Raw genomic sequence first — 115,343 nt, 5'->3', positions numbered from 1 at the left:
TTCATGACTATCGCTTCTGCCGCTGCCATGCGCACGCGTGAACCGCTGCCGCTGACCGCCGTGACCATTGATGACCGGTTCTGGACGCCGCGCCGTGAGCTGATCCGCACTCGTACGCTGCGGCAGCAAGAAGGCCAGATGCGCCGGCCCGGTCAGCAGTTCGACGCGCTGACCCTGACGTGGCGGCCGGGGGACCCGCACGAGCCGCACATCTTCTGGGAGAGCGACGTCGCCAAGTGGATCGAGGCCGCGAGCCACTGCCTGGCCACCACCGATGACCCCGAGCTGGACCAGGCCGTCGACGAGGCGATCGAGCTGCTGGCCGGTGCGCAGCAGGACGACGGCTACCTCAACGTGTACTTCACCGTCGTCAAGCCGGGACAGCGCTTCACCGACCTGCGCGACGCCCACGAGCTCTACTGCGCCGGCCATCTCATCGAAGCCGGCGTCGCCCACTTCGAGGCGACCGGCAAGACCCGGCTGCTCGACATCGTGCGGCGCTACGCCGACCTGATCGACACCGTCTTCAGCCCCGACGGCCCCTGCGCCGGAGGCTATGACGGGCACCAGGAGATCGAGCTCGCGCTGGTCAAGCTCTACCGCGTCACCGGCGAGCGCCGCTACCTCGGCCTCAGCCGGCGGCTCATCGAGTGGCGCGGACAGCAGCCCTACTACTTCGAGCTGGAGCTGCAGCGCCGCGGCACCCCGGGCTACTTCGGCACCACGCTGCCCCGGCGACCCGAGCAGACGCGGCGGTTCGGCGAGTACAACCAGAGCCACCAGCCCGTGGCCGACCAAGCCGAGGTCGTCGGCCACTCGGTCCGCGCCATGTACATGTACAGCGCGATGACCGACCTGGCCGATGAGTACGGCGACGACCGGCTGCTCCAAGCCGTGCGGCGACTGTGGACCAACCTCACCACCAAGAAGCTGTACATCACCGGCGGAATGGGCTCCGACCCCAGCATCGAGGGCTTCGGACCCGCCTACGACCTGCCCGACGCCCACGGCTACGCCGAAACCTGCGCCTCCATCGGTCTCGTCCAATGGGCGCAGCGGATGAGCAACCTCACCGGCCACGGCCACTACATCGACACTCTCGAACGCGCCCTGTACAACGGCGTCCTCAGCGGCGCCTCCGCCGACGGCACCCGCTACTTCTACGGCAACCCCCTCGCGAGCGGCGGCACCGTCGCCCGGCAGGAATGGTTCGACTGCGCCTGCTGCCCGCCCAACCTCGCCCGGCTGATCAGCGAGCTCGGCCGCTACGTCTACGCCCAGGGACCCAACGAAGCCGTCGTCAACCTGTACGTGGCCGGCACCGGACGCTTCACCCTCTCCGGAGGTGAGGTCACCCTCCGCCAGGACACCAGCTATCCCCGAGACGGCCGCCTCACCGTCACTGTCGCCCCTGCCGACGACGAAGCCGAGTTCACCCTGGCCATCCGCATCCCCGGCTGGAGCCGGCAACCCGCCGTCTCCGTCAACGGCGAACCCGTTCACCAGCCCATCCTGCGCGACGGCTACCTCACCCTGTCCCGCCGCTGGCGGGCCGGCGACCTGGTCGAGATCGACCTCGGCATGGAAGTCCGCCGGACCTGGGCACACCCCGCCGTCGCCTCCGCCGCCGGTAAGGTCGCCCTCGAGCGCGGGCCGGTCGTGTTCTGCCTGGAGGGCGTCGACCACGACCACGCCGTCCACACCCTCGCCCTCGCCCGCGACGTCCCCATCCGCGCAGTCCCCGACGAGCGGACCGGCGTGGTCACCCTGCACGCCGACGCCACCGCCGACGCCACCGCCGGCGACCAGCTGTACGGCAGCCACTCGCCCGGCCAACGGAGCGCCGCACTGACCGCGGTGCCCTACTTCTCCTGGGCCAACCGCGGCCTCTCCGACATGACCGTCTGGATCCGGGACGGCGGCGGACCCAGCGCGGCGCCCGCACAGACCGCGCCGAAGCCGGGAGAAAACCACTCCGTATGAACAGAGGTGACGATCTACGATAGGGCCGCGTGAGTGGAAGATTGCGCCAGGTCGCGGCCGACAACGAGCGGATCGTTGCCGAAGGCTCGTACTCGGCCGCCGACGGCACGGCCGTGGATGTGGGTGCCGTGCTGCGGGCCGCGGTTGCCGCAACCGTGAGTCACCCGCCGGACGGCCCCCTGGATCGGCCGGTGGCCGGTGCGTACCGGACGGTCTTCGAGGTCACCGGCGAGAGCAGCCTGCAGGCGGCGCGGCGGCTGCACCGGGAGGGGGCGGCCGGGATCGCCGTGCTGAACTTCGCCTCCGCGCGCAACCCAGGAGGTGGCTACCTCGGCGGCGCGAAGGCCCAGGAGGAGGACCTGTGCCGCCACGCCCTGCTCTACCCGTGCCTTCTCCAGGCGCCCGATTACTACGCCGCGCACCGGGCCTCGCCCGATCTTCTCTACAGCCACCGCGTCATCTGGTCGCCCGGCGTGCCGGTGCACCGTGACGAGGGCGGCCGGCTGCTGGCCGAGCCATTCCTGGTCTCGTTCCTCACCTCACCGGCGCCCAACGCCGGCCAGGTGCTGCGCCGCGACCCGGGTGCGGGTGAGCGGATCCGGCAGGCGCTCCACGAGCGGGCGGGGCGCGTCCTGGCCGTGGCGGCGCATCATGGCGCCCGCGCGCTGGTGCTCGGGGCGTGGGGCTGCGGTGTGTTCCGCAACGATCCACGCGAGGTCGCCGGGGCCTTCCACGCCCACCTGACCGGGGGCGGCGCCTTCGCGGCGGTGTTCGAGCGGGTGGTGTTCGCCGTATGGGACCGGATGCCGGACTCGGCGAACCGCGCCGCGTTCGCCGAGCGGTTCCCGACCTCGCGAACCTGAAGGTGCCGGCTCGGGCGCGGTTGCCCGAGCCGGGCCTCACGGCTCGTTCACGATCAGCGCGGCTATTTCACGATCAGCAGGTGTTCGCCGCGAGGGACGAGTTCGCCAATCACCGGGAATCCGGGGATCTCGCCCGCGACGAGCAGGCCTCCCGAGGTCTGCGCGTCGGCGAGGAGCAGCAGCTCGTCCTCCGGCAGGCCGCCGAAGTCGCCATGGGGGGAGACCCAGTCGAGGTTCCTCCGGGATCCGCCACTGACGTAACCGTCGCGGATGGCCTCGCGGGCTCCGTCCAGGTAGGGGACGGCGGCGCTGTGGACGACCGCGGTCACGCCGCTCGCCCTGGCCAGCTTGTAGAGGTGGCCGAGCAGGCCGAAACCTGTGACGTCCGTGGCGCACTGGATCCCGGCGGCCAGCGCGAGCCGGGAGGCGTCACGGTTGAGGGTCGTCATCGTGGCGACCGCCTCGGGGAAGACCTCCCCGGTCGCCTTGTGCCGCGTGTTGAGCACCCCGAGGCCGAGGGGCTTGGTCAGGGTGAGGGGGAGCCCGGGCTCGCCCGCGTCCACGCGCAGCAGCCGGCCGGGGTCGGCCAGGCCCGTGACGGCCAGCCCGTACTTGGGGTGGGGGTCGTCGATGCTGTGGCCCCCCGCGAGATGGCACCCCGCCGCCTGCGCCATCGCGGACCCGCCGCGCAGCACCTCGCGGGCGAGCTCCAGGGGGAGGACGCCGCGGGGCCAGCCGAGGAGGTTCAGGGCTATGACGGGCTCGCCGCCGACGGCGTAGACGTCGGAGAGCGCGTTCGTGGCCGCGATCCTTCCGAAGTCGTACGGATCGTCCACGACAGGGGTGAAGAAGTCCGTCGTCGCGACGATGGCCCGGCCTTCGCCGTCCATCTGGAGCACCGCGGCGTCGTCCCCCTGGTCGATCCCCAGGAGTATCCGGCCCGCCGTCGCTGACGAGACCGGGGCGAGCCCGGCGACCAGGTCCTCTAACTCGCCGGGAGGGATCTTGCAGCTGCAGCCGCCCCCGGTGCCGTATTGCGTGAGCCTGATGGCGTTCATACGGTCTATGATCCACCTTCGATCGGCGGTCGGGCTGCACGCCGGAAGCGGTCGGCCGGCTACTCGGTGTCGTCCCAACGGTGGGCGTTGTCGTCATTGAGCGTGCCCGGAGGATCCGGTATGACGCAGAACGGCAGGCCTGCCGGGTCCTGCATGACCCACCAACGATCGTGCACGAATTGCACGCGTTTCGCGCCCAGTCTCTCCAACCGGGCGACCTCCGCCTCCACGTCGTCGGTGTGGATGTCGAGGTGCACCCGGCTCGGCCCCTCCTCGAGCCGCTGGACCAGCAGCCCGAACTCGCCGCTGCCCAGGTCGGCGCCGTGGTATTCGGGAAAGGGGGCGAACTGTGTCAGCGTCTGACCGGTCGCGGCCTGCCAGAATCCGACCTCCTTGGCATGGTCGGCCTCATTGACGTCGATCACGATCTTGCAGAGCCTGCTGTAGTGCGGCACTCGGGTCCTCTCTCATGGGGGCACATGATCTGTTGCGGTGCGCTACCGCCTGATCAGGTTGCCGGGGTGATGTTGAAATTGTCGCGGAAGACGTTGCCGGGGTCGTAGCGGCGTTTGAGCACGCGCAGCCGCCGCAGGGTCTCACCCGGGTAGGCGTCGTGGAGGCGCTCTGGCCGCAAGTCGGTCTCGAAGTTGATGTAGATCCCGGAGAAGTGCGGCCGCAGCTCATCCCAGAGGCGGTCGAGCCGGGCGCGGCTGGAGCCGAAGGCCACCAGCTGGAAGTTCGCCGACCGTCCCGCGTACGCGGTCGCGTCCGGGGGGACGTCGGAGGCCGCCCCACCCACCGCGCGGATCTGGAAGAAGTAAAGCTCACCGCTGCCGATCAGACGGGCGGCGGCGTCCGCCAGCTCGGGCGTGAGGTGGTCGGCAAGGGCGGAGCGGGTCACCGGCTCGCCCTGGCCGGCGTGCGTGCCGGGCGGCACGCTCATGATCGCCGCGTACGGCAGGATCTGGATGCTGTAGTCGAGCAGCGGGGCCACGGCGGCGATGGGCTGGAGCCGGCTGATCACCGTCTCGGCGTCGTCCGCGTCCACCACGGTCATGAGCTGGGCGATCACCGGCTCGCCAGGGCGGGGCCGGCCGACGATGAGCGAGCCCGTGACGTCCCGGGGCGCGGCCTCGATGGCGGCGCCCCAGCTCTGCAGGAACCCCGCCGTGTCGGAGGCGTCCATCGCGAACTGCGCGAAGCCGACGTCTCCGACCTCGTCCACCTCGAACTCGAAGGCGGTGACGACGCCGAAGTTCGCTCCCGCCCCGCGCACGCCCCAGAACAGCTCGGGGTGCTCGGTGTCGTCGGCCCTGACCATGGTGCCGTCGGCCAGCACCATCTCCACGGCACGCAGGTGGTCGAGCGTGAGGCCGTGCTCGCGTACCAGCCAGCCGATGCCGCCGGCGGTGGTGAGCCCGCCGACGCCGACGCCGCCGTAGTCGCCCGAGCTGAGCGCCCACCCGTACGGGGCCAGCGCCGCTGCCACGTCGCTCCAGCGGGCGCCGGGGCCGACGCGGACGCGGCGGGTCCGCTCGTCGAGGATCTCGATGGCGTTGAGGCGGGAGACGTCGATGACGATGCCGCCGTGGTTGGTGGAGCGGCCGCTGATGCCGTGCCCGCCGCTGCGGACGGCCAGCTTCACCGGTTGGGTGCGGGCGAAGGCCAGCGCGTCGGCGATCTCGCCCGGTGTGCCCGGCCGCAGGACCAGGCCGGGAGATCCGCCCCGCAGGTAGGTCGAGCGTACGCGGGCGTACGCGGCGTCACCGGGCTCGACCCGCGCCAGGTGCGCGGGGACGGCGTCGTAGTCGATGTCCCGATGACGCAGCCGGCGAACGCGCAGGCTGGGGATGGTGGCCTCGGCCAGGCCGCGTACGGCGCGGTCGGCGGCAACCGCCTCCCTCACCGCGGGCGCGGTCTGCTCGGCGAAACGGCGCAGCTCGTCGACGCCCGCGCCGGCGAGCAGGAACGTGCTGATGCCGTGCTCGATGGCCAGGGCCGCCAGTTCGCCGGCCCCAGGCCGCCCGGAGACCGGGATGACGGCCAGCCGGCGGATCTCCCGAGGGTCCCGTCCCGCGCGCACCGCCGCCTCGTCGATGGTCTTCTGCCGGACGGGCAGCTCCGCCAGGTCGCCGAGAACGCTCAGCCAGCCGTCGGCCTGGGCGCCGGCCAGCTCCAGTAGCTCCGGCTGCGTGCCGCCGAGCCACACCGGAACGGTGTGGGCAGGCGCCGGCCCCCGCTCGGCGCCGTCGAGGCGGTAGTGCTCGCCTTCCAGGCGCAAAGGCGCCTGCTCATCGATCGCCCAGATGCCGCGCACGACCTCGAGCGCCTCGTCCAGCGCGGCGGCGGCCTGCGCGGGAGACAGCCCCACGGAGCCCGCCGCCTGATGCGCCCGGCTCGACGCGGCCAGCGCCAGGCCGAGCCGGCCGGAGGCCAGCAGGTCCAGGCTGGCGGCCGAGCGGCCCAGCACCGCGGGGTGCCACGCTCCGGCGTCGAGCACGCCGGTGATGCCGATCGTGCGGGTGCGGGCCGCGACCCAGCTCATCAGCGTCCACACATCGAGCACGGCATCGTCGTGGTCGTCGTCATCCGGGCCGCCGACGGCGACCAGGTCGAGGCCGAGCTCCTCGCTCAGCGTGGCGTGGGCGACGGCCTCCTGCGGCGAGGAGGCGTCGATCAAGGCGCCGAACCGCAGCGGCTGGCCGTAGTCCACGTCAGACCCCTGCCTTCGCCTGGCGGGCGGCGGCCACCAGCTCGCGGGTGGCCGGCGCGACCTGCCGGCCGAAGATCTCCAGGGTCGCCGGGTCGTCACCCATGATGATGTAGCCAGAGAAGCCGTACTGCCGGGTCAGCGCGGCGAGTTGCTCGGCCCACTGCTCGGGCGAGCCCGACAGCAGCCGGTCGCTGGGCGGGCCGAACTTCCCGCCGATGTTGAGCAGCCGGCGGATGGCGGAGGGATCGCGGCCGGCCTCGACGGCGGCCGCGTCGATGGTCGCGTTAGCCTCGGCGAGCTGGTCCAGGCTCTGGACGTACGGCAACGACGGCATCCAGCCGTCGGCCTTGCGGCCGATCAGCCGCAACATCCGGGGCTTGTAGGCGCCCAGCCAGATCCCGATGTCGTGCGCCGGGGCGGGGCCGCGCTTGGCGCCCTCGACCTGGTAATACGTGCCGTCCACGCGCAGACGGGTCTTGTTGTCCACGTCCCAGACGCCGCGGATGATGTCGATGGCCTCATCGAGCGCGTCCACGGCCTGCCCAGGGCTCAGCCGGCGGCCGCCCATGGCCTCGATGGCGTCCCAGAACCCCCCGGCGCCCAGCCCGAGCTCGAAGCGGCCGCCACTGAGCAGGTCCAGGCTCGCCGCCGCGCGGGCGAGCACGGCGGGTGGCCGCAGCGGAAGGTTGATCACATTGCCCGTGACGCGGATCCGCTCCGTGCGGGCCGCGACGTAGCTCAGCAGCGTCCAGGTGTCCAAGAAGCCCGGCTGGTAGGGGTGGTCCTGGAAGGTGGCCAGGTCCAGTCCCGCCTCCTCAGAGGCCTGCGCCAGGTCCAGCACCTGCTCAGGAGCGGTGTTGGCAGGGGTGATGAACGACCCGAACAGCAGGTCGTGGCCGTAGTCAGCCATGAGTTCCCCGTTCATCGATCTGTTACAGATGTGTGGCTGCACAAACTGTATGTAGAGAATATGTGTTGCCAAACCACAGATCTGTCTCGGCTATTCCAGGCCCTGGCAACGCGACCGCGGCCTCCGGCGCAGAAGCGCCTGAGGCCGCGATGAAGCCATGCTGCTACGCGCCGGGGGTGGCGGAACCGGTGCCGAGCACCTCTTCGACCACTACACAGGGATCGGTGTCCGCCTCGATGTCACGCACGCCGCAGGCCGCCCGCCGCAGCAGCTTGCGGAACACCTCACGCTCGTCGGCGTCCAGCACCTCGAGAACGCGGTCTTCGACCGCCCGCACCCGCTGCTCGAGATCGCGCAGCGTGGCGGCCCCCTTGTCGGTGGCGACGATCTTGCGCTGCCGCCGGTCGGCCGGGTTGAGCCGGCGCTCCACCAGGCCCGCCTCGACCAGGTCGTCGATGAGGTAGGTCAGCACGGTCCTGTCGATGCCCAGATGCGCCGCCAGCGCCAGCTGACTGGGCTGATCACCGTGGACCACGGTGGACAGCGTCTGATAGCCACGCGGCCCGTGCGGCAGGTCACCCAGCACCGACTCCAGCGAGCCGTGGAGCGCCCGCAACAGCACTCCAAGGGACCAGCCGAAATCTCCCTCGGCGTGCTCGGCCGCCGGTGAGGACGTCCCTTTGGTGCTCATGAATTCGACTATACGGCCGGCGTGCTGCCGCGCTGCCCTGCAGGAGGTGCAGGCCCGACCTGGCCCGCTTGGCGGCGAGCCAGGCAGATCCGGACGTCAGCTCTGGCAGTGGATCGGATAGGCGGCCTCCATCAACGGCTTGTTGTGGTTCAGCACCTCAAACCGGACGACGCCGTCGGTCTTCGGGTTCCGGTGCCAGTGGAAGGCCTGCGCCTGCAGGAACCCGCCACTTCCGATCTTGCGCGTGAAGGTGTCCTGCGGCTTGCCGTCGACGACCCACCGGTAGGAGATCTCCGTTCCCGGGGCGGCGAGGAGCGTGGCGTGGGCGGTCGGGTAGGGCGCCTCGGCGCAGTCGCCGTAGTAGGCCATCGGGGTGAAGCTGGCGAACCGTACCGTGCCGGGCTCGGGAGTCTGCGTCCAGCACGTGCGGCGGTAGGGGGCTTCCTTGGCCGCCTTGTTCTGGTTGAGCAGCTCGATGCGGATGGTGCCGCTCTTGGTCTGCTTCGTCCAGTCGTACCAGAAGTCGCCGATCGACTGGGGCCGCCCGGCATGGAGCTTCTCGGTTCTGGTCTCGCCGGGCTTGCCGTCGACCACGACACGGTAGCTGATCTCGGTGTCCCGGTCGGACACGACCCTCGCGCTGGTGGTGAGCGCGTAGTAGGAGGTGCAGTCACCCTGGTAGAGGGGGGTCAGCACGTTGTGTATGACCACCTTGGCGGTGTCGGGCTCCTTGCACGTGACGGTGAACTGCCGCTCGGCGGGCTCGCCGCCCTCGCCCAAGAGGGCCGCGCTGTGGCGGCCACCGACGCTGATCTGCCAGATGGCGGAGGTGTACTGGGACCGGGGCTGGTCGCTGGCCGGGAAGTCCACGGTGTGCTCCCGCCACTTCACGCCGTCCATCAGCCACCAGTAGGTGACTTTCTGCGCCGCTCCAGCCGGGAGGTTGACGGTGCCCGTGATCTCGTAGTTGATGGGCTCCGCGCAGCTTCCCTCGTAGTCCCCGGGCCAGAAGGTGAGGATCTGCGCCGTCGGCTTCTGACCGGGCTGGCCTGTGGGCGTCGAGGTCGGCGTGCCGGTGGCGGTGGCGGTGGGGGTGCCGGTGGGCGTGGGAGTGCCGGTCGGAGTGCCGGTGGGGGTGGGAGTGCCGGTCGGGGTGCCGGTCGGGGTGGGAGTGCCGGTGGGAGTCGGGGTCGGACCGGGCTTGCAGGTCACGTGGTACGCCGCCCGCCCGGAGTCGTGGCCGCCGGGGTTGAGGATGTGGATGGCCTTCCAGCCGCTCATGGTGTTCCCCACGCTGAGCGGCAGGGTGACCTGGCGCAGGTGCGGGCCGCCGGCGGCGAAGTAGAGCGACGCCGGCCGTCCCTCGCCGGTGGCGCTGTCGATCCACTGGTAGTCGACCTTGGCCGGGGTCCGCGACACCTGGATGGTGGCGGTGAACGTCACCGTCGTCGGGCAGGCGCCGTTGTGGGTCGCCGGGCGGACGTCGACGTCGGCGGCGGACTCCAACGGCTTGCCCGGGTTTGCGGGCAGCGGGTGGGAGGAGTCCCACACCGTGGCGGGTCCCTCACAGGCGATGCTGAACCGGGCCTTGCTCGACAATCCCCGCTTACCGACGATCTCCACCGCCTGCCACCCGGACGTCGTGCGGTCGAACGTCTGCCGATCGCGTACCACGACCTTGCGTGCGCCGTTGACGCGGAAGCTCTTGATCGCGCCCTTGCTGCCGTCACCGCGCACCCACCGGTAGCGCACGGTGCCCTTGCCCTTGGCCGCCACCACGGCGGAGAAGCCGACCGTGGTGGGGCACCCGCCGGAACGATGGGCGGGGCTTGCCTTGACCTGCGCCACCGCCGTCTTGATCGCCGGCGCGGCGAGCGCGGGAGGAGCGGCCAGCAGGCCGCTGAGCACCGCAGCGCCCAGCAGCAACGCTGTCCTCTTCATGGGGGTCCTCTTCTCTGCTCTGGAAAGCCACATGATCGCGAGCAGACCTTGGAAGCCACTGCAATCCCACTGGTAACAGTTGACAGAGCATTGACAATCTTGTTGGGCGCCATGACACTCTGCGAAACGCGTCAGAAATGTGGGTGTACGTCGGCACGGCATGTTAGCGCGAACATTGATCTTCGTTCTGACAACGGAGGATCGGCATGATCACAGGGTTACGTGCGCACCTCATGAGCCTGTCGCGGGCGGTCGCGGCAACCGTGCTGCTCGCCGGTGCCGTCGTCGTCCATGCCGGGTCACCGGCACACGCGGCTCCGGTGACCATCACCAACGGCACCCAGTTCCGTGACACCAGCGGGAATGTGCTGCACGCCCATGGCGGCGGCGTGCTGAAGTCAGGCGACTACTACTACTGGTTCGGCGAGCACCGCCATGCCGACAACACCTTCCGCGCGGTCTCGGTCTACCGGTCCACGGACCTGCTGAACTGGGAGTTCCGCAACAACGTCCTCACCCAGTCGTCACACGCCGAGCTCAACGTCGCCAACATCGAACGACCGAAGGTCATCTACAACAGCTCCACCGGCAGATTCGTCATGTGGATGCACAAGGAGAACGGATCCAATTACAGCGAGGCGCGCGCCGCCGTCGCCTCCTCCGCGACCGTGGACGGCGCCTACACCTACCACGGCAGCTTCCGCCCGCTGGGGCAGCACATGTCGCGGGACATCACGCTCTACAACGACAACGGCACGGCCTACATGATCTCGGCGGCGGATGAGAACTACGACCTGCACATCTACCGGCTCACGCCGGACTACCTGAACGTCAGCTCGCTCGTGGGCAACTTCTGGAACGACGCCCACCGTGAGGCGCCCGCCCTGTTCAAAAGGGGCAACGTCTATTTCCTGCTGACCTCGGGAGCGACGGGCTGGAACCCGAACCAGGCGCGCTACGCCACCGCGTCGAGCATCTCCGGCCCATGGACCGGGTGGACCAACGTCGGCGACGGTACGACGTTCAGCTCCCAACCGGCGTATGTGCTGCCGATCCAGGGCTCGTCGACCACTGGTTACCTGTACATGGGGGACCGCTGGGCCGGCGCCTGGGGCGGACCGGTCAACGATTCCCAGTACGTCTGGTTACCGATCACGTTCCCGTCCGCCACCAGCATGAGCCTCACCTGGTACCCGCAGATCACCATCGACACCGCCACCGGCGTCATCACCGGCAGCGGCTCCACGCCCTCCTACCGGATCACCGCCCGGCACAGCGGCAAGGTGATGGACGTCGTCAGCGCCTCGACGGCGAACAACGCCGAGGTGAAGCAGTATCCGTGGAACGGCGGCGGCAACCAGAAGTGGCAGTTCCAGGACGTCGGCGGTGGCTATCACCGGCTGGTGAGCCAGAACAGCGGTAAGTGCCTGGACGTGGCCGGCGGCTCCACGGCGGATGGGGCGAACGTCATCCAGTACACCTGCGGCGGCGGTACCAACCAGCAGTGGCAGTGGGTAGCCACGGGCAGCTTCTTCCAGCTCAGGGCCCGCCACAGCGGCAAGTGCCTGGACGTGGCCAACGCCTCCACGGCCGACGGTGCGGACATCCAGCAGTGGGCTTGCGGCAGCGGCACCCACCAGCAGTGGTCCCGTACGCAGTCCTGACAACGCACTCCTCTTGACGCAACCGTTCGGTTGCCATAATGTGGCAACCGAACGGTTGCTACTTGTTAGAGGTTGTCCATGGGTTTCCCTGATCGCATCGAGCGGACCGTAGAGCTCGCTCACCCGCCGGACAAGGTGTGGGCGGCGCTCACCACGGCCGAAGGGCTGGGCGCCTGGTTCGGCAACGAGGCGACGATCGACCTGCGCCCGGGCGGGGCGGCCCAGATGAGGTGGTCCGACGGGTCCGCGGTCGACATGCGCGTGGAACGGGTGGAGGAGCCGACGGTGTTCGGGTTCACCTGGCAGATCCACGAGCTGCCCGACGATGATCCGCGCCGCACCTATGTCGAGTTCACGCTCGAACCGGCCGGTGCGGGCACCCGGTTGCGGGTGGTCGAGACCGGTTTCGCCCAGCTGCCGGAGGATGTCTACCGCGAGGCGTACGACGGCCACGTCCAGGGGTGGGCGCGCGAGCTCGGCGAACTGGCCGGCCACCTCGATGCCGGCTGATAGCGAGGCGATCGCCGAGCAGGTCTTCATAGCACTGGCCGACCCGAGCCGGCGGGCCATCCTGGCCGCGCTGGCCGCAGAGGGGCCGGCCACGGCCACCGACCTGGCGGGCCGGCTGCCGATCACGCGGCAGGCGATCGCCAAGCATCTGGCGCTGCTGGCCGAGGCCGGCCTGGTGACGGCAGAGCCGGGGGAGCGGCGCCGGGTGCGCTACCGGCTGCGTTCCGCGCCGATGCGGGTGGCGCAGCAGTTCCTGGCCGCGCTGGCCCGCGACTGGGACAGCCCGCTCGGGGCATTGAAGGACCACCTTGACCGAGACGCGCGCAAAGACGCCACAATTCCGCGCGGCGAAGACCGAGACGGCACGGCTGACCAAGGAAGGTGAACATCATGAAGACACCACCGATCGTCACACCGCGAGAGTGGGACGCAGCGCGCGAGCAGCTGCTCGTCAAGGAGAAGGAGCTGACCCACGCCCGGGACGCGCTGGCCGCGGAGCGCCGGCGGATGCCGTGGATGGCGGTGGAGAAGGACTACGCGTTCGACGGACCCAAGGGCAGGGCGAGCCTGCTGGACCTCTTCGAGGGCCGCCGTCAGCTGATCGTCTACCGGGCCTTCTTCGATCCCGGCGTGGAGGGCTGGCCCGACCACGCGTGCGTCGGCTGCTCCATGGTGGCCGATCATGTCGGCCACCTCGCCCATCTGAACGCCCGCGACACCACCCTCGCCTTCGTCTCACGCGCGCCCCAGCCGGACATCGAGCGGGTGAAGGCGCGGATGGGCTGGACGATGCCCTGGTACACGCTGACCGACGAGTTCGACGCCGACTTCGGCGTGGACCAATGGCACGGCACGAACGCGTTCATCCGCGACGGCGACAGGGTGTTCCGCACCTACTTCATCAACAACCGCGGCGACGAGGCGCTGGGGAGCACCTGGAGCTACCTCGACATGACCGCGCTCGGACGGCAGGAGGAGTGGGAGGACTCGCCCGAAGGCTATCCCCAGACCCCGCCGTACGAGTGGTGGAACTGGCACGACGCGTACGGCGCCGCCGAGCCGGCGCAGGGGTAGCCGGCGCCCGGCGGGCCCTTCCTCTGCAGGGCCGCTCAGCGGACCCTTCCTCTGCACGGCCGCTCGGAGTATGAACGAATCATCACCCGCCCGAGCAGGTCGCCCCGGAGGTGACGGCAGATGCGCCGTCGGAGCTTGATCCTGTCCGCCATGGCGTTATCGGCCGTGCTGCTCACCTCCACCGCCGCGGACGCGGCGCCCGGTGGGCACGTACGGGACGACCAGCCGTTACCCGGCTACACGATCGACAACCCGCCCCTGGAGCCCATGATCGTGGGCGGACGGCCGAGCCGGGTCCTGCAGGGGGTGCACGGGCATGCGGCCTTCGACATCGAGGTGCCGCCACGGTGGAACGGCGCTCTGCTGATGTGGGCCCACGGGTTCCGTGGCGACACCCGGGTGCTCACCGTGGATCCGCCCGGCTACGGGTTGCGGCGGCGCCTGCTGGACCAGGGCTATGCGTGGGCCGCGTCCTCCTACTACGCCAACGACTATGACGTGCGGGCCGGCGTGCTGAGCACCCGCGACCTTGCCGATCACTTCGGGCGCGTGGTGGGCAAGCCGCGGCGGACGTTCCTGGCCGGGGTGTCCATGGGCGGTCATGTCACGGTCCGCTCACTCGAGCAGTATCCGGGCTACTACGACGCGGCCCTGCCGATGTGCGGGGTGCTCGGCGACCACGAACTGTTCGACTTCTTCCTCGACTACCACCTCGTCGCGCAGGATCTGGCGGACGTGCCCGCTTACCCGTTCCCCGCTGACTACGCCACCTCCGCCGTGCCGAAGATCCAGGAACGGCTGGGGCTGGCCGGCTCGGGTCCGGTGAACGAGCTCGGCGAGCAGTTCCGCGCCATCGTCGTCAACCTCGGCGGCGGCGAGCGTCCCGGGGCGCATGCCGCCTTCGCGTACTGGAAGGACTTCCTGTTCGGGCTCGCGGGACCGGCGGGGGAAGGCACGCTGGCACAGGAGCCGGGCAGGGTGGCAACGAACCTCGACACCAGCTACCGGCCGGACGCGCCGGTGAACGTCGACGCGAGCGTGCAGCGGGTGCCTCCCGAGGATCCGGTGGCGCGCAGGACACACCGGTTGACCGCCGTGCCCGCCGTCTCCGGCAGGATCGACGTGCCCGTGCTCTCGCTGCACAACCTGGGTGACAACTTCGTGCCGTTCTCCATGGAGCAGCACTACCGGGCCGACGTGTCCCGTCACGGGCGCGACGGATTGCTGGTGCAGCGGGCGATCCGGGCGGTGGGGCACTGCGAGTTCAGCGACGCCGAGGTCGGGGCCGCCTGGGACGACCTGGTCCGATGGGAACGCGGCAGCCCGCGACCCGCCGGGGACGACGTGACCGACGCGGCCACCGTGTCGAACCCCGGCTACGGGTGCCGATTCACCGACCCCGACGCCTGGTCCACGGGCACCCGCCCGCTGTTCCCCGCCTGCCCGGCGGGCGTCGTCTACCAGAGGACCCAGGGGCTCTCCGCGCCGCCGCCGTAAGCGGCCGTGCCCGTTCTCCTCCACCGCTGGCGTACGTCGGTCTTGGCTCCGGTGCGCGGAGCCGTGACCTTGAACGGGCCGCAGGTGGCGATCCCACCCGCGTTCGAGGGGGAGACGTTCGTGCAGATGAAGGGCTGCGAGATGTTGGTATCCGCGTCGGTGTTGTACAACTGGACGTGGATGTCCGAACGTACCGAGCTGGATCCTCTGATCCGCCCTTGCAGGTAGAAGGTATCGCCCACCATGGCCATACAGGGCGACATCTCCGTGCCGCTGCCGGTGCCCGTGGAGACCCAGGCACGGCATCGCCAGCTCGGCGTCGGGTCCGCGGGTTCGGGCGTGCGCTTGTCGTCCGTCGGCTCGACCGCCGTGGGCGTCGATCGTTTCGGCTGGGGAGTTCGGACGCGGGTCGTCTCCGGCTTGGTCGAACGCGGCGGGGTGGGCGGTTCGGAAACGGTTGTCTCCGGGGTAGGGTTCCGCTCCGTCCGTAGCTTGGGTGAACGCGCTGGGGAGATTTCCTTCGCGGTGGACGGGGTGCCGGCTGTCGCGGGCGGATCGTCGGTCGATGGGATCGAGGCGCCGGCCGCAACGGGCGCGGCGGCCCCCGCATCCGGTGCCCGCCATGGTGCCACGACGGCCACTGCCGCCGCGCTGAGCACCAGCGCCATGCAGGTGGTCGCGACGATGACCAGCCGCTGCCGGGATCGTCCGCGCCGAGTCGAGGCCACGGTCCCGTCGCCGGCCGGGGAGGTCCGGGCTGCGGTGGAGACGCCGTCCGTTCCGGCAGCGGGCGCAGGAGGCGGCGAAGGGAGGGACTCGGAGGTCACGGACGGCGCCTCCTGCCTGGGGACCGGAGGCAGGGCGGGCCACTCGGCCAGCGACGGCGCCGCCTCGCTCAGCGCCATCGCCACCTGCCGGGCGCTGGGACGTCCGGCCGGATCCTTCCCGGCGCAGGCCGAGATGACCGACCACAGGGCGTCAGGCATTCCCGGCAGCCGCCGCGGCATGGCCATCGCATGTTGCCTGAGCAGCGCCATCGGGTGGTCGCCGACGAAGGGCGGGCGCCCGGCGAGCAGCTCGTACAAGATCAGACCCAGGGCGTACACGTCCACCGCCGGAGTGGGAGCGCCGCCTTCGGCCACCTCGGGGGACAGGTACACGGGTGTGCCGATGATCGAGGTGGTCTGCGTGAGGCCCGGGCCGTGGACGATGCGGGCCACGCCGAAGTCCGAGAGTCTCACCTGTCCCGTGGCCGCGTCGATCAGGACGTTGCCCGGCTTGACGTCACGGTGCACGATGCCCACGGCATGCGCGACCGCCAGCGCGTCGGCGACCTGGCCCATCAGCCGGGCCGCTTCCGCCGGACGCAGGGTGCCGCGCTGGTGGAGGAGGGTACGGAGATCGCCGCCCTCGATGAGGTCCATCACGAGGGCGAGACGTTCTCCCTCGATGACGAAGTCGCGCACCGTGACGATATTGGGATGACGTAGGGTCCGCATCACGTTGCGTTCCTGCACGAACCTCAGAACCAGGTCCTGGTCGCCGGCGAGGCTGTCGCGCAGCAGCTTCACCGCCACGATCTCCCCGGTGTCCCGGTGCCGTGCCCGCCAGACAGTCCCCATCGCGCCGGCGCCGATCTCGTCCAGAAGGACGTACCGGCTTCCCAGAGACGCCTCGGACCCGCCCGTAGCCATCAGCTGTGCTCCCCTCCGACAGATGGAGATCACAATAGTCAGGTAGATCGACAGCGAGGGATTTTTGTGCCGCTGGGGAACGGAGTTCACCTGGCCGAAACCTAAGGCGGGATCGCTCTGGGTAGAGTCCCGCCATCCTCGACAACGTTGATCCCTTCATCGGCACCGCGGCGACCGACCTGCCTCGAGCACGCGGTCTGGCCGCCACTTGGTGGTGGCCGAAACCCCAGGTAGGCAACACCCATCCGGGTGCGACGTCGCCGCTGGGCATGGTGTCGGCCTGCGCCTACTCCGGCGCGTACCCGACCGGATACGGCCGGTACGCGAAGAACACCGAGGGCGTGCCCGAGGAGATGTTCGAGCAGCTGCAGGCATCCGGGTTCACCCATTTCCAGCAGTCAGGCACCGGCGCGATCCGCAAGTACTACAACTACGTCCGGGTCACCCCGATGGTGCAGCCGCTGGACGCGCTGGGGGAGGCTTGGCGGCTGCACGACGAGGTGGCGGAGGCCGGCTACTACGCGGCCACCCTGGACACCGGGGTTCGCTGCGAGCTCACCGTCGGCGCCAAGGTCGCCGTGCATCGCTACACGTTTCCCGCGCACAGCAGCGCCCGCGTCGTGATCGATCTGTCCTGTGGCGGCCTGGCCATCGAGCTCGGCCAGACCGTGCCGTTGCGGGCACAGGTGGAGAGCATGGGCCACGGCCGGGCCCAAGGCACGGTGGTGATGGAGGGCGTCCCGCTGTCGGTGTACCTGGACGTCGACAGCCCGGGCTGGCGGCAGATGCTCTGGTACGACCGGCGGCTCATCGACGGCGGCACGCGCCTGGACTTCGACAGCATCCGGCACACCACGCTCCGGCCCTTCGGCATGCTCTTCATGGGCCCGGCCGCACCGGGGCAGACCATCGAGGTGCGGCTCGGGTTCTCGCTGCGCGGGTGCGACCAGGCGCGCCAGAACCTGGAGCGCGAGTGCGGGGACGGGCAGCAGGCGTTCGACCTGGTGCGTTCCCGGACCCAGGCCCGCTGGGGCGAGCACCTCGACCGTGTCCAGGTCGAGGGCGGCACGCCCGCACGCCGCACCGTGTTCGCGACGGCGCTCTACCATGCGCTGATCAAGCCGTGCATCGCCGACGACGAAAGCCCGTTCTGGCCGAACCAAGGGCCGTTCGCGTTCGACGTGTGCACCATGTGGGACATCTACAAGACACAGCTGCCACTGCTCGCGGCCATCGTCCCGGACCGGTTCGAGGACCTGCTGGAGTCGCTGATCCGGGTCTGCGAGGAGGAAGGCAACTTCCCCGTCGGCTATCGGATGTCCCGCGGCGCCGACCGGTTCTTCCGCCAGGCCAGCGCGCTCGTCCACACCGCGCTGGCGGACGCCCACGCGCTCGGCCGGGCGGAGCTGGACTGGAGCTGGGCGCTCGTGCACATGGTCGGTGACCTGCGCCGCCTGTACGGCGAAGACTTCTTCGAGCACGGGGTGGTGCACCCGATCACCCACACCCTCGACCTCGCCTACGGCCACCACTGCACGGCACAGGTCGCCCGGGCGCTGAACGACCGGCGCCTGGCCGACGATCTCGAGGACCGCAGCCGTCAGTGGTCCAACGCCTTCGACCCGAGCACGGGACTGCTGCGCGACTCGGAGTTCTACGAGGGCGGCAAGTGGAACTACTCGTTCCGGTTGCTGCACGACATGGCCGCGAGGATCGCCCTGGCCGGCGGTGACAAGGACTTCATCGACAAGCTGGACAGGTTCTTCGGCTTCGACGCCGCACCGGTGACGCAGCCCGGCCGTCGCCCGCAGCCGGCGGAGATGGCGGCCGGATACGCCCTGAACCGGTTCGAGGGGTTGAACAACGAGCCCGACATGGAGGCGCCGTGGGCCTACCACTACGCGGGCCGACCCGACCGCACGGCCCAGGTGGTCCAAGCGGCGCTGACCTGGCAGTTCGGCACCGGACCTGGCGGGTTGCCCGGAAACGACGACTCCGGCGGCCTGAGCTCGTGGTACGTCTGGGCGTCTCTGGGGCTGTTCCCGATCGCCGGCCAGAACCTGTTCCTGGTCAACGCGCCCGCGTTCGACCGGGCCGTGCTCCAGGCCGGCGGCAACGAGTTCGTCATCGAGACCAGCGGGCACCGCGAGCGGCCGATCGGCGTCGACGGCATCGATCGTGACCCACCACCGCAATACGTCCAGTCGGCGACCCTCAACGGCAAACCCCTGCACGCGACGCACCTGAGCGCCGCCACCGTGCACCGCGGCGGCCGGTTGCATCTGCGGCTGGGCCCGGAGCCGTCAGCGTGGGGATGGGGGATCCGCCCGCCATCCCTTTCCGATCCACCCGCAACACCGGAGGAAACGCGATGACCCACATCCGTCGCCGTCTCGTCATCGTGGTCAGAGCTGACCCGGTCATCTGTGGTCACTCCGGCGAAGCCCGCAACCTCGCCGAAGTGGCGCTGATCCGCGGGTTCTCCGACGTACGGCTGTTGACCTGGCCGATAGCGACGCTGCAGGCGGCCGGGTTGCCGCTCAAACCGCTGGACCGGCTGCTGCCGTACAGCGCCGGGATCACCGTGGAGCGGCCGGAGGCGGTCGGGGACTACCGGGTACCGGACGGGCGCCACCAGGCCGGCCTCACCGGCCGCCTCGTCGAGCTGCTCGCCGAACCGGTGCCCACGATCTGCCTGTCCATGTACCTCTCTCCGCACACCTCGGTGGTGGTGGACGCGGTCGCGGCCGCCCGCGCGGCCGGGTTCGCGCCGAACGTCCACACCATCGCGAAAGCGGTCGGCTCCGACGTGACCAACGTGATCAAGTCATGCCTGCGGGAAGGCCGGTTCGGCGCGGCGACCGTGCTGTTCACCACATTCCTGGCCAACGACGAGGTCGTCGCGGTCTCCGAGTACACCCGGCAGGAGATCGTCGCCTCGGCCGAGCAGGTGGACGCCCAGTGCGGCACCACGTTCGCCGAGCAATGCCGGCGCCGCGTGACCGTCAGCTACCCGCCGATCGACTCCGCCGCCTTTCTCAACCTGGATCCGGCGCACGTGGACGCCGCACTCGCGCACCGCGGTCTGGAGCGTGACAGGTACATCCTGTTCCTGTCCCGGGTGACTCCGGCCAAGGGGATCTACGACCTGGTGTCCGCCTTCGGCCAGATGCGCTGCCGGTCGCGCGTGAAACTGGTCGTCGCCGGCACCGGGCCGGTGCTGGAGCACGTACGGGCGATGGCCGCGGAGGACGACCGGGTGGTGTTCCTCACCGACGTCGACGACCAGGAGAAGCCACTGCTCATGCGTGGCTGTGCGGCCTACGCGCTGCCCACCAAGCCCGAGCCCGACTTCGTCGAGACGTTCGGCATCGCCCTGGCCGAGAAGATGCTGGCCGGCGGTGGACCGATCATCACCACCATGACGGGCGGGACCCTCGAGGCGGTCGGCGACACCGCCGTCATCGTCGAGCCCGGGAACATCGCCGGTCTGGCCGCCGCTGTGGACCGGGTGGTCCTGGACATGACCGCCGCCGAGCGGCAGGACCTGGAGCTTCGCGCCCGCGCCCGCGCGATGTCCTTCGATCGGGTAGCGGTGTTCGACAGCCTGTTCCCGCAGAGGGCGCCCGCCGTCGGGGCTCGCTGACCGGCAGGCGCCCGGGCGGCCGCATGGGCGGAGGCGGATTATTTCACGAGTAAAACATCTGCTAAGCTTATCTCGATGAGTGCCATACCGTGCGACCAGCGCCGCGTCCGCCTGCCCGTCCGGGCCGCCCTCCAGTTGGGGCCGCTCGGTGACATCTGGCACAAGCCCGCGATGAGCGGCGTGGCCGCGCTGGCCGTGGTGCAGCTGGCGTTGCTGCTGGCCGGGCGGCTCGACCTGGTTCTGTACGCGTCCGCAGGAGCGATGTGCGCCCTTTACTGCCACGGCCTGCCGTATGCCGCGCGCGCCAGGGCCCTGGCCTGGACCGTGCTCGGCATGGTGGCAGGCACGGCCGCCGCGCTCGTCACGGCCGCGCTCACCGACTCGATCGCCATCCGGGTGGCGGTGGCCGCGCTCCTGGCAGGCCTGCACAAGGCCGCGTGCGACATCACCCGGATCGGGCCCCCGGGAAACGTCGTGCTCACGTTCGTCACCGCCAGCGCCGCCTTCGTACCGCAGCACCTCTCCGAGGTCCCCTTCCACGTGGGGCTCGCGGTGCTGGGCGGGGTCGTGGCCTGGGTGGTCGGGATGGCGCCCGGGCTGGTCAGGCCCGACGGTCCCGAGCGGATCGCGGTGGCGCGGGCCCTGGAGGCGGCGGCCCGCCTGGTGCGGGCGCGTGATCACACCGAGGACCCGCACCACGCCCGCCATGCCGCCGAGGCCGCCGAGGCCGCCGTCAACGCCGCCTGGCAGACGCTGCTGAGCTCCGGCGCCGCCGATCGCCAAGCGCTCGGGCGGCTGCTGGTCCAGGCGGAGTCGGCCGTGCCGGGCCGGTCCGCCGAAGCCCTGATGGCGTACGCTCGCGAGCTGCGCAAGGGCCGGCCGCTGCCCGAGCCGTCCGCCGCGGACCCGCGGCCGGCGGCGATCGAAGAGGACGAGCTCGCCGGCGTTTTCGCCGAGCGGCGGATGCCCGCCCGAGGCTCGGCCTTCGGCCGTTTTCTCCTGGACCTGGCGCGTCGATGGCGAGTGGTGGTGATGGTCACCGCCGGCACGGCGCTGGCGGGCCTGGCCTCTATGGCGCTCGGGGTGGGCAGGCCCTACTGGGCCGTCGTGACGGCCGCCGCGGTGTTCGCCGCCACCACCACCCTGTCCTGGAGCCGCGCACTCCAGCGCGTGGTCGGCAACCTGGTCGGCGTCGGGCTGTTCACTCTGCTGGCGCCCGTCACCAGGCTCGGCGCGCTCGCGCTCATCGTGACCGTGCTGGCCCTGCAGTTCGTCACCGAGGCGGCCATCACTCGCAACTACTGGCTGGGCAGCGTGTTCGTCACGCCGATGGCCATCCTGATGACCCAGTTCGCCGACACGCAGCCGGTGCCCGTGCTCGTGGCCGACCGCTGGCTGGACACCTGTGTGGGGGTCGCCGCCGGGCTGCTGGCCTGCGTGCTCCTGCTCGACCGGCGGGCCGCCCGGAAGCCGTGACGCGAGGAAAGGAGAGCACATGGAGGACGCCGTGGCGATCGCCCTGCGCCAGTGGCGGCAGGTCCTTCCCGACGCCGACCTCGATCCGATCGCCGTCATCGGCCGGCTCAACCGCTGTGCCGCCCTCCTGCAGCAGGCCACCGACGCTCCGCTCACCCGTGCCGGGGTGAGCCGCGCGGAGTTCGACCTCCTCTGCGCGCTCCTCAGAGATGGCGGCGAGCTGACCCCCGGCCGCCTGGCCCGCGAGACGTTCGCCTCGGGCGCGGCGGTGACCAAGCGGATCAAGCGCCTGGAGGGCGTGGGCCTGGTCGGCCGGCGCGTCGACGGCCGCGATCGGCGCGTGGCCCACCTCTCGCTCACCGAGCAGGGCAGGGACCTCATCATGCGGCTGGTGCCGGAGCAACTGGAGTACGAAGCTGCCCTGCTGTCCGGCCTGCCCGCCGAACACGAGCGTCAACTCGCCGACCTGCTGGCCGAGCTCCTGCTCATGCTGGAGGGCCGCCTGGGCGGCACGTTCGGCTGACCGGGCCGGGCGCCGGTCACACCGAGGCCGCCTGCTCGTTCCTGACGATGTCCCGCAGCCTGAAGTGCTGCAGCTTGCCGTTCACGTTGCGCGGCAGGGAGTCGCAGAACCGCACGTCGCGCGGGTACTTGAACGGGGCTAGGACCTGCTTGACGTGATCCTGGATCTCCTTGGCCTTGGCGGCGTCGCCGGTCACGCCCTCGCGGAGCACGACGAAGGCGCAGACCACCGAGCCGCGCTCGGCGTCGGGCCGGCCGACGACGGCGGACTCGATCACGTCGGGGTGGGTGTCGATCGCCGCTTCGACCTCCGGCCCGCCGATGTTGTAGCCCGAAGAGACGATCATGTTGTCGCTGCGTGCCTGGTAGTAGAAGTAGCCGGCCTCGTCCTTGGAGAAGATGTCGCCGGTGACGTTCCAGCCGTTGAGGACATAGTTCTTCTGGCGTACGTCGTCGAGGTAGCGGCAGCCGACGGGGCCGATCACAGCCAGCAGTCCCTGCTCGCCGGGACCGAGCTCCGAGCCGTCGGGGGCGAGGATGGCGGCGCGGTAACCCGGCACCGGTTTCCCCGTGGCGCCGGGGCGCATGTCGTCACCGGCGGCCGAGATGAAGATGTGCAACATCTCGGTGGCGCCGATGCCGTCGATGACCCTGAGCCCGAGCCGGTCTCGCAGCTGCTCCCACGTTTGCCGCGGGATGTGCTCGCCTGCCGAGACCGCGGTCCGCAGCCCGGCGAGCCGCTGTTCCCTGCCTTCGCGCAGGATCGCCTTGTAGGCCGTGGGGGCGGTCGCGAGAACGGTGACGCCCTCCCGCTGGACGATCTCCGCGAGCTGCGGCGGCGTGGCCGCCTCGGTCAGCAGGGCGCAGGCGCCCGCCCGCAACGGGAAGACGACGAGCATGCCGAGGCCGAAGGTGAAGGCCAGGGGGGCGGAGCAGGCGACGACGTCGTCCGGGGCCAGCTTCAGCACATGGCGGCCGAAGGTGTTGTCGATGGACAGGAGGTCGCGGTGGAAGTGCATGGTGATCTTCGGGGCGCCGGTGGTGCCGGACGTCGGTCCGAGGAGCGCCACGTCGTCGGCGGCGGTGTCCACGGCGGTGAACTCGCCCGGCTTGGCGGCGGCGCGGGCGATGAGATCCTCCGGACCCGTGCCGCCGTACTCCATGACCGTCAGCGACGGCAGCACGGTGTCGCGAACGGCGTGGACATCTTCGGCGCACCGGTGGTCCACCAGCGCGATCGAGGGCAGGGTCCGCTCCACGATGGGGGCGATCTCGCGGGCACGCAACGCGGCCATCGTGGTCACGACGACGCCGCCTGCCTTGAGCACGCCGAGCCAGGCCGCGACCGTCCACGGGTTGTTGGGCGAGCGCAGCATGACCCGCTGTCCCGGAACCAGGCCGAGGTCCTCGGTGAGCACGCGGGCGACCTGATTGGCGCGGGTCCGCAGCTCGCCGTAGGACCAGGTCTCCCCACCCGGTGTGCGCAGCGCCGGCCGCTCGGCCCCGAACGTCGCGACGGGGACGTCGATGAGCTCGGCGCCGGCGTTGAGGCGGGCCGGATAGCGCAGCTCCGGCGTGGCGAACTCGATTGTCGGCCACAGGGAGGCGGGGGGCAGGTGGTCGCGAGCGAAGGTGTCGAGGTGTGCTGAGGCCGAAGGAGGCAACGGGGGAGTCCTTCCAGAGGGACCGCCGAGCGTGGACCCGGCGGGTCAGGCGGTGCGGGGGTTCACCGGTCCAGCCAGTCACGCAGGTCGGCGTCCGCGACGTCGGGCAGGTTGACCACGATGTTCTCCGGCGTCCGGGTGGTCATCCACACCAGCGGCCTGGTGCGCGAGAGGTTGCACTCGACGTGCGGCATGTACGGCGGTACGAAGACCCAGTCGCCCTCTTCCATGTCGACGTAGTCCTCGAACTTCTCGCCGAAGTAGATGCGCGCCCGGCCCGACAGGACGTAGCCACCGGTCTCTGCCTCGCCATGATGGTGGGACACCGAGCGGTAGCCGGGCTCGTTGCTGACCTTGCCGAACCAGAGGCGGGTGGCGGGGGTGTGCTGGATGCTGACCCCGGAGACCCGGACGGCGCCGCCTGAGTCGGCGGTGTTGACGTTCTCGTGACCGCCGCGCGTCACCACCGGGGCGACGAGACCGCTGGGCAGCCGGTACATCGAGTTGTCGCCGTCGAGGCGGTACTTGCTGAGGTCGGGCTCCATGAGGCCGGCTCCCTTGCTGTGGTCGGCGAGGTGCTTATCTCGTATTTTTCACGGTCGTCATCAATTGTCAATGAACAACGAAGTGAGCCAGGAGGCAGGCCAAGGACGGCTCCGGTCCTCGCCCCGGGGAGCGTGGACGACCACATAGCGCCCTGCCGCGGCCCGCCGCCGGGGGCGTCCGTCGAACTCCTCCCCCCAGACCTCGAAGCGGAAGGTCATGGAGGAGGTGCCGACGGCTTCGACGTGCAGCATGACGGTGACCTGCTGGCCGAAGAACAGGCGCTGTTCGAAGTCGACCTCGTAGCGCACCCGGGGCGCGTTGCCGAAGTAGCCGGTGATCCCTCGCTCGCGCATGAGCGCGGCCTCGGCCGCCTCCACGAACCTGGTCACGGCCGTGTTGTGGTGGTGTCCTGAGGCGTCGGTGTCGCTCCATTCGACCCGCATCACGTGTTCGACGGCGGCCTTGCCGCTCGCGGGCGGTCGCCGGTCGGCGAGGGAGAGGCGGTGGTCAGGACGCACGGATGACCCCTTCCTGCGCGACCGTGGCGAGGTGGCGTCCTTCGCGGTCGAAGAAGCGGCCGAGTCCCAGGCCGCGGCCGTTCTGGGCCGCCTCGGCCTCCTGGGCGTAGAGCAGCCAGTCGTCCATCGTGGCGGGGCGGTGGAACCACATGGCGTGGTCGAGGCTGGCGGTGGTGAGCCCCGGGCGGGCCCACGGCAGGTCGAGGACGCGCAGGATCGGCTCCAGGATGGTGTAGTCGCAGACGTAGGCGAGGGCGGCCAGGTCGCGTGCGCGCGAGGTGAGACCTTCGACGGGCCGCAGCGGGTCGAAGGGCCGGACCCAGATCGCCTGGTGCGGGACCGGGGCGCCGTCCACCTTCAGATAGACCGGGCCGGGCACGTGCCGCATGTCGAAGCCGCGACCCGACGACCAATAGTCCTTCGACTCCTTGGTCATGGTGCCGCCCGCCTCCGTGCCCGGCTCTGTCGCGTCCAGATAGGCGGCGCTGGTCGGCAGCGCGTCGGGATCGGGGAGGCCTTCCGGCGCGGTCGCGGCGTACTCGCCTCCTTGCTCCCCGGCGTGGAAGGAGGCCATCGCGAGGTATGCGAGCTTGCCGCCGGAATACCCGCGGACGTGCCGCGTGGAGTAGCTCCGCCCGTCCCTGAGACGTTCGACCTCGTAGCGGATCTCGGCGCCGACCTCGACGGGGCGCATGAAGTAGCTGTGCAGCGAATGCAGCGTCCTGTCGTCGCCGGCCGAACGCATCACCGCGGCGGAGGCCTGTGCGACGAGGTCGCCCCCGTACGCCTTGGGCCAGGGGCAGTCCTGCGACCTGGCGACATAGGCCTCGTCGAAGTGCTCCGGAGCCGTCGGGGTGAGCCTGAGTGCCGCCGTCACGATCTCCGAGGTGGGGCTCATGGATGTGGCTGTCCCTTCAGATCGGTGGTCCGCGGGTGCGGGGCGAACCGGCGCGAATATATCGTATTCTTCGCGATCGTCAGATAATGTCAATATGAACACCGAGTCGAGGAGGACCGCCGTGAAGCCCATCGCCGTCAATCCCGCAGCCCTTCCGGCGCCGAGCGGCTACTCGCATGGCACGCTGCAGGGGAACACGCTCTACCTGGGCGGGCAGACCGCGCTGGACAAGGACATGCGCATCGTGGACGGGGGCATCGTCGAGCAGTTCCGGCAGGCGTTCGGCAACCTGCTGACCACGCTGCGCGAGGCGGGCGGAGAGCCCGGGGACCTGGTCAGCATCACGATCTACCTCACCGACATCGCCGACTACCAGGCGCACGGCAAGGAGATCGGCAAGGTCTGGCGGGAGCTGGCCGGGCCCGTCTATCCGGCCATGGCCGGCATCGGGTGCACCGAGCTGTGGCAACCGGAGGCCATGATCGAAATCCTCGGCACGGCCGTGATCCCTGACGAGAGGCTGAAGGTTCCTCAGGGCTGAGGCGTCTCGCAGGCACGCGACGTGGAGCAGTCCAGTCACTGAAATTACGTTTTATTGACGATCGTTCGAAATGCGGGATAACTTGACGCTCGGCCCGTCGTCACATGAGGAGGACATCGTGCGGATCGCGGTCATCGGGGGAGGGCCTGGCGGCCTGTATTTCGCCGTGCTGGCCAAGCAACTGGGACCGGGACACGAGATCACCGTCTGGGAGCGCAACGCCCCGGACGACACCTTCGGTTTCGGTGTGGTGTTCTCCGACGAGACCCTCGGCGGGATCGAGCACGCCGATCCCGGCATCTACCGCCGGATGGAAGCGGAGTTCGCCCGCTGGGACGACATCGACGTCCACTACCGGGGGCAGGTGCTCACCAGCGGCGGCCACGCCTTCGCGGCGCTGAGCCGCAAGCGGCTGCTGGAGATCATGCAGCAGCGCTGCCGGGAGCTCGGCGTCACGATCCACTTCCTCACCGAGGCGCCGGACGTGTCCCAGCTCGCCGCGACCCACGACCTGGTGGTCGCCGCCGACGGGGTCAACTCGGCCGTCCGCTCGAAACACGCCGACTCCTTCCACCCCGACCTGGAGCAGCGGGCCTGCAAATACATGTGGCTCGCCACCGACAAGGTGTTCGACGCCTTCAAGTTCTACGTCGTCGAAACGCCATACGGCGTGATGCAGGGGCACGGCTACCCCTTCGACGCCCACGGCAGCACCTTCATCGTCGAGATGCACGAGGATGTCTGGCGCCGGGCCGGGTTCGACGCCCTCGCCGCCCGCCCGTTCGCTCCCGGCGAGTCCGACGAGAGGTCCATCGAGCGGGTCAAGGAGATCTTCGCCGAGGAGCTGGACGGCTGCTCCCTACTCGCCAACAACAGCAAGTGGATCAACTTCACCACGGTCAGGAACGACAGCTGGCGGCACGAGAACATCGTGCTCCTCGGCGACGCCGCGCACACCGCCCACTTCTCCATCGGCTCGGGAACCAAGCTCGCCATGGAGGACGCCCTCAGCCTGGCGGCGTGCCTCCACGAGCGGCCCACCCTGGACGAGGCGCTCACCGCGTACGAGAGCGAGCGCAAGTCCGTCGTCCGGTCGACCCAGCGGGCGGCGCAGGCGAGCCTGGAATGGTTCGAGAACCTCGGGCAGTACGTCGGCCAGGAGCCCGAGCAGTTCGCGTTCAACATCATGACCCGCAGCCGCCGGGTCACCTACGACAACCTGCGGCTGCGCGACCCCGAGTTCGTGGCCCGCGTCGACGCCTGGTTCGCCGGCCGGCAGCCGCAGCGCCCGGGAGACGGGCCCGCGACGCCGCCCATGTTCCACCCCTTCCGGCTCGGCGAGCTGGAGCTCGCCAACCGGGTCGTGGTGTCGCCGATGGACATGTACCGGGCGGTCGACGGCATGCCGAACGACTTCCACCTCGTCCACCTGGGAGGAAAGGCGCTCGGCGGCGCCGGGCTGGTCATGACCGAGATGGTCTGCGTCTCCGATACCGGTCGCATCACGCCCGGCTGCACGGGCATCTGGAACGACGAGCAGGTGGCCGCGTGGCGCAGGCTCACCGACTTCGTGCACCGCGAGAGCAAGGCGAAGGCCGGCATCCAGGTGGGCCATTCCGGGCGCAAGGGCTCCACGCGCCTCATGTGGGAGGGGATCGACCAGCCGCTGCCCGAGGGCAACTGGGAGGTCGTCGCGCCGTCCGCCCTTCCGTACAAGGAAGGGGTCAACCAGGTGCCCCGCGAGCTCACCCGTGCCGACATGGAGGAGATCAAACAGCAGTTCGCCGACGCGGCGCGGCGTGCCGACGACGCCGGTTTCGACCTGCTGGAGCTGCACTGCGCGCACGGCTATCTGCTGTCGTCCTTCATCTCCCCGGTCTGCAACCGCCGCGCCGACGAGTACGGCGGCGACCTCGCCGGCCGGCTCCGCTACCCGCTCGAGGTCTTCCGCGCGATGCGTCAGGTCTGGCCCCGGCACAAGCCGATGACCGTGCGCATCTCGGCCACCGACTGGGTCGAGGACGGCATCAGCGCCGACGACGCCGTGGCGATCGCGCGCGCGTTCGCCGACGCCGGCGCCGCGGCCGTCGACGTGTCCACGGGGCAGGTCACGCCGGAGGAGAAGCCGGCCTTCGGCCGGTCCTATCAGACGCCGTACGCCGACAAGATCCGCAACGAAGTCGGCATCCCGACCATCGCGGTCGGCGTGATCTCCTCCTACGACGACGTCAACTCGATCATCCTGGCGGGCCGGGCCGACCTGTGCGCCCTGGGCCGGGCCCACCTCTACGATCCCAGCTGGACGCTGCACGCGGCCGTCGAGCAGGACTACGCCGGGCCGGGCGCGGCGTGGCCCGACCCATGGCGGGCAGGCCGCCGCAAGCCGCAGACGGGCCGGACCGACGGGCCCAAGCCGCGGCTGCAGCTGATCCGCGAGGGCACGTCCACGACCCGGCACGCCCGATGGAGGCCCGAGCGCTGAACGGTGCCGCGCAGCGGATAGTGACCTCGGTCGGGCTGTGGGGAGTCGGTACGATGAAAACCGTTTGATGCCGGGTAGGGAGCACGCCATCCGCCGGAGTGCGTCCGTGAGCGCGCAAGAGGTGCACCATGGTGGCCAACGAAGACGACGAAGCCAATGGAAAGGGCCAGAAGCCCCGTGCTCTGATCGTCACCGTCTATGGCCTCTACGCGCGCGAAGTGGGCGGCTGGATGAGCGTCGCCTCGGTCATCAAGCTGCTCGCCCGCTGCGGCGTGGACGCGCCGTCCGTCCGTTCGGCGATCTTCCGTCTCAAGCGGCGCGGCCTCCTGGCCGCCGCCAAGGTCGACGGGACGGCCGGATACGCGCTCACCGAGGAGGCCTACCAGATCCTGCGCGAGGGTGACCGGCGCATCTTCGAGCGGCGACAGGCGACCTCCAGTGAAGGGTGGCTGCTGGCCATCTTCAGCGTGCCGGAAACCGAACGCGACAAGCGGCACCAGTTGCGCTCCCGGCTGTCCTGGCTCGGTTTCGGCACGGTCGCCGCGGGAGTCTGGATCGCGCCCGCCCATCTGCTCGACGAAACGCGAGACGCCCTCGAGCGCTACGGGCTGAGTGCTTACGTCAATCTCTTCCAAGCCCACCATCTGGCGTTCACCGACATCAGGGAGCAGATCCCGGGCTGGTGGGACCTGTCTCGCCTGCAGCGTCTGTACGACGAGTTCCTGGCTCAGTACGGCCCTGTGCTGGACAGCTATCGCGATCGCAAGACCCTGGACCCCGCCCAGGCGTTCGCCGACCACGTCAGCGCCCTCACGGACTGGCGCCGGCTGCCGTACTCCGACCCGGGGCTTCCCGCTGAGGTGCTGCCCGCGGACTGGAACGGCGTGAAAGCCGCCGAGACCTTCTTCGAACTGCACGACCTGCTGGCCAAGCCGGCCCACCGGTTCATCGAAACCGTGCTGAAGGACGCGTAAGCCGCCGGGCAGGCGGGGCGGTCCGGCGTCATCCTTCAACGAACGTGAAAGCGTCCCGGGGTCCGCACGTCAGGGGCGGAGCGGCGCGGGGCCCACGGACTGGCCCGGCACCAGGGTGCAGGGGATGAGGATGTGCGGCGGGCTGTCCTGGACCCCTTCGAGCTGGTCGATCAGCGCGTCCGCGGCGAGGCGGCCGAGCTGGGGAGCCGGTGCCGCCATGACCGTCAGGGACGGCTCGATCATCTCGCCGAGCTCGCGTGTGGTCGACGCCATGATGATGGAAAGATCGTCCGGCACGGTGCGGCCGAGTGCGCGCGTGCCTTTGACGAGCCCCGCCGAGGCCCCCTCGTTCACGAGGATCACGGCCGTCGTGTCCGGGTGGTCGTCGTGCAGGATGCGCGCGGCCTCCCTGCCGCCGGCCGAGGTGCCTTCCACCGGGAGGACGACGGGCGGACGGCCGAGCGCCGCCATCGTGTCGAGGTAGGCGGCCTCAGCCCGCATGATCCGGCCGGGCTCGTTTGCCGCCTTCGTCCGCTGGATGATCAGCGCGATGCGCTCGTGGCCGAACGAGCGGAGATGCTCGACCGCCTGGTCCATCGTGGTGGTGAAATCGATGTCGACGAACGGCAGGTCGTCGTTGTCGGTCCGGCCGATCAGCGTGAACGGGAGTCGCGAGGCGATGAGCCGGTCGACGCGGGAGTCGTGGATCTGCACCTCCATGAGCAGCGCCCCATCGACGAGGCCGCCGGCGAGCAGGTGCGACATCTGCTCGTCGGCGTTCACCGGCCACAGCACGAGGTCGTAGCCGCGCTCGCGGGCGCCGTGCGCGGCGCTCATGACGAACTGGATCACGGTCGCGTTGGGCCGGGCCTCGAAGTCCGGGTGCAGCAGCGCGAGGATGCGCGTGCGGGAGCTGGCCAGGGCGCGGGCGACGACGTTTCGCCGGTAGTCCAGCTCTTCGATGGCCGCTTCGATGCGGGCCCGGGTCTCCGGCGCGACGGGCTTGGTGCCGTTGATGACGAAGGAGACCGTGGCGATGGAGACGTTCGCACGCTGGGCGACGTCGCGCATCGTGACCATGGGTGCCGCCTCCCGGCTGCTGAGGGCGCGCGAGATGGGAGAAACTCGCGAGGCACTGCGACTATATCCCAAGGGCCTTCGTAAAACCGCTTAACTTCTTGTTGACATTGCCTGACGATCGGCGCAACATACTTCACAAGCACCAGCCGGTTAAGCGGTTTGATTGATCAGTGTCCATAGCCCGGAGCGATGCGGGCCCCCTTCCGCTCGTGCCGTGAAAGCGCAGGCGGACGGGCCGCCGTGACCCTACATGACCCATTTCCAGCGTTGACTCCGTGGTCCGACTCGATGAAAAGCCCCCACCCGCCGTGCACCGTCGAGGAGGCGGTCATGCACGGATACGCCGGATGCATTCCGGTTCCGCAGAAGGAGTACTTCTCTCATGGAGACAGCACGGAAGCGCCGCGGTAAGGCGCCCAAAGTGACTGTCGCGGCAGCGGCCCTCCTCCCCCTCACCCTGACCGCCCTGACCGGATGCGGCGGAGCGGGTGCTGCCGACGCTCAAGCGAAGAACACATTGACGATCCAGGACTATTACGACGAGGCGCATGATCCGATCTACCACGCGTGCGCGAAGAGCCTCGGCGTCGACATCGAGATCAACCACATCCCAGGGCCGGGGCTGATCCCCAAGGTGCTTCAGCAGAGCTCCTCGCGCACCCTTCCCGACGTGCTGATGCTCGACAACCCCGACGGGCAGCAGATAGCCGCCTCCGGCGCGCTCGCACCGCTGACCGACTACGGCGTGAGCGGAGAGGGCCTGGTGCCATCCGTCGTGAAGGCCGGCACGTACGAGGGAAAGCTGTACGGCCTCGCCCCCGCCGTGAACACCCTCGTCATCTTCTACAACAAGGACCTGTTCCAGGCCGCCGGCATCACCTCACCTCCCAAGACGTGGGACGAGCTGCGTGCGACCGCGAAGAAGCTGACCACGCAGGACCGTTACGGCTTCGCGATGAGCAACATCAACACCTACGAGGGGACGTGGCAGTTCCTGCCGTTCATGTGGAGCAACGGCGGCTCGGAGGAGGACATCACGACTCCGGAGACCGCGCAGGCGCTGCAGCTCCTCGTCGACCTGCAGAACGACGGGTCCATGTCCAAGAGTTCGGTCATCTGGAGCCAGGACGACGTGATCGACCAGTTCATCGCGGGGAAGGCCGCGATGGTGGTCAACGGCCCATGGCAGATCCCCACGCTCAACGAGCAGAAGGACGTGAACTGGGGCACGTTCACGGTCCCCACGCGGGTGGCGTCGCAGGACCCGGTGGCCCCGCTCGGTGGTGAGATGTTCACGGTGCCGCGGACCGGCGACAAGGCCAAGATGGCCAAGAGCGGGCAGTTCGTGAAATGTCTCGTCTCATCGGCGAGCCAGCTCCAGTCGGCCGAGGTCAGGCAGAACATCCCGGCGGACCCGGGCGTCGCGCAGAAGTTCGGGGAGTCCAGCCAGACGGTCATGCCGTTCGTCGGCGCCGTGCGGAACGCGCGCTCGCGCACCGGGATTCTCGGGCCTGACTGGCCCAAGGCGGCCACGAAGATCTACAACGCTGTGCAGATCGCGCTGACGGGTCTGGCCACACCGGCCGAAGCACTGCGGCAGGCACAGGGCGAGTAGCCACTCGACAACGAGGCGGCCCGTCCCGAGGCACGCGGGCTCCTCGGTCTTCATCGAAAGGAGTGGCTCATGACGTCAGCCAACCTCAGCATCACCGCCGCAGGAGACTCGCTCGGCAGGCTGGGCCGCAAGGCGGCATGGATGCGCCTGTTCCGGCGGCACGCGCAGTGGCTGTTCTGCCTGCCCGCCATCCTGTTCGTCGCGTTCTTCTTCGGATACCCGATCGTCCAGAACATCGTCATGGGTTTCCAGGAGTACGGGGTCTCGACCTTCTACAGCGGCGAGGCGCCCTGGGTCGGCCTGGCCAACTACGTGACGACCTTCTCCAGCCGCCTGTTCACCACGACCCTGGTGAACACGGCGCTGTTCACGATCGGGTCGATCTCGTTCCAGTTCGTGATCGGGCTGGCCCTGGCGCTGTTCTTCAAGCGCACCTTCCCGTTGAGCGGTTTCCTGCGGTCGTTGTTGCTGCTGCCGTGGCTGCTGCCCTTGATCGCCTCCAGCGCGGTGTGGAAGTGGATGCTCGACCAGGAGAGCGGCGTCCTCAACCAGTTTCTCGGCCTGTTCGGCGTCGATCCGGTCCCGTGGCTGGTCGATCCGACCCTCGCGCTCATCGGGGTCATCGGCGTGAACATCTGGCTCGGGATACCGTTCAACGTCGCGATCCTCTACAGCGGTCTGCAGGCGGTTCCGCGCGAGCTGTATGAGGCGGGATCGCTGGACGGCGCAGTCGGGTGGAAGGCGTTCAGGCACATCACCTGGCCGAGCATCAGATCCGTGGTCAGCGTCGTCCTGGTGCTCGGCGTCGTCTACACGCTCAAGGTCGTCGACATCATCCTCGGCCTGACCGGCGGCGGCCCGGCCAACTCCACTCAGACCCTGGCGACGAACGCCTACAACAAGTCGTTCGTCGAGTTCAACTTCGGGGAAGGCGCCGCGATCAGCAACGTCCTCATCGTGGTGTCGCTCGTCTTCGCCATGGTCTACCTCTTCATCTCCCGGCGGGAGGCCCACGAGTGAACACGTCATCGACCGTCCGCCGGCTGCCCATGACGGTGCTGGGCATCTTCTTCCTCGCCGTGATGATCTTCCCCGTCTACTGGATGCTCAACAGCAGCCTGCAGGCGGATTCCGGCGCCGCCTCCACCGAATTCCTCCCGCTCAACGCGACGTTCTCCGGATATGCGCAGGCCCTGGAGGAACAGGGCCCGAACTTCGTCACCAGCCTGATCGTCGCCCTGGGAACGGTCGTGCTGACCCTGGTCATCGCCACGCCCGCCGCCTACGGCCTGGCGCGCTTCCGTACCCGGGGCAGCAGCGTGTTCCTGCTGGTGTTGCTGATCACGCAGATGATCCCCGTCATGGTCATCGCCAACGCGCTCTACCCCCTCTTCAACTCGCTCTTCCTGATCAACAACGTCCTCGGCCTGATCCTCGCCAACACCGCCGCGGGCATCCCGTTCGCCGTGCTGCTCATCCGCGCGTTCATGGGCGCCATTCCCGGGGCGCTCGTGGAGGCCGCGATGGTGGACGGGGCGGGCAACCTGCGGGCGTTCCTCTCGATCGTCGTACCGATCAGCAAGAACGCGATCGTGACCGCCGCGCTGTTCACCTTCCTGTCGGCGTGGAGCGACTTCCTCTTCGCCCTGACCCTGACCAGCACCCCCGAGGTGCGGCCCATCACCCTGGGCATCTACGACTACATCAGCGCGAACACCCAGGACTGGAGCGCCGTCATGGCGACCGCGGTGCTCGCCTCCGTCCCGGCGGCCCTGCTGCTGATCTTCGCCCAGCGCTACATCGCGGCAGGCGCCGTCAGCGGCGCCGTCAAGTGAATCCCTTGAAGAAAGGACACGTCATCATGCGACCTCTTCACGTCACCGTGTGGGGTGAGAACCGGCACGAGCAGGCCGAGCCCAGTGTGGCCAAGATCTATCCGGACGGCATGCACAACGCCATCCGCCGCGGCATCGAGGGCTGGCTGGGGGAGAAGGCGACCGTCGCCACGGCCACGCTCGACGACCCCGAGCACGGCCTGACCGAGGAGGTGCTCGCCGGGACCGACGTGCTCACCTGGTGGGGCCACGCCGCGCACGCGGAGGTGTCCGATGAGGTGGTCGATCGGGTGCACCGGCACGTCCTGTCGGGCATGGGCCTGGTGGTGCTGCACTCGGGTCACTGGTCGAAGATCTTCACCAAGCTCATGGGCACCACGTGCACGCTGCGCTGGCGCAGCGCCAACGATCGCGAGCTGGTCTGGACGGTGAACCCGGCCCACCCCATCGCCCGTGGCATCCCCCACCCCATCGAGATCCCCGCCCAGGAGATGTACGGCGAGCAGTTCGACATCCCTGAGCCCGACGAGCTGATCTTCATCAGCTCCTTCACCGGCGGCGAGGTGTTCCGCAGCGGCTGCACCTTCCGGCGCGGCAACGGCAAGATCTTCTACTTCAGCCCCGGCGACCAGGACTATCCGGTGTATCACCATCCGGACGTGCTGCACGTCATCGCCAATGGCGTCGAGTGGGCGGTCGGCGACCGGTCCCGGCGCGAGCTGCCGATCCTGCTGCGCTACGAGATGGGCGACTTCTTCAACGGGCACGGCTACCAGGGTGCGATGCACAACAAGGAGAACGCCGAGTGAGCGCTTTCGCCCGCGTCGCCGATCCGGCGCGCCCGCTCCGCGTGGTGCAGGTCGGGGCAGGCGCGATGGGCCTGGCCTGGATGCGTACCCTGACCGCGTCCGACGACGTCGAGCTCGTCGGGGTGGCCGACCTCGACGTCGATCGGGCGCAGGCGGCCGTACGCACGGTCGGCGCCGACGCCAAGGTGGACGTCTCGCTCGGCGGCCTGCTGGCGGCCACCGAGCCGGACGCCGTCGTGAACGTCACCGTCCCGGCCGCCCACGGCGAGGTGAACGTCGAGGCGCTGTTCGCCGGGGTCCCGGTCCTGTGCGAGAAGCCCGCCGCGCCGACGCTGGCCGAGGCGGTCGTCCAGGTCGCCGCCGCTGAGGCGACCGGCCGGCTGCTGATGATCAGCCAGTCGCGCCGCTACTACGCCGCCCTGGCGGAATACCGGCGCCGGGTTGCCGAGCTCGGCACCCCCGGCCTGCTCACCACCGACTTCTTCCGCGGTCCGCGCTTCGGCGGCTTCCGCGACGAGATGGAGCAACCGCTGCTGGTGGACATGGCCATCCACGCCTTCGACGCCGCCCGCTACCTGCTCGACGCGGAGCCGGTCTCGGTCAGCTGCGAGAGCTGGAATCCCGCCTGGAGCTGGTACCGGGGCGACGCCGCGGCGACGGCGACGTTCCTCTTCGACGACGGCACCCGTTACGTGTACACCGGCGCCTGGTGCGCCGACGGGCTGGAGACGTCCTGGAACGGCCAGTGGCGGGCGGCCGGCTCCGGGGGCGCCGCGACCTGGGACGGCGAGGACCGCGTCACCTCCAGCGTGAGCGGCGCGGCGGACGTGCCGCCGGGCGCCAACGAGCAGATCGGCGGCGCGCTGGAGGAGTTCGTGGGGGCGCTGCGCACGGGCGTGGAGCCGTCGGGGGCGATCGCCCGCAACATCATGAGCCTCGCCATGGTCGAGGCGGCGGTGCGGTCGGCGGAGTCGGGGGCGCGGGTCCACCTCGACGCGTTGATGGACCAGGCCCGCCACGACGCGCTGTCCCGTACCGTCCGCGAGGAGATCCGCGCGCGGCTCGAGTCCTGGGAGCCGCGGCGCCGCTGACGGCCTGTTCCCGCAGCACAGAGAGCACGTGGAGGGTGAAGGCCTTGGTCTAGTACGTACGGGCGCGGAGGCCCGGTTCACTCCTATGCCGGATGGCGGTGGGGCCGGAGCAAGGGTGATGGAACCCCACACAATGGGGCAATGGCATACCCTCCACAACCTCCCCCGGAAGATCCGTGGGGTCCGCAGGCACAGGGAGCACCGCAGGAGCACGTCCGGCCCGGGTACGGTCAGCCGGGACATGGCCCCCAGCCGCGGCAAGGGGGCCCGCCGGACGGCTTCGGCCGTCAGCAGGGCCGGCATGGCGCACTCGGGTCACCCGGCCCGCAGGGTCCGCACAACCCCTACGACCCCCCGAGCGTCTACGGGGACCCGCAGAGCCTCTACGGCGGTGCCCAGAGCCCGTACGTCCTGCAGAACCAGTACGGCTCGCAGCACCAATACGGCCACGGCGACCCGTACGGCAGGCTCCAGGACCAGTACGACTACGGTCTGCCGCCCAAGCGCAACAGCACGCTGATCATCGGGTTGTCCATCGGCTTGGGCCTCCTCCTCCTGGCCGGTGGCACGGTCGGCGCGGTCTCCTACCTCAACGCCTCCGGCTCCAAGCCTTCCGTCGCCCTGCCGAGCACGGCGGTCCCCACGACGGCGCCTTGGCAGTCCGACTCCCCGTCGAAGGAGCCGTCGGACGAGCCCACCGAGCCGGCCGCCGAGCCCACGGGCAGCCCGGCCACCTCGACGAAGGCCCAGCCGGGATCGCCGATCGCCCACACCGAGTTCGACGACTGGAAGTTCGACCTGACCGGCATCAAGTTCGACGCCAACAAGGTTGAGGGCTGGACGTACGACACGTGCGATCCGGTGGACGGCGAGGGCGTGCTGGCCAGGAACAAGTGCGAGCGCGCCGTCCAGATCGCCTACTCGGCGTACCGCGGGCACCTCAAGGCGGTGCAGGTCATCATGGCGTTCCCCAGCGACAAGGCCGCCAAGGCCACCGCCAACCGGCTGGCGAAGCTCACCTCGAACGCGGTGAACATCCGCCGGGACATGACCCACACCACATACGCATACGGGAGGATCCGCACGAACGTGGCCAAGAAGTATGTGGTCGCCACGATCGTCACCGCGGACAACACGGCCAAGTCCAAAGCCGACAAGTTCCACCTCTACCTGCAGGCCGACTCCGTCGGCTACTTCCTGCTGCGCGACGTGACCGTCACCAGCTGACGCCCACCCGGAGAGCGACGCCATCGGGTCATGCCCCCGAGTGCAGGAATGCCGCCCAGGTCGAGGGCTGCCCAGGCCTGGCCTCGCGCATGCGGCGCGTGGCCAGGTGCAGGGCGAGCGCGCCGGGAATCCGGATCGGAGCGTCGATCGTCTCCCGTAGCTCTCGGTGGAAGTCGGCGGCCATCGTCGCCGCGACGTGATCGCCGATCTCCCACAGTGTGGCGACGGCCTGGGCGTAGCCGGCCAGCTGGAAGGCAGAGGCCAGGTGGATCGCCTCGTCGGCGAGCTTGGCGCTGCCGCGGGCGGTCGCGCAGGCGGAGAGGTAGGCCAGCTCGGCGTGGTCGAGGTGGAGCCGGCTGATCTCGGTGACGTTCAGCGGCCCGTCGTCCAGCAGGAGATGGCTCGCCGACGGGTCGTACGGGTCGCTGCCGGCGTGGCAGGCGAAATGCGCGACGGTCGCGTCGGGCAGCGCGGCCAGCACGGCGGCGCGGGACGCCTGCGGGCCGATGAGCGCCAGGCCGTGGACCCGGGCGGTGACCTCGACGGCCTCACGCGCGGTCTCTGGCAGCGCGGCATGGCCGGGGGTCGCCGGCATGGCCACGGTCAGGCCGGCGCGACGCGACGGCACAGGACGGGAGCGGCTGTGCAGCAGGGCGCGCAGGGTGGGCGTGTACGACGAGACGGCGCGATCGAGGACAGACGCGCCGGCGATCGTGTGACGGCCGGCGGCGTGCAGAGGAAGCGCATTGAGCGGCCCGGTCGGCGACCACCACAGCCGAGGCCACGACCCGTCTTCCGGAGGTTCGGCGAAGCCCAGCTCCGTCAGCACCGGTTCGGCCAGGACGTCCCACAGCCAGCCGAGGGTGTCGAGCAGCACCCCCTGCGCCTGGCCGGCCAGCAGCTCCGAGCCGGTCCGCACGGTGCGGATCGCGGTGTGGAACGCCTCTGCCTGCTCGATGAGCTCGGCGGCACGCAGGTCAGGCAGCCGCACTAGGCGGACGCCGTCGGCGCACAGAGCCAGCGCGTCGCAGCGGCGCGGGTTGACGTTGACGGTCACCACCGGCCCTTCGGCGGCGGCCGGCCCCAGGTCCGGCATGCCCAGCGGCAGCGGCATGAGGAACCGCCCGAACTCGGGCAGCGCCTGGATCCGGCCGACCAGCTCGCTCCACTCCGCGGCCATGTCGTGTAAGCGCCCGAGTTCGTCCAGCGTCGGTTCATAGCCGAGATCGGTGCTGACCTCGCGGATCCGCTCGCGCAGGGCGACGAAACGCTCAGCCAGCCGGGAGTCGGCGGCCCGCAGGTTCTCCAGCTCCCTGCGTGCGTTGAGCGCGCTGGAGTGCAGCAGCGCGCGCCCGTCCTCCAGCGCTTCCAACGCCGCCGGAGCGTCGCTGCGGTGGATCGCGGATACGGCCTCGTCCGAGGACAGGCGGGCCAGGCCGCGCGAGGGCAGGTCGTGCTCGCTCGGCGAGGCCGCCGCCAGGGCACGGAACCTGGCGCGGGATAGCGCCGCCATTCCCCACGCCATCACGAGCCGCCTGGCCTGCGCCACGTCGCCGGCGACGATCCGGCGGGTCAGGCTGACGGCCTCCTGATAGTCCGATTCCTCATGGGTGAGGTGGTATTGGTGGAACAGCGCGTGTGCGAGGGTCTTCAGCGTCGTCGTGTGCTCCGGGTGATCCTCCGGCAGGGCGGCAAGCTTCCCGCGGGCGTGCTTCAGCGTGTCCTCGAGCACGGCGAGGGTCTCGAACGGGGACAGCAGCGAGGTTCTCATCATGGTCATGTCGCCGACCAGGGTGGCCGACATGTTCATGGAGCTCATCAGCGATGGAAGCACCTCCATCAGCCGGGTCAGCAAGGCGACCGTCTCCCCGATCTGCCCGATCCCGCCCGGTTCGCCGAGGCCGCCCTGCCGCCGGAGCAGCTGGATCATGAGCTGGTTCACCGCCAGCAGGGGGCGTTCGGGATGGTCGTCCGGCAGCTCCCGCAGCAGGCGTTCGGTCAGGTCGAGCACCTCGTCGAAACTCGCCGTGTCGACAGGCGTCGAAGGCGGCTCGTCGGGGGCGAACAGCTGCGTCAGCATCGCGTCGAGCTGATCGTCCGCGCTCAGGTGGCTTGATCGCCGCCGCATGAACTCGAACGCCTTGCGTTCCAGGTCGGTGTCCGCGCTGTCGCGCAGGAAACCGGCCAAGAGGTCCATGAGCTGCGCGTGATGCCCCTCGCCGTCGGACGGGGCGATGCCCAGCAGCCGGGCGACGACGGCGAACATGTCGTCCGGTTCGTTCGAGACCTCGCCGCCGGCGGCCGGGATCGCCCGTGCGATGAGTCCGGTCAGGTCGTCCACGCGGCGCCGCGTCTCGGGGTCGAGCCGGCGGGTGGCGGACGGCCTCGGGGGCCGCCGCAGCTCGGCCCTGGCGAGCAGCCTCAGCCGGGCGCGCCGTTCGGGGCCGTGCTCGGGGGTCTGCTGCACGGCCCGGCGCAGGGCGGAGACGGCCTCGTCCAGTACGGCGGGATCGGCCTCGCTGGTGGCATCCGCCCAGAGCAGCAGCGAGGACCCCAGATCGGCGAGAATCTGCGGAAGGTTCTGATCCGCGCTCGTCGCCGTGTCCACGGCCAGGCGGAACAGCTCGATGGCCTCGGACAGCAGCGCCGTGTCCCGGGTCCTGAGAGCCTTGGCCTTCACCGCCAGGGCCAGGCCATTGGCGCAGCGGGCATGGTTCGAGTGCTCTCGTGGGGTGCCCTGGAACGCCTCTCTGAGCACCGCGAGGGCCTCGTCGAGGTTCGGCGGCTCCGGACTCCCATCCGGTGGCGTCAGCACGTCGCTCAGCATGAGCGCATACCCGAGATTGCTCAGGACCGTCGCACGGGAGGGATGATCGGGCGGCAGCGGGTGCAGGGCCCGGCGCAGCAGCCCGATCGCGGCCTCGCCGTCGATGCGCCGGTGCAGCCGGGTGAAGCGTTCGAGCACGAACATGGCCAGGTTGGACAGCGCCTCTGCGGACGCGTGCGTCCGCTCTTCCCCCACTGGGTCGTCTGGACCGAGCCACTCGCTGAACGAGGAGCGCACCTGGCCGGGCAGCGCGTCCGGCGTGGCCAGATAGAAGGGCATCAGGAGGACGAGCGCGCGGCCCCACGCTTCCTGCTGTCCCTGGTCCTCGAACATGACCGCCGCGCGTAACCAGTGCAGCAGCCCGACCGCGGACAACACCTCCTCATCCACGCCGTCCTGCGTGGCGAGGAACTCGAGCAGCCGCTCGGCCTCGGCCAAGGCCTCGGGGTCGAGAACGGCGGCGCCGTCGCCCGTGCCGGACACCGTGGCGAGCCGAGTGCGAAGCGCGGTGAGCAGCTGGTCACGCATGGTCGCCCTCTCCGTCAGGTGGACTTACGGAACCTCTCGCTGATCGTCTTTCCTCGTCCCGGGCGGACCGGCCGAGTCTCGTCGTCGAACCGCTCGAGCAGATCGTCCAGATAGACGTCCACGGTGGCCTCGACCAGTTCGGCGTAGACGTCGGCGGCCGCTCTCGCCCGCCGCCACGCGACCAGCCCGGCGCACAGCCCGATCATGGCGCTCGGCCACCACACCACGCCCACCGCGGCGTACAGCGCGGCCCACCCGCCCAGGGCGGTCGCCTCATCGAAACGTTGCCTGCTCTCGGTGAGCGGCTCGCGCGCCGAGTCGGGGAGCAACAGCCACAGGCGTGGCCAGGCGGCGCCCAGGTCCAGGCCATACTGCTTGCGCACCCTGGTCGCGGGGGCGTGCAACCGGTCGCCGGTCCAGGTCGGCCGGCGTGGCTCGGTCAGCGCGACGGCGTTCCTCAGCTCGGCGAGCTCGCCGAGACGGGCGTGATCGCCGTCGGCCTCGGCATTGTGGTAATCCTGCCTGAGCCGGTTCCAAGCCCGCCTGCGCCGCTCGATGAGCGCGGTCGCGAGCGGCCGGGCGACGGCCGGCCACCTCCCGGCCAGCAGATATTCGACGGGCCTGCCGAGCGATCGCGCGACGAATCCGACCGCCGAGGACGCGACGAGCAGGACGACCAGCAGCACCGCGGTCCGCACCAGGTCGGCCTGCTGCTGACCGCCGGCCGCCGCGGTGAGCTCGATCAGCTTTCGCCAGAGCAGTCCCGCATCCGCCCAGTGCCGCTGTCCGAGAATGGCCGCCATCGTGGCGACGGCCGTGAACACCAGCCCGGGCAGGACGAGCAGAGCGACCCACCGCTCCGCGACCTTTTTGCCGAGTTCGGCGAGGAAACCTGTCATGCCGCGTTCTCAGCTCTCGGCCACGAAACGCAGCGCCTGCTCGTGGATCTCGCAGGTGGGTAATTCCGCGTCGACTTCGCGGCGGACGACGCGCGTGCAGGTCCCCTTGGGGCACACGTAGTCGCCGATGACCGGCCCCCGTTCGGAGTCCAGCGGCGTGGGCAGCGAGGAGCGCTGCCGGGACCTGGTGTCTTCCGGCTCGGTCCTAGGGCTGTCGATGCCCAGCTGGGCCAGGAATCGATCGATCGGCTCGCCGCGACGAGCGGCCAGCACCGTCTGCGCCACGATGGCGCGGCGGCCGCTCGACGCGGGGCCGCGCAGCAGCGTGCGCAGCTGCGGCAGGGCGGCGCAGAATACGCCCAGCGCCTCCTGGTCGGGCTCCGCCGTCACGGTTTCCCTCCCGATGCGACCCCTCGACAGTGAAAGAGATCCTAACCGCATCGCCGGGCCAGGGCTGCTCGTCCGTGTGACGTTGACGCCCTGGCCTCAGGCGTGTCCGTCCATGAGGGCGACCAGCCGCTTCGGCGCGATCAGGCGGTAGCTGTCCCTGATCAGCTCGTCGATCTCATCCCAGTCCTGCTCCACGTCCAGCTGGGCGCCGACCCACCCCTTGCCGCCGACGTACGCGGGCACGAAGAAGCGCTCCGGGGCGGAAGCCACCAGGGCCTCCTGCACGCCCGGACCGGCCTTGAACATCATCGTCAGCCCGTCCTCGCTGGTCATCAGGAACAGCTTGTCCCGGACCCGGAACGAGGGCGCCGTGTGGCCACCGAACGGCTTCTCGACCGCCTCCGGCAGAGACAGGCAGATCTCCCGCAGCCGCGCCCCCACCTCGTCGTCAATCACGCACGGTATCGTACGCCTGTTCTACAACTCCCGAGAAGCCCGGCACACGACCTCCTAGCCTCTGGCCGTGGGGTCAGGGGCGCGAGGTGGGGGACGGCGTGCTCTCGTTGCGGGCGCCCTCGACCTGGGTGGTGGTCAGCGGCGCGACGACGTTGTTGGCCAGCGCGGTCGCGGCCGTGGTGGCGATGGCGATGGCGGCGGCGGCCAGCGGCGCGGCCAGCGTACGCAGCATGCGGATGCTCCTGATGCGCGCCCAGGGCTCACCGGCCAGCCGCATCAGCCGCCATTCCCACCAGAGTCCCAGCCCGATGCTGACGACCGCGATGTTGCCTGCGGCGACGAGGGTGCCGATCAGCGCCTCGTCCGCCGTGGATTGCGGCGTCACGGCCAACGTCGGTGCGGTGATGGCGGCGAGCGTCTGGACGTAGCCGGGCAGTTCGACAAGGAGCGCGGCCACCAGTAGCGCGAGCGATTTTGCGATCGGGTTGCCGCCGCGCACCCGCGGATAGAAGTAGCCGAAGATCATGCAGAGGGCGGGCAGCGAGATCAGCGCCATCGCAGCCAGCAGCGGCTTGGTGTTCTCGCTGCGCCAGATGTCGATGGAGACGATGACCCGTACCGTCGAGAAGGGCAGCGAGAGGAGCGTCCCCATGGCGAGCGCGGCCAGCGCGTTCTGCCACGGCGTCCGCCCGGCGACGGTGGCGAGGGCGTAGTCGGAGTCGACCGGCCCGGCGTGCTGGTCGCTTGCCCGTTCCAGCTCCGTGCGCTGCTCCTCGAAGGCGGCCGGCGAGCCGTCGCCCCCCTGTCCCTGCCGCAGCAGGCCGGTCAGGGCGAGGCGGACGGAGCGGCGCCTGATCATGTCACGGACGAGGGTCCGGTGTTCGGGCTGGGACACCGGTGTCGCGCCCGTCGCGGTGGCGCGGGGCAGCAGCCAGGCGATGCCCGCCCAGGCCAGCAGCATCGTCAGCCCTAGGTACTCGAGGTTCACGGCCAGTCCGCTCAGCACGAGCATGAAGAACACGGCCGTGTAATAGGCGGTCGCGGCGGTCAGGGCAGCGGTTTCCTCGCCGATGCGGCGTACCCGGACGATCAGCGCTGCCATGGCCAGCAGCAGCGCGCCGAACGCCGCGAAGGAGTAGACCGAGTTCAGGATGTCCAGGACCCGCTCGGCGTGCCATCGCATCGTCGTCCACTCGGGGATGACCGCGTAGGACTGGACGCCGATCGTCGTCGACACGGTCACGGCGTATATGCCCGCGGTGCGCATGGACCATCGGTGGCTCGCCTCCGTGACCCAGCCGACGGCCAGGACGGACAGGCACACGGCGAGCAGCGCGAACCACACCGCAGGGCCGGGGAAGATCCCGCCCACCATGGCCCGTCCCGCCGGCAGCGCGCCGACGGTCAGCGTGACGAGCGCGATGACCGGCAGCGCACGCCGCCACCGGGGGACCGCCGCCACCGCGCCCGCGGCGACCGCGGCGGCGACCGGCCCCCACAGGGTGACCGCGTTGCCGGTGAGCACCCACAGTCCCCACACCGAGAGCACGATGCCGGCCACCGCCGCCGCTCCGGCCGCGACCAGCGTCGGACGGACGTCGCTCACAGCGCGGGCGGCGGAGATGAGCGACAGAAGCGGAATGCCGACCGTCAGGATGAGCACGGTCCCGGCTCCAAGCGGAGAGATGGCCAAGACGTAGGCGACCAGCGGCATGGCCACGAGCACCCAGTTGCGGCGGCGGCGCCACCATGCGCCCCCGAGTGCCCGGGCGAGGGCGTACAGCAGGGCCAGCCCGGCCGCTCCCGCGAAGACGGCCCGCAGCGCCGTCCAACTCCGCGGGAGGAAGTTGAGCTCAGGTGAGTCAGTCGCAACGTCCTCCGGCTCGGCGCCTTCGATGTAAGAGCCGGCCACTACGGAATCTGTGAGGTAACCGGCCACGGACGCGGTCTGGCCGTCCTTGAGGAAAGCGGCCTTCATCGAGCTCCAGGCATTCATGCGCAGGTAGTGCCGGTCCTGGCTCAGCGGCGGCGAGCCGCGGGTGCCGCCCACCGTCCAGCCGGTGGCGGATACGACGAGCTCGTGCGCCGTCAGGGGAAGCCCGTCTTCGCCGTCGGGCGGCGAGAACTCGACTCCTACGAGGCCGCCGTCGTCGGGGTCGGCGAAGCCATAGGTCCGGCCGGTGAAGGTGACGACGGCCTGGCTCGCGCCGCGCTCCAGCCGTACGACGGGCGTGTCGAAGACGACCGCCAGGTTGGTGGAGCCCGGGTCCGGGGCGACGTCGCCCAGCCTCGTCTCGGCGAATCTGTCGGGGAGAAGTGCAGCGGCCCCCGACCGCAGGGCGGCCACGTCGGGATCGTCGGCCGGCAGCCGGAGCTCGTGCGTGACCGTGAACTCGTAGGGAATGTCGTCCGGCTCGTTGTCGTCGGCGATCGCCGCATCCCGGTGGGTGCGCCAGGCGCCGGGATCGGCCTGGGTGAGCGTGACGTACGTGGTCGCGATCCGGCGGAGTCCGGCCGGCCGAGCTCCGGTGGATGGGGTGGGAGTGACCGGGCCCTTCGTGACGACGAGCTCGGCGCTGCCGACCTGGCCGTCGTCCTCGCACGTGACGATCACTCGGTACTTGCCGGGGCTCAGGTTCTCTTCGAGGTCCACCTCGCCGTACCCCGCGGTCTGGTCGAGACTCTGGTCGGGGACGAAGGCGTCAGAGATCACGTCGGCGGTGTTGGTCTCGCAGGAGGCAATCACCCGCACCGAGTCGGTCCCGGTCGGCACCTGCGGCGGGTCAAGGGTCACCCGCAGCGGGGCGGGCGATTCGTCCTCGGCAGAGTACGGGTCCGGGATGGGCGGCACGTCCATGCGTGTCACCGCCAGCAGACCGCCGGCGACGGCCATGAGAACGGCCCCCACGCCCAGCCACCGTGCCGTCCGGCGACGCGGCCGGGATTCTTCTTGTGCCCCCACACCACGCATGTTCCAGCCCAAGCCCGCGTAGCAGGAAAGGAAGATGCGAAATCGTGATCACTACCTCGAAGGACACCACTACCGATGGTTGTCGTCCTGCGTTGGATGGCGCCATCTCACCCCCGCCGAGGAGGCGAGGAGCACCGTAGCCGGCGCACCTGCGCGGACGAGGCGGGTTCAGGAGACCGGGGTGTCCTGGCGCGCGGCGAAGAAGGCATCGAGTGCCGCCTGCTGCTCGCCGGTGAAGGCACGGCGGGGGAGGAAACCGGTGAACTGCCTGTTGACAAAGAACAGCCAGAACTCCGGGGTGGTGACGACCGGGCCGAACAGGGACCATCGCGTCGTGGTGGTGGACTGCTCGGTCTCAACCTTGTAGCCGTCGCCGGTCAAGTGAAGTGTGGTGGGCACGCAGAGGAAGGCGAGTCGTCGCCTCCCTGTGCGGCGGAGCGACCACGACACCACGACGGGGGAGACGGCCGCTCCGACGAACATGGCGATGCCGATGCTCACGCTGCCTATCAGGACGCAGAGGAGTCCGCATCCTGCCAGGACCGAGAGCAGGATAGTGAGGAGGGCTCTGAACTGGAGCTTGACGCCTTGCTGGAGGGCCCGGGCCACTTCCTCGGGGGAGGGCTGATACCTGACCGTGAAGTCCACTGCGCATGCCTTCGTCTATGAGGGGTGACTCATCATTCACGGTCCTGATCAAGGTTGCAATTCTCACCACGAACGCCGGACGTTCGGACCCCGCCTGGGCACCGGTGTGGCGGAGCTGTTCACTCGGGTGCTTTGCGGGAATCGTCCCGTGTTCGGTTCCGGGCCATCCGCAAGTCCTTGACTGCCGGGGCACCTAATTCACTCGTGAAATGAGGACGTACATGCGCCGGAAAAGTCTTTCGGCCTTGGCGACGGTCGTGACCGTACTGGCTGTGAACGGGCCTGCTGCGGCGGCCACGTCTGAAGACTCCTTCTTCGGTGGAAAGCTGCCGCTGAGCGCGCCGCCGGTGACGACCACCGTGGCGCCCGGCGTGACGCTGACCGCGATGTCGCTCGGAGCCAAGGACGCCGGCGACTACTGGACCGTCCACGTGTACCTGCCGGGCACGGTCGACGGGCCGCTCAACACGGCCAACACCGCGTTGGGCACGAAGGAGATCGCCGACCGGGTGACCGGGGCTGTGCGGCAGAAGGGGTTCGAGCCGCGGATCGAGGAGGTCGCCTCGCCGGCGTTCGCCGATCACCCGGCCGGTACGCTCGGCTGGACCGTAAGGGTCGGGCAGTACGCCACCAGCGCCGAGGCCTCGGCCGCGCTCTCCAAGATCAGGGCGGCCGGTTTCGCCGGGGGCACCCGCTACACCGCGCAGGACGGCATCGACCCCGGCGCGCCCCAGAAGGTGCACGTGCTCCGCGTGGACTTCCGGGAGTTCGGCGGCACGGTCGGCACCGACTTCGGCCCGGCGCTGAACGGAACGGAGAAGCTGACCGACCTCGCCGCCGCGGCGGGCGCGGTGGCCGGGATCAACGCGCAGTGGTTCTACAACAGCGCGCCCGGCGGCATGTACGTCAAGGACGGCAAGCTGATCGGCTCGGCCACGCAGGGCCGGGCAGGAATCAAGATCGCCAGGGGTGGGCGTTCGGTGGACGTGGACGCGTACACCGCCCACGTGACCCTGCGCGCCGGCCGGGAGAGCGTCGAGATCGACGGTGTCAACCGGGTGCCGGGCGAGATCTGGAACTGCGGCGGCGTCGGCGGTGACCAGCCGACGGAGAAGCCGCAGCACGACCTGAAGTGTACGGACGGCAGCGAGCTGGTGCTGTTTACCCCCGAATGGGGCGCGCCGCCTGCCGGCGCGGGAGCCGAGGTCGTGCTGGACGCGGGCGGCAAGGTGACGGCGGTGAACAGCTCGCGTGGTGCGAGCGTTCCGGCCGGCGGGTCCACCGTGCAGGCCATCGGCGACAGCTCCGCCTGGCTGCTCGAACACGTGAAGGTGGGTGAGCGGGTGCACGTGAGCGAGCGCGTCGAGGACAGCAGGGGCCGGCGCGTGGCACTGACCCCGGACACCACCATCCTCCAGGTCGGGCCCACCCTCGTCAGGGACGGAAAGGTGTCGGTGAACGCGGCGGCCGACGGACTGATCCGCGAGGGCGCCGACCGGACGTTCACCTACAACTGGGCCGTGCGGAGCAACCCGCGGTCGATGGTCGGCATGGACGATCGGGGGCGGCTCATGCTAGTGGTGGTCGACGGGCGGCAGGACGGCTACAGCGAAGGGCTCGGGATCGCGCAGACCGGTGAGCTCATGAAGCTGCTCGGCGCGCGGGAGGCGATTAACCTCGACGGCGGCGGCTCCAGCGTCATGGTGACCTCGGGCACCGGCATCGTGAACCGGCCCTCCGACGCGACGGGCGAGCGCTCGCTCGGCAACGTCCTCCTCGTTCGCCCGTAGCCGATCGGGCGCTCGCCCGCCGCCGGTCCGGTCGAGCGCTCCCGGCCGTCGGCCGCCCAGCATCGATCACGATGCTGGGCCCGCTGTCGCCCGTGCGAGATTGACGCCGCTGGCGATGACCCCGATGTGGCTGAAGGCCTGCGGGAAGTTGCCCATGAAGGCGCCCGTCGAGGGGTCGATCTGCTCGGGCAGCAGCCCGAGCGGGCTCGCCCGGGCGCACAGCGAGGCGTAGAGCTCCTCGGCCTCGCCGATACGGCCCTGGTAGGTGAGGTTGTCGGCCAGCCAGAAGCTGCACAGCACGAAGGCGCCCTCGTCGCCGGCGATGCCGTCAGGGGAGCTGTCGTGCAGGTAGCGGTAGAGCAGGCCGTCGCCGGCCGACAGACGCTCGGCGATCGCGGCTGCCGTGGCCACCATGCGCGGATGATCGGCGGGGATGACGTACCGCAGGGGAAGCGCGAGCAGGCTGGCGTCCAAGCCGCCGCTGCCGTCGAGATGCTCGGTCAGGGTCTGCGCGTCCTCGTCCCAGGCCTGCTCAAGGATGAGTCGTCGCAGGTCGGCTGCCACGTCTCGCCAGGCTGCGATCGGTCCCCGCAGGCCGAGCCGGTCACCGATCGCGGCCGCACGGTCCAGGGCCACCTGGCACATGCCGGCGGAGTAGGTGAACACCCGGCCGTGGCTGCGCACCTCCCAGATGCCCTGATCCGGCTCCTGCCATGCCGTCGCCGCCGTGTCGGCGAGTTCGGCCAGCTTGGCCCAGAGCTCGGGCTGCAGCTCACCTCCGGCGCGCAGCCACTGGTCGGCGCAGTCGAGCACTTCGCCGTAGACGTCGTGCTGGCGCTGATCCGCCGCGCCATTGCCCCATCGCACCGGGGCGGAACGCCGGTAGCCCTCCAATTCGGGGTCTACGACCTCGTCGGGCACCGGGCTGCCGGAGAGGGTGTACATGATCCGCGGCTGCCGGCTCTGCTCGAAGGCGTCGAGGACCCAGCCGAGGAAGGCGTCCGCCTCGCCGGCGAAGCCGATGCGGCGCAGGGCGAACACGGTGAAGGCCGCGTCGCGGATCCAGGTGTAGCGGTAATCCCAGTTACGGACCCCGCCGATCGGCGCGGGCAAGGAGGAGGTGGGCGCCGCGACCAGCGATCCGTTGACCCAGTCGTCGCACAGCTTCAACGTGATCGCGGCCCGGCGTACCAATGACTCCTGCGGGCCTTGGTAGGTGAAGTGTTTCATCCAACGGCGCCACGCCTCGGCGGTCCCGCGCAGCATCTCCTCGGCGTCGAACCGGTGATGACGATGAATGCGCCCCCAGGACAACACGAGATCCAGGCGATCGCCCTGTTTGAGCTCGTGGGTGCTGGACAGTCCGTTCAGCGGGCGATTGGAGCGCAGGTGCAGGCGCAGGTCCGGCCGTCGGGGCACCTGTACGTCCAGCCCGCTGAACAGGGCCTGGGCTTGTCCGCCGCCGCGGGGCTTCACCTCGACGCGCACGCTGACCTCGCCCGCCAGGACGACGGCCGAACGGACCAGCTCGGCCCGGTCGACCGGTGCGTCATCGGTCAGATCGGCGCCAGAGCGCAAGGTCAGGGCATCGGTGATGCGGACCAGGCCGGTGGTGCTGCGGCACTCGGTCGTCAGCACCCCGGTGTCGTCCTCGTAGAGCTGCCGTGCCTCCACCAAGTCCTCCGGCGCGACGGTGAAATGCCCGCCACGCGCGTGGTCCAGGAGGCCGCAGAACAGCGGCTCGGCATCGAAGTGGGGAAGGCACATCCACGGGATGGAGCCGTCCAAGCCGACCAGCGCCACCGTCGCGCCGTCCCCGATGAGGCCGAGGTCCTCCAGCGGCACATAGCCGTCACGCGTGCGAACCGGCCGGAAGGGTGGATCGGGATCGAGCATGCCGCCCCCTGTCTGGCGTGCCGCGGCCACGGCGGCACGAGCCGATACCTGCGCCTAGAACGAGATCAGTGGCTTGATGACGTCGTCGAGCTTCTTGTCCAGGACCTCGAAGGCCCGTTCCATGTCGTCGAAGGCGAACTCATGGGTCGTCATGCGGGTGGGGTCGATGCGCTTGGCCTGCAGCACCCGCAGCAGCCGCTCCATGCGCACCCGGCCGCCGGGGCACAACCCCGTGGTGATCGTCTGGTCCGCCATCCCGACTCCCCATTCGACGCGGGGGATGCGGACGAACTCTCCTTCTCCGAAATAGCCGATGTTGGACACCGTTCCACCGGGCTTCGTGATCTTGATGGCGGTCTGGAATGTCGCGTCCATGCCGAGCGCCTCGATGGCGGTGTCGACTCCCTCTCCGTGCGTGAGCTCCATGATCCGCTCGACGACGTCCTCGCGGGTGAAGTCCACGATCTCGTCCACGCCGTACGCGCGTGCGAGCTCCTGCCGCTGCGGTACGGATTCGACCCCGATGACCAGGCCCGCACCGCGTAGCCTGGCCCCTGCCGCGGCCATCATCCCCACCGGCCCCAGAGCCAGGACGGCCACCGTCCCGCCGATCGGGATATTGCCCTTCTCCGCCCCCATGAAGCCGGTTGAAAGCATATCGGCGCAGTAGACGGCCAGGTCATCGGAAATGTCGTCGGGTATTTTCGCCATGTTGGCGTCAGCCTCGTTCACATGGAAATATTCGGCGAATACTCCGTCCTTGGAGTTCGCGAACTTGAAGCCGCCCAGTGGCATGCCCGACTGCGACGGAAACCCGTTCTGGGAGGCCGGATCGCCCCAATCCGGAGTGATGGCGCCCACCAGGACACGGTCGCCCGGCTGGAAGACCTTGACGTCGCTACCCACCTCGTGCACGATGCCGACAGCTTCGTGACCGAGCGTGAGATTCTCCCGCGGGCCGATTCCTCCGGCGACGGTGTGGGAATCCGAGGTGCAGATCAGAGCCTTGGTCGTCCGTACGACGGCGTCGCCGGGTCCCGCCCGCGGAATCGGCTTCTCCATGAAACCGACGCTGCCGATTTCCCGCATGACAAACGCCTTCATCCTCGTCCCCCCGTTGACGAACCCCCGTCGTCACCGCAGGCAGCGGCCCCCCAGCCGACCGGCGATGACAGCGATAGCCCTCTTACCCAGGGAGGCGCACCCGGTAACCGCCGTTGCTCCTGGATCAGAAGGGGAAGGTGCGATCCTGGTCGCGGACGGTGATCCACTGGAGTTCGCAGAACTCCTCGGCCGCGAAGCCCAGCCCGAACCGACCCCACCCGCTGTCCTTGACGCCGCCGAACGGCATGTGCGGCTCGTCGTTGACGGGCTGGTCGTTGACGTGGACGATGCCGACGTCGAGGGCGGAGGCCAGGCGCAGGCCGCGGCGGCCGTCGCCGGTGATGACCGAGGCGGCTAGGCCGAAGTCGGAGTCATTGGCGCGGGCGACGGCCTCCTCCGCGGAGTCGACCGCCTCCAGCACCACCACAGGCCCGAACGTCTCGCCCTGCGCGATCTCGGCCTCGTCCGGAACGTCGGTGAGCACGGTGGCCGGGTAGCACGGCGGTGCGGGGACGCCGCCGGCCAGGACGCGGGCACCGAGACCGACCGCCTCCTTGACGCGGCGGTCGAGAAGGGCCAGGGCCCACTCATTGATCACCGGGCCCACCACGGTCGCCGGGTCGGCCGGGTCGCCCGTCGGCAGCGCCGCGACCCTGGCCGCGAACCGCTCGGCGAACTCCTCGGCCAGCGGCCGTTCGACATAGATGCGCCTGGCGCACATGCACACCTGTCCCTGGTGCACGAACGCGCCGTAGGTCGCGGCGTTGACCGCGTACTCGAGGTCGGCGTCGCCCGCCACGATGAGCGGGTTCTGCCCGCTGAGCTGGAGCACCACGCGCTTCAGGTGCCGACCGGCCTTCTCCGCGAGCCGCCTGCCGGTCGGCGTCGAGCCGGTGAAGTTGATCCGCTTGACGAGAGGGCTGGCGAGCAGCGCGTCGGCGACGGCGCCGGCCTCGCCGGGGGCGTGGGTGACGACGTTGAACGCCCCGGCGGGCAGTCCTGCCTCCTGGAGGATCTCCGCCCAGAGCGCCCCTCCCGTGTACGGGGACTCCTCCGACGGTTTCAGCACCACGGTGTTGCCGAGCGCGAGCGGCCCGATGCTCGCCCGGCCGGCGAGGGCGAGCGAGGCGTTCCACGGCGCGATGGCCGCGACCACCCCCACGGGACGGCGCACGGCCATCGCCTGGGTGCCGGGGGTGTCGGAGGGCAGCAGCTCCCCGGCCGGGCGGTAGGCCAGGTGGGCGGCCTGGCGGAGCAGCTTGAGCACGAACTCGAGCTGCACGCCGCCGAAGTGGCGGCCGCAGCCGGTCTCCGCGGCCAGGGCGGCGAGCACCTCGCCGCGGCGGCCCTCCAGCAGGTCGGCCGCCCGCAGCAAGATCCGCTGCCGCTCCACGGGCAGTGTCCGGGCCCATCCGCCGAATGCCTCGTGCGCGGCGGCGACCGCGCGTTCCGCGTCCTCGCCGTCCCCGGCGGCGACCTCCCCGAGGACCTCTCCTGACCAGGGCGAACGGTTCGGGTAGGTGCGTCCGGAGCCGGGCTCGACCCAGTCGCCCCCGATGAAGTGCCCGATGCGCGGCCTGGGCAGGCCGCTCCCGGCACGCTCCGCTCCCGCCATGGAGCCCCCGATCTGCTTGCTGGGCGTTGTCCGGCCAGAAGCGTTCATGTGATGGGGACTGGCCGTCACCATCGTTCGAATACCTAGAACGATAGGGCCGTATTCTGACGCTCGTGACCGAAGACGCCTCCCCCCGCCCGCGCCGAGCCCCGGGAGCTCCGGGCCGCACGACGGCCGACTCCTCCGCCGCCTTCTCCGTGTCCCTGGAACGCGGGCTGCGCATCCTGTCCGCCTTCAGCGGGGACCGCTCCGTGCTGGGGATCGCCGATCTCGCGCGGGCCGTCGGGCTGAACAAGAGCACGACCTACCGGTACGTCGCCACGCTGACCAAGCTGGAGTACATCCGGCAGGACCCGGAGACGAAGAAATACTTCCTGGGCCCGCGAGTGGTGGACCTCGGGTTCGCGGCCATCGACTCCATGGAGCTCACCAAGGTCGCCGGCCCCCTGCTCCAGGCCCTGGCCGACGAGACGGGCTGCACCGCCAGCCTGGGGCTGTGCGACGGGCCGGACGTGGTCTACGTGGACCGCAGGCGCAGCGGCCGGCGCAGCTCCCTGGCCATGGACCTCAACCTGCACGTGGGCTCCCGGCTGCCGGCCTACTGCACGTCGATGGGCAAGGTGCTGCTGGCGTACAAGGATCCGGTGGCGCTCAGGCAGATCCTCGACCGCACCGACATGGCCCGCCGCGGGCCCAAGACGATCACCAACAGGGAGCAGCTGATCGCCGCCCTCGCCAAGGTGCGCCAGAGCGCCGTCGCGGTCAACGACGAGGAGCTCGCCCCGGGGCTGCGGTCCTTCGCGGCGCCGGTCTGGGACCGCTCCGGCGAGGTCGTCGCCGCGGTCAACATCGCCGTGCATCTCACCGTCGCCCCGACCACCGTCGACGCGCTGGCCGCCCGCCTCGAACCGGCGCTCCGGCGCACCGCCGCCGAGATCTCCCGGCGCCTCGGCCACCGCCCCCAGCCGTAGCCGGCGTTTCAAAGAGACAAATCGCGTTCGAACCTCCGGAACAGAGTGTTGCTCTGGTGTTAACGGGACCGTACGGTCGGCTCAACTTTCGCCACCCGAGGTCCGTGCGGCTCCCTGTCGACACAAGGAGTTTGGCGTGAGCGACACCTCCACGGGCGGCATGAACCGCCGTTCCTTCCTGAGTGCGGCCGCTCTGATGAGCACGGTGAGCGCCTGCGGCGGACTGCAGCAGCTGCTCGCCGACTACGGCTCCTGGTACCTCGTCGTACGGACGAAATAGAGAAAGAGGAACCACCTGTGGGACTGCTCGACAGCATCGACTGGCAAGGGAAGATCTTCAAGAACGGCACGTGGACGGCCGGCTACGGTGGTGACTACGCGGTGGCCGAGCCCGCCACCGGCGGCGAGCTCGGCCGGATGGGCCTGGCGACCTCCCAAGACGTCGCCGAGGCCGCCGTGAGCGCCGCCGAGGCGCAGAAGCACTGGGCCGCGCTGCCGCACACCGCCCGCGCGGCCGTCCTGCGCAAGGCCGGCGACCTGTGGCAGCAGCACGCCGAGGAGATCAGCGGCTGGAACGTCCGCAAGGTCGGCGCGGTCCCGGGCATGGCCGGGTTCGCTCTGCACGTGGCGGCCGAGGAGTGTTACGAGGCGGCCTCGCTGCCCGGCCGGGCGATCGGCGAGCTCCTGCCGTCGGAGCAGCCGCGGCTGTCCCTGGCCCGGCGCATACCGGCCGGGGTGGTGGCGGTGATCTCGCCGTTCAACGTGCCGATCATCCTCGGCATCCGGTCGGTCGCCCCGGCGCTGGCGCTCGGCAACGCCGTCATCCTCAAGCCCGACCCGCGCACCGCGGTCACCGGCGGCACACTGATGGCGCGCGTGTTCGAGGAGGCCGGGCTGCCGCCGGGCGTGCTGCAGATGGTGCCCGGCGGCGCGGACGTGGGCGAGGCGCTGATCACCGACCCGCACGTGCGGGTCATCTCCTTCACCGGCTCCACCCCGGTGGGCCGCCGCATCGGCGAGCTCGCCGGGAAGCACCTCAAGCGCGCCCACCTGGAGCTCGGCGGCAACTCCGCGCTGCTGGTGCTGGACGACGCCGACGTGGACGCGGCGGTGAACCTGGCCGCCTGGGGCTCGTTCTTCCACCAGGGCCAGATCTGCATGACCACCGGCCGCCACCTGGTCGCCGACCGCCTCTACGACGACTTCGTGGAACGGCTCGCCGCCAAGGCCGACGCTCTCCCGGTCGGTGACCCGGCAACCGGCCAGGTGGCGCTCGGCCCGGTGATCGACGCCGGCCAGCGCGACAAGATCCATCATCTGGTGACCGCGAGCGTCGGCCAGGGCGCGAGGCCGGCCGCCGGCGGGACGTACGAGCGGCTCTTCTACCGGCCGACGGTGCTGGCCGACGTCCCGCTGACCGCGCCCGCGTTCGCCGAGGAGGTCTTCGGCCCCGTCGCGCCGGTCACCCGCGTCTCCTCGGCCGAGGAAGCCGCCAAGCTGGCCGCGACCAGCGAGTACGGCCTGTCGCTCGGCATCGTGACCCGTGACGTGATGCGCGGCCTGGCCGTCGCCGAGCAGATCCCGACCGGGATCGTGCACATCAACGACCAGACCATCAACGACGAGGCCAACGCTCCGTTCGGCGGCGTGCGCGCCTCCGGCACCGGCTCCCGCTTCGGCGGGGCGGCGGCCAACATCGAGGCGTTCACCGAGACCCGCTGGATCACCATGCGGGGGGAGCCGCCGCAGTACCCGTTCTGACGGAGCCGGTGCGGCATGGCGTTGTAGTGGCGGCCCGGCTTTACCGGGAAGAGGTGCCCCGGGCCGCTCGCCACTCCGGTGCGAGCACCGACCAGACCTCCATGTCGTACCGCTTCCCCCGAAGCACGTGGCTCTCGCGGAGCACGCCGTCCTTCGTCATCCCGAGTCGCCTGGCCACGGCGATGCTGGCCGCGTTCTCCGCCGCGACCTGCCATTCCACGCGATGGATGCCTCGCTCTTCGACGGCCCAATCGATGATCACGCGCACGGCCCTGGTGACCAGACCCTTGCCCACCGCCGACGGCTCCAGCCAGCAGCCCGCTTCGGCAGTGCCGTGCTGGACGTCCATCGTCCGGAAGAGGACCCCGCCGACCAGCTTGCCGTCCGTCCAGATGCCGTAGATCCGCCCCAGGTCGGCCGCCGCCTTGTCCGCGTACGACTGGAGGAACGAGCGGCTCGACGCCAGGTCCGAGACAACCTCCGGCAGCCGGACGTATCGCCCGATGAACTCCCGTCCCCGGTCGATGTGGGCGAGAAACTCCTCGGCCTGCCACGGCTCGAGCGGGCGCAACTCGGCGCCGTCATCGCCCAGCGGTATCGCGTACATCGTCCCCCATCCCTGCAGAAGTCAGACACATTGCGCAGGGATCTTCTCATAGACCGCATCGATATGCGCCATGCATATAGCATGGTAGATGCATAACGTGTGCACGATGCATCCCTAGCCGGATGGTGTGCGCTGACCTACATCGAGGGAAGGAAGGCCGGTCATGGAGACGTCCACGCGCTTGATTGAGTACGAGACCATGCTGCTCGGGCGGCATCGTTACCTGTCCACGCCCCCGGCTTTGTCCTGACGGTGGCCAGCTGGACCGGAGTGCGTACACACTGCTCAGCCGCCTGGAGATCGACGGCCCGATGTCGACCGGGGAGCTCAGTGAAGCGTTCCGGCTGGACCCCTCCACGCTCAACCGGCAGACCTCCGCCATGATGCGGGCCGGGCTGGTGGAGCGCTTCGCCGACCCCCAGGGCGGCATCGCCCGCAAGTTCCGCATCGCCGCGGAGGGCGCTCACCGCCTCCGAGCGGCGCGCGAGCAGAACCTTCGCGGCCTGGAGAAGGTGCTCGCCGACTGGGCGCCCGAGGACGCCGCCGCCTTCGCCGCCTACCTCAAGCGCTTCAGCTCCGACATCGAGCGACTCGAAGGACGCCGCTGGCCCCGCCCGTGAGCTGCACTGCTTGATATGCACCATGCATAAATTGTGCATGAGCCACATCATGTGTATGGTGCATTGGGCTTTAACGGGTAAAAGGGGGATATATGGTGCACTCCGCACCCACTGCGCGTTCGGGCAGCGGGATCGTCAGTGTGCTCGCGGTGGCCGGCATCGTCGGCTCGCTCATGCAGACCTTGGTGGTGCCGCTGGTCGGCCAGCTGCCACGGCTGCTCGACGCCGCCGCGGCCGACACGTTCTGGGTGATCACTGTCACGCTGCTGGTGGGCGCGGTCGGCACCCCGGTGGTCGGCAAGCTCGGCGACCTGTACGGCAAGCGCACCATGATGCTCGTCTGCTCGCTGCCGCTCATCGCCGGATCCGCGGTCTGTGCGCTGGCCGACTCCCTGATCCCCATGATCGCTGGGCGTGGCCTGCAAGGGCTCGGCGTGGGCATGATCCCGCTCGGTATCAGCGCACTGCGTGACCTGCTGCCGCCCCAGCGAGTCGGTCCGGCGATCGCGCTGATGAGCTCGTCGATGGGAATCGGCGGCGCGCTCGGGCTGCCGATCTCGGCGGCGGTCGCGGAGTACGCGAACTGGCGGATGTTGTTCTGGGGCTCGGCCGCTCTGAGCCTGATGGTCGCCGCGTTGATCTGGCTCCTGGTGCCCCACACGCCCGCGAACGCCAATGGCCGCCTCGACGTTGTCGGGGCGATCGGCCTGGGCGCGGCGCTGGTCTGCCTGCTGCTCGGCGTGTCCAAGGGCGCCGACTGGGGCTGGGGGAGCGGCACCACGCTCGGGCTGCTCGGCGCCGCGGTGGTGATCCTGCTGCTGTGGGCCCTGTGGGAGCTGCGCGTCCGGGATCCGCTGGTGGACCTGCGGACCACCGCCCGCCCTCAGGTGCTCTTCACCAACCTGGTCTCCATCCTGGTCGGCTTCGCGATGTACGCCCAGTCGCTGGTCGTCATGCAGATCCTGCAACTTCCCGAGGCGACCGGATACGGCCTGGGCCAGTCCATGCTGGCCGCCGGACTCTGGATGGCTCCGTCCGGATTGATGATGATGGCCGTCTCCTCGTTCGGCGCCCGGTTGTCGGCCGCCCGCGGGCCGAAGACCACGCTGTTCATCGGCGCGCTGATTCTCTCGCTCGGGTACGGCGCCGCGCTGGTCCTGATGGACTGGGCCTGGGGCCTGATGATCGCCGGTTGCGTCGGCAGCATGGGCGTCGGGCTCGCCTACGGCTCGATGCCGGCGTTGATCATGGGCGCGGTTCCCAGGAATGAGACCGCCTCCGCCAACAGCTTCAACACGTTGATGCGTTCCATCGGCACGTCCGTGTCCGCTGCCGTGGTCGGGGTCGTGCTGGCCCAGATGACGGTGACGATGGGCGGCCACACCCTGCCCTCCGAGTCCGGCTTCCGTACCGCCCTGCTGATCGGCTGCGGCGTGGCCCTGGTGGCGGCGCTGCTGACCCTGACGCTTCCCAGGCCCAAGGCCGACACCGAGACCGTGCACCACACTCTGGCGGAGGCGGCCCAGCCGGTCGCCCAGGCGACGTGGCCCGGGCTGTCCGTGGACGAGCGGGCCGAGCTGCTGCGGTTGCGCCAGGAGAACGCGGAGCTGCGCAGGGAGCTGGATGTGCTCATGCAGAGCGTGTCCGTCTGGGTCAAGAATCTGGCGGAGCGATGAGTCCCGCCGGCTGCCCGATCCCAGGCATGCCGTCGAGCAGGCTCCGTCATCGTCGGTGGCAAGCCTCGGCACAGTAGTGAGGGCGGCCGGTAGCCGGTTCGTCCGACGTGCCGGCTGCCGGTTCGCTGGAGGTGCCGGGATCGTCCGTCGACGCTGCCGTCACCGGCGTGGATCAGGTCGCCGGCGGTGAAGAATCTGCCGGCCATGCCGGGCTTCGTCATCGTCGTCGTGCTGTCCAGGTTGCCGAGTGCAGTGCCCGGTTGTTCCCGTCCTGTAACGGATGACCAGAATGAGTTGATCGTTCCTCGTCCCTTCAGCCTCTGGACGCACACCGTTCACTCGTGCACTCGAGGGTGTCCGCCCGGAGGGCAAGCCGCCCGACGACAAGCCACTTGGCACGTCAATAGAAGGGACCGCACCCGATGCAGCAAGAGTTACTGGGTGCCTTACGGAGGCGAGGACGTCTCGGTATGGCCGCCGTGGTCGCGGTGCTGCTGGCGAGCAGCCTCGTGACGGCGGCGTACGCCGACCCGGGGGAGCAGGATCGGGGACGGCCCACCCCGACGCCGACCAGCTCCCCGAGCCCCCCGACGCTCACCCCCGCCGGCGGTTCCTACCTGGAGGGCACGGTGAAGGTCGCGGCGGTGCCGGCCGCGGCCGGTGACAGCGTCGCGAAGCTCGACATCGACGGCACCGCGCTCAACGCCACCCGGACCTTCGGCGTCTCCAAGCTCAGCTTCGACGTCGGCTCGAACTCGACTTCGGGGCTGTACCACAATTACGTGCTCGTCAACGGCGCGTACCGGAGCGACATCGGCGACCACGTCAACGAGCGGGCGACCATCGAGATCCCGAACGAGCACCTCGTCAAGGGTGAGAACACCGTCGAGATCGTCGTCGGCGCCATCTCGTCCTCGTGCGGCCTTAACTACGACGACTTCGTACTGTTCGACGTGGGCCTCGAACTGCTCGGCGAGGTCGCTGACGGCGAGGAGAACCCCTACTCCCTCGCCTTCGGCGACGGCGATTGCGGTACGAACACCTCGCTGCTGAAGCGAGCCACGCTCAAGTTCTTCGTCCTGGGAGACCCGCAGGGCACCACGGGTCTGGCCGCGGACGTGGACACCACGACGCTGGCCAACGGCGAGCACGCCATCACCGCGACGACCGCGGCAGGGGTGACGGTCAAGAACACCGTGACCGTGAACAACGCCCCCGCCGGCGCGCCGCGGCTGCTGCCCACGGACGGCACGCTCGTGGCCGGCACCAAGCCGGTCTTCGCGAACCTCCCGGCCGCCGGCGAGGGCGGCGTCAAGTCCCTCACCGTCGATGGCAAGGAACCCGCCACGAAGGCCACCTTGGGCAACGGCGCCGCGATGCTCGCCTTCGACGTCGGCGCGGACTCGATCGATGACAGGCACGACAACTTCCTGCTCGTCAACGGCAAGCGCATCGACCTGGGCGGCTCCTGGGCGAGCCGGCGCGTGACCGTCGCCGTCCCGGCCCGGTTCCTGGCGCCCGGCGACAACACGATCAAGGTCGTCACCGGGGACTACCGGCAGACGTGCGGCAATGACCGCGACGACTTCGCGATCTCGAACCTCGCGCTCACCCTCGACGGCGCCACCGTGACCGGCCAGGACATCAAGCCGGCGTACGAGATGGGCGACGGCGCCTGCGGCAGCAGCCAGACCGCGCTGCGCGAAGCAGAGTTGCGCTACACGATCGACGCCCCCGCGGTGCACCTCATCGAAACGCTCGGCTCGGGCAACGCCACCCTCAGCTTCAACGTGGGTGCCAACGCGATCGAGGCCCGCTATCAGAACTTCGTGCTCGTCAACGGCCAGAAGATCGTGCTCGACGGCGACTTCCTGAGCAGGCGCGTCGACTTCACGATCCCGAACGAGTACCTCGTGCCCGGCTGGAACACGATCGACTTCGTGACCGGCACCTTTCCGACGTCCTGCGGCAACAACCGCGACGACTTCACGATCTCGAACATCGTCCTCACCCCGGCGCAGGGCACGGCGGCCGGCCAGATGCTCAAGACCTCGTACGGCATGGGCGACGGTAACTGCGGAGACAACGTCAACCCGCTGAGGGAGATCGACCTCGAGTTCCTCGTGACCGCGCCGGCCCGTGGCCTGCGCGCGGACCTCGACACCACCAAGCTCGAGGACGGCAAGCACACCATCGCCGCGGTGTCGACCACCGGGGAGACCGCCACCCGGCTCCTGATCAGCGACAACACGGCCCCGAAGATCGCCCAGAGCGTCCCGGCGGCGGACGAGAAGATCACCGCCACGGTCGTGCTGGACGTCAAGCTGGAGGACGCCAACGGCGTCGTGTCCGGGCCGGACGTCAAGCTCGACGGCCAGCCGATCGCGCTGGGCGCCAAGGTGGGGCCGGGCCTGCGGGCCGGCAAGCACACGCTCGCCGTGACCGGCGCCGACGGCCTCGGCAACACCGCGACCCGCGAGATCGTGTTCGAGTCCGCGGGCATCCCGGACGTTCCCGCCGAGCTGTCCCCGGCGTTGGGCGCCGTCGACGTGTCGGACCCCGTCAAGCTCTCGGCGAAGGTGGCCGAACCCGACGGCGGCCAGGTGACGGCGACGTTCTCCGAGGCCAAGATCCTGACCCCGAACCAGGTGTTCCAGGGCACGGCCCAGTCCGTTCCCACGACCCTGCGGGTCCCCGGCGAGAAGCAGGTCAAGGCCGACGGGCTCGAGCCCGCCGACGGCAGGACCCTCGACGCGCCTGCCGGGCAGGACCTCACCTACCAGCGGTACGACATCCAGGTGAAGGGCCACGTGGACTCCCCGGTCCTGCGCTGGGAAGGGGCCATCGACCCCGAGCGCCTGGCGTCGTTGCGGGTGTGGAACACGAAGAGCAAGGCATGGGACCTGCTGACCAGTGCCCGCGGCGCGGCCGACGGCAAGACCGTGCTCAGCGCCGTCGTCGACGCGGACTACATCGACAGGCAGCAGGTCCACGTCATGGTGACGGGTGAGGACCCGTTCGCCGACGACATCGAGCCCGGAGACCCGAACGGCTTCGCCGACCCCGCCACGTACGACTTCTCGATCGCGCACTTCACCGACACGCAGTACATCTCCGAGGGCGCGGTCGAGCAGGAGAGCGCCGAGGAGCGCGCGGTGTGGGAGTCCGCGTACGCCGGCATCGTCAACTGGATCAAGGACAACAAGGACCAGCGCAAGATCTCGTACGTCGCGCACACCGGCGACATCATCGAGAACAACATCCGCAAGCCCGCCGACGAGGCCATGCAGCGGCAGGTGGTCGGCGAGTTCGAGGTGTCCTCGAGGCAGCAGCGGGTGCTGGACGACGCGAAAATCCCGAACGGTGTGGTCGCCGGGAACCACGACAACCAGTCGGGCACCGAGAACGGGCCGGAGGCCATCTACAACAAGTACTACGGCCCCAACCGGTACCAGGACGCCTCGCAGGGCTGGCAGCACGCCGAGTACGGCGGGCCGTGGAAGGAAGGCGACAACCAGAACCACTACGACCTGTTCTCCGCCGGTGGCCTGGACTTCGTCGTGGTCGGCCTGTCGTACGGGGTGACGAGGGAGGAGGCCGAATGGGCCGACTCCGTCTTCAAGAAGTTCGCCGGCCGCAACGGCATCCTGCTCTCGCACGACTACATCGTGCCGAGCAGCAACCCCGACGGACGCGGCGCCGGGTTCTCGGCGCCCGACGGCTCGGTGTTGTACAAGACGGTGGTCGAGAAGAACCCGAACGTCTTCCTCATCCTCGCCGGGCACGAGCACGGCGTGGGGACCAACGTGAAGCCGAAGGTCGGCCAGGTCGGCAACGGCGTGGTCGAGCTGCTGGCGGACTACCAGTTCTACACGGTCTCGGCCGACCGTCTCGGGCTCACCGAGATCGGCGGCTACAAGCCGGACGACCAGCTGCAGTTCGGCGCGAGCTTCCTGCGGCTGCTGCAGTTCAACGTCAAGCGGGCGGAGGTGAGCGTGGACACCTACTCTCCGCTGCTCAACGATTTCGGCGCCACCGAGTTCGACCCGAGACGCCGCTACAACGGCCTCGAGGACAACATGGTGCTGCCGGTCGACCTCACCTCCCGCACGACGACCTTCCAGACCGACTCCCTGGCGCTCTACGAGCCCACCCGGATCATCGGCAAGAGCACGGTCGCGTCGGGTCAGGTCGCCTCGGTGACCTGGGACCGCCTCAAGGACAACACGGCCTACGCCTGGTTCGTCACGGCCCGCTCCACTGGCGGCGGCGTGACCGCCTCCGAGCCGAGCGTCTTCGTCACTAAGGACGAGCACGGCCGCCCTGGCACGTGGGGGCCTGACTCGCCGATGTACGGCTGGTTCAAGCGCTGATCCATCGTCGCCGTCCCGGACGTCGAGTCCGGGGCGGCGGCCCTGATCCCGAATCTGGAGAAACGAGACATGCCCTGCTGGCGCCGGCTGTCCGCCGTGGTCCTCGCCGTCATCGCCGGCGCCCTGGTGCTCCCCGCTCCGGCGGCGGCGCACGAGGCGACCACGAAGGCCCACGCGGAGGTGACCGGCACGGGCGCGAACGTCAAGGTCGTGCTCGACCTCGAGTACGACCTGCTCATGAAGTCGGCCTGGCTCTACGCCGAGGCCTACGAGGCGAAGGAGCGGCCCGAGCAACTTCGCCAGCTCACGATCAATCGCGACGCCGTGACCGAGTACGTCACGGAGCGCTTCGCCGTGGCGTACGACGATAAGGCCTGCACGCCCACGATGGCCGGCGACGCGGACGTGCGCATGCGCGGCAAGGCGGCCTTCGCGGTGCTGACCTTCACCTACGCCTGCGGTGGCGAGGGCGGGGGAGTGCATGCGATCTCGAGCGCGCTGTTCCCCGACGCCGAGACCTTCGTCCACAGCACCGAGACGATCGTCCGCTACGACCTCGACGGGGAGAAGGGCTCCGCGGTCCTGGTCGCCGCGAGCCCCACGGTGCGGGTCGGCGAGCATGGCCTGTGGCAGCAGGCCGGGGAGTTCTTCCTGCTCGGCGCCGAGCACCTGGTGTTCGGCCTCGACCACATCCTCTTCCTGCTCGCCCTGCTCATCGGCGCGCGCGGTCTCCGCGACGTCGTCATCACGGTCTCCGCCTTCACGGCCGCCCACAGCATCACGTTCCTGCTGGCGGCGATGGGAGTCGTGGACGTGCCCGGTGAGATCGTCGAGCCGGTCATCGCGGTGTCGATCATCGTCGTGGCGCTCGCCAACCTTCTGGGCCGCGAGGCGGATCGGCTGGGCAGGTGGCGGCTGCCGGTCGTCTTCGCCTTCGGCCTGATGCACGGGCTGGGCTTCGCGGGCGCGCTGGACATTGACCAGAGCGGGTCCTGGGAGTTGCTTCTGTCGCTCCTGAGCTTCAACGTCGGCATCGAGGTGGCGCAGCTCGCGATCATCGCGGGGCTCTTCCCGCTGCTGGCGCTGCTGCGCCGGACGCCGGCGGCCCGCTGGGCGGTGGTCGTGATGTCGGTCCCGATCGTGGCGGTCAGCCTGTACTGGTTCTTCGACCGGATTCCGCTGCCGCTCTGACTCACCGCGGCACTCACGCTCTGCTGACCCGGCCTGGGAGCCCTGGCCGTTGTCAGGGCTCCCAGCTCAGGCGTTCCTGTCGTCCGGCGGAGGCATGAACTGGCCGTAGCGGACGGCGCGGGTCTGGTCCCCGAGGGGCGCCTGGCCCTGCGGGGGCGCGGGAGGTCCGTACTGGCCCGGTCCGTACTGGGCGTTGCCGTTGTGCGGGGCCGATCCGTACGGGGCATTGCCGTTGTGCGGGGCCGATCCATAGTGCGCGGCTTCGTTGCCACCAGCGCCATAGCCCTGCCCATAGGCACCCTGTACCGGAGGCGACACCTGAGCCTGGCCCGCCGGAAGCTGCTGCCACGGGGGCGGCGGCACCGCGCCGTACGAGGGCGGGGCGAAGGACGGCTCGGGGCGCCGGCGCCGGCGTCGGCGCAGGACGCTGACCAGCACCAGAGCGATCACGATGGCGACCAGCACGCCGGCCCCGATCAACACCCACACCAGGATCGACTTGGGCGTCTCGTCCTTGCCGGCGGAGATGGCCTGCTGAGTGTCGCTGATGTACTTGGCCACGTACGGGTGGTTCGGGAACAGCGCCTGCACCTCACGGAACTTCGGCAGCGCGGCCGAGTAGTGGTTCCGGAAGAAGTCGTTGAGCGCCTCGTTGTACCGGGTCGTCGTGATGGCCTGGGCCGGCTTGATGTTCTTCTCGCCGAGCTTCTCCTTGATGATGCCCACCGGCAGGACGAAGCTCTCGCTCTCGGAGGCCTCGCCGCCTTCGCTCACCGTGCCGGCGATCAGCATGCCGATGACCTTGCCGTCCTTGCTGAACACCGGGCCGCCGGAGTTGCCCTTGTAGGAAGGCGCCTGAGTCTGGATGTACGGCACACCGGTCTGCGTGGTGCGCTTGGCGTTGTACGGGCCCTCGGTCAGCGCCGGCTCCAGCTTGGACTCCAGGCTGAAGAACGGCGTGTTCGTGACCAGGCCGGGGAAGCCGCTGATGTACAGCGTGTCGCCGGTACGCACGTCGGCGTCGTCACCGAGCGGCACGGTCGGCAGGTTCTGCTGCCCGTTGACCTTGAGCAGCGCGAAGTCCTTGCCAGGGTAGCTCTCGCCCACCGACACCAGCTCGGCCGGGACGGCCTTGGCGGTCTTGTCCACGCCACCGCCGGGCAGGCTCTGCATCACATTCAGACTCTGCTTCAGGTTGCTGAGCTTCATGTTGTTCGTGTTGAACGTGATGTAGATCTGCTGCGCCAGCTTGAGGATCTCTTCGTCGGCCGCGAGGTCGCCCAGGCCGTTGATGATCTCCTTGGCGTCCTGCTCGTTGAACTTCTTCAGCGCCTGCTGCGCGAACAGCTGGCTGAGCTCGGTCTCGCCGACCTGGACGCAGTGTGCCCCGGTGACCATGTAGCCGTCGGGAGTGACCCACCAGCCGGTGCACATGCCGCCGACCTCGGCGTCGACCGTGCGCTCGGGGGTGGCCGCGGAGACGTAGGCGTCCACGTTGGCCGCGATCTGCTGAAATATCCACTTGGCGATGCTGCGCTCGTCCGAGGAGATCTTGCCCGCCGTCACGGCCTCGACGGCCTGCTGACTGAGCTGCTCGATCTGAGCCTGGTTGATCGTGTTGGACGGCACGGAGACCGTCGCGGTGTAGGTGAAGGTGGTCAGCTGGACCGCCGGCTGCGTGCGCGCCGCGAGCCAGGTGCCGACGGGCACGTCGGGCCGCTCGTCGGTCGCGGGGTCGGCCGCCGCGGGTGAGGCGGGCAACGCGACCGCCATCACGACCGCCGCCACTGCGGCGATCTTCGTAAACCTTTTCCTGATATTTCCGTCCACAGCTGGAATGGTGGGGGACGGCTCTTGTGGGTGGCTTGGAGTCGACTGGGCTGCTGCTCTCCAGCCCTTCAAGACAAGGGGAAGGCCCTCTCAAAACACGGGAAGCTCTACCCGCCGCCCCAATCCGAACTCCCCTGCCTTGTCGTGCGTGACCATGGCGAACGCGCCGCCGGGCACTCCGTCGAGAACGACCGCGCGGGAGGCGATGCTCAGGAGCGTGACTTCGTCGGCCCCGCTGATGAAGAAGACATAGACGTCCCCGAACTCCTCACTGTCGTCGAAGACCTCCGCCTCCCCCTGCTGCTCCCTCTCGAAGATGAACTCGTCGATCACATCGATCCACGGAAAGGCGTAGTCGTCTTCGGGGACCCGTGGATCCGCAACCAGGGGGACGTGGATCTCCACGACAAGCTCGGCCATGCGCTTATTGTGCCGGGTTTCTGAGCGGCCGGACCGAGTCGCGGACGATGATGTGGGTGCCGAGCAGGACGTGCTCGGCCATGCCCGACCGATCCTGCGCACGTTCGAGGGCGAGGCGTACGGCGGTGCGGCCCAGCTCCTCGTGCGGCACGTGCACGGTGGTGAGGTCGATGTCGGCGGCCGGCGGCAGGTCGTCGAAGCCGACCATGGACACGTCGTCGGGGACGCGCAGCCCGTGCTCGCGCAGCGCCTGGCGGGCGCCTGCCGCGATGAGGTCGTTGCCGGCGAAGACGGCCGTGAAGTCGCGCGGCCCGGCCGCGAGCCGTTCGCGGACCATGCGGTAACCCTCCTGCCGCTCCATCGTGCCCTCGACCTCCAGGCCGGGATCGTGCGGCACGCGGTGGTCGGCCAGGGCGTTGCGGTAGCCGGTGATGCGGCTCTCCGGGGTGGTGTAGCCGTCGCGCCGGCCGAGGAACAGGATGCGCCGGTGGCCTGCCGACAGCAGGTGGCTGGTGATGGCGTACGCGCCGCCGGTGTTGTCGTACTCGACGACGAGGGCGGGCACGCCGGGACCCAGCGGCGGGCGCCCGCACAGGACGAGCTGCGAGCCAGCGAGCGCCAGCGCGCGGGCGTATTCGGCCATGCGCCCGCGATAGGCCTCGTCGTTGACGACGTTGCCGACGAGGATCACGCATTCGGCGTGCTCCTGGCGCATGAGCTGCACGGTGGCGAGCTCGCGCTCCGGGTCGCCGCCGGTGGTGCCGACGATGCACAGCTTGCCTTCGAGCGCGGCCTGGGCGTGCACGCCCTGCGCGACGTGGGCGTAGTGCGGGGAGACGACGGAGTTGACGATGATGGCGACGCTGCGGCTGCTCGCGCCGGCCAGTCCGCGCGCGTTGGCGTTGGCCACGTAGTCGAGCTCGCGGACCGCGCGCATGACCTTGCTGCGGGTGGCGGGTGCGCTGGGGTAGGTGCCGGACAGGATCCGGGAGACCGTGGCGACGGACACGCCCGCGTGCGCGGCCACGTCGCGGATCGTCGTGGGCCGCCGCCCCTCGTCACCGGATGCCGCACGCCGGGCCATCCCACCTCCTGAAACGTGGGGGTAAACCGCTTTCACGCGATGGTCCCGTGCCGCGGCAGGCGTGTCAAATCGCTGCTCGCAGGCCTGCAGGCCAGCAGGGGTGTGGCGGGTTTGCTGCAGGTTGTCCATGCAAACGCATCCCATCGTTGCAGCGGGCTCTTGACAGCCACTACAGCTCATGCTGCGATCTGCCCTTAGTAAACGGTTTAACAACGCGCCGTTTCATCGCTGTTACGCCTACCGAGTGGAGCCCCCCATGGCGATGATGTCCCGACGAAACCTTCTCCTGAGCGCGGCGGCGGTCGGAGCCGCCGGGCAGGTCGGCTGGACGGCGGGACCGGCGCGTGCCGAGGCCCTGCGACCGGCGACGGCGAGCGGCGCGCTCGAGGACGGCGTCCAGCTCCGGTGGTTGGAAGGCGGCGTGCCCCGGCAGCTCGCCGCCGGGTCCACGTGGGGCGTGCCGTGGCCGAAGGGCACCGTGCCCAAGGACCAGGCCTTCGCGTTGCGCACCGCCGCGGGGCAGCAGGTGCCCGTGCAGACCTGGGCCACCGCGTACTGGCCGGACGGGTCGCTCAAGTGGACCGCGCACGCCATCGGCGCCGAGGTCGCCCCGGCCGAGCAGTACGTGCTCACCGCCGGACAGCCGGCCGCGCCCGCGGCGGCCGTGACGGTCAAGAACGGCGACGACCAGATCGAGGTGAGCACCGGCGTCATCCGGTGCCAGATCCCGAAGAAGGGCGACCGGCTGGTGAGCGCCATCCTGCGCGGCGAGCGCGAAATCGCCCGCGACGGCGAGCTCGTCTGCCTGCGACAGAGCGAGCCCGGGGACGACGAGGGCGGCTCGGTGAAGCAGGAGAGGTTCACCGGCCGGACGGAGAAGGTGACGGTCGAGCAGTCCGGCCCGGTCCGCGCGGTGGTCAGGATCGAGGGCGCGCACCGGCACGGCAACCGGTCCTGGCTGCCGTTCACCGTGCGCCTGTACTTCTACGCCGGCAGCGACGGCATCCGCGCGGTGCACAGCTTCGTCTACGACGGCGACGAGAAGGAGGACTTCATCCGCGGCCTCGGCATCCGGTTCAAGGTGCCGATGCGCGACGAGCTGTACAACCGGCACGTGCGCTTCGCCGGACCGGGCGACGGCGTGCTGGCGGAGGCGGTGCGCGGGATCACCGGCCTGCGCCGCGACCCCGGCGCCACGGTCCGCCAGGCGCAGGTCGCCGGGAAGGCCACCCCGCCGGTGGCGACCTGGGATACCCGGGTCAGCTCCCGCTTGCACCTCATCCCGGCCTTCGGCGACTACTCGCTGCGCCAGCTCACCGCCGACGGCTTCCAGATCCGGAAGCGGACCAAGAGTGGTCACGGCTGGATCCCGGTGGACGCCGGCGGCCGGGCCGGCGGTCTCGGGTACGTCGGCGGTCCCACCGGCGGCTTCGCCTTCGGCATGCGCAACTTCTGGCAGCTGCACCCCACCCAGCTGGACATCCGCGGCGCGGCGGGCGAGAACGCCGAGGTCACCGTGTGGTTGTGGTCGCCCGACGCCGGGCCCATGGACCTGCGGTTCTACCACGACGGCATGGGCCAGGACACCTACGCCGAGCAGCTCGAAGGCTTGGAGATCACGTACGAGGACTTTGAGCCGGGCTTCGGCACCCCGTACGGCATCGCGCGCACGACGGAGCTGATGTTCTGGGCGCTGGAGGCCACCCCGGCCGCCGAGAAGGTGGCGGAGCTGGCCGAGGCGGTGCAGACGCCGCCGCTCGTCGTCGCGCCGCCGGCGCACCTGCACGCCGCCAAGGTGTTCGGTGACTGGTCGCCGGTCGACCGCTCCACCCCCGCCAAGGCCCGCATCGAGGACCGGCTGGACTTCCTGTTCGACTTCCACAGTGAGCAGGTCGAGCAGCGATCCTGGTACGGCTTCTGGGACTACGGCGACATCATGCACAGCTACGACCCCGACCGGCACGTGTGGCGTTACGACGTCGGCGGCTACGCCTGGGCCAACTCCGAGCTGTCACCCGACCTCTGGCTCTGGTACCACTACCTGCGCACCGGCAAGGCCGAGGCGTTCCGCTTCGCCGAGTCGATGACCCGGCACACCGGCGAGGTCGACGTCTACCACCTCGGCAAATGGCGGGACCTGGGGACCCGGCACGGGGTGCAGCACTGGGCCGACAGCGCCAAGCAACTGCGCATCAGCACCGCCGGCTACCGGCGGTTCATGTACTTCCTCACCGCCGACGAGCGCATCGGCGACCTGATGCACGATCTCGTGGACTCCGACAAGACGTTCCTGGTCTTGGACCCCATCCGCAAGATCCGCACGGGCCCGTACGAGCCGGACCCGCACGCCCTGTCCGTCGGCACCGGCACCGACTGGAGCGGCCTCGCCCTGGCCTGGCTGACCGAATGGGAGCGCGGCGGCGACCCGGTCGCCAAGGAGAAGCTCCTCAACAGCATGCGCTCCATCGCCGCGATGCCCAACGGCTTCGCGCGCGGCGGCGGCCTGTACGACCTCGACAACGGCACGTTCAAGCCCACGGAGCCGGCCGTCAGCGTCGGCTCGCTCGGCTCGGTGTTCGGGCTGGTCGAGGTGTGCAGCGAGGTCATCCACCTGACCGGGGACGAGGCGTTCACCAAGGCGTGGCTGCAGTACTGCCGCCTCTACAACGGCACCGCCGCCGAGCAGCAGGCGGAGACCGGGCAGCCGTGGGGCAACCTGAACCTGCGCCAGGCCCACTCCCGGCTCACCGCCTACGCCGCCGCCAAGCTCGGCGACGCGACCCTGGCCGCGCGGGCGTGGAAGGAGTTCGACACCGGCCACGCCGGATACCCCAAGACTCTGGAGTTCAAGGCGGTGCGCGTGGAGGGCTCGAAGGTGCTCAAGCCGGTCGACGAGACCTCCTTCGCCTCGACCAACGCCTCCTCGCAGTACGGCCTGGCCGCCATCCAGTGCCTCGCCCTCGTGGGCGACCACCTTCCCGCGTAATCCGGCACATCCAAGGAGGAGAACATGCACGCCTTACGCAAAGCGGCTGTCATCGCCTCGGCGGTCCTGGCCGTCAGCACGGCACTGGTGGCCGGCTCTACGTCCACCGCGTCGGCCCTCGCCGGCCCGCGGGTGATGGAGAACCTCGGCCGCGGGGTCGTGGCCGTGCGCTCCAGCAGCACCAGTGTCCTGGTGACCTGGCGCCTGCTGGGGCTCGACCCGGACGGCATCGGCTTCAACGTCTACCGGTCCACCGCCGGCGGCTCGTACGTCAAGCTCAACTCCAGTGTCCTGACCGGCGGCACCAACTACGTCGACTCCACGGCGGACCTGACGCGCGCCAACAGCTACTACGTGCGGCCCGTGGCCGGCGGCGTGGAGCAGGCGCCGAGCAGGGCGTTCACGCTGACCGCCAATCACGCCACCGAGCCGGTGGTGCGCCTGCCGCTGCGGGCCGGCGGTCCGGTGAAGTTCGTCTGGGTCGGCGACCTCGACGGCGACGGCGAGTACGACTACGTGCTGGACCGGCAGACGTCCCCGCAGAAGATCGAGGCCTACCGGAGCAACGGGCAGTTCCTCTGGCAGGTCGACATGGGACCGAACAGTACCAACCAGGACAACATCGAAGGCGGCTCGTCCACCATCGACGTGGGCCACAATGACGGCGTCACCGTCCACGACCTCAACAGCGACGGCCGCGCCGAGGTCGCGGTCCGCATCGCCAACGGCGTCACCTTCGGCAACGGCACCAGGTTCACCAACAGCGACAACAACCGCCAGTTCATCGCGATCCTCGACGGCGCGACGGGCGCACCCCGGGCCACGGCCCCGGTGCCGACCGACTACCTGGCCGACGGCCCGATGTACGCGCGCTTCGGCGTCGGGTATCTCGACGGCGCCACGCCGAGCCTCGTCGCGTACATGAAGAACCGCATCGGCAGCGGCGACTTCAACCTCATGATGACCGCGTGGAAGTTCACCGGGACCGCGCTGACCCAGCAGTGGAAGTGGCTGCGGGGCAACCAGGACATGCCCGACGGGCACAACACCCGCATCATCGACGTCAACGGCGACGGTACGGACGAAGTCGCCGAGATCGGGTTCGTGCTCAACGGCAACGGCACCCTGCGCTACTCGCTGGCGCCCCAAGGCATCATCCACGGCGACCGCTTCCACATCGCGAAGATGGACCCGGGCCGCGCCGGTCTGCAGGGGTACGGCGTGCAGCAGGTCAACCCCAGCGGCCTGCGCGAGTACTACTACGACGCCGCCAACGGCTCCATGATCTGGAAGCATGTCGAGTCCGGCACCGCCGACGTGGGACGCGGCATGGCCGGCGACATCGACCCGCGCTTCCCCGGCATGGAGGTCTGGTCCTTCTCCGGCCTCTACAACGCCCCGGGCAACCGGCTCACCGAACCCGACACGTCACGGCGGCCGTGGCCGCACCTGGGCCTGTGGTGGGACGGCGACGTCACCATGGAGCTACTCAACGACGGCAAGATCGAGAAGTGGGACCCGAACAACCCCACCACGACCGGCAGCGTGCCGCGGCTGGTCAGCACCTGGAACTACGGCGCGGTCAACGCGAGCGGCCCGAACCCCGCCTTCGTCGGCGACATTCTCGGCGACTGGCGCGAGGAGGTCGTGTACACCAACGCGGCCTACAACGAGCTGATCATCTTCACCACGAACCAGCCGTCGAGCACCAGGTTGTACACGCTGGCGCACAACCCCGCCTACCGCAATGCCATGACCCTCAAGGGGTACATGCAGTCCCACCACGTCGACTACTTCCTCGGGGCGGGCATGACGAAGCCGCCCCGGCCGAACATCACCTACGCAGGAAGCTAAGCTCCTTTGTCTATGTCGATGCGCCTCCCAACGCCCGATGACCGACGGTCCCGCTACACCGGCTGGACCCGGGCGCATTGGGAGGCCATGGCCGACCACCTGCTCGCGTCCGTGGTGCCGTACGCGACGGACGACTTCGCCCAGTTCCGCCTGCCCGGCAGGACGAGCCGGTCGGGGCCGGTCAGCGACGGCCTCGAGGGCTTCGCCCGCACGTTCCTGCTCGCCGCCTTCAGGATCGCCGGCGCGGGCGGGGACGTGCCGCCCGCGCTGCTGGAGCGGTACGCGAGCGGCCTCGCCGCCGGGACCGACCCGGCGCACCCGTACGCGTGGCCGGCACTGACGGACATGTCGCAGCAGCTCGTCGAGGCGGCCTCGGTGGCGCTGGCGTTGCACGAGACCCGGCCGTGGATCTTCGACCGGCTCTCGCCCGCCCAGCAGGAGCGGGTGGTGGCGTGGCTGGCCGGGTTCGTGGGGCGGCGTACACCGGACAACAACTGGGTGCTGTTCCGGGTGGTCGTCGAGCAGTTCCTGGCCGAGGTGGGCGGGCCGCACGAGCCCGGCGAGATCATCGGCGGGCTGGAGCGGATCGAGGAGTGGTACGTCGGCGACGGCTGGTACTCCGACGGCACGGGCAAGAACTACGACTACTACTGCGGCTGGGCGATGCACCTGTATCCGTCCTTGTGGGCACGGATGGCCGGCGATGCCGCCAGGCAGGAGCTCTACGCGGCGCGGCTGCACCGCTTCCTCGGCCACTACCAGCACTTCTTCGCCGCCGACGGCGGCCCGGTGCACCAGGGGCGCTCCCTGACCTACCGGTTCGCGACGGTCGCGCCGCTGTGGCTCGGCGCGCTGACCGGCGCCTCGCCGCTTCCGCCCGGCCGGACCCGGCGCATCGCGAGCGGCGTGCTGCGCCACTTCGCCGAGCGCGGCGTGCCGGACGAGCGCGGGCTGCTCAGCCTCGGCTGGTACGAGCCGTTTCTGCCGGTCACGCAGGACTACTCGGGTCCGGCGTCGCCGTACTGGGCGAGCAAGGCGTTCCTCGGCCTGCTGCTCCCGCCCGGGCACCCGGCCTGGACGGACCCGGAGGAGGCCGCCCCGATCGACCTCGCCGACCAGACGGTGGCCATGACCGCGCCCGGCTGGCTGCTGCACGCCACCAGCGCGGACGGCGTCGTGCGACTGGTCAACCACGGCAGCGACCGGGACCGCGTCCAGGACCCGACAGGGCCGCCCGACCCGCACTACCTCAAGTTCGCCTACACCAGCCACACGGGACCCGAGGTGGGGGAGAAGGCGTCCGGCGTGGACAACCACCTGGCCGTCATCGCACCCGACGGGACCGCCTCACGCAGGCGGCACATCGAACCCCTGGCCGTGTCGGACCGGTTCGCCGCCTCCGCCTACCAGGACGGCGCGGTCCGGGTGATCACGGCCTCGGTCGTCGACGGCGCCGCCGAGATCAGGATTCACCAGGTCACCGCACCCGCCGGGCATCAGGTGCGGGACGGCGGCCACGCACTGGCCGCGGCGGTTCCCCTCGACCTGCGCGAAGGCGACGGCGTGGCGCTGGCCCGGCGGCCGGACGGGCTGAGCAGCGCCGTGCGCGGCCTGCACGGTTATACGGGCGCGGGCCTGGTGACGGCCGAAGGCGCCAACGCCTTCGGCGCACACTCGGCCACGCCGTACGTCATCGCCGACGCCCATCCCGGCGGCACCGCGATCTACGTGAGCCTCGTACGGCTCGCGGTCACGGAAGAGCAGCCGCCCGTGCCCTGCGTGCTGGTCGAGGGCGACCTGGTCGTCCTGACGCTGCCCGCCGGGGAGACGGTGACGGTGCGCCTGGGCGACGTCCCGGCGTGCGAACGGTGACGGTACGCCTGGGCGGCGTCTCCGCGTCCGGACGTTGACGCGGGCCCGCGGCCGCTCGTTGATCGACGCGCCCGTAGAGTGGTGAAACCGTTTACATCCACCGATAGGAGCTCACTCCGTGCCACGGCGACCCGTCGCGGTCTTCGCCATCGCCCCCTGGGCGCTGGGCGGCGTCTTCCCTCCTGACCTCGTCACCCGATTGCGGCAACTGGTCGACATCGACCCGGGGACGACGTTCACCTCGTTCGAAGGCGCCGAGGCGGCCTTGGCGGAGGCGGACATCCTGGTCACCGGATGGGGATGCCCCCGCATCGACGCCGGAGTGCTGACGGCCGCGCCGCGGCTGCGTGCGATCGTGCACTCCGCCGGCACGGTCAAGGCCATCGTCGATCCCCTCGTGTTCGAGCGCGGTCTCATCGTGTCCTCCGCCGCGGAGGCGAACGCCGTCCCGGTGGCCGACTACACCATGGCCATGCTCGTCCTCGGCGCCAAGCAGGCGTTCAGCCGCGCCAGACGCTACGCGGCCGCCGTCGAGGGCACGCCCAGGGACTGGCTGGCGGGCGAAGGCACCGGGCTTCATGACTGCACGGTCGGGGTGATCGGCGCCTCCCGGATCGGCCGCCTCGTCCTGCGGCGGCTCCAGTCGTACGACGTCGAGGTCCTGCTCTACGACCCGTACGTGACCGCCGCCGAAGCGTCAGACCTCGGCGTCGAGCAGGTGAGCATGGACGACCTCTGCCGCCGCAGCGACCTCGTCACCGTGCACGCCCCCGCCCTGCCCGAGACCCGCCACCTGCTCGACGGCCGGCGGCTGGACCTGCTGCCCGACGGCGCCGTCGTCGTCAACACCGCCCGCGGATCGCTCATCGACACCGAGGCGCTGACCCGCTCGTGCGCCGACGGCCGGATCTCCGCCATCCTGGATGTGACCGACCCGGAGCCGCTGCCGCCCGGACACCCGCTCTTCTCCCTGCCGAACGTCATGATCACCCCGCACCTGGCCGGAGCTCAGGGCCGCGAGCTGCGGCGCCTCGGGGAGTTCGCCGTCGACGAGGTGGGCCGCTTCCTCAGCGGTGCGCCGCTGCTCGGGCGGGTGGAGCCGGAGCACCTCTCCTACATCGCCTGACAGCGTCAGGGGAAGGTGACGGTCACGTCGAGCCCGCCGTCGCGGCGGGGCCGGGTCTCCAGCGTGCCGTGATGGGCGTCGGCGATGGCGGCCACGATCGACAGGCCCAGTCCCAGGCCGTCGCCACTGGCCTTTCTGCCGCCATCCAGGCGCTGAAAGGGCTGCACGAGCAGGTGGACCCGGTCGGGCGGGATCACCGGGCCGCTGTTGGAGACCCGGAGTGTGGAGCGTGTACCGCTTCAAAACTCGTACACGTAGTCTGAGCTGGCGATTCGTCCTGCCTGCTATGCGGCTCGGTGGTACTCGTTGATGGCTCCGCCGAGCACCTTCCGGCGCTGAATCCGGCCTTCCAGTGGCACCACGACATCCTCGTCTTGATCGGGTGGGCGTTGTTGGCGGGACTGGTGCGGGCGATGGTTGTTGTAGTGCTCGGCGTATTCGTTCAGAACTGATCGCAAGTGGCGTTCGTCGTAGATCAGCATCCAGTCGGTGCTTTCGGCTCGGACGGTGCGGATCCAGCGTTCGGCGTAGCAGTTAGCGCGGGGTGTCCGCGGCGGAGTCTTTATCACCGTGACACCTGCCCCGGCAAAGACCTCATCGAAGACGGCGGTGAACTTGGTATCCCGGTCACGGATGAGGAACCGGAACGAGGTGGCCCTATGCCGAGGTCCATGAGCAGGTTGCGGGCCTGCTGAGCGGTCCAGACGCCGGTGGGATGGGCGGTGACGCCCAGGATGTGAACGCGTCGTGCTTCCACCTCCATCACGAACAACACGTACAGGCGTTTCAAGAAGATCGTGTCAACGTGGAAGAAATCGCAGGCCAACAATCCCTTCGCTTGCAGCCGTAGAAACGTCCGCCAAGAGGTGTCGAGGTTGCGTGGCGCCGGCCGGTGCCGGCGCGAACGCAGGATCTGTCGCACGGTCGCTTCGCTAACCTGCACGCCGAGGCGAACCAGTTCGCCGTGTACCCGCCGGTAGCCCCACCGGGGGTTCTCGCGGGCCAGGCGGAGGACCAGATCCCGGATCTCCTTGCTTGTTCCGGGGCGGCCAGGGCGGTGGGGGTAGGTCCACGAGCGTTTGATCAAACGCCGATGCCAGGCCAATAGGGTGCCTGGGGTAACCAGCCGGTGAGCTCGCAGCGCCGCCGGAAGAAAACGGGCCAACGCCGCCAGGACCGCTCCATCGGCCCAGTCCGGCTTCGGCTGGACGATCTGCCGTCTCAACACGGCAACCTCATGCCGAAGCACCATGATCTCGAGATCCTTAGACGCACGACCACGCCCCAGCAACACCAGCCAGCCAAACACCCGAATCAAGGTCAGGTACAGCAGACGAACTGACACAGGTCGCGATCTTGCCCGCGAGCGGCCTGAAGGTCAAAACCACAGATCAGGCACTACCCGATGAGATATGAAGCGGTACACGGTCAGCGCCTCGTTGCCGCGCCCGGCCTCGGCGAGCGCCCGCATCAGGGCAGCGACGAAGCCTTCACGCAGCGGGTACGTGGCGACCAGCTCGGTCAGCTCGGAGACCAGCTCGGGGCCACGGCCAGCCGGTAGCCGCCGGCCTCCGCCTCGATCACGCCGTCCGGCAGCACCCTGCGCAGCCGGGAGACCAGCGCCTGCAGGGCGTTGACCTCGTCCGCGGGCGGGCGTTCGCCCCAGATCCAGTCCACCAGCCGCGCGCGGGTGACGATCCTGCCGGGTTCGAGGGCGAGCGCGGCCAACAGCGCGCGCAGCCGAACTCCGGGAACGTCCACGACGGCCTCTTCGCCGTTCCGGACCTCGAAGGGTCCGAGCAATCCGCCTCGCACACCGGCAATTGTGCCGAACCTGGGCGATGAACGGCTAATCCCGTCACCAGCAGTACCGTACGAGCCAGTCGTCGGAGTCGTAAGCCCGCTGCGCGGGGTCCGTCGCGGTGGCTTCGCGCTCCTCGACCGTGTCCTCGATCCGGACCCGCTCGGGCAGCCTCCCGAAGCGGGCCTGCCGCGTCTCGGAGGCCGGCATCTCAGACGGCCTTCGCGTTGATGGTGACCGGGATGTTGCCGCGGGTCGCCTTGGAGTAGGGGCAGAGCTGGTGGGCGGCGGCGGCGAGCTCGCCGGCCGTCTGCTGGTCCACGCCCCCCAGCTCCAGGTTGAGGACGGCGCCGAGGCCGAACTCGCCGTCGTCACCGTGGTTGAGGGTCATCTCCACGGTGATGGCGGTGCTCTTCAGCGTGACCTTGCGCTGTGCCGCCGCCCTCCTGGTCGCGCCGAGGAAGCAGGCGCCCCAGCCGGCGGCGAAAAGCTGCTCGGGGTTGGTGGCGCCGCCCGCGCCGCCGAACTCCTTCGGGATGGCGAGCTTGGTGTCGAGCAGGCCGTCGTCGGTCTGGACCCGGCCTCCGTTGCGGCCCTCTCCCGTGACGGTGACGATCCCGGTGTAGCTGGTGGCCATGACGTTCCCTTCCTGGTTCGAGGAGACGCTCCGAATGCGTCACCAGTTCAACTGGTGACGATCATTCCAGTCTCATGCGTCACTTGTCAAACTGGTGACGCATGGGAAGGCGGCGGCCCTGCCAGCGGGAGCGCAGCCACCGGTCGTGGCTGGCGACCACGATCGCGCCGGGTCCGCCGGCGGCCATGGCCTCTTCCAGCTCGTCGCAGAGGCGGGGGGAAAGGTGGTTGGTTGGCTCGTCGAGCAGGAGCAGGCCGGGCGGGTCGGCCATCAGCAGCGCCAGGGCGAGGCGGCGGCGCTGGCCCACCGACAGCTCCCCCACGCGCAGGTCCGTGTCGCGGGCGCCGAGCAGGCCGAGCGAGCGCAACGGCACGGCCTCGGCGCGCTCAGGACCGAGTGCCAGCTCGTACGTCTCCCGCGCCGTCCGGTCGGACCGCTCGAAGACGGTGTCCTGGGCCAGCAACGCGACGGTCAGCCCCGGCCTCCGCCGCACCTCGCCCTCCGCCGCCAGCCGCCCCGCCAGCACGGCCAGGAGGGTGGACTTGCCGGCTCCGTTGGGGCCGGTGACCAGCAGCCGCTCGCCGGGCGGCACGTCGAGCCGGTCGATCGAGAGCCGTCCGGGCACGCGCACGTCCTGCAGTGACAGCAGCACCTCGTCGTCAGGATCGAGGGTGGCCAGAGGGCGGGGGGTGAAGCGGAGCGGGGGCGGCGGGGCGGGGACCTGCTCGCGTTCGAGCTGGGCGAGCCGCCTGGCGGCGTTGCGTACCCGCCGCGCGATCTGCTGCTGCACCCGGCCGCCCGCGTGCCCGTACCCCATCTTCTCGTTGTCGCGTTTCACCCCGCCGTACGCCACCCGCCGGGCCGTCACCGCCACGGCCGCGTGCAGTTCGCCGAGTTCCTCCTGCTCCTCCGCGTGCCGCCGCTCCCAGCGCTCCCGCTCCGCGCGCTTCTCGGCCAGGTAGGCGGCGTACCCGCCGCCGTACCGGACGGGCCCGTCCACCGCCGGGTCGAGATCGATCAGATCGGTGCAGACCGCGTCGAGGAAGGCCCGGTCGTGGCTGGCCACGACCACGACGCCGGTCATGCCGCGCAACTGCTGCTCCACGAACGTCGCGGCGTCGTCGTCCAGGTGGTTGGTGGGCTCGTCGAGCAGCAGCGCCGCGGGCCGCCTGATGAGCAGCGCCGCCAGGGCCAGCCGGCCGCGCTGCCCGCCCGACAGGGACGCGAGCGTGCGGGAGTGCGGCACGCCGCCGAGGCCCAGCCGGTCGAGGACGATGCCGGCGCGCCGGTCGGCGTCCCAGGACTCGCGTTCCTGGGCCTGCTCCAGCCGCGCCCCGTACTCGCCGAGCAGGGCGGCGTCGTCCGCGGCGGCGGCCAGCGCGCCGGTGAGCCGGTCCAGCTCGGCCAGGTCCGCGCGGGCCTCGCGCAGGGCGTCGTCGAGCACGCCCGCGACGGTGGCCGTGCCGTCGAAGGGCAGCTCCTGGTGCAGGAAGCCGAGGTCGGCGGGGCGGGCGACGGTGCCCACGTCGGGCCGGTCCACCCCGGCCAGCAGCCGCAGGAGCGTGCTCTTGCCTGCGCCGTTCTCGCCGATCAGGCCGATCCTGTCGCCGGGCGCGGCGGTGAGCGAGACGCCGTCGAGGACGCGCCGCGCGCCCAGCGTCCATACGAGATCGCGGGCGAGCAGCGCGTCACTCACCTGCCGGGCCCCCGGTCTCCAGGAGGCGGCCGTCCGACAGCTCCAGCCACCGCTGCACGCCGATCTCGGCGAGGAAGCGCTCGTCGTGACTGACCGCCACGAACGCCCCCTGGTACGCCCCGAGCGCGCTCTCCAGCTGCGCCACGCTGACCAGGTCGAGATTGTTGGTCGGCTCGTCGAGCAGCAGGAGCTGCGGCGCGGGCTCGGCGCAGAGCACGCACGCCAGCGTGGCCCGCAGCCGCTCGCCGCCGGACAGCACCGACACCGGCAGGTGCGCCCGCGCGCCACGGAACAGGAAGCGGGCCAGCAGGTTCATGCGGTCGGACTCGGCCCTGCCGGGGGCGAACGTGGCCAGGTTCCCGGCCACGGTGCGGTCGAGGTCGAGCAGGTCGAGCCGCTGCGACAGGTAGGCGACTCGCCCGTCGGCCCGCCTGATGGTGCCGCCGTCGGGCTCCAGGTCGCCGCTGACCATGCGCAGCAGGGTGGACTTGCCCGCGCCGTTGGGGCCGGTCAGCGCGATGCGCTCGGGGCCGCGTACGGTCAGGTCGAGGCCCGGCTCGGGGAACAGGCCGCGGGCCCGCAGCCCCTCGCCGAGGAAGACCGTGCGCCCGGCGGGCACGTTCGTGCCCGGCAACTCCAGCGCGATGCGCTGGTCGTCGCGCAGCGCCCGCCCGGCCTCGTCGAGCCTGGCCTGGGCGTCGCTGACGCGGGAGGCGTGCATCTGGCCCGCCCGGCCTGCCGACTCCTGGGCGCCGCGTTTCATGTTGCCGGCGAAGATGCGCGGCAGTCCGGCGTTCTTGAGGTTGCGGGCGGCGTTGCCCGCCCGGCGCTCGGCTCGCTCGCGGGCCTGCTGCATCTCGCGCTTCTCGCGCTTGAGCTCCTGCTCGGCGCTGCGCACGGTGCGTTCGGCGGCCTCCTGCTCGGTGCGCACGGCCTCCTCGTACGCGGTGAAGCCGCCCCCGTAGAAGCGCACCTCGCCCCGGTCCAGCTCGGCGATGCGGTCCATGAGGTCGAGCAGGGCCCGGTCGTGGCTGACCACGAGCAGGCAGCCGTTCCAGTCGCCGAGCACGTCGTAGAGCCTGCGGCGGGCGCCGAGGTCGAGGTTGTTGGTCGGCTCGTCGAGCAGCAGCACGTCGGGCCGCCTGAGGAGCTGCGCGGCCAGGCCGAGCGAGACGACCTGGCCGCCGCTGAGCGTGCCGAGCCCCCGGTCGAAGGCCAGGCCGCCGAGGCCGAGGCGGTCGAGCTGGGCGCGGGTGCGCTCCTCGATGTCCCAGTCGTTGCCGATGGTGGTGAAGTGCTCCTCGCCGGCGTCGCCGGACTCGATGGCGTCGAGCGCGGCGATCACCGGGGCGATGCCGAGCACCTCGGCCACGGTCAGGTCGCCGGTCAGGGGCAGGCTCTGCGGCAGGTAGCCGAGCACGCCCTCGACCGTGACGCTGCCGCCGCGGGGGCGATACCCGCCGGCGATGAGCTTGAGCAGCGTGCTCTTGCCGGCGCCGTTGGGGGCGACAAGCCCGGTACGGCCGCTCCCCACGCTGAAGGACAGGTCGTCGAAGACCGGGGTGTCGTCGGGCCAGGAGAAGGACAGACGGGAACAGACGATGCACGAATCGGACATGCGAGAAAACCTCGAAAGGAGAAACGCGGGCGCGCCGAAGCCGCCCGAAAAAGGGATAGGGGGACGACGAACCAGGCCACATCGGCGGCGGTCACACACGCCTGTCGGGGCCTATCGACCTCCGGTATCACCCGGAGATGTCGTCGTCACCTGCCACTGGATTCTCCTGCCTACCGAACACGAGCACCTATCACCGTACCAGCCGCCGGGGTCAACTCGCGCCGGCCGCTTCCTTCTTGCGTGCCCGGTAGGCAGCAGCCTTGATCTTGTTGCCGCACGACTCCATGCCGCACCACTCCCTGCGCCCGCCCCGCGACCGGTCGATGAAGATCTTCGTGCACTCGGGGTTGGCGCACTCCTTCATCAGCGGCACGTCGGGCCCGCTGAGCAGCTCGACGGCATGCCGGGCCACCGTGGACAGTGCCTGCTCCGGGGTCGCCGCCACCCAGCGCCCCTCGGGCGTGAGCTGGGGGGCTACGGGCGGCTTGCGGGCCGTCTCGTTGAGCAGCGCGAGCGCGCCGTCGTCGTAGCCGTCGCCGGCCAGACGGGCGGTGACCAGCGCGTAGATGGCCTCGCGCACCGCCACGGCCCGGGTCAGGTCCGCGTCCCCGCAGGGGGACAGGGTGTCGGCGATGCCGGACTCCACGTACCAGGCGTCGAGCCGGTCCGGGGCGTAGAGGGTCTCGAAGCGGTCGGTACGCCGCGCGCGGAGCGTGCAGGCGAGGTCGAGGGCGGGGTTGCCGCACAGAAAGACATGCTTCACATCACCAGTCTGACAGGTGACTACAAATCGGCGCTCTCCTCCTCCCACCGGGGATGGTTCTTCCTGGCCCACGCGCGGGTCACCGAGCCCGTGCGCATCCCGCGCCGCGCCTCGGGATCCTGGTACGCCAGCCGCACGTGCCCGATCACCACGACGGCGACGGCCAGGGCCGTCACGTCGTGCACGAAGATCGCGCTCGTCCGGGAGATCCCCGGCAGGAACCCCGCGAACCACATCAGCAACCCGGTGAACAGCATCACCGGCACGGCCCCGGCGATCCAGCCGGCGTAGATCTTCTGCCCGGCGTTGAACTTCCCGGCCGGGCGCGGCCCCGGCAGCCCCTTGCGTACCGCGCGCAGCCACTCCCTGTCGTACGGCGCCAGCCGGTTGAGCCTGCGCAGATCCGCGCGGAAGGCCCGCGAGGCGAGCCCGATCAGGACGGGCACGGGCAGCAGCAGCCCCGACCACTGGTGCACGACGGTCAGCAGATGGCGGCGGCCGACGAGCTGGGCCAGCGGCCCGAAGTACAGGCAGGCCGCCGTCCCCACGCACAGCAGCATGAGCATGGCGGTGACGCGGTGGACCCAGCGCTCGGCCACGGCGAAGCGCGCCAGCGTGCGCTCAGGCCTCCTTGTCGAGCCAGCCGTCGATGTCATAGCCGTACTCCTCCCAGTAACCGGGAATGACCTTGTCGGTGACGGAGATGCCGGACAGCCACTTGGCGGACTTGTAGAAGTACATCGGCGCGACGTAGAGCCGTACGGGGCCGCCGCGCTCGTGGGTAACCGGCGCGTCCAGCATGTCCAGCGCCACCAGCACGTCGGCGCGGCGGGCCTGGTCGAGGGTGAGGCTCTCGGTGTAGACGCCGTCGAAGCAGGTGAAGCGGATGGCCTTGCCCTCAGGGCGTACCCCCGCCAGGTCGAGCAGGTGCGAGAGCAGCACCCCCTTCCACGGCACGTTCTCCACCCGCCAGCCGTCGGTGCAGCGCGCCTCGCCGACGACCCGCGTCTGCGGCAGCGCGCGCAGCTCGTCCAGCGTGTACGTCACCGGCCGCTCGACCAGCCCGCCGATCTCCAGCCGGTAGTCGGCCGCGGTCTTCTCCTGCACCGAGCCCGCCACGCTGAAGTAGCGGAACCCGCCCGGGTTGGGCAGCAGCCCGGTGAGCCCCGTGGGGTCGTTCTGGGAGGCGACGTTGAGGAAGCGCTCCCAGCCGCCCTGCACGAGCGGCGCGGCGGCGAGGGCGGCGGCGCCCACGCCCAGCATCGAGAACATCGTGCGGCGCGCGATGGGCGGGCCGCTCTCCGCCGGAGTTCCAGGATTGCGGTTCTTGCTCAAGGTTCCCCCCTCAGTCGTCCACCTCGGACGCGTCCTGGCGGCGGAACAGGCTCAGGTGCCTTTCCGCCCACAGCTCCTCGTCCAGGTGGTGATCCCGCCAGGTCTCCGGCGGGTCGGCCAGCCAGTCGTGGCCGAAGATCGCGTACGGATGGTCCCCGCGCACGCACTCCAGCTCGTCCTGGCCCAGGTACTTCATCAACGGCCGCCACACCTGCCCGTTCGTGACGACCAGGTACGACGCCGCCAGCCCCGGCTCGTGCAGCCAGCCGCGCATCATCCGCGCCTGGAACACGTCCGTCACGGGGGACGGCTTGGCCTCGAAGGCCGGGCAGACCAGGTGCCGCGCGATCGCGATGTGCGACCCCAGAGGCATCGCCGTGCGCCGGCCCATGTCGAGCCAGATCTCCGCCACGACGGGGTCGGCCTCCAGCTCCTCCCGCTCCGGCGCCCGCAGGGTCAGCCAGCTCAGGTACGCGCGCAGGCGGTCGCTCCCCCGGCACCGCAGCAGGGAGAAGGCTTCGGGGCGGCGGCCCAGCCAGAACCGGACCGAGGCGGCCGTCAGCTCGCCGTGGGTGTCGCGCGCCATGGTGAGGAGCTCGTCGTGGTCGGCGGGGGTCGCCGCGCACCACCGCACGTCCTCCTCGCCGACCTGGGAGACGTACCGGTGCGCGACGCCGCCGCGCCTGCGCAGATGGCTGATCGTCCGCATGACGGTCAGGTACGCGTGCGGGTCGCGGGCATCGCGCAGGAGCCGGCCCATGACGTGGTGGCGGATCCGCCGGTGCATGCGCTCGTAGCCGGCGGGGTCCCGCCAGCGCAGGTCGTCGTCGAGGGCCTCGCGCAGCACGCCGTTGATCTCCAGGCCGGGCGAGGCGGTCTCGATGTACGGGTGCGCCCGCAGCCAGGCGAACAGCTCGGCCGCCGTCCGGCCCGCGTCCGGCAGCACCGCCCCGAGAAGGTCCTCGGTGGTGTGGCGGGCGTGCGCGCACACGTGCAGCGCCCACCAGTGCGCCTGCGTCGGCACGTCGCCGGCCAGGCGGGCGAGCACGTTGTCCACCACGTACCGCACGGCGGCGCGGCGCGGCGGCTCCCCGGTGGCCGACATGCTCCTGCCGACCTCGGCGGCGAGCGACAGGGCGAAGGGGTGGCCGGCCGCGAAGTCCGCGATGGACCTGCGGAGGGCGGGGTCCGTGCCGCGGGCCGCCATCAGCTCGGCGGACTCCGTGGCGGTGAGGGCTTCGAGGCGCCGGACCACGATCCTGCCCGCCCAGGCCGGGTCGGTGAGCCAGACGGCGCTGGGCCCGGTGCGGCCCGCCACCACGACGATCGGGTCGCCGGGCAGGGGCTCGCGCAGCCACGCCTCGTCGGCCTCGTCGAATGAGTCGACGAGCAGCACGGCACCGGAGAGGTCCTCCACGAACTCGCGCGCCTGCGCGGTCTCCGGGCCGTGCGGGTGGTCACGGGTTTGCGCCGCCGGCGCCGAGCCGTGCAGGTGCCGCACGCGACGTCCTGCGGCGGCGGCGTCCTCGGCGAGCTTGTGCAGCAGGGCCGACTTGCCGATGCCGGCCGGCCCGCGGAGGAACAGCAGGGCCGGGCCTTCCCCCTTCGCCAGCAGGTCGCGGAAGGCGGCGCGCTCCGCGCCCCTCCCGGCGAACCGGTCCGCTCCCCGCTTCGGCTGTACGGCGGCCGGCTCGGCCCGCGGGGCGGGGGCGTACCCGTCGTCGTGGCCCGCGTCGGCCCGCAGGATCTGGTCGTGGATCTCCCGCAGCCGCGGCCCGGGGCTCACGCCCAGCTCCTTGCCCAGCAGGTCGTACACCATCCGGTAGACCTCGAGGGCGTCCGCCCGCCTGCCGCTGCGGTACAGGGCGAGCAGGTAGATCTCGTACAGCGGCTCTTCCAGCCGGTTCTGCTCGATGAGCAGCGGCACCTCGGCCACCACCACGGCGTGCTCCCCCAGCTCCAGGCGCAGCCGCAGCAGCTCCTGGGTGGCGGTCAGCCGCAGCCGTTCCAGCCGGAACCGTTCGCGCTCGGCGGCCTCGCCGGGGACACCGGCCAGCGCCGTGCCCGTCCAGAGGCCTAGCGCCTCCTCCAAGCACTTGGCCGCCGCCGCGAGGTGCCCGCTCGCGCGTTCCCTCCTGGCGGTCTCCACCAGCTCGGCGAACTCGGCGGCGTCCAGCGCGAACAGCGACGGGTCCAGCATGTAGCCCCCGGATTGGGAGCTGATCGCCTGGCCGGGCCCGTCCTCGGACAGCAGCCGCCGGATGCGGGAGATGTAGGTCCTGATGACGGCCTCGCCGGAGGCCGGCGCCTGCTCGCCCCACAGGCCGTCGATCAGCTCGCTGATCCGTACGAAGCTGCCGCTGTTGGCCAGCAGCACCATCAGCACGGCCTGCTGCTGCGGCGCACCGAGATCCAGCCGCTCGTCACCGCGGTAGAGGGCGGGCGGGCCGAGAACGGTGAACCTGCGCGGAGCCGGGAGCACGTTCGGCCGTCCAATCACGATCGGGTTGCGTGGCTGCGCGAGACCCCGTCACGCAGGGCTCGCGGTTGTACGTCCCCGAAGGTATGCGCGCCCGGATCGCCGTCGCGAGCGTCACATGACGGCATGTGTGTACGTCATTCGCCCGCCACGTCCTGAAGCCCGACGTGGCGTCAGTAAGGTCGGTCAACGACGGTTCGCGCTACGCGAGAGGTGGGGGAACCTCGATGGCCGGGGTGAGTTTCGGGTTACTGGGACCGATCAAGGTCTGGAGCGGCGGGGACGAGCTGGGGGTCGGCTCCCCGCAGCAACGCAGGCTGCTGGCCCTGCTGCTCCTGAGCGACGGGCGGCAGGTCTCGCTCGACGAGATCGTGGGCGCGTTGTGGGGCTGTGAGGCGCCGCGCAGCGCCGTGGTGAGCGTGCGTACGTACGTCTCGCGCCTGCGCCGTACGCTGGCCGACGGCGGTGCCGCCGGGCTGGGCACGGAGGCGGAGATCAGGTCGGCGGGCCGGGGCTACCACCTGGCCGTGGACCCCGGCACGGTGGACGTGACGGTGTTCCGCCAGACCACCGCCGCCGCCAGGGAGGCCCGCGAGCGGGGGGAGCTCGGGGAGGCTTCGCGGCTGCTGCGCGGCGCGCTGGCGCTGTGGCGCGGGCCGGCGCTCGGCGGTCTCGGCGGGGCCTTCTTCGAGGGCCGCCGCGCCTGGCTCGAACAGCTTCGCGCCTCGGCCATGGAGGAGCGCTGGGCGATCGACATCGAGCGGGGCGACTGCGGCGAGGCGATCGCGGGGCTGACGCGCGCGACGTCGGCGGAGCCCTACCGGGAGCGGTTGTGGGAGCTGCTGATGTGGGCCCTCGACCGGGACGGCCGGCGCGTGGAGGCCCTGTCGGCCTACCGCCGGGCCGCCCGGCTGCTGGACGACGACCTGGGACTGGAGCCGGGGCCCGGCCTGCGCAGGATGCACGCCCGGATCAGGACGGCGGCCTCACTGGTCTGATCGGTCGCGCGTGCCGCTGTCGCGGAGGTGGGCGATGCCCAGGTCCAGGGCGGCCTCCAGGTGGGTGGTCTCACCGGTGGACATCTGGATCAGCACGCCGCCCTGGATGCCGGCCAGCAGCCCGGCCGCCGCCCGGTCGGGGTCCAGGCCGGGATCGATCTCGCCGATGGACTGCATGTGCCGTACGCCGGCGGCGATCTCGTGCTGCCAGCGCCGCATCAGCTCGGTGACCACGGCCTGGGCGCCGGGCGTGCTGGCGCCCAGGTGCGAGGTGACGGAATTGAGCGCGCACAGGTGGCCCTGCTGCCGGTAGCGCTCGACGACCCTGTCGCGCCACGCCTGCCAGGCGGGCCAGGAGGTGAGGCTGTCGAGCTGGGGCCGCTGGTCCTCCAGCACGCGGCCGGCCTCCAGGCGGGCCACGGCCAGCAGCAGCTCCTCCCGCCCGCCGGGGAAGTAGTGGAACAGCTGGCTCTTGCTCGTCGAGGTCCTGGCCAGGATGTCGTCCAGGGTCGTGGCGGGCACGCCGAACTCGCGGATGTGCGTGGCCGCGCCTTCGAGAATGCGCTGCCTGGTGGCGGCTCCCTTGCGGGTCAGCGAGCGCATGACACCCCCTCCCATTTTTCTGGACTTGCCAGTCCATTTTAAACCTTGCACCCTGAGAGCATGTCTCTGGATCAGTATTACTTGCTCGGCCGTTCCGGCCTGCGCGTCAGCCGGTTGGCCCTCGGCACGATGAACTTCGGCACCGGCGGCTTCCACGCCGCGTACGGGAAGAGCGAGCAGGAGGCTCGCCCCATCTTCCGCCGCTACCTCGAAGCGGGCGGGAACTTCATCGACACCGCCGACTTCTACACCGCCGGTGAGAGCGAGACGATTCTCGGCAACCTCATCGCGGAGGCCAAGGTGCGCGACCGGGTGGTGCTCACCACCAAGTTCACCAACAGCGTCGATCCCGGGGATCCGAACGCGGGCGGCAACGGGCGCAAGCACATGATCAGGGCGGTCGAGGCGTCGCTGCGCCGCCTGCGTACCGACCACCTCGACCTGCTCCTGCTGCACACCTGGGACCGGATCACTCCCATCGAGGAGGTCCTGCGCACCTTCGACGACCTCACCAGGGCGGGCAAGATCCGGTACGCGGGCCTGTCGGATGTGCCGAGCTGGTACGCGGCGCGGGCCCAGACCCTGGCCGAGACGCACTCCCTCGTACCGATGGTCAGCCTGCAACTGCCCTACTCCCTCGTGGACCGGACGATCGAGCGCGAGCACGTCCCCATGGGGCAGGCCCTGGGGCTCGGGATCACCGCGTGGAGCCCGCTCGGGAGCGGCTTCCTCACCGGGAAGTACCGCGACACCGATCGCGGCCCGGCCGCTGAGGGCCGGCTCAGCGGAGGCTCGTGGACGGAGCGGGAATGGGGGGTGCTGGCGGTGCTCGAAGACGTCGCGGGCAAGGTCGGCAGGACGATGGCCCAGGTGGCGCTCAATTGGGTCGCCACCCAGCCGGGGGTCGCCTCGGCGATCGTCGGCGCGAGCGGCACGGACCAGCTCGACGCCAACCTCGCGGCCCTCGACTTCGAGCTGCCGGCCGAGTTGCGCGCCCACCTGGACGAGGCGAGTTCCGTGCCGCCGGAGTCGGTCTACCGGATGTTCACGCCGGACTACCAGAGCTGGCTGGTCAGTACGGGCGTCAAGGTCGGGGACAAGCCGGCCGGGTACGCCCCGGCCGTACGGAACTGGGTCACCGCGCGGGCTTGAGCACCCGCGCCAGATCGGAGCGGGAGCTGACGCCCAGCTTGGGGAAGATCCGGTGCAGGTGGGTGCCGACGGTGCGGTGGGACAGGTACAGCCGCTGCCCGATCTCCCGGTTCGTCAGCCCCTCGGCGGCCAGCCGCGCGATGTTCAGCTCGTGCGGGGTGAGCTGGTCGCGCGCGTCGGGGTCTCGGTTCGGGCTCGACTCGCCCGCGCCGCGCAGCTCCGCGCGGGCGCGCTCGCCCCATGCGGTCAGGCCGAGCGCGTCGAAACTCTCCCTGGCCGTACGCAGGTGCGCCCGGCACTCTACGGCCCGGCGCTGCCGCCGCAGCCATTCGCCGAACGCCAGGTGCAGGCGTCCGCGTTCGGCGGGCCAGCCGGTCAGGTCCGCCCGCAGCGCGGCCGTGAACAGCTCCTCCGCCTGCGCGTTCGGGGCGAGCACGGCGCGCGCGTAACGCAGCCCGATGTGCAGCGCGGGCGAAGGCGTCGAGGCGGCCTCGGGCTCCAGGTCGTACAGGATGTCCCGCATCGTGTCGGCCCGCCCGGCCCGTGCGGCGGCCTCGGTCAGCTCCGCGAGGCAGTAGGCGCGCAGGGCGAGCTGGTAGGCGGGGTCGGCGGGGTCGAGGATGCGGCTCAGCGCGGCGAACGCGTCGTCGAAGCGGCCCTCGCTCAGGGCGGCGAGGCCGCGCGCGAGCTGGACGGTGGCCAGGACGGGCCGGGCGCCGGCGGGGAGCGCGACCCGTTCCGCCTCGTCGGCGAGCGTGCCCGCCCGGCCGTGGTCGCCCTTCAGCGCGGCGATCTCGGCCTGGACGGCGATCGCGAGCCCGTACATGAAGGGCTGGCCCGTCTCCCGGGCGAGCTTGGCGGCCTCCGCCGCGGCCGGCAGGGCGGTGGCCAGGTCGCCGAGCCTGGTCAGGCTCCACGCCTGCACGGCCAGCGCCCGCGGCAGCAGCCCGAGCCGCCCCTGGGCACGCAGGCCCGGCGCCGCGGTCTCGGAGAAGCGGGCGGCCAGGTCGAACGCCCCTACCTGGAGTGCCGCGCTGCCCAAGTAGCGGTAGGTCTCCGGCTCCTCGCCCGCCACGCCGGCCAGCTCGCGGAGCCGGTCGAGCACGGTGGCGCCCCGCTCGAACGGCGCGACGTACGCGGCAACCGCGACCATGCGCGGGTCCCCTGCGGGGAGGGGCAGCCGGTCGGCCACGTCCATCAGCTCGCGGCGGGCGTCCTGGCCGGGCTCGGACCAGAAGCAGCGCATGGCCGCGCCCCACAGGATGCGGGCGGCCGGCTCGGGGTGCCCGTCGGCGGTCGCCGACGCGGCCAGCCCGGTCAGCTCGGGCACGCGGGAGACGTGCTCGCGCACCCCGTCCTCGAACCCGCTGAGCAGCCAGGCGGCGGTGGCGCGCCTGCGCGGCGACAGGTCGAGCGCCCGCGCGTCGCCCACCATGCGCTCCGCCGTGTCGCGGCGGCCTGACTCGACCGCCAGCTCGGCCGCTCTCAGCAGCCTGAGCGCCTTGCGGTCCGGCTCCTCGCTCAGCCGGGCCGCCTGGTCGAGCGCCGCGATCGCGGCGGCCACCCCGCCCCTGTGCCCGGCCCGGTCGGCGGCGCGGTCCAGCTCGGCCGCCACCTCCTCGTCCGGCCCCGGCGCCGCGGCGGCCCGGTGCCAAACCTGCCGGTCCGGCCGGTCGCGCAGCGTCTCGGCGAGCGCCAGGTGGGCCCGGCGGCGTTCGGCGGGCGTCGCGGCCACCGGGATGGCCGCGCGCATCAGGGGATGCCGGAACCGCACGCTGCCGGCTTCCTGCTCGATCAGCCGGGCCTCGACGGCCGGCGCGAGGATCTCCGGCTCAGCCGCCGTCCCGAGAATAAGCCCGGTGGCGGCAAGCGCCTCAGCGGCCGAATCGCCCTGGGCCAGCGCCGCGACCAGCAGCGCGGTACGGGCCGGCGCGGGAAGCGCGGCGACCCGCGCGGTGAAGGCTCGCTCGAGCCGCTCAGTGAGCGACAGCGTAAGGCCTCCGGGCCCGAGGGGATCGGGCAGCGGCAGGCCGGGCCCGAGGCGATCCGGCAACGCCGGACCAGGTCCGGGATGCTCGCTCAGCGGCTGCGCCGAGCCGGGCCTCGCGTGCTCTCCCAGGGCGGCCGGTAGCTCGGTCAGGGCCAGGGGGTTTCCGGCGGCCTGGGCCAGCAGCCATGCCCGGACCTCCGGGGCGAGGCCGGGGGCGGTCGTGTCCAGCAGTTCGGCGGCGACCTGGTCGGGGAGCCGGTCGAGGGGCATCGGGGACAGACCGGCGTCCTCCAAGGGCGAGCGCTCGCCCTCCCGGAGGGTCGCGATCACGACGATGGGCTCGGACTCGATGCGGCGGGCCACGAAGGCGAGGACGTCGGCGCTGGCGCGGTCGAGCCAGTGCGCGTCCTCGGCGACAACCAGCAGCGACCGCCGGACGGACTCCTCCGCCAGCAGCGTCAGCGTGGCCAGCCCGACGAGGTGGGCGCTGGGTCCGGCCGCCGCGTCAGCCAGGCCCAGCGCACCGCTGAGGGCGTCGCGCTGGGCGGCGGGGAGGGCGGCCATGCCCGCTCTGACCGGGTACAGCAGTTGGTGCAGCCCCGCGTAGGCGAGGTTGTGCTCGGACTCGGTGCCGGTCACCGTCAGCACGCGCAGGCCCGCGGCGGAAGCGGCAGAGACGGCCTCCGCCACCAGCGCGGACTTCCCGATGCCGGGCTCTCCCCGGAGGAGGGCGCCGCTGCGGCTCTCCTGCTCGTCGATGAGCTCGGCCAGGGCCTTCAGCTCGGCTTCCCGTCCGAAAAGCGGCATGCGCCTACTCTACGAGACCTCCGCAGGTGAAGCCCTTCTCCCGCTCCGGGTCGAGCTCGATCGTGCCGAGGTTGGTGGTCTCCATCGGCCGGCGGAGTGTCTCCAGCTTGTCGCAGTCGTACAGGACGTAGGTGCCGTCGCTCTCGCCCAGCAGCATCATCCAGCGCCCGTCGTAGAGCGGTTTGTCGTCCTCGGCGTTCTTGATCACCGCCCACTGGTCCTGGAAGCCGACCGCGTTCAGCAACTCGTTGGCCTGCCCACTGCTCTGGACGTCGAGCGCGCCCTCCACGAGCCCCAGGATGAGCAGGAAGCCCAGCCCGACCCCGGTCAGTCCGCCGACGATCACCTTCGTCCCCGCGCGCCCGACGGGCTTGCGGCGCAGCAGCCGGAACGGGATCAGGAAGGCCAGCACGCCGAGGCCGACCGCGATGACGACCATGACGAACAGGTCCAGGTCTCCGAAGAGGAGGAACACGCCCCAGTACGTCGCCCCGCACCACAGTGCCGCCAGCGTCGCGGCGATCCAGGGCCGCTCCCTGGCCGCCCCTACGAGCTTGCCCGCCGCCCCGCCGGTGATCTTGTCGATCAGCCAGCCCACGCCGACGAGGACGCCGATCAGCGGGATCGCGACCAGCAGGAGCAGGACCACGGTGCTGGTCATGCGGCCGAGCAGGACCGCCTGGTCGACGCCGACCTGCTGCGGGTTGACGCCGAAGACGGCGTACATCTGCTCGATGCCTATATAAAGGACCGCGTAGAGCGCCACCGCGATCGGCACGGCGACCGATCCGATGCGTTCCAGCAGTTCCATGACGCCGCCGCCCTCCCTCTGTTCAGGGAGGGCGGGTTCGTCGGGAAGCGCCGACGCCTGCGGTGGATCCTGCAGTGGATTCTGCGGTTGTTCAAGGGTCATGGGGTGACTCGACATGGCGTACGACCATAAGGGCCGCCTGCATACGGGGCGTTGACGGCATATATACGCCGCGAGCCGGCCTGCCATGGCATGTATACGTGCCGTCCGCAGGCGGTGCTTAGGGTCGCGTTATGACCTCTCCCGCCACGACCCCCTGTCCCGGGGTCAGCGTGCCTGCGGGGTGCCGACGCCGCGCAGGAGCGTGTCGACCACGACGTCGGCGGCCTGCGCGGCGCTCAGCTCGGTCAGGTTCTCGGCGGCGTGTTCCATCAGCGGCGGCAGCACCGTGGCCACCCAGCCGGGCGGCAGGTCGGAGCGCAGCAGGCCCTCGTCGGTGGCGCGCCGCAGGAAGGCGTCCACCTCGTCGATCAGGGCGCGGCGGCGCTCGCGGATCGTCTCCTCGCGAAGCATGCGGCTCGTCTCGACGGGCCACTTGCGGTTGACGGCGACGATGCCCTCGACGTAGCGGTGCAGCGCGACGGCGACCGGGGCCTCGCGCAGCCGGGCGGCCTCCACGGCCGCCTCGACCGCATCGTAGCGGGCGCCGTAGACGGCGGCCAGGAGGTCCTCGCGGGAGGAGAAGCGGCGGTAGACCGTGCGGCGGTCCACTCCGGCCTCGGCCGCGATGGCGGCGATGGTCGCCGCGGGGTCGTCGGCGAGCATGCGGGCGCCGGTGCTCAGGACCCGTTCCAGGTTGCGGGTGGCGTCTGCTCTCACCTACCTAAAGATACTCGCCACGTAGCACTTGAATAACCTTCTTTCCTCGCTGATGAGAATGTTATCGTTCTAATCGCTACGTCGGTGAGGCAGTTACGATGAAGTGAGGGAAGCGTGGAGTCGCTCGTCTCAACGATGGTGGGCCGGGATGGCGTCCAGGAGGAGCTGTCCGCGTTCATGGCGGCTGCCGGAGGGCAGGCGCTCATCCTCAGGGGTGAGACAGGAGTCGGCAAGAGCGCCCTGCTCGACCACGTGGTCGGCCTCGCGGGCGAGCACCGGGTGATCCGCGCCGCCGGGGTCGAGGCCGAGGCGGAGCTGCCCTTCGCGGGGCTACACCAGTTGCTGTACTCGCTGCTGCCGCACGCGACCGGGCTCGACGAGGGCCGCCGCGCCCTCTTCGACGTCGTCTTCGGGCTGCGCAAGGGCGCGGCGCCGTCGGTCATGTCCCTCGGCATCGCCGTGCTAGACCTGCTGTCACTCGTGGCGTCGGAGAAGGCGCTGCTGCTGTTGCTCGACGACGGCCAGTGGATGGACGCCTCCAGCGCCGAGGTGTGCGGGTTCGTGGCGCGCCGGCTCAGCGGCAGCTCCGTGAAGATGCTCATCGCCGTACGCTCCGACGTCGGCTCGCGGTTCGACACCGCCGCGCTTCCCGAGCTGCCCGTGGCGGCCCTGGCGGAGGAGGAGGCCGGGCGGCTACTAGACCTGCGCCATCCGCGACTGGACGCGCAGACCCGGCGCGTCGTCCTGGAGCACGCCATGGGCAACCCGCTGGCGCTGCTGGAGCTGCCCGCCCACCTGAACGGCGGCCACACCGGCGAGGATCCCTTCGGATCAGGCAACGTCCCGCTGTCGCGCCGCCTCCAGCACGTCTACGGCCGGCGCATCGAACGCCTGGCCGCCCCCGTACGCGAGGAGCTGCTGCGCGGCGCCCTCGACGGCGTCGGGGCGGGACCCGGCGGCCGGCATGCTGATCGTGCGCCCGGCGCCCGCTACCGCATGCGCGAGGCCGACGAAGCGGTCGCGGCCGGGCTCCTGGACTCCGACCCCGCCACCGGCCACCTCGTCTTCCGGCACCCGCTGGTCCGCACCGCCGTCGTCCAGCTCGCCACCCCCAACCAGCGCCGCGCGGCGCACGCGGAGCTGGCGCGGGTGCACCGCGACGACGTCGAGCGGCGCGCCCGCCACCTCGCGGCCTCGATCGTGGACCCCGACGAGGAGGTGGCGGCGGAGCTGGAGGCCGCGGCCGAGTCGGCGACCCGGCGCGGGGGCGCGGTCGCGGCGGTGGCCTGGCTGACCCGCGCGGCGGAGCTGAGCGAGACCGCCGCCGAGCGCTCCAGGCGGGTCGGCGACGCCGCCTTCATCGCCGGGCACGCGGCGCTGCTCGACCAGGCGCAGCAGCTCATCCGCTCGGACCTGCCGCCGGGCGCGGCCGAGTCCCCCGCCGCGGTCGTCACCTCGGCCTACGTGGCCCTGTACGAGGACGGCGACGTACGCACCGCGCACCGCCACGTCACGGCGGCGATCGGCACCCTGCCGGAGGACGGCACGCCCGAACCCGCGGAACGCCTGGTCAACCTGCTGCTGGCGATCAGCCAGTACGCTGGCGACCCCGCGCTGTGGGAGCGCACCGAGCAGCTCATGGACTCCCTGGGAGAGCGGGTCGGCACCCGCTCGGCGATCTACCGCGACGCGTGGAGCGACGTCGTCCGGCACGGCGCGGGCGTGCACGAGCGCGTCGAGGCCGCCTTCGCCGGCGTCGCGGAGCTGGAGCCGTGGGACCTCTCGCGCCTGGGCGTGGCCGCCTACCACGTGGACACGTTGCGCCGCTACCGCCCCTACCTGCGGCGCGCCGTCGATCACGAGGTGGAGACCGGCGCCGTGGGCACCGGCATGACCATGCTGCACCTGATCATGCTCGACCAGCTCGCCGCCGGCGAGTGGGACGACGCCGAGCGGACGGGACGGCGGGTGCTGGAGCTGACCATCTCCCACGGGTACACCCTGTTCACCCACCACACCCACGCCTACCTGGGTCTCCTGGCCGCCATGCGCGGCGAGGTCGAGCGGGCCAGGGAGCTGCAGGCCGTCCTGGACGCCTGGGCCCGGCCGCGCGGCGTCGGGTTCCTGTCCCAGATCGCCGACGCCATCGGCACGACGGCGGCGCTGAGCGAGGGCGACTACGAGGCCGCCTACCTGTACGCCATCGGCATCACGCCGCCGGGGTCGTTCGCGCCCTGCGCCCACCAGGCTCCGCGCACGCTGCTCGACCTGGTCGAGGCCGCCGTGCACACCGGCCGCCTGGAGGAGGCCCGCCGGCACGCCAGGGCCGCCTCCGACGCGGGCCTGCCCGCGGTGTCTCCCCGGCTGGCGCTGGTCACGTACGGCGCGCTGGCCATGACGGCCGCCGACGAGAAGGAGGCCGAGGACATGTACGCCCGGGCAGAGGCCCAGCCCGCCGCGGCCGGGTTCCCGTTCGAGCTGGCCCGCATCCGCCTGGCCCACGGCGTCCGGCTCAGGCACACCCAGGGGCCGAAGGCCGCCCGGCCCGTCCTGCTCCGCGCCGCCGAGTCGTTCGACCGGCTCGGCGCCGCCGGCTGGGCCGAGCGGGCCCAGGCCGAGCTGCGCGCGTCGGGGGCGCCCGTCAGGATCTCGCTGTCGTACCTGTCCACGCTGACCTGGCAGGAGCGTCGGATCGCGGAGCTGGCTGCGAGCGGGCTGACGAACAAGGAGATCGGCGAGCGCATGCACCTGTCCCCTCGCACCATCTCATCCCACCTCTACCGCGTCTTCCCGAAGCTGGGCATCACCTCGCGGGCGGCGCTGCGCGACGCCCTGGACAAGCTCGGCTCCTCGGAGAAGGAGAACGCCTGAGCCGTGCTCACCGGGCGCCGACCCCACGTTCGGCGAGCCAGACCAGCACGTGGTCGGCGACGGCCCGCCAGCCGCTGTCGATGACCAGCGAATGGCCCCGGTCGGGGAACTGCTTGAGGGCGCTGGCGGCCGTCGAGTCGCTGTAGAGCTTGTACACGGCCCGGGTGACGTGGTCGGGCACCAGCCGGTCCTCCTGCCCGGAGATCAGCAGCAGCGGGCCGCGGCCGGTGTTGCCGTGGTCCACGACCGCGCGCGGGTGCCGTACGGCGCCGCCGTGCCCCAGCTCGGCCAGCAGCCGCCTCGGCCCCGGCACGGCGTGGCGCTCGAACAGCCCGTCCGACTCCCGCTCGGTGACCGCGTTGGCGAACAGCCGGCGGAAGCTCCCGGCCTCCATCGACGCGGGCCACGGCTCCCCGGTGCCCGGCGTGCCCGCGTGGTTCACCGGGGCGGGGGCGATGGCCACCGCGGCGCGGCCCACGTTCGTGCCGAGCAGGTGCTGGGCGATGAGGCCGCCCACCGAGTGGCCGACGATCACGGGCGGGGTGTCGTAGGAGCGCGCGATGCGCGCGTAGTGCTCGGTGAGCGCGTCGAGCCCCAGGTCGTGGAACGCCTCGGAAGGCCGGCGGGCCTCGCGTGCCGTGGCGGGCTCGCCGGGCCAGCCCGGGGCGCGGGCGGCGAAACCGAAGCTGGCGAAGCGCTCGTTCCATGAATCCCACGACGACGCGTGCAGCCACGCGCCATGGATGAAGACGACAGGGGTGGGGTTCACGGATCCTCCGGAAAGGCTCAGGACCAGGTCGGATGGGGGTCACGCAAGGATCGTCCAGATGCGTCAGGAGCGGGAACAGTCGAATGACTTAATGTTCCCGTCCGGCTCCCGCCGCCGCCCGGATGCGGTGCGCCGGGACGGTGAGCGCCGGGAGAGTTCCCGCACGGCGACTGCCTGCCGTGTCTCACCGTCATGTGACTGATGTGCCGGAATTCTTCGCCCGAAACAGTAAGGGATGTCGCATTCTCCGACATGAAGGACTTCCCATGATGAACAGGCGCACCTTCGGCAAGACCCTCGGGTTGGCCACCGGCGCGGCGGTCGCCTCGCTGGCGTTCCCGGCCGCCGCCTCCACGAGGCGGACCGCCCCGGCGGTGCCGGCCGTCACGCCCGGCACGCACACCTCGTTCGGCCCGCTGAAGCAGGTCAAGGCCGGGGTGCTGGACATCGGTTACGCCGAGCTGGGCCCGGCTCGCGGGCCCGTGGTCATCTGCCTGCACGGCTGGCCGTACGACATCCACAGCTTCGTCGACGTCGCCCCGCTGCTGGCGGCGCAGGGCTACCGGGTCATCGTGCCCTACCTGCGCGGTCACGGCACGACGCGGTTCCTGTCCGCCAGGACGTTCCGCAACGCCCAGCAGTCGGCCATCGCGCTCGACATCATCGCCCTGATGGACGCCCTGAAGATCGGCAAGGCCGTGCTCGCCGGCTTCGACTGGGGGTCGAGGACCGCCGACATCATCGCCGCCCTGTGGCCGCAGCGGTGCAAGGCGCTGGTGTCGGTGAGCGGCTACCTCATCACCAACCTGGCCGCCAACCTGGAGCCGCTGCCGCCGAAGGCCGAGTACGCCTGGTGGTACCAGTACTACTTCGCCACCGAGCGCGGCAAGAAGGCCATGGAGAACCCGGACAAGCGCCACGACCTCAACCGGCTCGTCTGGGACACCGTCTCCCCGACGTGGGACTTCGACGACGCCACCTTCGAGCGCACGGCCACCGCCTTCGACAACCCCGACTACGCCGCCATCGTGCTGCACAACTATCGGTGGCGGCTGAGCCTGGCCGAAGGTGAGCGCCGTTACGACGCCCTGGAGAAGCGGCTCGACGCGCGGCCGGTCATCAAGGTGCCGACCATCACGCTGGACGCCGAGCGGGACCCGTTCACGGTGGCGCCGGGCGACGGCTCGTCGTACCGGAGCATGTTCACCGGCGCCTACGAGCACCGTCTCCTGGAGGGCATCGGCCACAACCTGCCGCAGGAGGCGCCCACGGCCTTCGCCCAGGCCGTCGTGGACGTGGACCGCTTCTGACCGCGTCCTGTCTGACGAACAGCCTGCCGGATGCGATCCGGCAGGCTGTCGGCGTTTCACAGTGTCATCGCCGTGTCAGTGGCGGGCGGGGACGCAGGTGTAGCTGGCCGCGTCCGCCGGGTCGCCGTGGCCCTTGTAGCGGGAGACGGCCGGGTACAGGCACAGGTCCCGGGTGACCGTCTTGCCGGTGGCGTCCTTGATGGAGGCGCTCAGCGTGCGCGGGGCCTTGCCCTGCTCGACCCAGGCCGTCAGGGCGGCGAGGGCGTCCGTGGGCGCGGGGCCGGTGCTCGTAGTGCCGACGCAGTGCGCGACGCCCGGAGCCAGGAACAGCCGGTAGAAGTCGTCCACGCGGCGCGCGCCGCCGTTGGCGGCCTCGACGCGCTCGCGGTAGTCCACGGTGCCGAGGGTGGGGATGAGCTGGTCGGACTGGCCGTGCCAGGTGAGCAGCTTGCCGCCGGACTTGCGGAAGGCCGACAGGTCGTGGTCATCGGTGCCGATGATCTTGTCGTACTCGGCCTGGGACTGCTTGAACAGCTTGGTGAACTCGGCGTAGGTGATCGTCGAGAGGTCGAAGGCCGGCTGGCGCTTCAGCCACGTCGCGACCCAGAAGGCCGGCACGGGGAACGGCGCGCCCACGCGCTTGCCGTCATCGCCGACCTTGGTGCCCGCCAGGTCGAAACCGGCGCCGATAGGGAGGCCGTACCAGAGCTTCTTGCCGGACGTGGTGCGGGGGCCGTCCCAGATCTTGCGGACGACGGCGGCGTCCTCGGCGGTGATGGCCTCCTGCGCGCCCTCGCACTCGACGGTCTTGCCGATGAGCTTGCGCGGGTCGAAGCGGCACGTGGCGGGGTCGCCGATCACGCCGTCGGAGGCGCCGTCCAGCGGGTCGCACGCCTTGACGGCGGCCTCGTTGAAGGCGTTGAACTCGCACGGGGACAGGAACGTGTCCTCCTCGTTCATCACCACCTGCGGCCACAGCGTGGCGACCACGTACTCGTCCCAGTTGATGGCGGGGGCGTTGGCGAGGATGCCGTCGTAGTCGCCGGGGTGGCGCTGGGCCTCCATGTAGCCCTGGCGCCCGCCGGTCGAGCAACCGGTCCAGTACGAGTAGGAGGCCGGCTTGCCGTACACCTTCGCGATGACCTGCTTGGCGACGACCGTCATCTCGTGCTGGGAGCGGTCGGCGAAGTTCTTCAGCAGCTCCGTGTTGACCTTGCCGTCGCTGTTCAGCGCCCAGGCGACGTCCAGGTACGGGCCGACGCCGGCGTCGGTGGTCGCGGCGGCGTAGCCGTTCTTGATCGCGCAGGCCCGGTCCACCCCGTAGTCGCCGGCGGCGAAGGCGCTGCCGCCCACCGCCTGGAACCGGCCGTTCCACCCCTTCTCGGGCAGCCAGACCCTGACCTTGGCGTGGTCGTCGACGCCCGGGTGGGTGAGGGTGACCGTGACGTCGCAGTAGGCCGGCACGTCCTGGACCACGGTCGGCTCGGTGAACGGCGGCACCGGAGGCACGGTCAGGGTGCCCGCCGCCTGCTTCACCGCCGTCACCGACTCCACCGTGGTGCCGGCCGGGGCCTTCACGGAGACGGAGGAGCACGTGAAGGGGGTGGCGGCGGGCACGGCGGCGGCCGTTCTGGCGGCGAGCGTGGTGCCGGCCGCGGCCCACGCCGCGGCCGGCAGGCACGCCATCGCCAGCGGCGCCGCGGTCGCGACGATGATCAAAAGGCGTTTCATGAAGTTCCTCTCGCTGTTTGCGGTCCGTCTCACTGTCGTGCGGCAGGCGTGACCGGCACATCAGTCAGTTGACGGTGAGCGCCGGAGGGCAGGCCGGCGCGTACGTGGCCGCGACCGGGGCGGCTCGCGGTCCCGGACTGAACCGTCGAATGGCTTAGGGCTGCCGGGGCGCGGACACCTTTGCCGGCCGGCATCCGAGGGTGGCTGCTCGTGACTCACCGTCAAGTGACGGATGTGACCGCGTCACTCCCCCGGCGACAGTGATGGCGTCAGATCACTCACGAAAGGGAATTGCCGTGGTCAGCATCAAGCGGCGACTCACGCTGGGCGCCCTGTCGGCCCTGGCGATCGGTCTCCTCACCACCGCCACCGCCGCGCCGGCCTTCGCCGTCGACAAGCACGTCAAGCCGACGATCGTGCTGGAGCACGGCGCCTTCGCCGACGCCTCGAGCTGGAACGGAGTGATCGAGGAGCTGCGGAAGGACGGCTACCCCGTCGTCGCCGCCGCCAACCCGCTGCGCGGCCCGGCCGGTGACGCCGCCGCGCTCCGCAGCGTGCTCGACCACGTCTCCGGGCCCAAGGTCCTCGTCGGGCACTCCTACGGCGGCTCGGTCATCAGCGTCGCCGGCGCGAACGACCCCCAGGTCAAGGCCCTCGTGTACGTCGCCGCCTTCCTGCCCGCCCCCGGCGAGACCGCCCTGGAGCTGACGAACAAGTACCCCGGCTCCACCCTCCCCGCCGCCCTCGACCCCACCCCCTTCACCCTCCCCGACGGCACCACCGGAACCGACCTGTACATCAAGCCCAGCAAGTTCCACCACCAGTTCGCCGCCGATGTACCGGCCGGCACCGCGGCCCTCATGGCCGCCACCCAGCGGCCCATCGCCCAGTCCGCCTTGGCGGAGAAGACCGAGGCCGCCGCCTGGGAGGGCACGCCCACCTGGGCCATCATCACGACCCAGGACCTCAACATCCCCGCCGCGGTCCAGCGCTACATGGCCAAGCGCGCCCACGCGCACTCCGTCGAAGTACGCGCCTCCCACTCCGTCGCCGTCTCCCAGCCCAAGACCGTGGCCGGCGTCATCGAGAAGGCCGCACACGCCACCCGATAGCCCCACGACGCGAAAGAAAGATCACGACCATGGACATGAAGCTCGAGGTCGTCGTCCTGCCCGTATCCGACGCCGACCGCGCCAAGGACTTCTACACCCGACTGCTGGGCTTCCGCCTCGACGCGGACTTCCCCATCAACGACGGTTACCGGATCATTCAGGTCACTCCCCCCGGTTCGGCCTGCTCGATCATCTTCGGCGACGGCCTCACCGACGCCGAACCCGGTACGGTCCAGGGACTGCACCTGATCGTGTCCGACATCGAGCAGGCCCACAAGGAGCTGGCGGGCCGCGGCGTCGACGTCAGCGGCCCGTTCCACGACGCCACCGGCGCCTTCCACCAGGCCGGCGAGACCGGCCGCGTCATGGGCCTCCACCCGCAGCGTGCCAGCTACGGCTCCTTTGCCTCGTTCGACGACCCCGACGGCAACCGCTGGTTCCTGCAGGAGATCACCCAACGGCTGCCCGGCCGCTGACCAACGGCGTCCCCGAGACACGGCCACACCATGGAGGACCAGTGACCACCGAAGACACCCGTACCTATGACGTGGTCGTGATCGGGGCCGGCCCGGTCGGCGAGAACGTCGCCGACCGGACCACCGCCGCAGGCCTGAGCAGCGTCATCGTGGAAAGCGAACTCGTCGGCGGCGAATGCTCCTACTGGGCGTGCGAACCGAGCAAAGCCCTGCTACGGCCCGCACTCCTGCGTGCCGACGCAGGCCGAGTGCCCGGCCTGGACCCGGCCGCCGCCGGACCGCTGGACACCGCCGCCGTACTGGCGCATCGCGACCGCATGGCCGCCCACTGGAACGACGACGGCCAGGTCGAATGGCTCAAAACAGCCGGCATCGACCTCCAACGCGGCCACGGCCGCCTCGACGGGCCGCGACGCGTGGCCGTGACCACCCCCGACGGCGGCACCGTCCACCTGCGGGCCAGGCACGCCGTGGCCGTGTGCACCGGCAGCACAGCCGCCCTCCCCGACCTGCCCGGGCTCGCTGCCCTGCGCCCCTGGACCAGCCGCGAAGCCACCAGCGCCCCACAGCCGCCCGGACGACTCGTCATCGTCGGCGCGGGCGTCGTGGCCACCGAGATGGCCACCGCCTGGCAGGCCCTTGGCACCGAGGTCATCCTTCTCGCCCGCGGCACCCGCCTGCTGCCGCACATGGAACCCTTCGCTGGCGAACTCCTCGCCGACCGCCTGCGCGAAGCGGGCACCGACCTGCGGTTCGGCGTGACCGTCGCCACCGCTGGCCGTACGGGCGGCAAGGTCCGCATCACCCTCTCCGACGGCGGCCGGCTCACCGCGGACGAGATCCTCTTCGCCACCGGCCGCGCACCCCGCACCGGCGACATCGGCCTCGAGACCGTCGGCCTGCCCCCCGGGGACTGGCTCACCACCGACGACACCCTCACTGTCACCGCCGCCTCCGGCGACTGGCTCTACGCCGCGGGCGACGTCAACCGGCGGGCCCTGCTCACCCACCAGGGCAAGTACCAGGCCCGCATCGCCGGCGCCGTCATCGCCGCCCGAGCCCATGGCAACCCGCTCGACACCAGACGCTGGAGCCCTCACACCGGCACCGCCGACACCGCGGCCGTACCTCAGGTCGTCTTCACCGACCCCGAGATCGCCAGTGTCGGCCTCACCACTATCGAAGCCCGGCGCACCGGCCGCCGCGTCGACGTCGTCGACTACGATCTCGGCCACGTAGCCGGCGCCATCCATCACAACCCGGACTACCGCGGCAGGGCCCGCGCCCTCATCAACCCCGATCGCCGCACCGTTGTCGGCGCCACCTTCGCCGGACCAGGCGTCGCCGAGCTCCTCCACTCCGCCACCGTCGCGATCACTGGCGAAACCCCCATCGAACGCCTCTGGCACGCCGTACCGCCCTTCCCCACCATCAGCGAGGTGTGGCTGCGGCTGCTCGAGACGTACCGGGACCAGCACATGAAGAGACCCCTGTCACAGCGATGCGAATCTTAAGCCTACAAGTACTACATTGGTGCGACAGTTAGAAGGGAAACTTCCATGGCCAAGACATGGCTCATCACCGGAGCATCACGCGGCTTCGGACGCCACCTCACTGAAGCCGTCCTCGAAGCAGGCGACCAGGTCATCGCCACCGCACGCAGCCCCGAGCAACTCGACGACCTGGTGACCCGCCACGGCGACCGGATACGAGCGGTCGCACTCGACGTCACCGACGCCGCCGCAGCCTCCCGGGCGGTCAAGGAGGCCACCGACACCTTCGGCAGCCTCGACGTGGTCGTCAACAACGCCGGCTACGGCAACAGCGCGCCGATCGAAGAGATGGCCGAAGACGACTTCCGCGCCCAGATCGAAACCAACCTCTTCGGCGTCGTGAACGTCACACGGGCCGCCCTGCCCGTCCTGCGCACCCAGCGATCAGGAGTCTTCGTACAATTCTCCTCCATCGGAGGACGCGTCGGCGGCACCCCCGGGATGGGCGCCTACCAGACCGCGAAGTTCGCCGTCGAAGGCTTCTCCGAAGTCCTCGCCAACGAAGTCGCACCCTTCGGCATCAAGGTCATCATCGTCGAGCCGGGCGCGTTCCGCACCGACTGGCAAGGCTCCTCCATGGAGATCCACCCCGTCGGGCCCGACTACGAGCAGACCGTGGGCGCCATCCACCGCTACCGGCGCGACACCGACGGAACCCAGCCCGGCGACCCGGCCCGCGCCGCCAAGATCATCATCGACGTCGTCTGCGACGACGACCCACCACGACGCCTACTCCTTGGCAGCGACGCCGTCGCCTCCGCCCAGAAGGCCGCCGAGATTCGCGCCGCAGAAACCGAGAAATGGGCCGACGTGAGCCGCTCGGCCGACTACCCCACCGACGAACGCTAGCCACCCCGATGAACCCCAGAATGGTCGCGGACTGCCAGTGGCGCAGGATCTGCATGGCTATGCACAGGTGGACGACGAGGGCGACGAGCAGGGACGCGCAAGTCTTGCGGGTTGCGTGGACGTGGACCTTACATACTCCCGCCTTGTCGCAGGCGTTGGCGAAGCTGCGCCGGAAGTTCGACGGCTCGATCGCCGGCCGCTGGCAATGGCGGCCTTTTCGATCTTGTATGGTCCTCGCGGACCGGCAAGGCGTCAGGCGGTGACGCCGCCGTCCACCGCTATGGAGGCGCCCGTGATGTACCTGCCTCCCTCGCTGACCAGGTGCGCGACGGTCGCGGCGATGTCCGCCGGTTCCCCGTAGTGTCCGAGGGCGGTGTAGGCGCTCTGAGCGTGGGCGCCCGGCCCGTCGGCGGGTTCATGTCGGTGTCGATCGGGCCGGGATGGACGACGTTGGCGGTGATGCCCCGCGGGCCGAGGTCGCGGGCAAGGCCCTTGGTCAACCCGATGAGGGCGGTCTTGCTCAAATGCGTACAGGGTGATGCCGGGGAAAGGCGTACGGCCGGCCAGGCAGCTGCCGATATTGATGATCCGTCGCTGCATCGGATGCAGGTTGCCTGATGATCCGATCCCCTCGATCGTGGTCACCTCACGACCGTCTGCGCGGAAAGCAGGGGCGATGCTGCTGTGTACCGGATCGCCGTCCAACCACACCGTGCATGCGCCGCAGTCGCCTGCCGCAGCCCTTTTGACGCCAAAGTGACCGAGCGAGCGGAGGAAAGTGCGCAGGCACTGGCCGGGGTCTGGTTCTTCGTCGAAGCTCTTGCCGTTCACGATGTACGTCATGCCAGGCCCCCAGCTATGAGTTCGCGACGAATCTCTTCGGCGAAGTGCTTTGTCAGGTGGCGACGGTGGTCAGGGGTCCCGTTGGGATCGGCGAACCAGACGTCGGCGGGGATGACGTCGATGCTCTGCTGCAGAGTTCGGGCACCGGCCGTGTGGTGCCGGCTGTGACGGTGAGCAGCAGGTCGCTCATTCCCGGCGTTTGAGTACGGATGAGGAATACCGTCGAACGGCCGAGGCGGGTCAGCGTGAAGCGGCGGTGCGCGGTGCGCTTCCTCAGAGCGCGCGCCGGAATGTCGATGCGCCGCAAGATTTCCCCGGGAGTAAGAATGTTCTGATTGTCGCCGGTCACGAAGCCGACGGCATCGACGATGCGCGCGGATCCGCCAGGAGACCACAGCTCGTATTTTTCCTCGAGTGCGACTGTCAGCGTGATCATTGGGCCGGCAGGCAAAGACGCAAAGACATGCAGATATTGCCGCCGACGGTCGCCGCGTTCCAGACTTTGAACGAGGACAAGAACGCCTCACAGCTTTTCGCGAAAAGGGTGCCAATCATCTGGCAGCGCAACGGCATACAGGTCGCGGACGGTGCACGTCGCGCCGATTTCGAGGCCCGCGTCGCCCGGGACGAGGGGATCCCAACCCAACGCTGTCAGATCGATCAGGCGGCGCAGGCTCGGCTGCTCCGCGGAAACAGCCACGTTCCGCCGGCGAGCCAAGCGTCGCCTTCGCGCCAGTCCGGCGCCTCGGCGAGTTCGCCGTTGCTGAGGTGAGCCGGCTCCTCAGCGACGTGCCGCTGCTCGGGCGGGTGGAGCCGGAGCAGCTTTCGTATATCGCCTGACAGCGTCAGGGGAAGGCGATGGTCACGTCGAGCCCGCCGTCCGGGCGGGGTCGGGTCTTCAGCGTGCCGTGGTGGGCGTCGGCGATGGCGGCCACGATCGACAGGCCCAGTCCCAGGCCGTCGCCACTGGCCTTTCTGCCGCCATCCAGGCGCTGGAAGGGCTGCGCGAGCAAGTGGACCCGGTCGGGCGGGATCACCGGGCCGCTGTTGGAGACCCGGAGTGTGGAGCGGCCGGAACGCACGGCCGTCTCCACCAGGATCCATCCGCCGGGCACGTTGTACCGGGCCGCGTTATCCAGCAGGTTCGCCACCAGGCGTTCGAGCAGAGCGCGATCCCCGGAGACGGGCGCCGGGTCGAGAGAGGACTCGACACGGATCCCGTCAGGGCGGTCGAGGGCCCGCCGCATGATCGCGGCCAGGTCGACGGGCTCGCGGTCCTGCAGGCCCTGCTGGCTGCGGGCCAGGGTGAGCAGGGCCTCGATGAGCCGTTCCTGGTGCTTGCCCGCCGCCACCATACGTTCCAGCACGGTGCGTAGCTCCTGGCCGCCGGCCTCCGGGTCGGCCAGCGCGACCTCGGCCATGGCCCGCTGCAACGTCAGCGGCGTGCGCAGTTCGTGGGAGGCGTTGGCGACGAAGCGCCGCTGCGCCGTGAACGCCGCCTCCAGCCGGTCCAGCAGCTCATCGAAGGTGTCGGCCAGCCGCTTGAGCTCATCGTCCGGCCCGGAGGCGCCCAGCCGCCGGTCGAGCCGGTCGGCCGTGATACGGCGGACGGTGGCGGTCATCTCGCCCAGCGGCCGCAGCACCCGCCCGGCCATGAGCCAGCCCAGCAACATCGCCGCCAGCGCCATGACGGCCAGCGCGATCAGCGAGTTGACCAGGAGCCTGCGCAGGGTGTCGGACTGCTCGGCCCGGGGCATCGGCAAGGGCAGGTCGAACCCATTCGGTGCGGGGGCGACCGGCGCCGCGGGAAACGGTGAGTACTCCACCAGGAGGTAGATGAGGGCGACCAGCACCACCCCGGCCATCAGGAACAGGCCGCTGTAGAGCAGGGTCAGGCGCAGCCGTACGGTCTGCCTCATGATGATTGTGGCGCGGAGCCCCGGGCTTAAGTACCGGGGAAGCACCACGCCTCCTTTCGAAAACAGTATGGAAAAATTTGATTACGATCGGTAATATGTGCGGCGCATGAGACTGTAGTGACAGGAGGTGTGCGATGGCGATCCGCCGCTCTGCGACGAAGCGGAAAGGCCTGCCCTCGGTCGTGCAGCTCCAGCTCGCCCCTACCTCTGCCCAGGCCGACGCCCTGACCGTAGCGGTGCGGGTGTGCAACGAGGCGGCCACCTTCGTCTCCCGCCTGGCCTGGCGGCAGCAGCGCATCTTTGCCGTGGTGGAGCTGCACCGGCTGGCCTACTATCCGGTGCGCGCTCAGTTCGCCGGGCTTGCCGCGCAGGCGGCCGTGCGGGCGATTGCCCGGGTGGCCGGCGCGTACGCCAACCGGCGCGCCACCAAGAAACGCGCTCACGTGTTCCGCCCGCACGGCGCCGTTCCCTACGACGCGCGCCTGATGAGCTGGAACCGCGATACCCGCACTGTCTCGCTGTGGACCCCGACCGGCCGCGTGACTGTGGCGTACACGGGGCGACCGGAGGATCTCAAGGCGGTCGACACGCTGCCGCTCGGGGAGGCCGACCTGATCTGCCGGGGCGGCGTGTGGCTGCTGCAGGTCGCCGTCACCCTGCCCAAACCCGAAGTCCGTGAGCCGGTCAACGACTTCCTCGGGGTGGACCAAGGGCTGGCGAACCTGGCCGTCACCAACGACGGTGCGGTGCTGCCCGGCCCCGCCCTGCCCGGCCCGATCCACGGCAACGGGCACGTGCGCAGCCTGCGCGATCGGCGATATCGGCAGCGCCGGCGTTTGCAGAAGAAGGGCACTCCTTCGGCGCGGCGGGTGCTGCGCCGTCTGTCCGGGCGTGAGCACCGGATGATGACCGACATCAACCACCAAATCTCCAAACATGTGGTGTGCGAAGCCGAACGCACCGGCCGCGGGATCACCCTGGAAGACCTCCAGGGCATCCGCGGCCGGGTAAGGGCTCACCGGCTCCAGCGGCGCACCCTGCACAGCTGGGCCTTCGCCCAGCTGATCGAGTTCACCCGCTACAAGGCCACGCGGGCCGGGATCGCCTTCCTGCTGGTCGATCCCGCCTACACCTCGCAGGCCTGCCCCGACTGCGGGTGCGTCTCCAGAGCGAACCGGCCCGCCCGGGGCCGGTTCGTCTGCACCGGCTGTGGCCTCGCTGGGCACGCCGATCACATCGCGGCCTGCAACATCGCCGTACGCGGCGTTGCGGGTTGGGCTGCTGTCAACCAGCCGCACGCTACCGGCCTCCCTTCAGCCAGACGGGACCGTGAGAGCAAGCCACCAGCTTCAACTGGTGGTAGTTGACAAGCGGTATCCGGCCTGCGGGACGGTCTCGATCAGCGGCGGGTCGCCGAGCTTGCGGCGCAGCCGGCTGATCGTCACCTTCACCGTCTGGGTGAACGGGTCGGCGAACTCGTCCCAGCAGCGCTCCAGCAACTGTTCGGCGGAGACCACCGCGCCCTCGGCGGCCAGCAGCAACTCCAGGACGGCGAACTCCTTGGGGCTCAGCGGCAGCCGCCGCCCGTCACGGGTGGCGATCCGGGCGGCGGGGTCCAGCCGCAGGTCGCCGCGGACGAGCACCGGCGGGAGCGCGCGGGCCGACCGTCTGGCCAGCGCCCGGACCCGGGCGACCAGCTCGGCGAAGGCGAACGGCTTGGGCAGGTAGTCATCGGCGCCGACGCCCAGCCCGGTCACCTTGTCGTCAATCGTCCCCGCGGCGGTGAGCATGAGCACCCGGGAGGGATGGCCGGCCCCGGCCAGCGACCTGCACACCTCGTCACCGTGCAGGCCGGGCAGGTCCCGATCGAGCACGACCACGTCGTAATGGTTGACCCAGGTGTGTTCGAGCGCGGCATGGCCGTCCAGCACCACGTCGACGGCCATGCCCTCGCGGCGCAGGCCCGCGGCGACCGTCTGGGCCAGTTCCTCGTGGTCCTCGACCACCAGCACCCTCATGATCTCCAGGATGCCTCGTCAGGGGGTAACAGCGCGGTAACCGTCGCCGTTGCCGTCGTGTAACCGGTCCTGGACTTTGCTGGGCGCACCAAGAAAAGGAGGCATCATGTTCGGCTCGACGATCAGAAGGCTGGTTCTGGCCGCGGCGGTCCTCGTCGCCGTCACGGGCGGAAGGGCGGGCGCCTCGGAGGAGGTGCCCGCCGGGGACGTCACGGAATTCACCGCCTGCATGCGCTCGCACGGGCTGCCCGACTTCCCCGAGGTCGCGCTCTCCTCGGATGGGCTGGTCAACCTGCACATCAAGGGTGAGCGGGTCGACGTCCTGTCCCAGAAGTACGGGGCCGCGGTCCAGGCGTGCCAGTCGATGTTGCCCGCCGGCACCCGGCTGCCGGATGCACCGGCTGCGCCGCCCGCGCCGGCCGCGCCGTCACTCCCGTCCTGACAAGGCGCGGAGCAGCCCGGGGAAGGCTTCGTCGATCTCGTCCTGGCGCAGTGCGTTCATGCGGGAGGTGCCCACGTAGTACTGCCGGATGAGGCCGGCCTCGCGCAACACGTTGAAGTGGTGGGTGGCGGTGGACTTGCTCACCGGAAGGTCGAAGGTGCCGCAGCGCATGTCCTGGCCGGCGGCGTAGAGCTCGCCGACGATCCGGCGGCGCACCGGGTCGACCAGGGCCTCGAGCACCTGTTGCAGAGTGATCGTCTGGATGTCCGGGTGGGGCGGGATGCGGTCCCGCCCTGCTTGCCGCGTTGCCACCACACCATCCTACGACACCCATCGAAGTACGATGAGCATCGAAGTTTGACAGAGATCGTACTTTCCGCTTGAGTGGGGACCCGAGCGTGAAGGGGTGATGGGTGATGGTCAAAACGGTGCGGTTCCACGAGCTCGGCGGTCCGGACGTGCTGCGGCTGGAGGACGTGGAGGTCGGCGAGCCCGGTCCCGGTGAGGTGTTGATCCGGGTGGACGCGATCGGGCTCAACCGGGCCGAGGTGTTGTTCCGCGGCGGCCACTACATCGAGCCGGTCAAGGAGTTCCCCGCCCGGCTCGGCACCGAGGCGGCCGGAGTGGTCGAGGCCGTCGGGGCGGACGTGGCGGGATTGGAGGCCGGGCAGCCGGTCAGCGTGGTGCCCGCGTTCTCGATGAACGACTACGGCGTCTACGCCGAGCGCGCGATCGTCCCCGCGGCCGCGGTGCTCCATCGCCCCGACGGGGTCGGCGCGGTCGAGGGTGCGGCGGTGTGGATGCCGTACGTGACGGCCTATGGGGCGCTGGTGGAGGTCGGTGGGATGCGGGCGGGCGACACGGTCGTGCTGACCGCCGCCTCCAGCAGCGTGGGACTGGCCGCGATCCAGGTCGCCAACCGTGTCGGCGCGGTGCCCATCGCCACCACACGTACCCGCGTCAAGGCCGAACGGCTCCGCAAGGCGGGGGCGGCCGAGGTGATCGTCACCGGGGAGGAAGACGTCGTTGCCCGCGTGCTCGACCTCACCGCGGGACGAGGCGCCGAATTCGTCTTCGACGCCATCGCGGGCCCCGGAGTGGTGGATCTGGCCAAAGTGGTCGCCCCTGGCGGCACGCTCTTCGAATACGGCGCGCTGAGCGGTGAGGTGACCCCCTATCCGGGGTTCGCGCTCGGCATGCCCGCTCTGAACATGCGCACCTACACCGTCCACGAGACGACGACCGACCCGGAGCGGCTACGCCGGGCCGCGGCGTTCGTCTCCTCCGGTTTGCGGAGCGGCGCCTTCGAGCCCGTCGTGGACCGGGTCTTCGGCCTGGACGAGATCGTCGCAGCGCACCGTTACCTGGAGGCCGGCGACCAGGTGGGCAAGATCGTCGTCACGGTGAACCATTGATCGGTTGCGACAGACGGGACCCGTTCACCGTGAACCCGACCGCTGCACCGCCGCCGGGCCGGGCTCTGGCGAAGACTGCGCCGCCGTGCGACTCGGCCACCTCGCGCACGATCGCCAGGCCCAGCCCGGACCCGGGCAGGCCGCGGGCGGTGCCGGCCCGGTAGAACCGGTCGAACACCCGTGCCGCGTCGTCGGCGGGGATTCCGGGTCCGCGGTCGGAGACGGTGATCGTGCCCTGGCAGATGTGGACCTCGATGGGCTCGGCGCCATCGTCGAACTTGGCAGCGTTCTCCAGCAGGTTGCTGATCGCGCGTTCGAGTCGCTGGCGGCGACCGCGGACCACGGAGTCGTCGGCGTCGATCCGCACCGGCCGGCCGGCGCGCCTGCGCAGGCGCTGCGCGGCGCCGTGGGCCGCCGCGGCCAGGCTCACGGGCGCCTCGGCCTCGTCGTTGTACCGGGCGAGTGCGAGCTCGACGAGCTCGTCGACCAGGTGGCTGAGCTCACGCGCCTCGCCCTCGACGTCGTCGAGGAGCCGGCCACGGGCGTCGGGGGAGAGCTCGGCGTAGCGGCGCAGCACACTGGTGTTGGTGCGCAGGCTGGTCAGCGGGGTGCGCAGCTCGTGGGCGGCGTCCTCCACCAGCCTGTCCTGGGCCTCGCGGGCGGTGGCGAGGCGGGCGAGCATCGTGTTGAACGCTGCCGAGAGCCGGCCGACCTCGTCGGAGCCGTCCACCGGCACCTTACGCTCCACGGGCCCGTGGACGCTGACCTCTTCGGCCACCTTGGCGAGCCGTACCAGGCGCCGGGTGATGCGCCCGGCGACCAGCCAGCCCAGGGCCGCGGCGACGAGCATGACCGCGAGGCTGAGCGCCGCGATCTCGTTGGCCACGCTGCCCAGCAGGCGATAGGTGGGGTCGAAGTGGATCGCGACCTGCAGGGCTCCGCGGCCCCCGCCGAGAGCGGTGGTCAGCTGGCGATAGCAGTGCGAGTCGACGAAGACCTCGGCGGTGTGCGTGCCCCCGGGTGCGGCGGAGGCGGCAAGGGCGCGGGTGACGTCGGAGACCGGCAGCGTGATGGTCGCGCCGCCCAGATACCGGGCCGTGCCGTCGCGGGCCACGGCCTGCGCGACCATCTCATACCTGTCGTCGTCGTCCCGGCTGGGTGGGGGGCGCATGGCCAGGCTGGCGGGAAGCTCCGGAGCCTGTTCCGTGTCGTTGGCCAGGATGGCCGTGGTGTCCCGCAAGGAGCGGTCGATCTCCGCGGTGATGCGTTCGGAGGCGGCGCCGTAGCTGAGCACGCCGACCAGCGACGACACCACGGCGGCGACCACGGCGAAGGCGAGTGCGAACCGCGAGCGCAGGCTCATGGCCGCCGGACCACGTAGCCCACGCCGCGCACCGTCTGGATCACGTCGTGCCCGCCGGCTTCGGCCAGCTTGCGGCGCAGATAGCCGATGTAGACCGCCAGGTTCTTGGAGTCCGGGCCGAAGTCGTAGCCCCAGATCCGCTGGTAGATCGTCGAGTGGTCCAGCACGATCCCCGCGTTGTGCACCATGAGCTCCAGCAGGTCGAACTCGGTCTTCGTCAGCTGCAGCTCCGCGTCGGCCCACCAGGCCCGCCGTGCGGTGGGGTCGACGCGGAGGGACGCGAGCTCGAGCACGGCGTCGTCGTGGCCCGGCACGTGCGCCGCCTGCGCCAGCGTGGCGCGGCGCAGCAGCGCCCGCAGGCGGGCGAGCAGCTCGTCGAGCTCGAAGGGTTTCGGCAGATAGTCGTCGGCGCCGGCGTCCAGGCCGGCGACCCGATCGGGGGTCTCGACCCGGGCGGTGAGCATCAACACCGGGGTACGGTCACCCTCGGCGCGCAGCACACGGCACACGGCCAGGCCGTCGACATGCGGCATCATCACATCGACCACCAGGGCATGGAAACTGTCCCGGCGGGCCCGGGTCAAGGCCTCTACCCCGTCGACCGCGGCGACGACGTCGTACCCTTCCAGCTCGAGCGCCCGCGCAAGGGACTCGCGGATGGCACGATCGTCGTCGGCGATGAGGACACGATTCGGCACCTCTAAATGGTGCCTTATGTCGCGTCTACTTCAACCCTCCTGATCTCAGGCCGGTACGGTCTGCGGCTCCCAGGAGAAGACGGCGGCCGACTTCGGGTCAGCGGTGACGCGCAGCCAGTTGGCAGCGGTGTCGCCGTACGTCTCCAGGCGGGTCAGGTTGGGCACCCCGGCGTAGCCGGGCTCCACCTCGTAGACGTGCTCGTCGCCGTGCGCGAGGACGACCGGCTTGCCGTAGCCCCGGGCCCGCTCCACGATGCGCGCCCTGATCTCGGCGAATCCGGGGGTGTTCAGGGGCTCGGCCTGCATCATCAGCAGCACGCCCGGCGCCTGCGTACGGCCGGCGACGGCGAAGGTGTTGTCGATCCAGTCCAGCGCGGCGGCCTTGCGCGCCTCGAACTCCGCCAGCCGCTCCGCGGGACGGTCGCCGCCGGGCAGCTGGCTCCAGGGGGCCAGGTCGTTCTCACTGCCGACCACGTGCACCGTGGCGAAGACCACGCCGGATCGGGTGAAGAGCACGTTCTCCCGGTAGTCGCGGTGACGGGCGTTACGGGCCTGGGTGCGCACGCCCATCGGGTGGCCGCCGATGGTGCGTCCCGCGATGGGATAGAAGATGCGGCGGACCGCCTCCAGCCGCTCGGTGGGGACGTAGCCGCCGGCGGCGGTGCGATGGCAGTCGGTCCACTCGTTGTCGCCGGGCGTCAGCACGAACGGGTCGTCGAAGGTGCCGAACAGTCCGGCCAGCGTGGTGAAGCGCGCGTCGTCGCAGGTGGAGGAGCCGTTCTTGACGTCACCCGCGTGCAGGACGAAACGGACGTCCGGGTCGGCGTCGATGGAGTCGACGAGCTTGGGGAACACGGCCTGCTGGGCGTCGCCGTAGGGGGTGTCGCCGATCAGGGCGAACGTGACGGAGGGCCCGGAGGAAGCCTGCGCCGGGACGGACGGCACGAGCACGGATGCGGTGATCAGGGCGGACAGAAGCAGAGATTTACGCATGCGCGCATCTCTAACAGCCACGGGAGGCTTGCCGATGAAGCCGAGCCGACGGGCCGGGAAACGGAGAGTCGGGGGTGCAACCTTTGGGCCAGTGGGTCGCGTTGGGAAGGGGCGAGAGGAGAGCACATTGGATCAACACGAGGGCTTCCGCGAGTTCGTGCTGGCCCGCCAGCAGTCGCTGATGCGGACCGCGTACCTGCTCGTGGGAGACGCCCATCTCGCCGAGGACCTGCTGCAGAGTGTGCTGTCCAAGGTCGTCGGACAGTGGTCCAAGCTGTCCAGGAGCGGCAACCCTGAGGCGTACACGCGCAAGGCGCTGGTCAACCAGTACATCTCCTGGCGGCGCCGTCATCGCCCTGAGTTACCGAGCGCGCACCCGCCCGAGCGGAGCGCCTCCCATGACGAAGCCACGCTCGATCGGATCGTGCTGCGGCAGGCACTGGCCCGGCTGGGCCGCAAGCAGCGCGCCGTGATCGTGCTGCGCTTCTGGGAGGACCTCACCGAGGCGCAGACGGCCGACGTCCTCGGCTGCTCGATCGGCAACGTCAAGAGCCAGACCCATCGCGCGCTGGCCCGCCTGCGCGAGATCGCGCCCGAGCTGATGGACCTGCACATCGAGGAGGTAGTCCGATGACCAGGCTGCGTGAGGCGCTGGAGGGCCTCGCGGCGGAGGCCCCGCCGGTGAGCCTGGCCGACGCGGCCATCGAGGGCCATCGGCGCAGGCGGCGCACCACATTGGCGGTGGTCGCCGCCGCGACGGTCGTGGCGCTGGTGGTGACGACGGCGGGGGCCGTCATGGCCTGGCCGCGTACCGACCAGACGGCCACGCAGAAGCGGGTGGACACGGTGCCCGACCTGCCTGACGGCAAGGCGGGGCCGATCAGCCACGCGTTCCAGACGCCCTGCGAGGTCGACGAGCTCAAGCGCGAGATCGACTGCAGCGCTGCGGAGTGGCGGATCACCACCCGGAGCGGCAAAACGTACCGGGTGCCGGACGCGCTCGTCTCGACCAGCGCCGGCCGGCGGGTGCCCCTCGCGATCAGCCGGGATGGGCGCATGCTCGCCTACTACGAACGCCGCGCGCAGACATTCGTCGTCCACAAGCTGGAGACCGGCAACAGGACGGTCTCCCCCGTCAAGGTGAAGGAGGACCGGATCGGCGCAGGCGCCATGCTCGCGGTCTCCGACGACGGCCGGTACGTGGTCTTCGACCCGCGCGAGGGAAGCAAGGAACCCGGCCTGCTGATCGACGTGGCAAACGAGCCGGTGTCGATACCCGGGAAGTACGAGGTGATCAGCATCAAGGACGGCGTCGTCGAGCTGGTCCGGTACGTCAAGACCGACCTGTGGCTGATGCCGGTCAAGGGTGGAGGCAAGCCGGTGCGCTTCGACGGCGTGTTCATCCACTTCAGCGAGCTGTCCCCGGACGGCCGCACGGTGGCCGCCGTCGAGTTCTCGGACGCCAACAAGGCGGGCTTCGGCAGGCTCACGCTGCTCGACGTCAAGACGGGGCGCACCCTGCGCAAGGTGACCGTCCGCGGCCTGCCGAAGAAGGGCACCGTCGACGGCACCAGCCTCTGGCTGAGCCGCTCCGAGGTCCTGGTCAACGTTGGCGACAAGGGCCACATGTACTCCTACGCGGTCGACGTCACCACCGGGCGGGCGAAGCGCTGGGCCGACTACTCCGACGTGCGCAGCGCGGTCCTCGTCCTACCCGGAGTGAGCTGAAGCAGCGGCGGCCCGACGGGGGGCACCTCCCGCCGGGCCGCCGCTCGTCCAGTCAGGTCAGCCGCTCGAGAGCGTGAAGCCCTGCTCGGTGCCGAAGGCGGTGATGCGGTCCTGCCACGTCTTCAGCGCGGCGGACAGGTCGCCGCTGCCGTCGAGGGCCTGGCCTACGGTGTCCTTGAAGATGCTGTTGGCGTACACCTGGAACGGGAGGTACTGCCAGTCGGCCTTCACAGCGGCCGAGGCGTCGCCGAGGACCTGGTTGATCTTCTGCCCGCCGAAGAACTCCTGCGGCGCGTCACGGAAGGCCGGGTCGTCGAGCAGCGTCTTGGTCGCGGGGAACAGCCCCGCCTCCTCGTTCAGCGACTTGACCGCCTCCGGGTCGGAGTTGAGCCACTGCGCGAAGGCCACGGCGGCCGGGATGTTCTTGCTCTGCGGGATGACCGCCACCGACGAGCCGCCGTTCTCGGCGTTGATCGGCTTGGCCGCGTCGTGCTGCGGCATCGGGGCGACCGCCCACTTGCCCTTCGTCTGCGGGATGGAGTTGATGATGCCGTTCGGGGCCCACGCGCCGGTCATCCAGACCGCGTACTTGCCGGAGCCCATGCCCTTCCACCACTCGTCGGTCCAGCCTGGCTGCGGGTCGACCAGCTTCTCGCCGAGCAGGGTGCCGAAGGTGCCGACGAACTGCTTGACGCCGGGGTCGGTGGCGAGCGTGACGCTGACCTGG

At 70.5% G+C, this 115,343-nt stretch carries 97 protein-coding genes and 2 pseudogenes (1 of these 99 cut by a window edge); 46 read left to right on the top strand and 53 right to left on the bottom strand.

Annotated features, from left to right (window positions below):
• Positions 1-3: 3 nt before the first annotated feature.
• Both Q9G87_RS07020 and Q9G87_RS07015 read left to right on the top strand, forming a co-directional pair.
• On the top strand, positions 4-1,983 hold the full coding sequence (locus Q9G87_RS07020) for a glycoside hydrolase family 127 protein (protein WP_305915378.1): 1,980 nt from the start codon (positions 4-6) through the stop codon (positions 1,981-1,983).
• Between the two features lie 29 nt (positions 1,984-2,012).
• The gene (locus tag Q9G87_RS07015; RefSeq protein ID WP_305915377.1) at positions 2,013-2,846 is read left to right on the top strand and encodes a TIGR02452 family protein; all 834 of its coding nucleotides are present in this window, start codon (positions 2,013-2,015) and stop codon (positions 2,844-2,846) included.
• A gap of 62 nt (positions 2,847-2,908) precedes the next feature.
• On the opposite strand, the gene selD is transcribed toward Q9G87_RS07015, so the two are convergent.
• The 6 genes and pseudogenes from selD to Q9G87_RS06985 all read right to left on the bottom strand — a co-directional run bounded on the left by selD (position 2,909) and on the right by Q9G87_RS06985 (position 10,159).
• Positions 2,909-3,904: a selenide, water dikinase SelD gene (gene selD, locus Q9G87_RS07010; RefSeq protein WP_305915376.1), complete on the bottom strand. Its 996-nt coding sequence runs from the start codon at positions 3,902-3,904 to the stop codon at positions 2,909-2,911.
• A 59-nt stretch (positions 3,905-3,963) separates the two neighbouring features.
• Positions 3,964-4,359 carry a VOC family protein gene (locus tag Q9G87_RS07005; RefSeq protein WP_305915375.1) on the bottom strand — a complete coding sequence of 132 codons (396 nt, stop codon included), beginning with the start codon at positions 4,357-4,359 and terminating at the stop codon, positions 3,964-3,966.
• Positions 4,360-4,412: 53 nt separating this feature from the next.
• Complete coding sequence (locus Q9G87_RS07000) at positions 4,413-6,617, bottom strand: LLM class flavin-dependent oxidoreductase (RefSeq protein ID WP_305915374.1); 2,205 nt, start codon at positions 6,615-6,617, stop codon at positions 4,413-4,415.
• A gap of 16 nt (positions 6,618-6,633) precedes the next feature.
• Positions 6,634-7,527 (bottom strand): annotated as a pseudogene (locus Q9G87_RS06995) (LLM class flavin-dependent oxidoreductase); the annotation flags it as partial.
• 163 nt (positions 7,528-7,690) lie between these two features.
• Positions 7,691-8,218 (bottom strand): MarR family winged helix-turn-helix transcriptional regulator, encoded by a 528-nt coding sequence (locus tag Q9G87_RS06990; RefSeq protein ID WP_305915372.1) that lies wholly within the window; start codon positions 8,216-8,218, stop codon positions 7,691-7,693.
• Positions 8,219-8,314: 96 nt separating this feature from the next.
• Positions 8,315-10,159 (bottom strand): hypothetical protein, encoded by a 1,845-nt coding sequence (locus Q9G87_RS06985; protein WP_305915371.1) that lies wholly within the window; start codon positions 10,157-10,159, stop codon positions 8,315-8,317.
• Positions 10,160-10,365: 206 nt separating this feature from the next.
• Between Q9G87_RS06985 and Q9G87_RS06980 the strand changes: the two genes are divergently transcribed.
• From Q9G87_RS06980 to Q9G87_RS06960, 5 genes are all read left to right on the top strand, one after another.
• A complete protein-coding gene (locus Q9G87_RS06980) occupies positions 10,366-11,823 on the top strand; it encodes an RICIN domain-containing protein (protein ID WP_305915370.1) in 1,458 nt (485 codons plus the stop codon).
• 78 nt (positions 11,824-11,901) lie between these two features.
• Complete coding sequence (locus tag Q9G87_RS06975) at positions 11,902-12,333, top strand: SRPBCC domain-containing protein (RefSeq protein ID WP_305915369.1); 432 nt, start codon at positions 11,902-11,904, stop codon at positions 12,331-12,333.
• Entirely contained in the window at positions 12,323-12,718 is a 396-nt protein-coding gene (locus Q9G87_RS06970; RefSeq protein ID WP_305915368.1) for a helix-turn-helix domain-containing protein, read from the top strand. The genes Q9G87_RS06975 and Q9G87_RS06970 overlap by 11 nt, the downstream gene beginning before the upstream one ends.
• Positions 12,719-12,723: 5 nt before the next feature.
• Positions 12,724-13,407 (top strand): DUF899 domain-containing protein, encoded by a 684-nt coding sequence (locus tag Q9G87_RS06965; protein ID WP_305915367.1) that lies wholly within the window; start codon positions 12,724-12,726, stop codon positions 13,405-13,407.
• 120 nt (positions 13,408-13,527) lie between these two features.
• Positions 13,528-14,904, top strand: coding sequence for an alpha/beta hydrolase family protein (locus Q9G87_RS06960; protein ID WP_305915366.1), 1,377 nt, complete (start codon positions 13,528-13,530; stop codon positions 14,902-14,904).
• Here the strand turns inward: Q9G87_RS06960 and Q9G87_RS06955 are convergent.
• Complete coding sequence (locus Q9G87_RS06955) at positions 14,865-16,598, bottom strand: serine/threonine-protein kinase (RefSeq protein WP_305915365.1); 1,734 nt, start codon at positions 16,596-16,598, stop codon at positions 14,865-14,867. The two genes, Q9G87_RS06960 and Q9G87_RS06955, sit on opposite strands and share 40 nt — an antisense overlap.
• Positions 16,599-16,732: 134 nt before the next feature.
• On the opposite strand from Q9G87_RS06955, the gene Q9G87_RS06950 reads away from it, so the two are divergent.
• The 4 genes from Q9G87_RS06950 to Q9G87_RS06935 all read left to right on the top strand — a co-directional run bounded on the left by Q9G87_RS06950 (position 16,733) and on the right by Q9G87_RS06935 (position 22,243).
• Entirely contained in the window at positions 16,733-18,973 is a 2,241-nt protein-coding gene (locus Q9G87_RS06950; RefSeq protein WP_305915726.1) for a GH92 family glycosyl hydrolase, read from the top strand.
• Positions 18,970-20,244, top strand: a complete 1,275-nt coding sequence (locus Q9G87_RS06945) for a glycosyltransferase (RefSeq protein WP_305915364.1) — start codon at positions 18,970-18,972, stop codon at positions 20,242-20,244. Before Q9G87_RS06950 ends, Q9G87_RS06945 begins: the two co-directional genes overlap by 4 nt.
• Positions 20,245-20,319: 75 nt before the next feature.
• Positions 20,320-21,720, top strand: a complete 1,401-nt coding sequence (locus tag Q9G87_RS06940; protein WP_305915363.1) for an FUSC family protein — start codon at positions 20,320-20,322, stop codon at positions 21,718-21,720.
• Positions 21,721-21,739: 19 nt separating this feature from the next.
• Positions 21,740-22,243: a MarR family winged helix-turn-helix transcriptional regulator gene (locus Q9G87_RS06935; RefSeq protein WP_305915362.1), complete on the top strand. Its 504-nt coding sequence runs from the start codon at positions 21,740-21,742 to the stop codon at positions 22,241-22,243.
• Between the two features lie 16 nt (positions 22,244-22,259).
• Here the strand turns inward: Q9G87_RS06935 and Q9G87_RS06930 are convergent, their stop codons facing one another.
• The 4 genes from Q9G87_RS06930 to Q9G87_RS06915 form a co-directional block, all read right to left on the bottom strand.
• Positions 22,260-23,906, bottom strand: a complete 1,647-nt coding sequence (locus tag Q9G87_RS06930) for an AMP-binding protein (RefSeq protein WP_305915361.1) — start codon at positions 23,904-23,906, stop codon at positions 22,260-22,262.
• Between the two features lie 62 nt (positions 23,907-23,968).
• Positions 23,969-24,451 (bottom strand): cupin domain-containing protein, encoded by a 483-nt coding sequence (locus Q9G87_RS06925; RefSeq protein WP_305915360.1) that lies wholly within the window; start codon positions 24,449-24,451, stop codon positions 23,969-23,971.
• Between the two features lie 60 nt (positions 24,452-24,511).
• Complete coding sequence (locus Q9G87_RS06920) at positions 24,512-24,970, bottom strand: acyl-CoA thioesterase (RefSeq protein WP_305915359.1); 459 nt, start codon at positions 24,968-24,970, stop codon at positions 24,512-24,514.
• A complete protein-coding gene (locus Q9G87_RS06915) occupies positions 24,960-25,868 on the bottom strand; it encodes an acyl-CoA thioesterase (protein ID WP_305915358.1) in 909 nt (302 codons plus the stop codon). Before Q9G87_RS06915 ends, Q9G87_RS06920 begins: the two co-directional genes overlap by 11 nt.
• 121 nt (positions 25,869-25,989) lie before the next feature.
• Between Q9G87_RS06915 and Q9G87_RS06910 the strand changes: the two genes are divergently transcribed.
• The 3 genes from Q9G87_RS06910 (at position 25,990) to Q9G87_RS06900 (ending at position 29,865) form a co-directional block, all read left to right on the top strand.
• The gene (locus Q9G87_RS06910) at positions 25,990-26,409 is read left to right on the top strand and encodes a RidA family protein (RefSeq protein ID WP_305915357.1); all 420 of its coding nucleotides are present in this window, start codon (positions 25,990-25,992) and stop codon (positions 26,407-26,409) included.
• Positions 26,410-26,527: 118 nt separating this feature from the next.
• A complete protein-coding gene (locus Q9G87_RS06905) occupies positions 26,528-28,891 on the top strand; it encodes a bifunctional salicylyl-CoA 5-hydroxylase/oxidoreductase (protein WP_305915725.1) in 2,364 nt (787 codons plus the stop codon).
• A gap of 128 nt (positions 28,892-29,019) precedes the next feature.
• The gene (locus tag Q9G87_RS06900; RefSeq protein WP_305915356.1) at positions 29,020-29,865 is read left to right on the top strand and encodes a PaaX family transcriptional regulator; all 846 of its coding nucleotides are present in this window, start codon (positions 29,020-29,022) and stop codon (positions 29,863-29,865) included.
• A gap of 69 nt (positions 29,866-29,934) precedes the next feature.
• Here Q9G87_RS06900 and Q9G87_RS06895 read toward each other — a convergent pair whose 3' ends face one another.
• Entirely contained in the window at positions 29,935-30,945 is a 1,011-nt protein-coding gene (locus Q9G87_RS06895) for a LacI family DNA-binding transcriptional regulator (RefSeq protein WP_305915355.1), read from the bottom strand.
• A 421-nt stretch (positions 30,946-31,366) separates the two neighbouring features.
• On the opposite strand from Q9G87_RS06895, the gene Q9G87_RS06890 reads away from it, so the two are divergent.
• The 6 genes from Q9G87_RS06890 (at position 31,367) to Q9G87_RS06865 (ending at position 37,522) form a co-directional block, all read left to right on the top strand.
• On the top strand, positions 31,367-32,560 hold the full coding sequence (locus Q9G87_RS06890) for a sugar ABC transporter substrate-binding protein (protein ID WP_305915354.1): 1,194 nt from the start codon (positions 31,367-31,369) through the stop codon (positions 32,558-32,560).
• Between the two features lie 69 nt (positions 32,561-32,629).
• Positions 32,630-33,580: a carbohydrate ABC transporter permease gene (locus Q9G87_RS06885; RefSeq protein ID WP_305915353.1), complete on the top strand. Its 951-nt coding sequence runs from the start codon at positions 32,630-32,632 to the stop codon at positions 33,578-33,580.
• Positions 33,577-34,395: a carbohydrate ABC transporter permease gene (locus tag Q9G87_RS06880; protein ID WP_305915352.1), complete on the top strand. Its 819-nt coding sequence runs from the start codon at positions 33,577-33,579 to the stop codon at positions 34,393-34,395. Before Q9G87_RS06885 ends, Q9G87_RS06880 begins: the two co-directional genes overlap by 4 nt.
• A gap of 26 nt (positions 34,396-34,421) precedes the next feature.
• Positions 34,422-35,204 (top strand): ThuA domain-containing protein, encoded by a 783-nt coding sequence (locus Q9G87_RS06875; protein ID WP_305915351.1) that lies wholly within the window; start codon positions 34,422-34,424, stop codon positions 35,202-35,204.
• A complete protein-coding gene (locus Q9G87_RS06870) occupies positions 35,201-36,295 on the top strand; it encodes a Gfo/Idh/MocA family protein (protein ID WP_305915350.1) in 1,095 nt (364 codons plus the stop codon). The genes Q9G87_RS06875 and Q9G87_RS06870 overlap by 4 nt, the downstream gene beginning before the upstream one ends.
• A 141-nt stretch (positions 36,296-36,436) precedes the next feature.
• Positions 36,437-37,522, top strand: coding sequence for a hypothetical protein (locus Q9G87_RS06865; RefSeq protein WP_305915349.1), 1,086 nt, complete (start codon positions 36,437-36,439; stop codon positions 37,520-37,522).
• A 28-nt stretch (positions 37,523-37,550) separates the two neighbouring features.
• Here the strand turns inward: Q9G87_RS06865 and Q9G87_RS06860 are convergent, their stop codons facing one another.
• From Q9G87_RS06860 to Q9G87_RS06835, 6 genes are all read right to left on the bottom strand, one after another.
• Complete coding sequence (locus Q9G87_RS06860; protein ID WP_305915348.1) at positions 37,551-40,877, bottom strand: CHAT domain-containing protein; 3,327 nt, start codon at positions 40,875-40,877, stop codon at positions 37,551-37,553.
• Between the two features lie 14 nt (positions 40,878-40,891).
• Entirely contained in the window at positions 40,892-41,776 is an 885-nt protein-coding gene (locus Q9G87_RS06855) for a hypothetical protein (RefSeq protein ID WP_305915347.1), read from the bottom strand.
• Positions 41,777-41,785: 9 nt separating this feature from the next.
• A complete protein-coding gene (locus tag Q9G87_RS06850) occupies positions 41,786-42,166 on the bottom strand; it encodes a hypothetical protein (protein WP_305915346.1) in 381 nt (126 codons plus the stop codon).
• 96 nt (positions 42,167-42,262) lie between these two features.
• On the bottom strand, positions 42,263-42,622 hold the full coding sequence (locus Q9G87_RS06845; RefSeq protein ID WP_305915345.1) for an MmcQ/YjbR family DNA-binding protein: 360 nt from the start codon (positions 42,620-42,622) through the stop codon (positions 42,263-42,265).
• A gap of 73 nt (positions 42,623-42,695) precedes the next feature.
• Positions 42,696-45,530: a hypothetical protein gene (locus tag Q9G87_RS06840; RefSeq protein WP_305915344.1), complete on the bottom strand. Its 2,835-nt coding sequence runs from the start codon at positions 45,528-45,530 to the stop codon at positions 42,696-42,698.
• Between the two features lie 231 nt (positions 45,531-45,761).
• Positions 45,762-46,094 carry a YcxB family protein gene (locus Q9G87_RS06835; protein WP_305915343.1) on the bottom strand — a complete coding sequence of 111 codons (333 nt, stop codon included), beginning with the start codon at positions 46,092-46,094 and terminating at the stop codon, positions 45,762-45,764.
• A gap of 404 nt (positions 46,095-46,498) precedes the next feature.
• Here Q9G87_RS06835 and Q9G87_RS06830 point away from each other — a divergent pair, with 404 nt between their 5' ends.
• The gene (locus Q9G87_RS06830; RefSeq protein WP_305915342.1) at positions 46,499-48,031 is read left to right on the top strand and encodes a phosphodiester glycosidase family protein; all 1,533 of its coding nucleotides are present in this window, start codon (positions 46,499-46,501) and stop codon (positions 48,029-48,031) included.
• Between the two features lie 66 nt (positions 48,032-48,097).
• On the opposite strand, the gene Q9G87_RS06825 is transcribed toward Q9G87_RS06830, so the two are convergent.
• The 3 genes from Q9G87_RS06825 to Q9G87_RS06815 form a co-directional block, all read right to left on the bottom strand.
• On the bottom strand, positions 48,098-49,927 hold the full coding sequence (locus Q9G87_RS06825) for a glycoside hydrolase family 15 protein (RefSeq protein ID WP_305915341.1): 1,830 nt from the start codon (positions 49,925-49,927) through the stop codon (positions 48,098-48,100).
• 54 nt (positions 49,928-49,981) lie between these two features.
• Positions 49,982-50,989: a zinc-binding dehydrogenase gene (locus Q9G87_RS06820; RefSeq protein ID WP_305915340.1), complete on the bottom strand. Its 1,008-nt coding sequence runs from the start codon at positions 50,987-50,989 to the stop codon at positions 49,982-49,984.
• Between the two features lie 166 nt (positions 50,990-51,155).
• Positions 51,156-52,694 (bottom strand): aldehyde dehydrogenase family protein, encoded by a 1,539-nt coding sequence (locus tag Q9G87_RS06815; RefSeq protein WP_305915339.1) that lies wholly within the window; start codon positions 52,692-52,694, stop codon positions 51,156-51,158.
• 65 nt (positions 52,695-52,759) lie between these two features.
• Here Q9G87_RS06815 and Q9G87_RS06810 point away from each other — a divergent pair, with 65 nt between their 5' ends.
• From Q9G87_RS06810 to Q9G87_RS06800, 3 genes are all read left to right on the top strand, one after another.
• A complete protein-coding gene (locus Q9G87_RS06810) occupies positions 52,760-53,617 on the top strand; it encodes an IclR family transcriptional regulator (RefSeq protein ID WP_305915338.1) in 858 nt (285 codons plus the stop codon).
• Between the two features lie 136 nt (positions 53,618-53,753).
• A complete protein-coding gene (locus Q9G87_RS06805) occupies positions 53,754-53,897 on the top strand; it encodes a hypothetical protein (RefSeq protein ID WP_305915337.1) in 144 nt (47 codons plus the stop codon).
• A 17-nt stretch (positions 53,898-53,914) separates the two neighbouring features.
• Positions 53,915-55,378, top strand: a complete 1,464-nt coding sequence (locus Q9G87_RS06800) for a benzaldehyde dehydrogenase (RefSeq protein ID WP_305915336.1) — start codon at positions 53,915-53,917, stop codon at positions 55,376-55,378.
• Positions 55,379-55,418: 40 nt separating this feature from the next.
• Here the strand turns inward: Q9G87_RS06800 and Q9G87_RS06795 are convergent, their stop codons facing one another.
• On the bottom strand, positions 55,419-55,985 hold the full coding sequence (locus Q9G87_RS06795; RefSeq protein ID WP_305915335.1) for a GNAT family N-acetyltransferase: 567 nt from the start codon (positions 55,983-55,985) through the stop codon (positions 55,419-55,421).
• Between the two features lie 311 nt (positions 55,986-56,296).
• Between Q9G87_RS06795 and Q9G87_RS06790 the strand changes: the two genes are divergently transcribed.
• The 4 genes from Q9G87_RS06790 to Q9G87_RS06775 all read left to right on the top strand — a co-directional run bounded on the left by Q9G87_RS06790 (position 56,297) and on the right by Q9G87_RS06775 (position 63,845).
• Positions 56,297-56,605, top strand: a complete 309-nt coding sequence (locus Q9G87_RS06790) for a MarR family winged helix-turn-helix transcriptional regulator (protein WP_305915334.1) — start codon at positions 56,297-56,299, stop codon at positions 56,603-56,605.
• 92 nt (positions 56,606-56,697) lie between these two features.
• Complete coding sequence (locus Q9G87_RS06785) at positions 56,698-58,281, top strand: MFS transporter (RefSeq protein ID WP_305915333.1); 1,584 nt, start codon at positions 56,698-56,700, stop codon at positions 58,279-58,281.
• A gap of 470 nt (positions 58,282-58,751) precedes the next feature.
• Positions 58,752-62,654: a metallophosphoesterase gene (locus Q9G87_RS06780; RefSeq protein WP_305915332.1), complete on the top strand. Its 3,903-nt coding sequence runs from the start codon at positions 58,752-58,754 to the stop codon at positions 62,652-62,654.
• Between the two features lie 69 nt (positions 62,655-62,723).
• Positions 62,724-63,845, top strand: coding sequence for a HupE/UreJ family protein (locus tag Q9G87_RS06775; protein ID WP_305915331.1), 1,122 nt, complete (start codon positions 62,724-62,726; stop codon positions 63,843-63,845).
• 66 nt (positions 63,846-63,911) lie between these two features.
• On the opposite strand, the gene Q9G87_RS06770 is transcribed toward Q9G87_RS06775, so the two are convergent.
• From Q9G87_RS06770 to Q9G87_RS06760, 3 genes are all read right to left on the bottom strand, one after another.
• Entirely contained in the window at positions 63,912-65,633 is a 1,722-nt protein-coding gene (locus tag Q9G87_RS06770; protein ID WP_305915330.1) for a S1 family peptidase, read from the bottom strand.
• 132 nt (positions 65,634-65,765) lie between these two features.
• Positions 65,766-66,095, bottom strand: a complete 330-nt coding sequence (locus Q9G87_RS06765; RefSeq protein WP_305915329.1) for a hypothetical protein — start codon at positions 66,093-66,095, stop codon at positions 65,766-65,768.
• 4 nt (positions 66,096-66,099) lie between these two features.
• The gene (locus Q9G87_RS06760) at positions 66,100-67,179 is read right to left on the bottom strand and encodes a LacI family DNA-binding transcriptional regulator (RefSeq protein ID WP_305915328.1); all 1,080 of its coding nucleotides are present in this window, start codon (positions 67,177-67,179) and stop codon (positions 66,100-66,102) included.
• Positions 67,180-67,435: 256 nt separating this feature from the next.
• Between Q9G87_RS06760 and Q9G87_RS06755 the strand changes: the two genes are divergently transcribed.
• The 4 genes from Q9G87_RS06755 to Q9G87_RS06740 all read left to right on the top strand — a co-directional run bounded on the left by Q9G87_RS06755 (position 67,436) and on the right by Q9G87_RS06740 (position 75,017).
• Positions 67,436-70,165 (top strand): exo-rhamnogalacturonan lyase family protein, encoded by a 2,730-nt coding sequence (locus Q9G87_RS06755; RefSeq protein ID WP_305915327.1) that lies wholly within the window; start codon positions 67,436-67,438, stop codon positions 70,163-70,165.
• A gap of 24 nt (positions 70,166-70,189) precedes the next feature.
• Positions 70,190-72,019 (top strand): rhamnogalacturonan lyase family protein, encoded by a 1,830-nt coding sequence (locus tag Q9G87_RS06750; RefSeq protein ID WP_305915326.1) that lies wholly within the window; start codon positions 70,190-70,192, stop codon positions 72,017-72,019.
• An 18-nt stretch (positions 72,020-72,037) separates the two neighbouring features.
• On the top strand, positions 72,038-73,891 hold the full coding sequence (locus Q9G87_RS06745; protein ID WP_305915325.1) for a DUF2264 domain-containing protein: 1,854 nt from the start codon (positions 72,038-72,040) through the stop codon (positions 73,889-73,891).
• Positions 73,892-74,009: 118 nt separating this feature from the next.
• The gene (locus Q9G87_RS06740; protein WP_305915324.1) at positions 74,010-75,017 is read left to right on the top strand and encodes a hydroxyacid dehydrogenase; all 1,008 of its coding nucleotides are present in this window, start codon (positions 74,010-74,012) and stop codon (positions 75,015-75,017) included.
• Between the two features lie 5 nt (positions 75,018-75,022).
• On the opposite strand, the pseudogene Q9G87_RS06735 reads toward Q9G87_RS06740, so the two are convergent.
• The 13 genes and pseudogenes from Q9G87_RS06735 to Q9G87_RS06675 form a co-directional block, all read right to left on the bottom strand.
• Positions 75,023-75,232, bottom strand: a pseudogene (locus Q9G87_RS06735) (sensor histidine kinase); the annotation flags it as partial.
• Positions 75,233-75,301: 69 nt separating this feature from the next.
• Positions 75,302-75,586: an integrase core domain-containing protein gene (locus Q9G87_RS06730; protein ID WP_305915323.1), complete on the bottom strand. Its 285-nt coding sequence runs from the start codon at positions 75,584-75,586 to the stop codon at positions 75,302-75,304.
• On the bottom strand, positions 75,583-76,362 hold the full coding sequence (locus Q9G87_RS06725; protein WP_305915322.1) for a helix-turn-helix domain-containing protein: 780 nt from the start codon (positions 76,360-76,362) through the stop codon (positions 75,583-75,585). Before Q9G87_RS06725 ends, Q9G87_RS06730 begins: the two co-directional genes overlap by 4 nt.
• 33 nt (positions 76,363-76,395) lie before the next feature.
• Entirely contained in the window at positions 76,396-76,533 is a 138-nt protein-coding gene (locus Q9G87_RS06720) for a BTAD domain-containing putative transcriptional regulator (RefSeq protein ID WP_305915724.1), read from the bottom strand.
• A gap of 5 nt (positions 76,534-76,538) precedes the next feature.
• Positions 76,539-76,832, bottom strand: coding sequence for an AfsR/SARP family transcriptional regulator (locus Q9G87_RS06715; protein WP_305915321.1), 294 nt, complete (start codon positions 76,830-76,832; stop codon positions 76,539-76,541).
• Positions 76,833-76,875: 43 nt separating this feature from the next.
• Positions 76,876-77,028, bottom strand: coding sequence for a hypothetical protein (locus Q9G87_RS06710; RefSeq protein WP_305915320.1), 153 nt, complete (start codon positions 77,026-77,028; stop codon positions 76,876-76,878).
• A 1-nt stretch (position 77,029) separates the two neighbouring features.
• Positions 77,030-77,455: an organic hydroperoxide resistance protein gene (locus tag Q9G87_RS06705; protein ID WP_305915319.1), complete on the bottom strand. Its 426-nt coding sequence runs from the start codon at positions 77,453-77,455 to the stop codon at positions 77,030-77,032.
• 79 nt (positions 77,456-77,534) lie between these two features.
• Positions 77,535-79,151: an ABC-F family ATP-binding cassette domain-containing protein gene (locus Q9G87_RS06700; protein WP_305915318.1), complete on the bottom strand. Its 1,617-nt coding sequence runs from the start codon at positions 79,149-79,151 to the stop codon at positions 77,535-77,537.
• Complete coding sequence (locus Q9G87_RS06695; protein ID WP_305915317.1) at positions 79,144-80,769, bottom strand: ABC-F family ATP-binding cassette domain-containing protein; 1,626 nt, start codon at positions 80,767-80,769, stop codon at positions 79,144-79,146. Before Q9G87_RS06695 ends, Q9G87_RS06700 begins: the two co-directional genes overlap by 8 nt.
• Before the next feature lie 211 nt (positions 80,770-80,980).
• A complete protein-coding gene (locus Q9G87_RS06690) occupies positions 80,981-81,532 on the bottom strand; it encodes a CGNR zinc finger domain-containing protein (protein WP_305915316.1) in 552 nt (183 codons plus the stop codon).
• A 20-nt stretch (positions 81,533-81,552) separates the two neighbouring features.
• Complete coding sequence (locus Q9G87_RS06685; protein WP_305915315.1) at positions 81,553-82,188, bottom strand: cytochrome b/b6 domain-containing protein; 636 nt, start codon at positions 82,186-82,188, stop codon at positions 81,553-81,555.
• Positions 82,154-82,867 (bottom strand): molybdopterin-dependent oxidoreductase, encoded by a 714-nt coding sequence (locus Q9G87_RS06680; RefSeq protein WP_305915314.1) that lies wholly within the window; start codon positions 82,865-82,867, stop codon positions 82,154-82,156. Before Q9G87_RS06680 ends, Q9G87_RS06685 begins: the two co-directional genes overlap by 35 nt.
• 10 nt (positions 82,868-82,877) lie before the next feature.
• On the bottom strand, positions 82,878-85,367 hold the full coding sequence (locus Q9G87_RS06675; RefSeq protein ID WP_305915313.1) for a BTAD domain-containing putative transcriptional regulator: 2,490 nt from the start codon (positions 85,365-85,367) through the stop codon (positions 82,878-82,880).
• A gap of 206 nt (positions 85,368-85,573) precedes the next feature.
• Here Q9G87_RS06675 and Q9G87_RS06670 point away from each other — a divergent pair, with 206 nt between their 5' ends.
• Positions 85,574-86,344, top strand: a complete 771-nt coding sequence (locus Q9G87_RS06670; protein ID WP_305915312.1) for an AfsR/SARP family transcriptional regulator — start codon at positions 85,574-85,576, stop codon at positions 86,342-86,344.
• Here Q9G87_RS06670 and Q9G87_RS06665 read toward each other — a convergent pair.
• The gene (locus Q9G87_RS06665; protein WP_305915311.1) at positions 86,333-86,947 is read right to left on the bottom strand and encodes a TetR/AcrR family transcriptional regulator; all 615 of its coding nucleotides are present in this window, start codon (positions 86,945-86,947) and stop codon (positions 86,333-86,335) included. The genes Q9G87_RS06670 and Q9G87_RS06665 overlap by 12 nt on opposite strands.
• Before the next feature lie 60 nt (positions 86,948-87,007).
• On the opposite strand from Q9G87_RS06665, the gene Q9G87_RS06660 reads away from it, so the two are divergent.
• Positions 87,008-88,099 (top strand): aldo/keto reductase, encoded by a 1,092-nt coding sequence (locus Q9G87_RS06660; RefSeq protein ID WP_305915310.1) that lies wholly within the window; start codon positions 87,008-87,010, stop codon positions 88,097-88,099.
• Here the strand turns inward: Q9G87_RS06660 and Q9G87_RS06655 are convergent.
• From Q9G87_RS06655 to Q9G87_RS06645, 3 genes are all read right to left on the bottom strand, one after another.
• The gene (locus tag Q9G87_RS06655; protein WP_305915309.1) at positions 88,083-90,896 is read right to left on the bottom strand and encodes an ATP-binding protein; all 2,814 of its coding nucleotides are present in this window, start codon (positions 90,894-90,896) and stop codon (positions 88,083-88,085) included. The two genes, Q9G87_RS06660 and Q9G87_RS06655, sit on opposite strands and share 17 nt — an antisense overlap.
• Before the next feature lie 4 nt (positions 90,897-90,900).
• Positions 90,901-91,809, bottom strand: coding sequence for a hypothetical protein (locus tag Q9G87_RS06650; RefSeq protein WP_305915308.1), 909 nt, complete (start codon positions 91,807-91,809; stop codon positions 90,901-90,903).
• 165 nt (positions 91,810-91,974) lie between these two features.
• A complete protein-coding gene (locus Q9G87_RS06645) occupies positions 91,975-92,526 on the bottom strand; it encodes a TetR/AcrR family transcriptional regulator (RefSeq protein WP_305915307.1) in 552 nt (183 codons plus the stop codon).
• 114 nt (positions 92,527-92,640) lie between these two features.
• Between Q9G87_RS06645 and Q9G87_RS06640 the strand changes: the two genes are divergently transcribed.
• On the top strand, positions 92,641-95,397 hold the full coding sequence (locus Q9G87_RS06640; RefSeq protein ID WP_305915306.1) for a helix-turn-helix transcriptional regulator: 2,757 nt from the start codon (positions 92,641-92,643) through the stop codon (positions 95,395-95,397).
• A gap of 7 nt (positions 95,398-95,404) precedes the next feature.
• Here the strand turns inward: Q9G87_RS06640 and Q9G87_RS06635 are convergent, their stop codons facing one another.
• A complete protein-coding gene (locus Q9G87_RS06635; protein WP_305915305.1) occupies positions 95,405-96,166 on the bottom strand; it encodes an alpha/beta hydrolase in 762 nt (253 codons plus the stop codon).
• Positions 96,167-96,432: 266 nt separating this feature from the next.
• Here Q9G87_RS06635 and Q9G87_RS06630 point away from each other — a divergent pair, with 266 nt between their 5' ends.
• On the top strand, positions 96,433-97,476 hold the full coding sequence (locus Q9G87_RS06630; RefSeq protein ID WP_305915304.1) for an alpha/beta fold hydrolase: 1,044 nt from the start codon (positions 96,433-96,435) through the stop codon (positions 97,474-97,476).
• Positions 97,477-97,551: 75 nt separating this feature from the next.
• Here Q9G87_RS06630 and Q9G87_RS06625 read toward each other — a convergent pair whose 3' ends face one another.
• Positions 97,552-99,207, bottom strand: a complete 1,656-nt coding sequence (locus tag Q9G87_RS06625; protein ID WP_305915303.1) for a DUF6351 family protein — start codon at positions 99,205-99,207, stop codon at positions 97,552-97,554.
• 296 nt (positions 99,208-99,503) lie between these two features.
• Here Q9G87_RS06625 and Q9G87_RS06620 point away from each other — a divergent pair, with 296 nt between their 5' ends.
• The 4 genes from Q9G87_RS06620 to Q9G87_RS06605 are packed head-to-tail and all read left to right on the top strand — an operon-like array spanning position 99,504 to position 103,197.
• Positions 99,504-100,319: an alpha/beta fold hydrolase gene (locus tag Q9G87_RS06620; protein WP_305915302.1), complete on the top strand. Its 816-nt coding sequence runs from the start codon at positions 99,504-99,506 to the stop codon at positions 100,317-100,319.
• Positions 100,320-100,348: 29 nt separating this feature from the next.
• The gene (locus tag Q9G87_RS06615) at positions 100,349-100,795 is read left to right on the top strand and encodes a VOC family protein (protein ID WP_305915301.1); all 447 of its coding nucleotides are present in this window, start codon (positions 100,349-100,351) and stop codon (positions 100,793-100,795) included.
• Between the two features lie 41 nt (positions 100,796-100,836).
• Positions 100,837-102,309 carry a dihydrolipoyl dehydrogenase family protein gene (locus Q9G87_RS06610; RefSeq protein WP_305915300.1) on the top strand — a complete coding sequence of 491 codons (1,473 nt, stop codon included), beginning with the start codon at positions 100,837-100,839 and terminating at the stop codon, positions 102,307-102,309.
• Between the two features lie 45 nt (positions 102,310-102,354).
• The gene (locus Q9G87_RS06605) at positions 102,355-103,197 is read left to right on the top strand and encodes an oxidoreductase (protein WP_305915299.1); all 843 of its coding nucleotides are present in this window, start codon (positions 102,355-102,357) and stop codon (positions 103,195-103,197) included.
• A 252-nt stretch (positions 103,198-103,449) separates the two neighbouring features.
• Here the strand turns inward: Q9G87_RS06605 and Q9G87_RS61340 are convergent, their stop codons facing one another.
• Both Q9G87_RS61340 and Q9G87_RS06595 read right to left on the bottom strand, forming a co-directional pair.
• A complete protein-coding gene (locus tag Q9G87_RS61340) occupies positions 103,450-104,040 on the bottom strand; it encodes an SDR family oxidoreductase (RefSeq protein WP_452448770.1) in 591 nt (196 codons plus the stop codon).
• Between the two features lie 52 nt (positions 104,041-104,092).
• Positions 104,093-104,476, bottom strand: coding sequence for an FAD binding domain-containing protein (locus Q9G87_RS06595; RefSeq protein WP_305915298.1), 384 nt, complete (start codon positions 104,474-104,476; stop codon positions 104,093-104,095).
• A gap of 27 nt (positions 104,477-104,503) precedes the next feature.
• On the opposite strand from Q9G87_RS06595, the gene Q9G87_RS06590 reads away from it, so the two are divergent.
• Positions 104,504-104,812, top strand: coding sequence for a hypothetical protein (locus tag Q9G87_RS06590; RefSeq protein WP_305915297.1), 309 nt, complete (start codon positions 104,504-104,506; stop codon positions 104,810-104,812).
• A 73-nt stretch (positions 104,813-104,885) separates the two neighbouring features.
• Here the strand turns inward: Q9G87_RS06590 and Q9G87_RS06585 are convergent, their stop codons facing one another.
• The gene (locus Q9G87_RS06585; protein WP_305915296.1) at positions 104,886-105,959 is read right to left on the bottom strand and encodes a sensor histidine kinase; all 1,074 of its coding nucleotides are present in this window, start codon (positions 105,957-105,959) and stop codon (positions 104,886-104,888) included.
• 134 nt (positions 105,960-106,093) lie between these two features.
• On the opposite strand from Q9G87_RS06585, the gene Q9G87_RS06580 reads away from it, so the two are divergent.
• Positions 106,094-107,326 carry an RNA-guided endonuclease InsQ/TnpB family protein gene (locus Q9G87_RS06580; protein ID WP_305915295.1) on the top strand — a complete coding sequence of 411 codons (1,233 nt, stop codon included), beginning with the start codon at positions 106,094-106,096 and terminating at the stop codon, positions 107,324-107,326.
• Here the strand turns inward: Q9G87_RS06580 and Q9G87_RS06575 are convergent.
• Complete coding sequence (locus Q9G87_RS06575; RefSeq protein WP_305915294.1) at positions 107,309-107,977, bottom strand: response regulator transcription factor; 669 nt, start codon at positions 107,975-107,977, stop codon at positions 107,309-107,311. The genes Q9G87_RS06580 and Q9G87_RS06575 overlap by 18 nt on opposite strands.
• 106 nt (positions 107,978-108,083) lie before the next feature.
• On the opposite strand from Q9G87_RS06575, the gene Q9G87_RS06570 reads away from it, so the two are divergent.
• Positions 108,084-108,419, top strand: a complete 336-nt coding sequence (locus Q9G87_RS06570) for a hypothetical protein (RefSeq protein ID WP_305915293.1) — start codon at positions 108,084-108,086, stop codon at positions 108,417-108,419.
• Here Q9G87_RS06570 and Q9G87_RS06565 read toward each other — a convergent pair.
• The gene (locus Q9G87_RS06565; protein ID WP_305915292.1) at positions 108,405-108,731 is read right to left on the bottom strand and encodes an ArsR/SmtB family transcription factor; all 327 of its coding nucleotides are present in this window, start codon (positions 108,729-108,731) and stop codon (positions 108,405-108,407) included. The two genes, Q9G87_RS06570 and Q9G87_RS06565, sit on opposite strands and share 15 nt — an antisense overlap.
• 104 nt (positions 108,732-108,835) lie before the next feature.
• Here Q9G87_RS06565 and Q9G87_RS06560 point away from each other — a divergent pair, with 104 nt between their 5' ends.
• On the top strand, positions 108,836-109,834 hold the full coding sequence (locus Q9G87_RS06560; protein ID WP_305915723.1) for a zinc-dependent alcohol dehydrogenase family protein: 999 nt from the start codon (positions 108,836-108,838) through the stop codon (positions 109,832-109,834).
• On the opposite strand, the gene Q9G87_RS06555 is transcribed toward Q9G87_RS06560, so the two are convergent.
• Genes Q9G87_RS06555 through Q9G87_RS06545 form a run of 3 tightly spaced genes read right to left on the bottom strand, consistent with a single transcriptional unit; the run spans position 109,818 to position 112,888 of the window.
• Positions 109,818-111,197 carry a HAMP domain-containing sensor histidine kinase gene (locus Q9G87_RS06555; protein WP_305915291.1) on the bottom strand — a complete coding sequence of 460 codons (1,380 nt, stop codon included), beginning with the start codon at positions 111,195-111,197 and terminating at the stop codon, positions 109,818-109,820. The genes Q9G87_RS06560 and Q9G87_RS06555 overlap by 17 nt on opposite strands.
• Positions 111,194-111,895 (bottom strand): response regulator transcription factor, encoded by a 702-nt coding sequence (locus tag Q9G87_RS06550; protein WP_305915290.1) that lies wholly within the window; start codon positions 111,893-111,895, stop codon positions 111,194-111,196. The genes Q9G87_RS06555 and Q9G87_RS06550 overlap by 4 nt, the downstream gene beginning before the upstream one ends.
• Positions 111,896-111,940: 45 nt before the next feature.
• The gene (locus Q9G87_RS06545) at positions 111,941-112,888 is read right to left on the bottom strand and encodes a metallophosphoesterase (protein ID WP_305915289.1); all 948 of its coding nucleotides are present in this window, start codon (positions 112,886-112,888) and stop codon (positions 111,941-111,943) included.
• Between the two features lie 127 nt (positions 112,889-113,015).
• Between Q9G87_RS06545 and Q9G87_RS06540 the strand changes: the two genes are divergently transcribed.
• Both Q9G87_RS06540 and Q9G87_RS06535 read left to right on the top strand, forming a co-directional pair.
• On the top strand, positions 113,016-113,522 hold the full coding sequence (locus Q9G87_RS06540) for a SigE family RNA polymerase sigma factor (protein ID WP_305915288.1): 507 nt from the start codon (positions 113,016-113,018) through the stop codon (positions 113,520-113,522).
• The gene (locus tag Q9G87_RS06535) at positions 113,519-114,616 is read left to right on the top strand and encodes a hypothetical protein (RefSeq protein ID WP_305915287.1); all 1,098 of its coding nucleotides are present in this window, start codon (positions 113,519-113,521) and stop codon (positions 114,614-114,616) included. Before Q9G87_RS06540 ends, Q9G87_RS06535 begins: the two co-directional genes overlap by 4 nt.
• Before the next feature lie 57 nt (positions 114,617-114,673).
• On the opposite strand, the gene Q9G87_RS06530 is transcribed toward Q9G87_RS06535, so the two are convergent.
• Positions 114,674-115,343, bottom strand: partial view of an ABC transporter substrate-binding protein gene (locus Q9G87_RS06530; RefSeq protein WP_305915286.1) — the 3' end only. The gene runs 704 nt beyond the window's last position; the window shows 670 of its 1,374 coding nt (coding positions 705-1,374); the start codon falls outside the window, past its right edge — the gene reads right to left on this strand; the stop codon is at positions 114,674-114,676.

Origin of the sequence: Nonomuraea turcica, from assembly GCF_030718205.1 — a bacterium.
Classification (GTDB): domain Bacteria; phylum Actinomycetota; class Actinomycetes; order Streptosporangiales; family Streptosporangiaceae; genus Nonomuraea.
This window is presented reverse-complemented; position numbering and strand designations above follow the sequence as displayed.

Excerpts from the sequence above, each read along its gene's own strand:
- Q9G87_RS07020 (WP_305915378.1), top strand. The coding sequence starts at position 4 with ATGACTATCGCTTCTGCCGCTGCCATGCGCACGCGTGAACCGCTGCCG.
- Q9G87_RS06765 (WP_305915329.1), bottom strand. The coding sequence starts at position 66,095 with ATGGCCGAGCTTGTCGTGGAGATCCACGTCCCCCTGGTTGCGGATCCA.
- Q9G87_RS06760 (WP_305915328.1), bottom strand. The coding sequence starts at position 67,179 with ATGGCCCGGCGTGCGGCATCCGGTGACGAGGGGCGGCGGCCCACGACG.
- Q9G87_RS06665 (WP_305915311.1), bottom strand. The coding sequence starts at position 86,947 with ATGCGCTCGCTGACCCGCAAGGGAGCCGCCACCAGGCAGCGCATTCTC.
- Q9G87_RS06785 (WP_305915333.1), top strand. The coding sequence starts at position 56,698 with ATGGTGCACTCCGCACCCACTGCGCGTTCGGGCAGCGGGATCGTCAGT.
- Q9G87_RS06895 (WP_305915355.1), bottom strand. The coding sequence starts at position 30,945 with ATGGTCACGATGCGCGACGTCGCCCAGCGTGCGAACGTCTCCATCGCC.
- Q9G87_RS06560 (WP_305915723.1), top strand. The coding sequence starts at position 108,836 with ATGGTCAAAACGGTGCGGTTCCACGAGCTCGGCGGTCCGGACGTGCTG.
- Q9G87_RS06670 (WP_305915312.1), top strand. The coding sequence starts at position 85,574 with ATGGCCGGGGTGAGTTTCGGGTTACTGGGACCGATCAAGGTCTGGAGC.
- Q9G87_RS06915 (WP_305915358.1), bottom strand. The coding sequence starts at position 25,868 with ATGAGCCCCACCTCGGAGATCGTGACGGCGGCACTCAGGCTCACCCCG.
- Q9G87_RS06940 (WP_305915363.1), top strand. The coding sequence starts at position 20,320 with ATGAGTGCCATACCGTGCGACCAGCGCCGCGTCCGCCTGCCCGTCCGG.
- Q9G87_RS06965 (WP_305915367.1), top strand. The coding sequence starts at position 12,724 with ATGAAGACACCACCGATCGTCACACCGCGAGAGTGGGACGCAGCGCGC.
- Q9G87_RS06580 (WP_305915295.1), top strand. The coding sequence starts at position 106,094 with ATGGCGATCCGCCGCTCTGCGACGAAGCGGAAAGGCCTGCCCTCGGTC.
- Q9G87_RS06535 (WP_305915287.1), top strand. The coding sequence starts at position 113,519 with ATGACCAGGCTGCGTGAGGCGCTGGAGGGCCTCGCGGCGGAGGCCCCG.
- Q9G87_RS06555 (WP_305915291.1), bottom strand. The coding sequence starts at position 111,197 with ATGAGCCTGCGCTCGCGGTTCGCACTCGCCTTCGCCGTGGTCGCCGCC.
- Q9G87_RS06775 (WP_305915331.1), top strand. The coding sequence starts at position 62,724 with ATGCCCTGCTGGCGCCGGCTGTCCGCCGTGGTCCTCGCCGTCATCGCC.
- Q9G87_RS06970 (WP_305915368.1), top strand. The coding sequence starts at position 12,323 with ATGCCGGCTGATAGCGAGGCGATCGCCGAGCAGGTCTTCATAGCACTG.
- Q9G87_RS06860 (WP_305915348.1), bottom strand. The coding sequence starts at position 40,877 with ATGCGTGACCAGCTGCTCACCGCGCTTCGCACTCGGCTCGCCACGGTG.
- Q9G87_RS06955 (WP_305915365.1), bottom strand. The coding sequence starts at position 16,598 with ATGGCTACGGGCGGGTCCGAGGCGTCTCTGGGAAGCCGGTACGTCCTT.
- Q9G87_RS06625 (WP_305915303.1), bottom strand. The coding sequence starts at position 99,207 with ATGAAACGCCTTTTGATCATCGTCGCGACCGCGGCGCCGCTGGCGATG.
- Q9G87_RS06750 (WP_305915326.1), top strand. The coding sequence starts at position 70,190 with ATGCACGCCTTACGCAAAGCGGCTGTCATCGCCTCGGCGGTCCTGGCC.
- Q9G87_RS06745 (WP_305915325.1), top strand. The coding sequence starts at position 72,038 with ATGCGCCTCCCAACGCCCGATGACCGACGGTCCCGCTACACCGGCTGG.
- Q9G87_RS06590 (WP_305915297.1), top strand. The coding sequence starts at position 104,504 with ATGCAGATATTGCCGCCGACGGTCGCCGCGTTCCAGACTTTGAACGAG.
- Q9G87_RS06900 (WP_305915356.1), top strand. The coding sequence starts at position 29,020 with ATGGTGGCCAACGAAGACGACGAAGCCAATGGAAAGGGCCAGAAGCCC.
- Q9G87_RS61340 (WP_452448770.1), bottom strand. The coding sequence starts at position 104,040 with ATGACGTACATCGTGAACGGCAAGAGCTTCGACGAAGAACCAGACCCC.
- Q9G87_RS06960 (WP_305915366.1), top strand. The coding sequence starts at position 13,528 with ATGCGCCGTCGGAGCTTGATCCTGTCCGCCATGGCGTTATCGGCCGTG.
- Q9G87_RS06755 (WP_305915327.1), top strand. The coding sequence starts at position 67,436 with ATGGCGATGATGTCCCGACGAAACCTTCTCCTGAGCGCGGCGGCGGTC.
- Q9G87_RS06545 (WP_305915289.1), bottom strand. The coding sequence starts at position 112,888 with ATGCGTAAATCTCTGCTTCTGTCCGCCCTGATCACCGCATCCGTGCTC.
- Q9G87_RS06710 (WP_305915320.1), bottom strand. The coding sequence starts at position 77,028 with ATGCCGGCCTCCGAGACGCGGCAGGCCCGCTTCGGGAGGCTGCCCGAG.
- Q9G87_RS06605 (WP_305915299.1), top strand. The coding sequence starts at position 102,355 with ATGGCCAAGACATGGCTCATCACCGGAGCATCACGCGGCTTCGGACGC.
- Q9G87_RS06875 (WP_305915351.1), top strand. The coding sequence starts at position 34,422 with ATGCGACCTCTTCACGTCACCGTGTGGGGTGAGAACCGGCACGAGCAG.
- Q9G87_RS06595 (WP_305915298.1), bottom strand. The coding sequence starts at position 104,476 with ATGATCACGCTGACAGTCGCACTCGAGGAAAAATACGAGCTGTGGTCT.
- Q9G87_RS06585 (WP_305915296.1), bottom strand. The coding sequence starts at position 105,959 with ATGAGGCAGACCGTACGGCTGCGCCTGACCCTGCTCTACAGCGGCCTG.
- Q9G87_RS06570 (WP_305915293.1), top strand. The coding sequence starts at position 108,084 with ATGTTCGGCTCGACGATCAGAAGGCTGGTTCTGGCCGCGGCGGTCCTC.
- Q9G87_RS06855 (WP_305915347.1), bottom strand. The coding sequence starts at position 41,776 with ATGACAGGTTTCCTCGCCGAACTCGGCAAAAAGGTCGCGGAGCGGTGG.
- Q9G87_RS06975 (WP_305915369.1), top strand. The coding sequence starts at position 11,902 with ATGGGTTTCCCTGATCGCATCGAGCGGACCGTAGAGCTCGCTCACCCG.
- Q9G87_RS06655 (WP_305915309.1), bottom strand. The coding sequence starts at position 90,896 with ATGCCGCTTTTCGGACGGGAAGCCGAGCTGAAGGCCCTGGCCGAGCTC.
- Q9G87_RS06660 (WP_305915310.1), top strand. The coding sequence starts at position 87,008 with ATGTCTCTGGATCAGTATTACTTGCTCGGCCGTTCCGGCCTGCGCGTC.
- Q9G87_RS06945 (WP_305915364.1), top strand. The coding sequence starts at position 18,970 with ATGACCCACATCCGTCGCCGTCTCGTCATCGTGGTCAGAGCTGACCCG.
- Q9G87_RS06990 (WP_305915372.1), bottom strand. The coding sequence starts at position 8,218 with ATGAGCACCAAAGGGACGTCCTCACCGGCGGCCGAGCACGCCGAGGGA.
- Q9G87_RS06825 (WP_305915341.1), bottom strand. The coding sequence starts at position 49,927 with ATGCTCGATCCCGATCCACCCTTCCGGCCGGTTCGCACGCGTGACGGC.
- Q9G87_RS06865 (WP_305915349.1), top strand. The coding sequence starts at position 36,437 with ATGGCATACCCTCCACAACCTCCCCCGGAAGATCCGTGGGGTCCGCAG.
- Q9G87_RS06815 (WP_305915339.1), bottom strand. The coding sequence starts at position 52,694 with ATGAACGCTTCTGGCCGGACAACGCCCAGCAAGCAGATCGGGGGCTCC.
- Q9G87_RS06630 (WP_305915304.1), top strand. The coding sequence starts at position 96,433 with ATGATGAACAGGCGCACCTTCGGCAAGACCCTCGGGTTGGCCACCGGC.
- selD (WP_305915376.1), bottom strand. The coding sequence starts at position 3,904 with ATGAACGCCATCAGGCTCACGCAATACGGCACCGGGGGCGGCTGCAGC.
- Q9G87_RS06790 (WP_305915334.1), top strand. The coding sequence starts at position 56,297 with ATGTCGACCGGGGAGCTCAGTGAAGCGTTCCGGCTGGACCCCTCCACG.
- Q9G87_RS06705 (WP_305915319.1), bottom strand. The coding sequence starts at position 77,455 with ATGGCCACCAGCTACACCGGGATCGTCACCGTCACGGGAGAGGGCCGC.
- Q9G87_RS06685 (WP_305915315.1), bottom strand. The coding sequence starts at position 82,188 with ATGACATCGACGGCTGGCTCGACAAGGAGGCCTGAGCGCACGCTGGCG.
- Q9G87_RS06780 (WP_305915332.1), top strand. The coding sequence starts at position 58,752 with ATGGCCGCCGTGGTCGCGGTGCTGCTGGCGAGCAGCCTCGTGACGGCG.
- Q9G87_RS06820 (WP_305915340.1), bottom strand. The coding sequence starts at position 50,989 with ATGGAGAAGCCGATTCCGCGGGCGGGACCCGGCGACGCCGTCGTACGG.
- Q9G87_RS06935 (WP_305915362.1), top strand. The coding sequence starts at position 21,740 with ATGGAGGACGCCGTGGCGATCGCCCTGCGCCAGTGGCGGCAGGTCCTT.
- Q9G87_RS06985 (WP_305915371.1), bottom strand. The coding sequence starts at position 10,159 with ATGAAGAGGACAGCGTTGCTGCTGGGCGCTGCGGTGCTCAGCGGCCTG.
- Q9G87_RS06695 (WP_305915317.1), bottom strand. The coding sequence starts at position 80,769 with ATGTCCGATTCGTGCATCGTCTGTTCCCGTCTGTCCTTCTCCTGGCCC.
- Q9G87_RS06615 (WP_305915301.1), top strand. The coding sequence starts at position 100,349 with ATGGACATGAAGCTCGAGGTCGTCGTCCTGCCCGTATCCGACGCCGAC.
- Q9G87_RS06925 (WP_305915360.1), bottom strand. The coding sequence starts at position 24,451 with ATGGAGCCCGACCTCAGCAAGTACCGCCTCGACGGCGACAACTCGATG.
- Q9G87_RS06650 (WP_305915308.1), bottom strand. The coding sequence starts at position 91,809 with ATGACCCTTGAACAACCGCAGAATCCACTGCAGGATCCACCGCAGGCG.
- Q9G87_RS06980 (WP_305915370.1), top strand. The coding sequence starts at position 10,366 with ATGATCACAGGGTTACGTGCGCACCTCATGAGCCTGTCGCGGGCGGTC.
- Q9G87_RS06885 (WP_305915353.1), top strand. The coding sequence starts at position 32,630 with ATGACGTCAGCCAACCTCAGCATCACCGCCGCAGGAGACTCGCTCGGC.
- Q9G87_RS06575 (WP_305915294.1), bottom strand. The coding sequence starts at position 107,977 with ATGAGGGTGCTGGTGGTCGAGGACCACGAGGAACTGGCCCAGACGGTC.
- Q9G87_RS06795 (WP_305915335.1), bottom strand. The coding sequence starts at position 55,985 with ATGTACGCGATACCGCTGGGCGATGACGGCGCCGAGTTGCGCCCGCTC.